Raw genomic sequence first — 85,621 nt, 5'->3', positions numbered from 1 at the left:
CGCCGGAGAGCTGGGCGAAGCCAGGCGCATCGCCGGAGAGCTGGGCGAAGCCAGGGCGAAGCACCGGAGAGCTGGGCAAAGCCAGGCGAAGCACCGGAGAGCTGGGCAAAGCCAGGCGAAGCACCGCCAGGCTTAAGCAACCTTTCCCAAGTCAAGGGGAGGATGTCTGTAAAGAATCGTAAAGACGGCTTTATCGTCTTTATGATTCTTTACGGATACCCCTTGACGCCCTGCCGAAAAAATACACTCTGCCGGGGGGCAGGTGGTAAGGCGCGCGTTTTTTGCGCCGTCCCCCTGCCCCCGCGGCGTCGCAAGTGAGACTAGGGGGTGTGGGGGACTAGTCCCCCGCAAAGCGTTCAGCTTCGGAAACTTTGGCCATAGGCAGGCGAAGCAGCGCACTTTGCGGGCGAAGCCGCAAACAGCCGGAAAAAGCGGGGGGGGATTGGCGATAAGCGCGAGGGGGGTGTCCCCCACAGCGCCGCCGCGCCGCGAATGCGGCGCAAAATCTTTCAGATTAAGAAACATTTGTTTAATGAGGCAACCGTGCCTTTTAAGAAAGGGGTAGCGAATGAAATTGTTGGCCGCATTGATTCCGCTCTTGATGAGCGTAGCAGGCCGTATATTGACTGCATTGGGATTGATGGCCGTGACCTATGCAGGAGTAGACAGGCTGGTTACGAAGTTTCAGCACGCAATACAGGAAAGCGTGACAGGAGCACCGCAGGCAATGTTGCAGCTCTTTTATATAAGCGGCGGTGGCACCGTTCTTAATATTCTGTTTGGCGCAATCGCCTTTATTCTGTCATTCAAACAAATGACAAAACTTGCAACCTCAATCGGGAAGAAAAAATAAATGGCAGAAATCTGTTTGATAACCGGCACGCCCGGTTCAGGGAAAACATTAAAAATGGTTTCCATGATGGCGAATGACGAAATGTTTAAGCCGGATGAAAACGGCATACGCCGTAAAGTATTTACGAACATCAAAGGCTTGAAAATACCGCACACCTACATAGAAACGGACGCAAAAAAGCTGCCGAAATCGACAGATGAGCAGCTATCGGCGCATGATATGTACGAATGGATAAAGAAGCCCGAAAATATCGGGTCTATTGTCATTGTGGACGAAGCTCAAGACGTATGGCCGGCACGTTCGGCAGGTTCAAAAATCCCAGAAAATGTCCAGTGGCTGAATACGCACCGCCATCAGGGCATTGATATATTTGTTTTGACACAAGGTCCTAAACTCTTAGATCAGAACTTGCGAACATTGGTTAAAAGACATTATCACATTGCGGCCAATAAAATGGGTTTGCGTACCCTGCTTGAATGGAAAGTATGCGCGGATGACCCCGTAAAAATGGCATCAAGTGCATTTTCCAGTATCTACACACTGGACAAAAAAGTTTATGAATTGTACGAATCCGCAGAAGTTCACACGGTAAATAAAGTCAAGCGTTCGAAATGGTTTTACGCATTGCCCGTCATTATATTATTGATTCCGCTATTTGTCGGTTTGTCTTATAAAATGTTGAGCGGCTATGGGAAAAAACAGGAAGAACCCGTAGCAGAAGAACAGGCGGCAACAGAACAGCAGACAGCACCATTAGATAAAACAGAAGGCGAGCCGGTAAACAACGGTAACCTTACCGCAGATATGTTTGTTCCGACATTGCCGGAAAAACCCGAAAGCAAGCCGATTTATAACGGCGTAAGACAAGTAAAAACATTTGAATACATAGCAGGATGCATAGAAGGCGGCAAAACGGGTTGCACATGTTATTCCCAACAGGGAACGCCCTTGAAGGAAATTACAAAGGAAATGTGCAAGGATTACGCAAGAAACGGATTGCCTTTCAATCCGTATAAAGAAGAAAATCAGCAAAATGTTGAGCAGAAAGAAGCTGCCGTGAAAGATGACAAGCCCAAAGTTATTGCAATGGGCGGGAAGCCCCAACAAAACTTGATGTATGACAACTGGGAAGAGCGCGGAAAACCGTTCGAAGGAATCGGCGGCGGAGTCGTAAAGTAGAAAGTTCAATTTAAGGATTATTTAATATGAATAAAAAAATAAATAAGCGCGTTCCCGTTGGGTTAAGCGAAGAAGAATATCGCGTTTTTAGCGAATTGATTGAGCAGATCGAGCAGACAATGGCGAAAATAGTGTCTGAGTTTGTTCCTATAGTTATACCCGTTGTGAAGCAGATGGCGGCGAATAAGAAAGAATTGAAGGTATCCGAAGGTTCTGACGGTGGCGTTGTAAATTAGAAAGTTCTTTTTAAAATCACATACTTATAAAAATATTGAAATATTTTCTTGCAATACTACATAATATGAAGTATTATACGCATATGGATACAGCGCAATCGCGCAAATCGCGCCTCGGGTTATCAGGGGTAAGGAAATTAAAATGGAAACTATCAAAACCGGCTCTTATTATCTTGAACACTTGTTCGGAAACACTTATAAAGTGTACCGCCATCAATATGAGATTGGCACTTTGACAGAATATGGCGAAGTTGAACTCACTGACGAACTCATCAAGGGTTATGAGAAAAAACCTCATAGCGGATATTGGATTTCAGAAATTGAAAAAATCATTAAAAACAGATAAAAGTAAGCCGCCTGAAATATGGCGGCTTTTTTGAAAGGAAAAATATGACGCACCCCAATAGAAACTGGCAACGTCGTTGGACAGTGGATTTTGAACAACAAACCGCAACGCATGAGGAAGGATGGGTTGTCAAGTTTGAAAAGGTTTCAGATGGCATTTTTGACGGAAAATTGATTCGTCAGCCGGAAAACATCACGCTTGAGCAAATCAAAAATGCGCCGCGAATAGCCCGTGAAGCCGGAGAAGCTTGGACAAGGGCAAGGAAATCATTATCATGATGAACGATTTAGAGATAGGCTACACGCCGAGAAATTTAAAGTTCATTAGGCAAAATTCAGGGAAAACGCAGAAAGAAATAGCGGATGTTTTAGAAGTGGCTTTGATAACGGTTCAAAGGTGGGAAATGCCTGTTAATGTAAACAGCCATGTCGATATGCCCTATAAGAAGTGGCTTGAATTTATAGAGTATTTTAAATAAAACTTTACCAAAACCAGTAACCCTAATAAAATCAGACACGGCAAAGGAATAGCTAACCTTTGCCGAAACCGTCCAGCCTGAATAAACCACAAACTTAAAGTTTGATGATGAGAATAGGCGGGCGGTTTTCTTGTTTGTGAAATTGAGTAGTATCAAAGAACACGATTCTGAATAAATAAGGGTAATCCCATGCGTAACGCTGTAGGATTGGATATATCAAAGCTGACATTTGACGCATTCGCCATGGTCGGCAATGCTGAATATTCGGCGAAGTTTGACAACAATTCGAAAGGTTTAGATCAGTTTTCGGACTGGTTGAAAAGCTTGGGATGCGATGATCTGCATATCTGCATGGAGGCAACGGGAAACTATTATGAAGACGTTGCCGACTACTTCGCGCAGTATTACAGCGTTTACGTAATAAATCCGCTGAAAATAAGCAAGTATGCAGAAAGCAGATTCAAGCGAACCAAAACAGACAAACAGGATGCAAAACTGATAGCGGAGTATTGCCAGTCGGCGAAAGAAAGCGAGCTTGTAAAAAGGCAGAAGCCGACGGACGGCCAATACAAGCTTTCACGAATGACCGCAGCATATATGCAAATCAAAAGCGAATGCGCGGCAATGAAAAACCGTTATCAGGTGGCAAAAGATGAAGAAGCGGCCAAAGCATATGCAGAAATCATCAAAGCCATGAATGAACAGCTTGAAGTTTTAAAGGCGAAGATAAAATATCAGACGGAGAAGCCTAATTGCAAAGAAGGCGTGAAACGTCTTGAAACCATACCGGCAATAGGCAGAATGACAGCAGCCGTATTGTTTCAATATCTCACTTCTTCGAAATTTGAAACATCAAACAAATTTGCAGCATTCGCAGGCTTAAGCCCGCAACAAAAAGAATCAGGTACAAGCGTAAGAGGAAAAGGCAAACTGACCAAGTTTGGCAATAGGAAATTACGCGCCGCCTTATTCATGCCCGCCATGGTCGCATACCGCATAAGGGCATTTCCCGATTTCATCAAAAGACTGGAAGCCAAGAAGAAGCCTAAAAAAGTCATCATCGCCGCATTGATGCGTAAACTAGCTGTCATTGCGTATCACGTACATAAGAAAGGCGAAGATTACGATCCATCTCGTTACAAATCGGCGTAAATCCTGAAAGGAAAAAAGGCATTTTTTGAATGCCTGCTTTGCCGTGTCTGAAATTCAGTGAATTTTTAAATATTGAAATTCAATAAGTTGTAAATGAATTGTAAAGATTCTATTGCAAATTTAAGTAGTATCTCGTCATTCCCGCGCAAGCGGGAATCCGGGCATCCGACGCTGCGGCAATTTGTCGGAAATAACCGAAACTCAAAAAACCGGATTCCCGCCTGCGCGGGAATGACGGCGCAAAGATTTCCGCCTATCCGGCAACCATCAAACACCGCCTCCCAACTTTATTTTTGATGCGACAGCCGGGCGGCGGCAAGCGTGGCGGCGATAACAATCGACACGCCTAAAATGGATACGGGCGATAAATGTTCGCCCAAAATCAAAACCGCCAGCAGCACGCCGACGACGGGTTCGAGCGAAATCAACAGTCCCGAAACATTGGCAGGAACACGGCTCATCCCCTTGTTCCACAGCCAATAGGCGTACCAGCCGCACCCCAAACCCAAATAAAGCAGCGACAATACCATCCCGACGCTCCAGTCCACGGTATAACTTTGCGCCAAAGCAAGCGAAAACGGCAGGCACATCAACGATGCGGCGGCAATGGAAACAGATGTGAATGCCGGTACGCCGATGCGTGCAATCAGCCTTTGCGTCGGACGCATAGCGGCACAAAAGCCCGCGCCCGCCAACAACACCAGCAGGCAGCCGAACCAGCCGACTTCGCCGCCCTCTTCCGCACCGCCCGCCATCAGCAGCGCGACACCGGCAAATGCCGCCGCGCCGCATATCCAGTGGTAGGCACGCGCTTTGTCGTTGAAGAAAAAGTGTCCGACAAACACCATCAGCAGTGGCTCGAGTCCGACAATGACCGATGCGCTGGCGGCGGAAGTGTATTTCAACCCGACAAACTGAAACAGCAGGGTCAGCACATAGTTGACGAACGACACAATCAGCAACGGCTTCCATTCCTCACGCGGAATCTTGCCGATATGCCGGCGGCAGGCGGGCAGTGCAGGCAGCGCGGCAATTAGCAGGCGCACGCCGACCATCAATGCGGGATCGATGCCGCCATAGACATATTTGGCGGCAATAAACGAGCTGCTCCAGATAATCAGGGCAAGGATTTGGTAAAACATTTAAAGTATCCAGATTAAAAATTGTTTGTGCGGCTGTCTCGGCACGCGGGACGGCACATCAGGCAACAGGCGGAAAGCGGCGGCTTCCGCAGCCGTTCGGATTCTACCGCCGCAGACGGCGGGCGGTTCGGGCGGTAAGGAACAGGGCGGCGGAACAAACCGCCTGCCGCGTTCAGACGGCATCCAAAACCCGGTGTTTCAGGGCTGGCAGCCGGTTGCGGACGCTGTTCAGGCGGTTGGCATCGATGTCTGCCGTAACGATGCCTTCGCCTTCGGGCAATACGTCCAATACGTCGCCCCACGAATCGACAATCATACTGTGTCCGAATGTGCGCCTGCCGTTTTCGTGCAATCCGCCCTGCGCCGCCGCGACAACATAACATTGGTTCTCCACCGCACGCGCGCGCAGCAGCAACTCCCAATGCGCCTTGCCCGTCGTGTGGGTAAATGCCGCCGGAAGCATCAATACGTCAAACGGCAGCTGGCGGCGGAAAAATTCGGGAAAGCGGACATCGTAACAAATACCTGCCGCCACCGGCACGCCCTCTGCCGACAAGTGCGGCACTTCCCGCCCTGCGCTGATGGTATCGGATTCGGCATAGCGTTCGCCCAAACCGGAAAAACCGAAGAGGTGCATTTTGTGGTACAGACCCGTCCTTACGCCGTCCCGTCCGTACACCAACAGCGTATTCATCACTTTGCCCGCCTCGCGGCTTTGCAGCGGCACGGTTCCGCCAAACAGCACCACGCCGCACGCTTTCGCCGTTTCACTCAATGCCGTCTGAAAGCGTCCGCCGCCCAAAGGCTCGGCAAACGCGAGTTTGCCGGTATCGTTTGCGCCCATCAGCACCCAATATTCGGGCAACAGCACCCAATCCGCACCGCACTGCGCCGCTTGTTTGACCAAACGCCCCATCGTTTCGATATTTTTTTGCGGCGACAATCCTGAAACCATCTGCACGGCGGCAACTCTGATTTTGTCCATTTCTTCTCCTTTTTCCTACCGACCTTGCGGCATATTCCGCCGATACGCTACCATAACGGCAGTTGACGAAAATCTTTACACAAATGCCCATTTTGAACCATATTGCCCTCATCGGTGTAGGGCTGATCGGCGGTTCGTTCGTTCTCGACCTCAAAAGGCAGGGACTCGTCCGCACCGTTACCGGTATCGACACCGACCGCGACAACCTCGAACGTGCATTGGAACGCGGCGTGATTGACCGGGCGTCCGTTGCCATCGACGCGGACAGCATCGGCGGTGCGGACTTGGTACTGATTGCCACGCCCGTCGCCACCGTTCCCGCCATTTTGACCGCGCTGCGCCCCATTTTGCCGGAACACACTTGGATTTCCGATGTCGGCAGCACCAAATCTTCGGTCATCGAAGCCTTCCGCCGCTGTCTGCCCGACCGCCTGCACCACTGCATCGCCGCCCACCCGATTGCCGGTTCGGACAGAAGCGGTGCGCAAGCTGCGCAGTTCGGGCTGTTCCGCCACAGAAAACTCATCATCACGCCACACGACGGCGAACATTCAGACGGCATCGCATTGATAGAAAACCTGTGGCGCGCCGTCGGGGCGGAAATTTATACGATGGACGCGCAAAAACACGATGCGGTTTTTGCCGCCGTCTCCCATATGCCCCACCTTGCCGCCTTCGCCTATGTCCACCAGCTTTTCGACCACCCCGACGGAAAGGCGTATCTGAAATTTGCCGCCACGGGCTTTGAGGACTTTACCCGCATCGCTTCCGGCCACCCTGCCGTGTGGGCGGACATCTGCCTTGCCAACAGGGACAACCTGTTAGAGCTGGTTCGGGGTTTGGGCAGGCAGTTGGACACTTTGGAAACCATCCTGCTTAACCGGGACCGCCCCTCCCTGTACCGCTATTTTGAAGAAGCCAAAGCCACGCGCGACGGCCGGTCTGATGAGAATTGATGTTCAGACGGCATCGCGCCCAAACCGAAACCGCCGCAGACCGGGAATCTGCGGCGGTTTTACTCAACCGGGCCTGCCGTCGGAGCGCGGACGGATCAGCCAAGGAATATACTTCCACGCATACACCAAAAGCGCGAGGGCAAACAAAACCGACGACGTGCGTATACTGTGCGTATGGGCGGTACCGGAAGAAAATACGGCAACCATGCGGACGGCGGTTGCCGCCATCATCAGCCAAAATGCGACCGGAACGGATTTGGGCGGCGGATAAATGGGATTGCCCGTATGACCGAGCGCGGTACGCGCCATCATACCCAAAGTCAGCACGCCGATACCGCCCACGCCGATCAGGTGCACGCCCAAATTGAGGAAAGCGGGTTTGAAATAAGACGCGCCGACCGCAATCAGCCCCAATCCGGTAAACAGATAACCGGCAAACAGAATCCACAGCATCGGCTCTTTCAATACGGGTTTATACCACCAGCGGTACACCTGTACGGTAAAAATCACACCTGCCGCAAACGCGAAAACGGCAGACAGCCAAGGTAGCGCGCCGTGCGCCATCAGCATGGCGGTCAACATAGGCAGCCACAGCGAAGCCTGCGCCACCCATTTCGGACTGGGAATCTGCGGCACGTTCAAACGTTTGGACGTAAAAAACGAAATAATCCGCATCCCGATCAGACCGATAAAGCCCGACACCATAATCAGCCCCGACTGCAAACCGCCCAACAGCCCCTCGAAATTGCCGTTGTGCAACTGGACGTGGAACGCCGCGTGCGTACCGCCCAAGACGAACAGCGCGAACACGGCAACATAATTGCGTTGATTCTGCGAACGGATAACGGGCAAAGCCATGCACACCGCGCCGTACCAGAAAAACAGCGTACCGAGTATGCCGCTTGCCGCCGCACCCCAACCCGGGATAAAGACGGCAATCCGCGCAGCCAACCAAAAGGCGGTCAACCCGACCAGAACGCCGCCCCTCGTAGGCGGCTGCCCCGTCCAAGTGGCGACGGCGGTCAGCAGGAAGGCGATGACGACGAGACCGGCATAACCCCAAATCATCTCATGCGCGTGCCAATAGAAACCGGACAGCTCGTGCGTTCCCGTGTAGCCGAAACCCCACAGCAATACGGACAATGCGCCGTACAGTGCCGCCAGCGAATAAAACGGGCGGAACGCCATTGCCCAGACGGGGTGCTTGGTAAATTTCATGTGTGTTCCTTGTTTATCATTAATATATTTGCCGCAAAACGGAATCATGCCGGCAAAAACGGTTCGACGGCGGGAAACAGCTCGCGTTCTTCAAAGCGCGCGTGGTCGCGCAGGGTTGTGGCAAAAGCGATATTCCACGCCGCGTTACCGTATTCGGGGCTTGCCATCATCTGCCGCAGTTTGGCGTGATCGCCTTCAAAACGGGTTTTCAACTCAAGCGCGATATTTTGCCAAATTGGGGCAAACATGGTTTCTTCTTCACAGAAATGGATTTCCAGTTCGGCAAAATGCAGCTCGAGTTCGGCACGATGGTCTGCCCCGGGCGTCCGCAACAGACGCACGCACAGGGAAAGCGAGTGGTGGTGTTCGCGCGAAAGCCCGACAAGGGTGGAATGTCGTTTCAACGGTTTCATAAATTTAGGTTACAATAACAAATTATCAAACAGTAGCGCGGATGTTTCAGACGGCATACCGCCGCAGACAGGCTGCATTCTACCGCCCCGACGGACAGGGTTTCAACCATTAAGGTATTTTCCGTGAAACTTAAACCGTACCGATAAGAATAACGATCCATACCGAGAAAATCATGTATTTGACACAACATACGGACTACGGGCTGCGCGTCCTCATCTACACCGCCGTCAACGACGACGCGCTGGTCAACATCGCCACCATCGCCTCGACCTACGGCATTTCCAAAAGCCATCTGATGAAGGTGGTTACCGCGCTGGTCAAAGGCGGCTTCCTCCACAGCGTACGCGGAAAAGGCGGCGGGCTGAGGCTTGCCGCACCGCCCGAACGCATCAATATCGGCGCGGTCGTCCGCCATCTCGAACCGATGCAGTTGGTCGAGTGCATGGGCGAGAACAACGAATGCCTGATTACACCGTCCTGCCGTCTGACAGGCATACTCGGCGGTGCAATGAAGTCGTTTTTCACGTATCTGGACGGTTTTACGCTGCAAGACCTACTCAACAAGCCGACCTACGACCTGCTCTACGAACCGAGAATTCCGATTGTAACGCAACATTAAGGCTGCAAAAGGCTGCAAAAATGCCGTCTGAAACACAAACCGCCTCCAGAGGCAGTTCGGTTTCAGACGGCATTTCTTTACTCAGACCAAATTACAGCCCCGCGGCCGCTTTCAATGCGGCTGCTTTGTCGGTGCGCTCCCAAGTAAATTCAGGCTCTTCACGGCCGAAATGTCCGTAAGCGGCGGATTTTCCGTAAATCGGGCGCAACAGGTCGAGCATTTGGACGATGCCTTTGGGGCGCAGGTCGAAATGTTCGCGAACCAGCGCAATCAGTTTTTCCTCGCTGATTTTGCCTGTGCCGAAAGTGTCGATGGAAATCGAAGTCGGTTCGGCAACGCCGATGGCGTAGGAAACTTGGATTTGGCATTGGGTTGCCAAGCCTGCGGCGACGATGTTTTTCGCCACATAACGGCAGGCGTAGGCGGCGGAACGGTCCACTTTGGACGGGTCTTTGCCGGAGAACGCGCCGCCGCCGTGCGGAGCCGCGCCGCCGTAGGTATCGACGATGATTTTGCGGCCGGTCAAACCGCAGTCGCCTTGCGGGCCGCCGATGACGAAGCGGCCGGTCGGGTTGATCAGGTATTTGGTTTCGACAGTCAGCATTTCAGACGGCAGAACGGGCTTGATAATCTGCTCGATCACGGCTTTGCTCAGTTCTTCATAGCTGATGGCAGGATCGTGCTGGGTGGACAGGACGACGGTATCAATGCGTTTTACCTTACCGGTTTCGCTGTCGTAAACCACGGTCAGTTGGGCTTTGGCATCAGGGCGCAGCCAAGGCAGGCGGCCGTCTTTGCGTAATTCGCTTTGACGCTGCATCAGGCGGTGGCTGTAATAGATGGCAAACGGCATCAGGGTCGGGGTTTCGTCGCAGGCATAGCCGAACATCAAACCTTGGTCGCCCGCGCCTTGGTTCAGGTCGATGCCTTCGCCTTCATTCACGCCTTGGGCGATGTCGGGGGATTGCTGGTCGTAGTACACGCCGACCGCGCAGCCGTTGGCATCAAAGCCCAGCTCGGAGGAGTTGTAGCCGATGCGTTTGATGGTTTCGCGTGCGACTTTGATGTAGTCCACTTGGGCAGTGGTGGTAATTTCGCCCGCCAATACGCACAAGCCTGTGTTGACCAAGGTTTCCGCCGCGACGCGAGCTTTGGGGTCTTGAGCCAAGATGGCATCCAAAATCGCATCGGACACTTGGTCGGCAACTTTATCCGGATGGCCTTCGGATACCGATTCGGAAGTAAACAGATATTCGCTCATTGAGATTTTCCTTGAAAAACAAACCATCTTCGTTAGACGGCATGTTGTATGAACATAATGTCGACAGCGGGAAATATAGCAAAATTTCCCTATTCGTGCCATTCAGTTGAGAAACATTCCCATTTGAACAGCACTTTGGAATCTCTGCCCGTACGTTTCGTACAGGCAAAAAAATTCCCGCATCAAGCGGGTTTGGATTGCTCTGGTGAGCCACATCGGCTTTTCAACCGTCCACCTTACTTTTCCTTTTGAAAAGCAGGTTGGCATGGAATTCCCAACTCTTAATGCAGCGCGGATGGTAGCAGAAAAGGCATATTGCCGCAATACTTCCCTTTTTCAGACGGCATGTTTCGTTTACAATTCGGGCTGTTTCCCCCTTTGCGAACCGCCATGCACATCCTGTTGACCGCCCTGCTCAAATCCTTTTCCCTGCTGCCCCTGCCCTTTCTGCACAAATTAGGTGTTTTCCTCGGACATCTGGCGTTTTACCTGCGCAAAGAAGACCGAGAACGCATTATTGCCAATATGCGTCAGGCAGGCATGAATCCCGACCCAAAAACGGTCAAAGCCGTATTTGCGGAAACGGCAAAAGGCGGTTTGGAACTTGCCCTCGCATTTTTCAAAAAACCGGAGGACATCGAAACAATGTTCAAAGCGGTACACGGCTGGGAACACGTGCAGCAGGCTTTGGACAAGGGCGAAGGGCTGCTGTTCATCACGCCGCACATCGGCAGCTACGATTTGGGCGGACGCTACATCAGCCAGCAGCTTCCGTTCCCGCTGACCGCCATGTACAAACCGCCGAAAATCAAAGCAATAGACAAAGTGATGCAGGCAGGCAGGGTTCGCGGCAAAGGAAAAACCGCGCCTACCAGCATACAAGGGGTCAAACAAATCATCAAAGCCCTGCGTTCGGGCGAAGCAACCATCGTCCTGCCCGACCACGTCCCCTCCCCTCAAGAAGGTGGGGAAGGCGTATGGGTGGATTTCTTCGGCAAACCTGCCTATACCATGACGCTGGCGGCAAAACTGGCAAACGTCAAAGGCGTGAAAACCCTGTTTTTCTGCTGCGAACGCCTGCCTGACGGGCAGGGTTTTGCCTTACACATAAGCCCCCTTCAAGGAGAATTGACCGGCGACAAAACCCATGATGCCGCCGTGTTCAACCGCAATGCCGAATATTGGATACGCCGTTTTCCGACGCAGTATCTGTTTATGTACAACCGCTACAAAATGCCGTAACGAAAATAAAAATGCTGTCTGAACGATTTCAGACGGCATCTTGTCATTTGACGATTTCGGACAACGGCCAGCGCGGGCGTACATTAAATGCACCGGCTTCCCTACCCGTTTTCAAATGCATCGCGCCTGCAAAGGCAATCATGGCACCGTTGTCCGTGCAGTATGCCATCGGCGGGAAAAACACGCTGACTTTTTCGGACGGATGTTTCGGCTTGCCTTTTGGGGTCGGGATTTGTACCGTCATGTTGCCGAAAGTTTCGCGGAGTTTGCGGTTTGCACCGACCCCGCCGGCGACCACTACGGTTCTGAATCCTGTCTGCAACAGGGCTTTTTTCACTTTTGCCTCCAACACATCTACCACCGCATCTTGAAACGCACGGCAGATGTCGTTGCGTGTCTGCTCGGGAATGTCATCCGCCCCGTTTTCCGCGCGCACTTTCTCAACAGCGGTCAATACGGCGGTTTTCAATCCCGAAAAACTCATCTGCAAATCGTCGGAATGAATCATCGGGCGCGGAAAAACAAACGCTTCGGGCCTGCCCGATTCCGCAAGTTCCGACAGTTTCGCACCGCCCGGATACGGCAAGCCCAGCAGTTTCGCCGTTTTGTCGAATGCCTCGCCCGCCGCATCATCGACGCTCTCGCCCAAAAGCTCGTAGTCGCCTATGCCCCTGACCGCCATAATCTGCGTATGCCCGCCCGAAACCAACAGCGCGACAAAAGGAAAGTCGGGTTTTTCCTCCGCCAACAGCGGCGACAGCAGATGTCCTTCCAAATGATGGACGGGAATAACAGGCTTGTCCAACGCTAAAGCCAGCGCATTGGCGTAACTCGACCCCGCCAGCAGCGCGCCGCCCAAACCAGGCCCCTGTGTAAAGGCAACCGCGTCAATGTCGCCATACGATGCGCCCGCCTGCGCCAAACAGCCTTCAGTCAACGGAACAAGGCGGCGGATATGGTCGCGGCTTGCCAATTCCGGCACAACCCCGCCGTATTCGGCGTGCATTGCCATTTGAGTGTGCAGGCAGTGCGCCCGCAATCCTCGTTCCGTATCGTAAAGCGCAACGCCGGTTTCGTCACAAGAAGATTCGATTCCTAATACCAACATGGTCTGATGCCGTTAAAAACTGAAAAACGTATTTTAGCGGATTTCGGCACGACTGCCGTATCCCAAAAACGGAACATGCCGTCTGAAGACCGTTCAGACGGCATCGTCGCACCGTATCAAAGCGTTCCGTAAGAATGCAGCCCGCTCAAAAACATATTCACGCCGATAAAAGCAAATGCGGTTACGAACAAACCGATAATCGCCCACCACGCCAGCACTTTGCCGCGCCAACCGGCAACCAGCCGCAAGTGCAGCCAAACGGCGTAATTGAGCCAGACGATGAACGCCCACGTCTCTTTCGGGTCCCAACTCCAATAGCGTCCCCAAGCATCTGCCGCCCACAGCGCACCCAAAATGGTGGCAATAGTAAAGAACAGAAAGCCGACGGCAATCGCCTTATACATCACCTCGTCGATCAATGCCGACGGCGGCAGCCACAGTTTTCCGCCTTTTCCTTCCGCACGCAGGGAAACCAGTTCGGCAATACCGAGCATCGCGGAAATGCAAAACGCGCCGTAACCGATAAAGTTTGCCGGAACGTGGATTTTCATCCACCAGGACTGGAGCGCGGGAATCAGCGGCTGGATGGTGTGCGCCTCGCGGGACACGCTGTACCACAAGACAAATCCAACCACGACCGCCATAAAACCGAACACGAAGCCGCCCAATTTCTGCACGGCAAATTTACCCTCGTAATACAAATACATCAGCGCGGTAATGACCAAAAACAGAATGAACACTTCATAAAGGTTGGACACGGGGATATGCCCCGCATCCGGACGGAGCAGATAGCTTTCGTGCCAACGTACCAGCAGACCGGTAAAGCCTGCTACGGCAGACACCCATGCAAACACGGTTCCCATACCCAACAGCGTGTTGGTCGGCACATTTTTTACGCTTGCCAAAACCGCTCCCGCAATATAGGCAAACAGGGCGAAAAAGACGAATGCGCACTGCCACATAATCGCCGACTGACTGCTTAGGAAATACCGCAGCAAAAAGCCTTCTGCCGATTTGATGTCGCCTCCGTACAAACCGACGGCAGCATAAGCAAGCAGTATGCTTAAAGGGACGAACACGCGCATCGGCTTGAAAAACCAGCCTAAAAATACGGCAATACCGGCACTTGCCCATAAAATAACCGTTTCATATATATCCATACGGACACCGGATAAAGTCTGTACGAAAACCGTACCCGAAAAAACCAGCGCGGCAAATACCCAATCCCAAAGATTCAGATTGCGGATCAAAGACTTCTGAATCAGCAGCTCGTGTTCCGGAAGGGTTTTATAGTGTTCAGTCATGATTCAAGTCCTTGCCGAGCCGTTGCAGACTCTCGACATGTTTTGGAAATTCCTTCTGCAAATCCCGTTCGCTGCGGGCCGAAGACATGGCAAAACGGATTTTGCCGTCTGAAAACAATACCCACGCCCGTTTTTCGCGCACATAAAACATAAATACCGTACCCAAAACTAACAATACCGAGCCAAGATAGACCAAAAGCGCACCCGGGGAACGGGTCATCTGCAAACCTGACGAACGCACCTCGGAAAACCCGTCAAGCTGGAGCAGCATGGGCGCGGGATATTCCGTCAATCCCGTGTATGCATCCATACTGTGCAGCAGGAAACGGTTCCGCGCTTCATCCTGCTGCCATTCGGGCAAGCCGTACCGGCGTATGGTTTCATCCAAAGCAGCGTTCATCACGCCGTAAAGCATTTCGTAGAAATAGCCCTGCATTTTCTCCTGCTGCTCTTTCGGGATATTGGACGTAATAAATTCGTCCAATCCCAAATAGCCTTTTTGTGCAAAGATGTTCAGCGTGTTTTCCGCAGCCAGCATGAATTGTTCGCGGATTTCGGCAGGTGCGTCTTTGGTTGCGTCGGCAACCAGACGTTTGCGCCCTTCCCCATCTTTCAAAAACTCACGCAATGCCATGAAGGTATCTGCTTTCCCTTGTTTGTCCAAAGGAATACGCAGCCAGCGGTATTGCTGCTGCAAGCCGCTGCGCGTGCCGGTCAGCCAAAAATAATCTTTGTCCTGCAAAATCGGCAGCATATAGTTTTTATATTCGACCGCCTGCCCTGCCGCATCACGGATACGGTAAACAATGGAAGGGCCGATATTGGTGTATTTTTTACCTTCCTGAGTAACGGCGCGGACATCGTTCAGCGTGGATTTCAGACTTTTTTCCCGTTTCCCGTCCTCACTCATGTCCTCCACGTTCATAGAAGTGAACTGATCGAACTCAAGACGATATTTGTGTTTGCCAATTTCCAACGGAAACTGCCGCATGGAGGTTGCCTTCAACACGACAGGTTCGCGTGAAGCATCACCCAAATTCCACGCCTTGAATGTCAAATCCGAACCGCCGTCGGCAAAACTCGCCTGATAAATCGTGATGCCGTGCAAGGTCAAAGGATGGTTCACGCGGATGGTCCGCTCGAGTTTCTCACCGGTTGCCTTGTCCGTTACTTCAATATCACTGGCAAAATCGCGCGGCATACCCGTATTGTAAAAATCGATATGGAATTTTTTCAGTTTGACTTCAAAAGGCAAGTCCTGAACCAACATCCCGTTGTCGGCATTCAGGAAAACCACATCCGCACTTTGCCCTTCGGAAATATTGACGTTGCCCCTAAATGAGAGATTGGACGCACCCAAAATACTTTCGGGCTTGAAATCCTTGGCATAAACCGCCTGATTGTCCGGAACAATCCGACCGGTCAGCATACCCAGTTTCAACAGCAGGTTACTGTCTATCAGCCCGCCCAGGCAAATGACAATCAAAGCAACATGGGCAAAGATATAGCCCCATTTGTTCATCGTGCCTTTTTTGGCGGCAATCAGAACCGACCCGTCTTCACGGTTAATGGTTTTTCCCTGAAAACCTTGTACTTCCAGATAACGTTTGGCAACTTCGGGGGCAATTTTTACATCCAACAGCGAAGAATGGCGCATCGCTGCCAGAGATTTTTCTTTAACCTTTTCCCGAAAAGACTTCATTTCGCGCCAGAACGGCGGCACATTGCGAATCAGGCACAAACTGGTCGAGATGACCAAAAAGAGCATAATGACAACGAACCATGCCGAAGCATAGACATCATACAGTCCCAGAAAACCAAAAATCTGCGCCCAAAACGGTCCGAATTTGACCAAATAATCCGTCTGCGGCTGGTTTTGCTGCAACACCGTGCCGATAACCGATGCAATACCCAGCAGACTGAGCAAGGCGACCGCAAAGCGCATGGAGCTGAAAAAAGCGAACCACGGACGGGAAAGAAGTGGGGAAGATATACGGGATTTACTCATTGTGTGTTTATTCCGCCATCAGGAATATGGGAAAGCAGAATTGGGCAAACAGAAAACAACGCCCCGATTCTACTGTCTTGATGCTTTTTATTTCAAGACAATGAAGACAGCCTGCATCGATTCCAACGGTTGCAATTGAAAAAACTTATCGCAGAATTGTCTGAAGCCGTCTGAAAACTTTTCAGACGGCCTCTAAAACAGACTATTGCGGAATTAACGCAAACCTTGGATAAAGTTGGCGACCGCTTTCAAATCTTCTTCAGACATACGGTTTGCAATATCTTCCATGATGGTATTTTTACGCTGACCGGACTTGTAGGCATTCATCTGTTCAACAATATATGCCTGATGCTGGCCGCCCAAACGCGGATAAGCCTGAATTTCGCTTCCGCCTCCCGGCATACCCGCACCGCTCGGACCGTGGCAGGACATACACGCCGGTAATTTTTTATCGCTCAAACCGCCGCGATAGATTTTCGCGCCCAATTCGGGATTTTCCTTAGGATTGGCTTCGCCGGATTTGGGCTGCTGTTTGGCATAGAATGCGGATACATTCAAAATATCCTGATCGCTCAAATTCATTACCATCGGCTTCATCACAGCTGCCGAACCGTGGGTACGTTTGCCGTCGCGGATACCGATAGTTTGATGATAGATGTAAGCAGTATGCTGTGCCGCCAAACGCGGATACATCGCAATGCCGCTGTTACCGTCTGCTGCATGGCAAGCCGCACAAACCGTTGCGGCAACCTGTTTGCCTTTTTCCACGTCTGCTTTGGGAGATGCGGAAACCGCACCGGCAGCCAAAACAAAGGCCAATAAAGTCAATCGTTTCATGGAGTGCTCCTGATTACAGCATTGGATAACGCAACAATGCTCTTTTTATATTCAAATACGGGATTCTTGACCCGATTAAAACCGATGATTCTGTAAACGTGATATTCTATACTAAATTTACATTAAATTACTACTGTGTTTCACATAAAACCAACCGCATATTTTTGCTGTCGGACAAACGGCGGCGGAAAAACAAGGATATGCCCATGAACCTTTTTCAAAACGCCAAATTCTTCACGACGGTAAACCATCTCAAAAACCTGCCGGACACACCGCTCGAAATTGCCTTTGTCGGCAGGAGCAATGCCGGAAAATCCAGCGCCATCAATACCCTGACCAACCATGTCCGTCTTGCCTACGTTTCAAAAACACCGGGACGGACGCAGCATATCAACTTTTTTGAGCTGCAGAACGGCAATTTTATGGTCGATTTGCCCGGCTACGGTTATGCCCAAGTCCCCGAAGCAGTACGCGCACATTGGGTCAAGCTGCTCGGCGACTATCTGCAACAGCGCAAACAGCTTATCGGTCTGATTCTGATTATGGATGCCCGCCATCCTCTAAAAGAACTCGACATTCGTATGCTGGACTTTTTCCACACGACCGGCAGACCGGTTCACATCCTTCTGTCAAAAGCCGACAAATTATCCAAAAACGAACAGATAAAAACCCTGTCCCAAGTCAAAAAACTGCTCAAACCTTATTCCGACAGGCAAAACATCAGCGTACAGCTGTTTTCCAGCCTGAAAAAACAAGGTATTGACGAGACCAACCGAACTGTCGGAAGCTGGTTTGACGCAGCAGATGCCGCCGCCTCTCTAGAGGAAAACTGACCCCAATTATACGGAAACCGTATTCCCCCCCACTTGACCGACCGCAAACATTTAAAAAATTGCCACTGCCAAATCTAAAATGCCGTCTGAAAGACTTTTCAGACGGCATTTTGCGGAGTCTTTAAAACAGGGAATCCAACTGCTGCTGTTTGGAATCCGTATTGCTCGGAAGTGCCGGCGTTTCCTGTACGTCCTGACGCGTTTCGTCAGATCTTCCCTGCTGTTCGTTTTCTACTGCCGCTTCATCATCTTCTTTTACCCGTCGGGAAGGTTGCGGCGCAATACCGCTGTTGTCCAGCATCAAGCCCGGATCGGTTACCATACGTTCCTTCATATAGTATTCGCCATTGCTGCTGACCACACCTTCAGGCATTTTCATCCCCTTGCCCTGCTTTCCTTTCAACGCAAAACGCATGTAGTCCACCCAAACCGGCACCGCAATCGTACCGCCGTAGCCGGCACGCCCCATACTCTTAGGTTTGTCGAAGCCGATATATACGGCAGTAACCACATCAGGGTTAAAACCGACAAACCACGCATCCTTATTATCATTGGTCGTACCCGTTTTACCGGCAATATCCGTTCTTCCCAACGCAGCTGCCCCCCTTGCCGTACCGACACGGACCACATCCTGCATAATCTTATACATAATATAGGCATTGCGCGGATCGATTGCCTGAGGCGCATTTTGCCCTGCCACCAAAGGTTGCATTTGGGCGCGCAACCTGCCGTCTCTGTCATAAATCTTATCAATCACGTGCGAAGAAACCCTATATCCGCCGTTCGCAAATACGCTATATGCCTCTGCCACTTTCAACGGCGTCGTCTCGCCCGTACCTAAAGCCATAGACAGGCTTGCCGGCAGCTCGGACGGTCTGAAGCCGAAACGCCGGATATACTGTTGCGCGTAACCGACACCGATAGACATCAAAATACGGATGGAAACCATATTCTTGGAAGCTGTCAGAGCCTGCCTTAAAGTGATATATCCCGAATATCTGCCGTCTGAATTTTTAGGTGTCCACACCGAACCGTTCGGCCCTTTCCCCGGCAGGGAAATCGGCGCATCGTTAACCATTGTGGACGCGGTCATCCCCTTAGATAATGCCGCCGAATAGACAAACGGCTTAAAGGTCGAACCCGGCTGCCGCATTGCCTGAACGGCACGGTTGAATGTCTTGCTGTGAAAATCATAACCGCCGACCAGCGCGCGCACCGCCCCGGTTTTTGCATCCAGCGAAACCAAAGCCCCCTGCAGCAACGGCTCTTGAACTACCGCCCAACGCCCGCCGTTGTTTTTGACACGGATGACCGCGCCCCTGCGGATACGGTCCTCCCCCATTTTCTCATTATCGACCGCGCGGGCCGCAAAACCCAAGGCGCGCCTGTCAAGCGTAACCCGCCTGCCGCCGGGCAGCTGTATAACGACATTTTTCTTTTTGGTAACATCCAACACAACGGCGGGAACCATTTTATCGACGGTATAGAGTCCCGACAGATACTGGCTGACAGTCTCCTCGACATCTTCACTCTTACTCAAATCGATATAGTTTTCCGCACCGCGGTAGCTGCTGCCGCGATCGAAATTCCGTAGAGCCTTGCGCAATGCCTCGGTTGCCGCCTTCTGATGATCGGTGCGGACCGTGGTATAAACCTTAAAACCCTGCGTATAGGCATCTTCACCGTATTTCTCATACAGTTCCTGACGCACCATTTCCGCCACATATAAAGCACTCTGATCGATTTTCTGAACAAACCGCTCGTAATGCAGCTCCTCATTCAACGCCTGATCGCGCTGTTGCACGGTAATCATCTTCTCCTCGAGCATATTGTTCAAAATATACTTCTGGCGCAACTTGGCACGTTCCGGATTAACAATCGGATTATAGGCAGACGGGGCCTTAGGCAGTCCCGCAAGCATGGCGGCTTCCGCCAAAGTTAAATCTTGGACATTCTTATTGAAATAGATTTGCGCGGCAGATGCAAAACCATAGGCGCGCTGACCGAGGTAAATCTGATTGAAATACAACTCGAGGATTTTGTCTTTGCTTAAAGACTGCTCGATTTTATAGGCAAGCAACGCCTCATTGAATTTTCGTGTGAACGTTTTTTCACTGCTCAAATAAAAATTTTTCGCCACCTGCTGTGTAATCGTACTCGCACCCGACTGCATGCTGCCGGACACGACATTGCCGACGGCAGCGCGGGCAACGCCCCAAACATCTACCCCCCAATGCCGGTAAAAGCGTTTATCCTCGGCGGCGATAACCGCATTCCGCAACACCTCGGGGAAATCGCCGATTTTTGTAAATTCGCGCCGCTGCTCCCCATACATACCGATGACTTCTCCATCCGCCGAATAAATAGTCAACGGCATTTTAGGCTGGTAATGCTGCAAAGAATCCAAAGACGGCAGTTTCGGATACGTTACCAAAATAGCAATGGCAACCAGACCCACTCCAAATACACAAAACCCAAAAACCAAACCAAAACAAGTCGTTATAATCTTTTTAATCATAGCTGAAATGATAATTTACCATTATTGGTATTAAATAAAGTAAAATAGCAGCCGATTTCTACAAAGCACGGTTTCAATGTGCAAAGAACAAGAAATCCATTACGGATACCGAAACGGTTACTCACTGTACAAATAAAGCAGGAACTTTCATCATGCGCTTGTTTAAAAGCTTGAAAAACCCTAAAAAAACAGATGCCAAGCTCCCTAAAAAATCTTCGGGACTCAATAACCGCGCGGCAATCGGCATCGATATAGACCAGCATTCCATTAAAATGGTCCAATTGTCAGGACGTAGTTTAAACCAAATTCAATTGGAAAAATACGTCATTGCCAAATTACCAAAGAATATCGTTCAAGGCAATAAAGTCCAAAATTACGATCAACTTGTTACATATTTACAACAAGCCTATGCCAAACTGGGTACCTCGTGCAAAAACATCATCGCGTCCGTCCCGCAAAATCTGGCAACCATCGAACAATTGACCTACACGGCCAAAGATGCAGAATTGGACCTGCAGGGGTTCGTGGAGTCCTCCATCTCCGAAGTCAGCTCGATATCGCTCGAAGAAGCCAATTACGACTATCAGGTCTTGTCCCAATCGGCCGCCGGAGAAGCTATTTTGGCCGTCGCATCGAGAAAGGATGAAATCGAACCCCTGATTGACGCATTCAACGCCGCCGGTATGAAATTATCCGCGCTTGATGTGGACATTTTCGGACAATACAACGCCTACGCACTGTGGATAAACCATTTCTCCCCTGAGCTTACAGCCGAAAAAGTCGCCATTTTCGGCGTATATGCCGCACAAACCTACGCCTTGGTCATCCAAGACGGAAAAATCCTATACAAACAGGAAACCTCCGTCAGCGAAGAACAGCTCAACCAACTCATCCAGCGCACCTATCAGGTAACAGAAGAAAAAGCGGAAGAAATCATCAACTCCCCGCAAAAACCTTCCGATTACCAAGAAAGCGTGGCAAACCATTTCAACCAGCAGATTACCCAAGAAATACAAAGGGTCTTGCAGTTTTATTACACCACGCAGACCGCAGACGATATGACCGACATCAAACATATCCTGCTGACCGGGGAAGCGGTGCGCCAGGAAGGCATCGCCCAAACCGTCGCCTCGCAAACCAATGCGGATGTACAATGCGTCCATCCCGCGCGTTATTTTGCGGACGACCTTAAAACAGACAAACAACAATTCGAACTTGATGCGCCGACACTGACCAGGGCGTTCGGTTTGGCGGTACGGGGATTATAATTATGAACAATTTAATCAAAATCAACCTCCTCCCCTACAGGGAAGAGATGAACAAGCGCAAACAGCAGCAATTTAAAACGCTGATGTACGGTGCCGTGCTGACAGGCGTTGCCGCCGTTGCGGCAACCTACCTGTTTATCGACAATATAATCAATACCCAGTCGGAAAGAAACACGCTGCTGGAAACCTCCATCGCACACTTGGATACCGAGCTGTCGGAAATACAAAAGCTCAAACAGGAAAAAGATGCCTTCCTGATTAAGAAAAACAAAATCGAGGAGCTCCAGCTCAAACGCCTCCAAGCCGCAAAAATCCTCGACAGCCTGAATGAGGCCATTCCCGAAAGCACCTACCTAACCTCGCTGGATGCCGTTACCGCCGACTCTTATCGGCTCAGCGGCAGGACATCCAGCGACAACCGCGTTGCCGCCATGATGAGGGCGATGCCCAATACCGGCATATTCAAACAACCCGAATTGTTAAGCATCAAGAAAAACAATTCGTATCAAGAATTTACCCTTCAGGCAACATTACAATCTATCGTAAAGGCGGCCGAATCCAAAGAGAATCCGGCTTCGGGAAACGCACAGGAGGCAAACTGAATGGCTTCTAAATCATCTAAAACCAACTTGGATCTCAACAACCTTCACCTGCTCAACCTTCCTGCCAGGCTTTTTATTGCCCTGCTGGTCGTTGCCGCCATGCTGGGGCTCGGTTATGCCGGATTGTTCAAAAGCCAGATGGAATCCCTTGAGGAATATGAAGCAAAAGAAACCGAACTGAAAAACACCTACAAACAGAAAAGTATCGACGCGGCCAGCCTGAACAACCTGAGGGACGAACTTGCCTCAATCCGCTCTGCCTTCGATATCATGTTGAAACAGCTGCCGACAGATGCAGAAATTCCCAATTTGGTTCAAGAACTTCATCAGGCAGGTTCGAGCAACGGTCTGCGCTTGGACAGCGTTATGCCCCAACCTCCCGTAGATGACGGCCCCATCAAAAGATTACCCTATTCCATTTCCATTACCGGAAATTACGAACAGATCAGCCAATTTACCCGCGATGTCGGCAGTCTCTCCCGAATCATTACCCTCGAGTCGCTGAAAATCGCCCAATCTCCGGAAAACGGCGGCAATCCTGACGGCAAGAGCAGCATCCTGAACCTCAGTGCCATTGCCACCACCTACAAAGCAAAATCCGTAGAAGAGCTTGCCGCAGAAGCCGCACAGCAGCAGGTCGCAGAAGCGGCACAAAATGCCGAGCAAAAATAACTTACGTTAGGGAAACCATGAAACACTATGCCTTACTCATCAGCTTTCTGGCTCTCTCCGCGTGTTCCCAAGGTTCTGAAGACCTAAACGAATGGATGGCACAGACGCGACGCGAAGCCAAAGCAGAAATCATACCTTTCCAAGCACCTACCCTGCCGGTTGCGCCGGTATACAGCCCGCCGCAGCTTACAGGGTCAAACGCATTCGACTTCCGCCGCATGGAAACCGCCAAAAAAGGGGAAAATGCCCCCGACACCAGCCGTGCCAAAGAAACACTGGAAAAATTCAGTTTGGAAAATATGCGTTATGTCGGCATTTTGAAGTCCGGACAGAAAGTCTCCGGCTTCATCGAGGCTGAAGGTTATGTCTACACTGTAGGTGTCGGCAACTATTTGGGACAAAACTACGGTAGAATCGAAAGCATTACCGACGACAGCATCATCCTGAACGAGCTGATAGAAGACAGCACTGGCAACTGGGTTTCCCGTAAAGCAGAACTGCTGTTGAGTTCTTCCGACAAAAACACCGAACAAGCGGCAGCACCTGCCGCAGAACAAAATTAAGAAGGGGATTAATCCATATGAATACCAAACTGACAAAAATCATTTCCGGCCTGTTTGTCGCAACCGCCGCCTTTCAGACGGCATCGGCAGGAAACATTACAGACATCAAAGTTTCCTCCCTGCCCAACAAACAGAAAATCGTCAAAGTCAGCTTTGACAAAGAGGTTGTCAACCCGACCGGCTTCATCACTTCGTCGCCCGCGCGCATCGCCTTGGACTTTGAACAAACCGGCATTTCCATGAATCAACAGGTACTCGAGTATGCCGACCCTCTGTTGAGCAAAATCAGTGCCGCACAGAACAGCAGCCGTGCGCGTCTGGTTCTGAATCTGAACAAACCGGGTCAATACAATACCGAAGTACGCGGAAATGAAGTTTGGATTCTCATCAACGAATCGGACGATACCGTGTCCGCCCCCGCCCGCCCCGCCGTAAAAGCCGCGCCTGCCGCACAGGCTGCCGCACCGGCAAAACAACAAGCCGCCGTACCGTTTACCGAGTCCGTAGTATCCGTATCCGCTCCGTTCAGCCCCGCAACACAACAAACGGCGGCTGTACAGGCAAAACAAACCAATATCGATTTCCGCAAAGACGGTAAAAATGCCGGCATTATCGAATTGGCGGCATTGGGCTTTGCCGGGCAGCCCGACATCAGCCAACAGCGCGACCACATCATCGTTACGCTGAAAAACCATACCCTGCCGACCGCGCTCCAACGCAGTTTGGATGTGGCAGACTTCAAAACACCGGTTCAAAAGGTTACGCTGAAACGCTTCAATAACGACACCCAGCTGATTATCACAACAGCCGGCAACTGGGAACTCGTCAACAAATCCTCCGCGCCCGGATACTTTACCTTCCAAGTCCTGCCGAAAAAACAAAACCTCGAGTCAGGCGGCGTGAACAATGCGCCCAAAACTTTCAAAGGCCGGAAAATCTCCCTTGACTTCCAAGATGTCGAAGTCCGCACCATCCTGCAGATTTTGGCAAAAGAATCCGGGATGAACATTGTTGCCAGCGACTCCGTCAACGGCAAAATGACCCTCTCCCTCAAAGATGTGCCTTGGGATCAGGCTTTGGATTTGGTTATGCAGGCGCGCAACCTCGATATGCGCCAACAAGGGAACATCGTCAACATCGCGCCCCGCGACGAGCTGCTTGCCAAAGACAAAGCCTTCCTGCAGGCGGAAAAAGACATTGCCGATTTGGGTGCGCTGTATTCCCAAAACTTCCAGTTGAAATACAAAAACGTAGAAGAATTCCGCAAAATCCTGCGTTTGGACGAAATCGACAGCACCAACTCACGCAACACACTTTTGAGCAACCGTGGCAGTGCATTGATCGACCCCTCCACCAACACTCTGATTGTTACCGATACCCGCAGCGTCATCGAAAAATTCCGCAAACTGATTGACGAATTGGACGTGCCCGCGCAACAAGTGATGATTGAGGCGCGTATCGTCGAAGCGGCAGACGGCTTCTCGCGCGATTTGGGCGTTAAGTTCGGCGCGACAGGCTTGAAAAAGCTGAAAGATGGAGACAACCACGCATTCGGCTGGGGTGTGAACTCGGGTTTTGAAGGCGAAAAAGGCAGATGGTCAGCCCAAACTAGCATCAACCTGCCGATTGCCGCTGCCGCAAACAGCATTTCGCTGGTGCGTGCGATTTCCTCCGGCGCGTTGAATTTGGAATTGTCCGCATCCGAGTCGCTCGAAAAAACCAAAACGCTTGCCAATCCGCGCGTACTGACCCAAAACCGCAAAGAGGCCAAAATCGAATCCGGTACGGAAATCCCCTTCCAAGACACTTCAAATTCGGGCAGCAGCAGCACGACGACTACAACCTTCAAAAAAGCCGTCTTGGGATTGACCGTTACGCCGAACATCACACCCGACGGGCAAATCATTATGACCGTCAAAATCAATAAAGACACGCCTGTCGACTGTACCGTGAAAGATGAAACGACCAAGTGTATCCAAACCAAAAACCTGAATACGCAGGCTATGGTTGAAAACGGCGGCACATTGATTGTAGGCGGCATTTATGAAGAAGAAAACGGTAATACGCTGACCAAAATCCCCTTGTTGGGCGATATTCCCGTCATCGGCAACCTGTTCAAAACGCGCCAAAACAGCCAAAACCGTCGCGAACTGCTGATTTTCATTACTCCGAGAATCATGGACACGGTCGGCAGCAACCTGCGTTATTAATCCGTAAAAAAGGGCATATGTTTTACAGCATATGCCCTTTTTTTATCTAAAATCCAACATCCGTCAAAATACCGCCTGAAACTGAATTCCCATCCCGATACACCTTAAGCCCCTACCAGTCCTGCCAATATCGTTTAAAATTACGCCATGAAAAATTTTACCGACAAACTTATCCTCATCGGGCTGATGGGTGCTGGCAAAACCACTCTGGGCAGACAGGTTGCCCGCTCCCTAAATTACCGCTTTTACGACTGCGACCATGAAGTTTCGGCAGCCGCCGGCGTTTCCATCCCCACCATATTTGAAATGGAAGGCGAACAGGGATTCCGTTCGCGCGAAACCGCCATGCTCAAAAAGCTGGTTATCCTGCCCCATATCGTCCTGTCCACCGGCGGCGGCGCGGTGTTAAAAGAAGAAAACCGCGCCCTTATCCGCAAAAGCGGCACGGTCGTCTATCTGCACGCCCCACCCGAAACCCTGCTCGAACGCACGCGCTGCGACAGTAGCCGCCCCCTTTTACAAGTTGCCGATCCCTTGGGCAGATTGCGCGAACTCTACACCGCACGCGACCCGCTTTACAGGCAAACCGCCGACTTCACCGTCGAATCGGGAAACTGCCGGCAAACCATACAAACCCTGCTCAACCTTTTATCCGAATAAAAAACCGACGAATGAAAACACTGAACGTACACGCACCTTCGCACAGCTACCCCATCTTTATCGGCAACGGGCTGCTGCCTCAGGCAGGAAGCCTGCTCAAACCGCATTTGGGCAAACGCGCTGCCATCATCACCAACGAAACCGTCGCCCCGCTCTACCTCGGCACGCTTCAGACGGCATTGGATACGGCAGGCGTATCCCATTTCAGCATTATCCTGCCCGACGGGGAAATATATAAAAATTGGCAGACGCTCAACCTTATTTTTGACGGACTGATTCAAAACCGCGCCGAACGCAAAACCACGCTGATTGCGCTGGGCGGCGGCGTTATCGGCGACATGGTCGGCTTTGCCGCCGCCACCTACCAGCGCGGTGCCCCATTCATTCAAATACCGACTACGCTGTTAAGCCAGGTTGACTCATCGGTTGGCGGCAAAACCGCCATTAACCACCCGCTCGGCAAAAATATGATCGGCGCGTTTTACCAGCCGCAGGCGGTACTTGCCGACTTGGATACGCTGCACACCCTGCCCGTCCGCGAATTGTCCGCCGGTATGGCGGAAGTCATCAAATACGGCGCGCTCGGCGACATCGGTTTTTTTGAATGGCTGGAACAAAACATATCCGGACTGATGACGCTCGATAAAGAAAAACTCGCCGAAGCCGTGTACCGCTGCTGCCAAATGAAGGCAGACATCGTCGCACAGGACGAAACCGAACAAGGCATACGCGCATGGCTCAACCTCGGACACACCTTCGGACACGCCATTGAAACCGAGATGGGTTACGGCACTTGGCTACATGGAGAAGCCGTCGCCGCCGGCTGCGTGTTGGCGGCGCGTTTGTCCGAACAACTGGGCAACATCTCCGCCGCAGATACCGCACGGCTCGCCGCCCTGTTTGAAGCCGCCAGACTGCCGTCCGCACCGCCCGTGTTCCCATTCGAAAAATGGCTCGAACATATGAGCCACGATAAAAAAGTCAGCGGCGGCATCATGCGCTTTATCGGATTAAAGAGGCTGGGAGAAGCCGTCATTACCGAAATCACTGATACGGACATCCTCCGGCGCACCCTGCAACCGTATCTCTGATTAGCCATACCGATGCCGTCTGAAGGGCGTTCAGACGGCATCGGCTTTACCGGTGTGTTGCCGCGCGGGTTTGACGCACGATGATAACTTTCCATCATCATTCTCCGTAAAAGCGGGCATCCGGTTATCCCATATTGCAGGGATTTATCCGGAATAACGACAACCCTGTCGCCGTCATTCCCGCAAAAGCGGGAATCCAGTCCGTTCAGTTTTGGTCATTTCCGATAAATTCCTGTTGCTTTTCATTTCTAGATTCCCACTTTCGTGGGAATGACTGCGGAGGGTTTTTTGTTGTTTCGGAGAAGTTTCTGCAACCCTAAAATCTTGTTATTTCCACAAAAAACAGAAAACCGAAACAGCAACTTAAAACCCCGTCATTCCCGCAAAAGCGGGAATCCAGTCCGTTCGGTTTCGGTCATTTCTGATAAATTCCTGTTGCTTTTCATTTCTAGATTCCCACTTTCGTGGGAATGACGGCGGAAGGGTTTTGGTTTTTCCCGATAAATTCTTGAGGCATTGAAATTCTAGATTCCCGCCTGCGCGGGAATAACGGATTTTAGGTTTCTGTTCTTAGTTTTCTGTTTTTGCGGGAATAATGGGGAAAATGACGGCTCAAAAGTTACGGAACGAAAAACAACCGAAACCGGACAAGTCGGATTCCCGCCTGAGCGGAAATGGCGGAATTTTAAGTTTCCGTCTTTGTTTTCCGTTTTCGCGTGAACAATGGAGGAACAAGCCGTATTTCAGACGGCATTTTCAGTTCGGGGTATAATCCGAATACTTGCGACCATCTGAATCATTTGGACAAACTATGTGTCAACTGCTGGGCATGAACTGCAATACGCCGACCGATATTATGTTTTCCTTTGAAGGCTTCCGCCGCAGGGGCGGCATTACCGACCATCACGCCGACGGTTTCGGCATCGGCTTTTTCGAAGGCAAAGGCGTGCGCCTGTTCCACGACGACAAACCCAGTGCCAATTCCCCCGTCGCCGACCTCGTGCGCGCCTACCAGATTAAATCGGAAAACGTCGTCGCCCATATCCGCAAAGCATCGCAAGGACAAACCTCGCTGGCAAACACCCATCCCTTTATGCGCGAAATGTGGGGCGGCTACTGGCTGTTTGCCCACAACGGGCATTTGGTCGACTTCTTTCCTGAACAGGGAGAATTTTTCCACCCCGTCGGCACAACCGATTCCGAACGCGCGTTCTGCCACATCCTCAACCGCCTCCGCACCCGCTTCGACACACGTCCTGACGACGAAACCCTGTTCGACGCCATTGCCGGGCTGACGCACGAAATCCGCAAGTTCGGGCTGTTTAACTTTATGCTTTCAGACGGCATTTCCCTGTTTGCCCACGCCAGCACGCTGCTGCACTACATCGTCCGCCAAGCCCCGTTCGGCAAGGCACGCCTGCTCGACGACGATGTAATGGTCGATTTTGCCGAAGTAACCACGCCGGACGACCGCGTTGCCGTTATCGCCACCCTGCCGCTGACCCGCGACGAATCATGGTCCCAACTTACCGTGAACGAACTGGTCATGTTCCGCGAAGGCAAAATTATTTTAAACGACCGACCCCGTAACCCCGTCTATATGAGTGCCGAAGAAGGCCTGGAAATCGCACGCGCAGCCGGCGTATCGGTTTGACGTTCAGACGGCATCAGTGAGGAAATACCATGAAATGCCCGTTTTGCAGCCACCCAGACACCCGAGTTGCCGATTCCCGCCTGATGGAAGAGCGCAATACCGTCCGCCGCCGCCGCCACTGCCCCAGCTGCGGCAAACGCTTCGGCACACTCGAAACCGTCGAACTCAAAATGCCCGCCGTCATCGGTCCGGACAAAAAACGTTCGCCCTTCAATGCACAACGTCTCCGCAACGACCTGACCGCCGCCGCCCGAAAATCCGCCCTGACACCCGAACAGATTGACGAAACCGTCCGCCTGACGGAACACAGGCTCTACACTTCGGGTCTTCGCGACATCCCCTCTGCCGAACTTGCCGACATGGTGCTAAAAGAGCTGCTTGAGCACAACACGGAAGCCGCCGTCCGCTTCGCCGCCCTGCACAAACGCTTCGACAGCACGGAACATTTCGCCTCGTGGCTGGCGCAAGCCGTCAAAACAGGCGGCAAAACCTGATTCTCCCCAACCCATACTGATACGGTATCCCCATGTTTTCGGACACAGATACATCCATGATGCAAAAAGCCCTCGACCTTGCCGCTTTGGGGCGTTTTTCCACTTCGCCCAATCCGCGCGTCGGCTGCGTTATCGCACACGGCAGCCAAATTGTCGGGCAGGGCTTCCACGTCAAAGCGGGCGAACCCCATGCCGAAGTCCACGCCCTGCGTCAGGCGGGCGAAATGGCACAAGGCGCGACCGCCTTTGTTACCCTCGAACCGTGCAGCCATTACGGGCGTACCCCGCCCTGTGCCGAAGCTCTGCTCCGTTCCGGCGTAACACGCGTCGTTGCCGCCATGCGCGACCCCAACCCGCTGGTTGCAGGCAAAGGGCTTGCCCTGCTCGAAGCAGCGGGCATCAAGACGGAATGCGGGCTGCTTGAAAACAAAGCACGCGAACTCAACCGGGGATTTTTATCGCGCATCGAACGCCGCCGCCCCTTCGTCCGCCTCAAATGCGCCGTTTCGCTGGACGGCAAAACCGCGCTTTCAGACGGCAGCAGCTTTTGGATTACCGGCAAAGAAGCGCGTGCCGACGTACAGGTTTTGCGCGCCGAAAGCTGCGCGGTGCTGACCGGCATCGGCACTGTGTTGGCGGACAATCCCCAACTCAACGTCCGCGACTTCCCAACCCTGCGCCAACCCGCGCGCATCGTGTTAGACAGCCGCCTGCGCCTGCACCCGTACAGCCATTTGGTTACCGACGGACAATCTCCGACCTACATCGCCACCTTGGAACGCGATGAAGACAAACTCCGCCCCTATCGGGAACACGCACACATCCGCATCCTGATGCCGTCTGAAACGGCAGACGGCAAAATCGACCTGCACCACCTGATGCGCCTCCTTGCCGACGAAGGTTTCGGCGAAATCATGGTCGAAGCAGGCTCCGAACTCACATCCGCATTTTTGGCAGAAGACCTGGCAGACGAAATCGTGCTGTACCGTTCGCCCAAAATCCTCGGCATCGGCAAAGACCTGTTTTCCCTGCCCGAGAACCACGCCGCCCTTTCCGCACCGCCCTTGTGGACACCCGTTTCCACCGAAATCCTCGGACACGACATCAAAACCGTGTTCCGAAAAAACGATAACGTTTTTTGACGGATTCATGACAATTTCACTATATAATACCAAGATGAAATAACATTCTTCAGACGGCACTGCCGTCTGAAACGCCGTGAGGACAATATGAAAGACCAGCTTATCCGAAAATTTGCAGACCAGACCGCCGTCATCGGCATCGTCGGTTTGGGCTATGTCGGACTGCCGCTGATGCTGCGCTACACCGATGCCGGCTTCCGCGTCCTCGGCTTCGACATCGACACCTTCAAAACCGGCAGCCTCAATTCGGGCAAAAGCTATATCGAACACATCCCTTCCGAAAAAATCGCAGCGGCACGCCGAAAAGGTTTTGAAGCCACTGACGACTTTTCCCGGATTGCCGAAGCAGATGCCGTCATCCTGTGCGTTCCGACCCCACTGAACAAATACCGCGAACCCGACATCAGCTTCGTTACCGGCACCACCGACGCAGTCAAACCCTACCTGCGCGCCGGTCAGGTTCTGTCGCTCGAATCGACCACCTACCCCGGCACGACCGAAGAAGAACTGCTGCCGCGCGTCGAGGCAAGCGGTTTGAAAGCCGGTAGAGACATCTTCCTCGTCTATTCGCCCGAACGCGAAGACCCGGGCAACCCCAATTTTGAAACGCGCACCATCCCCAAAGTCGTCGGCGGACACACGCCCGCCTGCCTCGAAGTCGGCATCGCGCTGTACAGCCCCGCCATCGACCGCGTCGTCCCCGTCAGCTCGACCAAGGCCGCCGAACTGACCAAGCTGCTGGAAAACATCCACCGCGCCGTCAACATCGGTCTGGTTAACGAAATGAAAATCGTCGCCGACAAAATGGGCATAGACATCCACGAGGTCATCGATGCCGCCGCCACCAAGCCCTTCGGCTTCGTCCCGTATTACCCCGGTCCCGGCCTGGGCGGGCACTGCATCCCCATCGACCCCTTCTACCTCACATGGAAAGCACGCGAATACGGCGTAAACACGCGCTTCATCGAACTGGCGGGCGAAGTCAATTCCCATATGCCCGACTACGTTATCGGCAAAACCGCCCTCGCTCTCAACGGCATCAACCGCTCCGTCAAAGGCAGCAAAATTCTGATTCTGGGCATTTCCTACAAAAAAAACGTGGACGACATGCGCGAAAGCCCCTCGGTGGAAGTGATGGACAGGCTGCACAAACTGGGGGCGGACATCGCCTATTCCGACCCCCATGTCGCCGTTTTCCCCCATATTCCCGGACACCACTGCTTCAACCTTTCCAGTACCCCGATTACGGCAGAAACGCTGGCAGGCTTCGACTGCGTGGTACTGACCACCGACCATGACAAATTCGACTACCCGCTTATCGCCGAACACGCCAAACTCATCGTCGATACGCGCGGACGCTTCCGCGACGGCAGCCCGAAAGTCGTCAAAGCCTGATAGAGAAAGGTTTCAGACGGCATTGGAGAGTATCCCGATGCCGTCTGAACATTTGAAATGGACACAAAAAAAATCCTCGGCTACGCGGCAGGTTCGCTCGGCAGTGCGGTTTTGGGCATAATGACCCTGCCGCTTCTGTCGTGGTACTTTCCTGCCGCCGACATCGGACGCATCATACTGATGCAGACGGCGGCAGGCTTGGGCATATTGGTTTTGGGCATGGGTTTGGATCAGGCATACATCCGCGAATACTATGCCTCCGCCGACAAAGACACTTTGTTCAAAACCCTGTTCCTGCCGCCGCTGCTGTCGGCCGCACTTGCCGCCGCCTTTCTGCTTTCCCGTCCCAAAATGCCGTCTGAAATCCTGTTTTCGCTCGACAGCTCCGCCGTCGGCATCGGGTTGATGCTGTTTGCACTCACCATTTTGCCCATCCGTTTTTTATCACTGATTTTGCGTATGGAGGAACGTGCGTTTGCCTTTTCTTCCGCACAACTCATACCGAAGCTCGCCATCCTGCTGCTGTTGCCTCCGGCTGTCGCACTGCTGCATTTTCCGGCGCACACGGCAACCCTGACCGCCGTTTACACGCTGGCGAACCTCGCCGCCCTCGCCCTGTTGCTGTTTCAAAACCGATGCCGTCTGAAAGCCGCATGGCGCGCACCGTTTTCATCCGTCGTCCTGCATCGCGGCCTGCGCTACGGCATACCGCTCGCACTGGGCAACCTCGCCTACTGGGGACTGACTTCTGCCGACCGCTTCTTTCTGAAAGGATACGCCGGATTGGAACAGCTCGGCATATACTCGATGGGGATTACCTTCGGTGCGGCGGCACTGGTGTTCCAAAATATTTTTTCAACGGTCTGGACGCCGCATATCTTCCGCATGGTCGAAGAAAATGCCCCGATGCCGCACATTTCGGCAACCGCAGAATCCGCCGCCGCGCTGCTTGCCGCAGCCGTCTGCCTGACCGGTATTTTTTCACCTTTGGTTTCCGTCCTGCTGCCTGAAACCTATGCGTCCGTCAGGTTTATCGTCGTATCGTGCATGTTGCCGCCGCTGTTTTACACGCTGACCGAAATCAGCGGTATCGGTTTGAATGTCGTCCGCAAAACACGGCTGATTACGCTTGCCAACCTGACCGCGCTGTCGGCAAACCTGCTACTGTTGAGGCTGCTCGTGCCGTCTGAAGGCGCGCGCGGTGCGGCGGTTGCCTGCGCCGCCTCATTCTGGCTGTTTTTTTTTTTTAAGACAGAAAGCTCTTCCCGCCTGTGGCAGCCGCTCAAACGCCTGCCGCTTTATATGCACACATTGTTCTGCCTGACTTCTGCGACACTCCACGCCTGTTTCGGCACACGGGAAAACCATCCCCTGTTCGCCGCCGTATGGGCCGTATATTTGGCAGGCTGCATCCTGCGGCACAAAACAGAATTAAACCGCCTGTTTTGCCGTCTGAAAAACATGGGTTCTACATCATGAAAATCGTTTTGACCACTTCTATGGCGGGTCTGGGCGGCACGGAAAACGCCACCTTCCGCCTCGGCCGGCTGCTCAGGCAGCACGGACACGACATCATCCTTGCCTCTTCGGACGGACCGTTGCTCAAAGAGGCGCAAGCCTTGGGCATACGTTGGCAACCCGTCGATTTCTATCGCGGCGGCCTTTTCGGCTACCTCAAAGGCATGATTGCCTACGCCCGAATGCTGCGGCGCGAACAACCCGACATCATCCACTGCCAAATGGCGCGCATCGTGCCCGCCTGCGCCGTTGCCGCCAAAATCGTTTCGCCGAAAACCAAAGTGTTCTACCACGCACGCGGGCTCAACCCCGAAACCTATCCGAAAATCGCCCGGCTGTTCGACCGTTTGGGCGTGTACATCATCGGCAACTGCAAACACGAGCGCGACAAACTCATCCGCTACGGTTTTCCCGCCCACCGCATCACTTATACCTACAACGCGCTGCACCGTCCCGATTCCGTTCCCGAAAAAACCGCCAAAGGCTGCGTTATGCTCGGCACGCTGTCGCGTCTGGACACTGTCCGCGCCGTGCATCTGATGCTGGACATTTTCAAAAAAATGGTTGACCGCGATATGCCCGTACGCCTGAACGTGGCGGGCATAGGCGAAGAAATGGACAATTTGAAAGCACAGGCGGAACGTCTGGGCATAGACGGCAAAGTTACCTTCCTCGGTGGCGTGCGCGATTTGACCGCCTACTTCAAAGACGTGGATATTTTGGTGAACACGCCCCACTGCATCGGCGACCACGGCGCAGGTGTGGGCAACAACATCTTGGAAGCAGGACTTTACGACACGCCCGTCGTTACCTACGATATGGCGGGCATTTCCGAAATGGTCGTCAACGGGGAAACGGGTTACTGCATCCCCTTCGGCGACGAAGAAGCCTTTATCGCCGCCGTAGACACGCTCGTCAGACAGCCGCTGTTGCGCGAAGCAATGGGCAAAAGGCTGCACGCACACGTCGCCGCACTCTGTTCCGACGACGAAATCTACCGTACCACCATGGCCGCCTATACCATGTAATGCCGTCTGAAAGCCGCCGATGAACATTACCATAGTCGCCCCCTACTGCTCGCTGCCGTCCGAACCGTATTTCAACCGCTTTTGGTATCTGGCAGAACGATTGTCGCAATCGCACGACGTGTTGCTGATTACCAGCCGTTTCCGCCACTACGACAAATCCTTCAGACGGCATGAAGATGCTGCCGCCATTTCAAACGGCAGGCTGCGCGTCAAGCTGCTGGACGAACTCGGCTACCGAAAAAACGTCTCCCTCGCCCGCGTCGCCAGCCATCGCGTATTCGTCCACAATTTGGCACGCTGGCTGCACAGCCCGCAGGCGGCGGAACAGGACATCGTCTATTCCGCCTATCCACTGATGGCGACCAACCTGCTTTTAGGCAGGCATAAAGCGCGTTTGGGCTACAAACTGATTATCGACGTACAGGACGTATGGCCGGAGTCCTTCTCCTCGGTCGTACCGTTTTTGAAAAAAATCCCCCACAACCTGCTGCCCTTTGCCGACCGTGCCGATTGCGCCTACCGCTGCGCCGACGCATTGGTCGCTGTATCGCAAACCTACCTCGGCCGCGCCCGCGAGGCACGTCCCGACGTCCCCGCCGAAACCGTCTATATCGGCGCGGATTTCGCCGCCATAGCATCCGCACCCGCACACCGTTTCGACACGGTCAAAACCCGTTTCTTCTATTTCGGCACGCTCAGCCACAGCTACGATGTCGATACTGCCTGCAGGGGGATACAGAAACTTCTGGACAGCGGGAAAAACGTCGAACTGCACATCATGGGCGGCGGCCCCGACCTAGAAAAGCTGAAACAGCATGAAAACCACGCCATCAAGTTTTACGGCTACCTCCCCTACGCCGAAATGATGTCCATCGCCAAAGGCTGCGACATCGCCGTCAACGCCATCCATAGCCACGCCATGCAGTCGGTTACCAACAAACTTTCCGACTATATGGCATTGCAAAAACCCGTGCTGAACAGCCAGACCAATGCCGAAGTCCTCGGTCTCTTGAACCTGCTGCCGCACGAAAATTACCGTTCCGGCGACGTGGACAGCTTCGTTCAAGCCGCCAAAGATATTTTGAAACGCAAAAACGACCCCGTTCAGTCCGATGAAATCGTCCGCCGTTTCAGGCGCGACATTTCCTATCGGAAAATCGTCAACCTGATTGAAAGATTGGCAAATGAGTAAAGCCGTCAAACGCCTGTTCGACATCATCGCATCCGCATCGGGGCTGATTGTCCTCTCACCCGTTTTCCTGATTTTGGCGTACCTCATCCGCAAGAATCTGGGTTCGCCCGTCTTCTTCATTCAGGAACGCCCCGGAAAGGACGGAAAACCTTTTAAAATGGTCAAATTCCGTTCCATGCGCGACGCGCTTGATTCAGACGGCATTCCGCTGCCCGACGGAGAACGCCTGACACCGTTCGGCAAAAAACTGCGTGCCGCCAGCCTGGACGAACTGCCCGAACTGTGGAACGTCCTCAAAGGCGACATGAGCCTGGTCGGCCCCCGCCCGCTGCTGATGCAATATCTGCCACTGTACGACAACTTCCAAAACCGCCGCCACGAAATGAAACCCGGCATTACCGGCTGGGCGCAGGTCAACGGGCGCAACGCCGCCTCATGGGACGAACGCTTCGCATGCGACATCTGGTATATCGACCACTTCAGCCTGTGCCTCGACATCAAAATCCTACTGCTGACGGTTAAAAAAGTATTAATCAAGGAAGGGATTTCAGCACAGGGCGAAGCCACCATGCCTCCTTTCACGGGGAATCGCAAACTTGCCGTTATCGGCGCGGGCGGACACGGCAAAGTCGTTGCCGAGCTTGCCGCCGCACTCGGCACATACGGCGAAATCGTTTTTCTGGACGACCGCGCCCAAGGCAGCGTCAACGGCTTCCCCGTCATCGGCACGACGCTGCTGCTTGAAAACAGTTTATCGCCCGAACAATTCGACGTCGCCGTCGCCGTCGGCAACAACCGCATCCGCCGCCAAATTGCCGAAAAAGCCGCCGCACTCGGCTTCGCCCTGCCCGTTCTGGTTCATCCCGACGCGACCGTCTCGCCTTCTGCAACAGTCGGACAAGGCAGCGTCGTTATGGCGAAAGCCGTCGTACAAGCTGACAGCATATTGAAAGACGGCGTGATTGTGAACACTGCCGCCACCGTCGATCACGACTGCCTGCTTGATGCTTTCGTCCACATCAGCCCGGGCGCGCACCTGTCGGGCAACACGCATATCGGCGAAGAAAGCTGGATAGGCACGGGCGCGTGCAGCCGCCAGCAGATCCGTATCGGCAGCCGCGCAACCATTGGAGCGGGCACAGTCGTCGTGCGCGACGTTTCAGACGGCATGACCGTCGCGGGCAACCCGGCAAAGCCGCTGCCGCGCAAAAACCCCAAGACCGGGACGGCATAAGCGATTAAAATAAACCTCCATACAAACCGATTTTGACAACACCTGCAGCGTGCGACCGATTCATCGGAACACGCAAAACCCCTCCATCAGACGGCATATTGTCAGAAATGCCGTCTGAACCCGACGGACCAAACACCATGCTGAACACCTCCCTCTCCCCGTGGCCCTGCTTTACCCAAGAAGAAGCCGATGCCGTTTCCAAAATCCTGCTGTCCAACAAAGTCAATTACTGGACGGGCAGCGAATGCCGCGAATTTGAAAAAGAATTTGCTGCTTTCGCCGGCACGCGGTACGCCGTCGCCCTTTCCAACGGCACGCTGGCACTCGATGTCGCGCTCAAAGCAATGGGCATAGGCGCGGGCGACGATGTGATTGTTACTTCGCGCACCTTCCTCGCCTCCGCGTCCTGCATCGTGAACGCAGGCGCAAACCCCGTGTTTGCCGACGTGGATTTGAACAGCCAAAACATCAGCGCGGAAACCGTCAAGGCTGTGCTGACCCCGAATACCAAAGCGATTATCGTGGTTCACCTTGCCGGTATGCCTGCCGAAATGGACGGCATCATGGACTTGGCAAAAGAACATGATTTGTGGGTGATTGAAGACTGCGCCCAAGCTCACGGCGCAAAATACAAAGGCAAATCCGTCGGCTCTATCGGACACGTCGGCGCATGGTCGTTCTGCCAAGACAAAATTATGACCACCGGCGGCGAGGGTGGTATGGTTACGACCAACGACAAAACCCTGTGGGAAAAAATGTGGGCGTACAAAGACCACGGCAAAAGCTACGATGCCGTGTACCACCGCCAACACGCCCCCGGTTTCCGCTGGCTGCACGAAAGTTTCGGCACCAACTGGCGTATGATGGAAATGCAGGCTGTCATCGGCCGCATCCAGCTCAAACGCATGCCCGAATGGACTGCCCGCCGTCAAGCGCATGCCGCCAAACTGGCTGAAAGCTTGGGCAAATTTGCCAGCATCCGCTTGGTTGAAGTCGCAGACTACATCGAACACGCGCAATACAAGTTCTACGCCTTCGTCAAACCCGAACACCTCAAAGACGGCTGGACGCGCGACCGCATCGTGAACGAACTGAACGCGCGCAAAGTCCCCTGCTATCAAGGCAGCTGCTCCGAAGTCTATTTGGAAAAAGCCTTCGACAACACGCCTTGGCGACCGAAAGAGCGTTTGAAAAATGCTGTCGAACTGGGCGACACCAGCCTGATGTTCTTGGTGCACCCGACGCTGACCGACGGCGAAATCGCGTTCTGCAAAGAACACATCGAAGCCGTATTGACCGAAGCCACACGATAACCCTTCAGACGGCATATGCCGTCTGAAAAACACACGCCGCCGACAACATGACTCTGGAAACCCTGCTTGCCCTACCGCGCAACATCAAGAAAATCTGTTTCCTCATACACGATTTTCTGATGATTTTCATTGCCTTTTGGTTTACCCAAAGCCTGAAGGCAGACTATTCCGAAGAATGGTTCAGCCTTGCCAACTGGCAGTCTTTCCTGCTGACCGCGCTTTTGACCGCCGCTCTGTTCGCCCGTCTCGGGCTGTACCGCGCCGTTACACGCTTTGTCAGTTTCCACGTCCTGACCACAGCCTTTGCCGGCAGCCTCGTCTCCGCCGTACTGTTTTTTCTCAATACGCTGATATTTGAAGAAAAATTGCGCCTCGCTCTGCCGATTGTCTATTTCTTACTGCTGTTTGTTTCCGTGACCGGCTCGCGTATGGTTTTGCGCGGACTGTTGTCCGAACACCCCAAAAAACAGATGATCCCCGTCATTATTTACGGCGCGGGGCGTTCGGGCAGACAGCTTCTCGAGGCCGTCAAACAAATGCGCGAATATTCCGCCGCCGCCTTTGTGGACGACGACCCCAAACTGTGGCACACCGTCATCTGCGGCCTTGCCGTTTACCGTCCCGACGACATCGCCGCCCTCATCGGACGCTGCGGCGTGAAAAAAATCCTGCTCGCCATCCCCGGCGCGACCCAGGCGCAACGCCGCAAAATCATCAGCAAACTGGAAGCCTATCCCTGCGAAGTGCTGACCATCCCCGGCATCAAAGACCTGATGGACGGCAAACTCAGTATCGGCACGCTCAAAAAAATCTCCGTATCCGACCTGCTCGGACGCGACCCCGTCACGCCCGACGACCGCCTGATGAATGCCGACATTGCCAGCAAAACCGTGATGGTAACCGGCGCCGGCGGTTCTATCGGTTCGGAACTCTGCCGCCAGATTATCCGCCGCCGCCCCGAAAAGCTGCTGCTGTTCGAGTTGTCCGAATTCGCCCTGTACGCCGTCGAAAAAGAATTGCGCGAATACTGCGCCCGAAACAATACCGATACCGAAATCCTGCCCTTCTTGGGCTCGGTGCAAAACCGCACGCTGCTCGCACGCATTATGACCGCCTGCCGGGTCTCCACCGTTTACCATGCCGCCGCCTACAAACACGTCCCCATGGTCGAATTCAACACCGTCGAAGGCATACGCAACAACATCTTCGGCACACTCGAGTGCGCGCTTGCCGCCACGGCATCGGGCGTAAGAACTTTCGTCCTCATCTCCACCGACAAAGCCGTCCGCCCCACCAACACCATGGGTGCCAGCAAACGCATGGCGGAACTCTGCCTTCAGGCACTCGCCGCCGAACCCGGACAAAAAACCCGCTTCAGCATGGTACGTTTCGGCAATGTTTTAGGTTCGTCCGGCTCCGTCGTCCCGCTGTTTGAAAAACAGATTGCCGAAGGCGGCCCGCTTACCCTGACCCACCCCGAAATCACACGTTATTTCATGACTATACCCGAAGCCGCCCAGCTCGTCATACAGGCAGGCGCGATGGGTACGGGCGGCGACGTATTCGTCCTCGACATGGGCGAATCCGTCAAAATCATCGACCTTGCCCGCCAAATGATTACCTTAAGCGGCCTCAAACCCAAAACACCCGAACAACCCGACGGCGACATCGAAATCCTCATTACCGGACTGCGTCCCGGCGAAAAACTCTACGAAGAGCTGCTCATCGGCAACAACGTCCGCAAAACCGGCCATCCGCGCATCATGACTGCCAACGAGACTATGCTGCCGTGGCACGAGCTCTCCGCCCTGCTCGACCGCATCCGTGCGGCCTGCGACCGTTACGACCAGCAGGCAATCCGCACCCTGCTCATCAACGCCCCGACCGGCTTTGCCCCGAGCGACGGCATCTGCGACCTGCTTTGGGTACGCGAAACACACAGAAAAAATGCCGTCTGAACCTTCAGACGGCATAACGTATAGTGGATTAACAAAAATCAGGACAGGGCGACGAAGCCGAAGACAGTACAAATAGTACGGAACCGATTCACTTGGTGCTTCAGCACCTTAGAGAATCGTTCTCTTTGAGCTAAGGCGAGGCAACGCCGTACTGGTTTAAATTTAATCCACTATACAAACCAACCTACCTTACACACACGGAGTTTGACATGCAGTTTTCAGCATTCGGCGAAAAATTCACGCAACACAGCGGCATCCTCCAACTGATGGACGACCTCGGCGACGCGCTCAAAAGCGACAAGCCCGTCAACATGCTCGGCGGCGGCAACCCGGCGCGCATTCCGGAAATCGATCGGGCGTTCGCCGACATATTCTCCAAACTGGCTACGGAACACGCCGTCGAAAACATCGGCAACTACTCCAACCCCCAAGGCGATGCTGCGCTGATTGACGCGCTGACCACCTTCCTCAACCTTGAATACGGCTGGAATCTGACCGCCGACAATATCGCGCTGACCAACGGTTCGCAAAACGCGTTTTTCTATTTATTCAACCTCTTCGGCGGCAAATTCAAGCTTTCAGACGGCACATCCGCAGAAAAAGCCATTTTGTTGCCGCTCGCACCCGAATACATCGGCTATGCCGACGTGCATGTCGAAGGGCAGCACTTCGTTTCCGTCAAGCCCAAAATCGAAAACGTCGAACACGAAGGCGAAGCAGGCTTCTTCAAATACCGCGTGGACTTTGACGCACTGGAAAACCTGCCCGAGCTGAAAGAAGGCAAAATCGGCGCGATTTGTTGTTCGCGCCCGACCAACCCGACCGGCAATGTGTTGACCGACGGCGAAATGGCGCGTTTGGACGCTTTGGCGCGTGAACACGGCATTCCGCTGATTATCGACAACGCCTACGGAATGCCGTTCCCCAACATCATTTACAGCGACGTAACGCTGAATTGGCATGAAAACATCATCCTCTGCTTCAGCCTGTCCAAAGTCGGCCTGCCGGGCGTTCGCACCGGCATCATCGTCGCCGCGCCCGAAGTCGTCAAAGCCGTCAGCAGCCTGAACGCGATTGTGAACCTTGCCCCCACGCGCTTCGGCGCGGCCATCGCAACGCCGCTGCTGGAAAGCGGCGAGATGAAACGGCTTGCCGACCAAGTCATCCGGCCGTTTTACCGCAATCAGGCGCAAATCGCCGTCTCGCTGCTCAAGCGGGAGCTGGGCGCGTACCCGATGAAAATCCACAAACCCGAAGGCGCGATTTTCCTGTGGCTCTGGTTTGAAAACCTGCCTGTTTCTTCGCAAACCCTGTACGAAATGCTCAAAGCCGAAGGTACTCTGATTATTCCGGGCGAGCATTTCTTCGTCGGCATCGACACGCAGGATTACCCGCACGCAGGCGAGTGCATCCGCATGAGCATCGCGCAGGACGCTCAAACGCTGGAAAAAGGCATTGCCGCCATCGGTAAAACCGTCCGAAAACTGTACGACAACGTTTAAAACACAAAAAAATGCCGTCTGAAAGGTTTTCAGACGGCATTTTTATCCGCATTCAATGTCGGGAAAAATGTTCCCAAACCGGTTTGCAGTTTTCCGGCAGTTCGGGACACGCGCCGAGGATGCCGCCACTAAAGTCGTTTAAACGGTGGAAGTCGCTGCCCGCGCTGGCGAGCATACCGAAGCGTTCTGCCAAAAGCGCGTAGTTGAGGCGGTCGTTTTTGCAACAGTTTCCGCTGTGGACTTCGATGCCCGCACCGCCGAGGTTTTTAAATTCTTCAAACAGATTGCGCTTGGCGGTGGCGGACAAATCGTAACGCATCGGATGGGCGATGACCGCCAGCCCGCCCGCGCCGTTGACGGCGGAGACGCAGTCTTCCAGCGTCGCCCATTCGTGGCGGACGGCGCAGGATTTGCCGTCGCCCAAGTATTTGGTGAACGCCTGCTGCTTGTTTTTGACGTGTCCCGCCCGGATGAGGAACTCGGCGACGTGTGTGCGGCTGACCATTTCTTTGTTTGCCGCCAACGCGAGTGCGCCGTCGTATGCGCCGCCGATGCCTTTCCTTTCGAGCTTGGCGGCGATGGCTTCGAGGCGTTTCAGACGGTCTTGCCGCACTTGCGCCAACAGGTTTTGCAGGTTTTCGTCCCGTTCGTCGAAATCCAAACCGACAACGTGTATGGTGCGTCCGCGCCAAGTGACGGAGATTTCCACGCCGTTAATCAGGCGCAAACCGAGCCTGTCGGCTTCGGCACGCGCTTCGGCGATGCCGCCGGTGTGGTCATGGTCGGTCAACGCCAGCAGCGTGCAGCCGTTTTGATGCGCGAGGCGGACGACTTCGGCGGGGGAAAGCATACCGTCGGAAACGGTGGAATGGCAGTGCAGGTCTATCATGGGGTGTTATGTGTATGGTGAATGAAGGTCGGGGGTTAATATTATCGGTTGGTGTGGATACGGCGGTGATTTCAAAAAACAAGTGTATGGCAAATGCAAAGGAAAAGCCGCTATGCCGTCATTCCCGCGCAGGCGGGAATCCAGACTTTGATTTATTGGAAATGTTTAAGGTTAACCGCTATTTCAAACTTCCGGATTCCTGCTTTCGAGGGAATGGCGATATGACCGTTTTCAATTTTAATCTACTATAAAAGACTGTCTGAAAACGTGGTTTTATAGTGAATTAAATTTAAACCGGTACAGCGTTGGCTCGCCTTGCCGTACTATTTGTACTGTCTGCGGCTCGCCGCCTTGTCCTGATTTTTGTTAATTCACTATATCAAGCCGAACCGTTTTCAGACGGCATCGTCCGACCAACCCGCTTCTTTCAATTTCCGCCGTTGCGCGTCGTAGCGGGCCTTATCTGCCCAATAAATCGTCTGAATGCACGCCTCGCCGCAGTCGCTGCCGCAACATTCCCACGATTCAGGGCGGACGGGTTCGTCTAAAAGCGGCTCGCCCAAAAGGGCTTCGGCTTTATTCTTCAGGGTCGTATCCATCGGCGATTTCCAAGCGCGCGCCGTCAAACTCGATGACTTCGCCGCCGCGTATTTTGGCGGTTTTGCGGATTTCGGTTTCGCCGTTGCGCAACACCAGCCCTTCGGCGATAAATGCTTTTGCCTGTCCGCCGCTTTCGGCAAGTCCGGCTAATTTCAAGAGGTCGCACAAGGCGATGTATTCGTTGTCTTCGAGATAGACGGTGGCTTCCATGATGTTCCCTTGCAGAAAGAGGTCGTTATTGTAGCACCTGCCGCCGCCGTACCCAAAATTACCGCAAAACCAGCGATGTATCCGCACCGCCTGTTCCGTAAAAATGCCGTCTGAACCCCCGTATGCCGCCATCCGGTCAGAGAAATCCTGCCCAACAGCAGGCTGCAAATCCTGTTCCCCGACGAATCCGCATTGACGCTGATGCACCTCCTCAAACGCGAACTGCCCGATACGCTGGTCATCGGCATCAGCCATCAAAACGAAATCAAAAACCTGTTTGAACGTAAAATTAATTTAACTGCTTGCCATCCGTCCGAATAAGGTATATAGTTCTTTATAACTAGTTTGATAGTCCTTTATATCTATCAATACTCCTTGGGAAGCCTCCACCACACGGTAGGAGGCATTTTTTTGCCGTCGTAAAAGCTCAAAAACATTTGCAGGTCATGCCGTCTGAATCCGAAACAGCATTACCTACACCGCCATCTAAAGACAACCCTGCTACAATACGCCTTTTATTGTTCACGCCGATTTTGCCATGACCGAGCCGACCTACATCCCCCTGCGCCTGCATACCGAGTTTTCGATTACCGACGGTATGGTGCGGATTAAAAAACTGATTGCCAAAGCGCAGGAATACGGTTTGCCTGCTTTGGGCATCAGCGATTTGATGAACGAATTCGGTTTGGTGAAATTCTATAAAGCCTGCCGCAGCGCGGGGATTAAGCCCGTCGGCGCGGCGGACGTATGGATAGGCAATCCGAATGCGCCCGACAAGCCGTTCCGCGCTATGCTGATTATCCGCAACGATGCGGGCTATCTGCGTTTGAGCGAGCTTTTGACGGCGGCCTATGTCGGCAAAGACCGCAATGTCCATCACGCGGAACTCAATCCCGAATGGCTGGAAAACGGCGACAACAGCGGCTTGATTTGTTTGAGCGGCGCGCATTACGGCGAAGTGGGCGTGAATCTGTTGAACGGCAATGAAGACGCGGCGCGGGCGGCGGCGTTGAAATATGCAGCGTGGTTTCCCGATGCATTTTATTTAGAGCTGCAACGCCTGCCCGAGCGTCCCGAATGGGAGGCTTGCGTTTCGGGCAGCGTGAAGCTGGCGGAGGAACTGGGTTTGCCGGTGGTGGCGACGCATCCGACGCAGTTTATGAGCCGCGACGATTTCAACGCGCACGAGGCGCGGGTGTGTATCGCAGGCGGCTGGGTATTGACGGACAAGAAACGTCCGCGCGATTTCACACCGAGCCAGTTTTTCATTCCGCCGGAAACGATGGCCGAACGTTTCGCCGATTTACCCGAAGCCCTCGAAAACACGGTGGAAATTGCCAAACGCTGCAATCTGCACATCACATTGGGCAAAAACTTCCTGCCCCTTTTCCCCACGCCCGACGGTTTATCACTCGATGACTATCTCATCAAACTCTCCAATGAGGGCTTGCAGGAACGCATGGTTCAGCTTTATCCCGACGAGGCGGAGCGGGCGGCAAAAATGCCGGAATATCAGGAACGTTTGGATTTTGAGCTGAACATCATCATCCAGATGAAATTCCCCGGCTATTTCCTTATCGTACAAGACTTTATCAACTGGGCGAAAACACACGGCTGTCCGGTAGGGCCGGGACGCGGTTCGGGCGCGGGTTCGCTGGTGGCGTATTCGCTGAAGATTACCGACCTTGATCCGCTCAAATACGCGCTGCTGTTCGAGCGTTTCCTAAACCCCGAACGCGTTTCTATGCCCGACTTCGACGTGGACTTTTGCCAAAGCAACCGCGGCCGCGTGATTGAATATGTACGCGAAAAATACGGTGCGGAAGCGGTCAGCCAGATTGTTACCTTCGGCACGATGTCGTCCAAAGCAGTCATCCGCGACGTAGGGCGCGTGCTGGAGCTGCCGTTTATGCTGTGCGACAAACTGTCCAAGCTGATTCCGTTGGAAGCCAACAAACCTTTGGGTTTGGACGACGCGATGAAGGCAGAGCCGCAGATTCAGGAATTAATCGAAGCGGAAGAAGCGGACGAACTGATTACGCTGGCGAAAAAGCTGGAAGACCTGACGCGCGGTTTGGGTATGCACGCGGGCGGCGTGTTGATTGCGCCGGGCAAGATTTCCGATTACAGCCCCGTGTATCAGGCGGACGAATCCGCCTCGCCCGTATCCATGTACGACAAGGGCGACGTGGAAGACGTGGGTTTGGTGAAATTCGACTTTTTGGGCCTACGCAACCTGACCATTATCGAAATGGCGCAGAACAACATCAAAAACACCACCGGCGATATCGTTGATGTCGGCACAATCCCGCTCGACGACCAGGTCGCCTACCAAATCTTCCGCGATGCGAACACCACCGCCGTGTTCCAGTTCGAGTCGACCGGCATGAAAAAAATGCTGAAAACGGCGCATACGACCAAGTTTGAAGAACTCATCGCCTTCGTATCGCTCTACCGCCCCGGCCCGATGGACAACATCCCCGACTTCGTCGCGCGCATGAAAGGCCAGGAATTCCAATACATCCATCCGCTGCTCGAAGGCATCCTCGCGCCGACCTACGGCATTATGGTGTATCAGGAACAAGTGATGCAGGCGGCGCAGATTATCGGCGGCTACTCGCTCGGCGGCGCGGACCTGCTGCGCCGCGCCATGGGTAAGAAAAAGCCCGAAGAAATGGTGAAACACCGCGAAATCTTCGCCGAAGGCGCGGCAAAACAAGGTATTTCGCGCGAAAAATCCGACGAAATCTTCAACTATATGGAAAAATTCGCCGGCTACGGTTTCAACAAATCCCACGCCGCCGCCTACGCCCTGATTTCCTACCAGACCGCATGGCTCAAGGCGCACTACCCCGCCGAATTTATGGCGGCAACCATGTCGTCTGAATTGGACAACACCGACCAGCTCAAGCATTTCTACGACGACTGCCGCGCCAACGGCATTGAGTTCCTGCCGCCCGACATCAACGAATCCGACTACCGCTTCACGCCGTATCCGGACATGAAAATCCGCTACGCGCTCGGCGCGATTAAAGGCACGGGCGAAGCCGCCGTCGAATCCATCATCGCCGCGCGGCAAAGCGGCGGCAAGTTTACCAGCCTCTTGGACTTCTGCGAGCGCGTCGGCAAAGAACACATGAACCGCCGCACCCTCGAGGCCCTGATACGCGGTGGCGCGTTCGACAGCATCGAACCCAACCGCGCCATGCTCTTGGCGAACATCGACCTCGCTATGGACAACGCCGACCAAAAAGCCGCCAACACCAATCAGGGCGGACTTTTCGACATGATGGAAGACGCCATCGAACCGGTGCGGCTCGTCGACGCGCCCATGTGGAGCGAGTCGGAAAAACTCGCCGAAGAAAAAACCGTCATCGGCTTCTACCTGTCCGGCCACCCGTTCGGCCCGTATGCCCAAGAAGTCCGCCAAATCGCCCCGCAGAAACTGTCGAAACTCAAACCGCAAGACAGCGTGCGCCTCGCCGGATTCGTTACCGCCGTGCGTACGATGATGGGCAAGCGCGGCAAAATCGCCTTCGTCAGCCTTGAAGATTTGAGCGGGCAGGTTGAAATCATGATCGGCGGACAGACGTTGGAAAACTGCGCCGACTGCCTCAAAGCCGACCAAGTGCTGATTATCGAATCCAAAGTCAGCCGCGACGACTACGGCGGCGGCGACGGGCTGCGTATTCTGGCCAACCAAGTCATGACCCTACAAACGGCGCGCGAACGCTACGCCCGCAGCCTCAGCCTCGCCCTCGCCCCCGGCCACGACATCGGCGGACTGGTACAACTGCTCGCCGCCCACCAACTGCCCGACACACCGCGCATCCCACTGCAACTGTCGTATGCCAACGGAAAAGCGTCGGGCAGGCTTCAAATGCCGCCGAAATGGACGGTTACACCGAGTTCCGCATTGTTCGGCGAACTGGAAACATTGCTCGGCAGCCGGTCGGTGCGTGTCAACTGGTAACCCAAAATATAAATGCCGTCTGAAGCCCAAAATCGGTTTCATTCGTACTTTATTCGAATGATTGAATAAAAGTAACTACCAAGAAAAACGTATTTTTTGGTTATTTCGCCAGTCTAAATAGAGCAACCGGGGCGATTGATATCCGTGTACATGACACAGACAGCACCAAAGGGAAAAACGGCATTTTCCAAAGTATCGGTATCAAAACCGCCCTTTCATTCCAAAAATACCAAATCGACAAACCGGGCAAAGAAATCAGACCGTGCCGTCTGAAAAAAATGCCCGCCCGTCCGTTAAATTAATCTATCCCTGTTTCAGACGGCCTGAAGCAGGGATTTTTATATCAAGATAAAATGAGAACGGGAGCGACAACGCCGCTGCAAGCTTACGGCAAGCCGCAAGCATTGTGGCACTGCGAAATGAGAGAAAAGTAATGCGCCCCTTTGACGGGGTGCAATATATAAGGGATTTTATGAGACGGGTTCGGGCGCGAACTTTAAAAAAGCGGCAGGCACAAACAAAAATCCCCAAGCCTGAGAACAAGGGGATTTTTTGCATTCCTGCCTAGTTTTGAAACTTTACAGGAAACATCCAAATGCAAATCTCTCTTACCATAGGAATTTTGCAATTGACTGTTACGATTGATGCTAGGGTTATTCTAGCCTTGATTGTGCTTTTAAGTCAATAGACCACCAAAACCGCCTGATTAACGGGCGGTTTTCTATTTTGCCGCATCCATTACTAAAACTTGGGGCTTGTCCGCTTTCGCGTATTGTGCGGGCTGTTCCGTCCTTTGCCGTTCGTCCTTACAAGGGTTGAAAGGCGGATTGTTTCGGGCAAAGTTGCACATTGCCTTTGCGAACGGTATCTGCCGTGTGCGGTTTAAGGGCACGGGCGGAATTTCCGCCGGTTTGTCACGCGATAAGCCGTTATCTTCGATTTTCTTGTCTGTGCGGTATGCAATCGCTGCCTGCTTACGCACCAATGCGGCGATGTCGGTTTTTTGGGCTTCCGGCTTTGCGGTGAGAAATGCCTTTATGTCCGCCACTGATGCCTACCTCTGCCAAGCCTTCCTCAAATATTCGACGCAATCGGTCAGCGAGTGAAACGGGACATTGCCGTGGTCGGCATTCGGATATTCCCTGAAAAAGACGGCGGCCCCGCGCCTGTCCAACTCTGCCGCCATTTGTTCGGCCTGCCCTGCCATGTCGCGTTCTTCCCTGCGTTTGCAATCGCTGCCCCGTTCGAGCGCGCCGATGTTGAGGCAGACCTCGATGCCGTCCAGCCGGTTTTCAGACGGCATAAAGCCGAGTATCCGCCTGTTGTGCCACCAAATCGAGGGGGATACGAGCCAATGCCGTCTGAAACGGCGGTGGGAAAGTAGGGAATACAGTCCGAACAGTGCGCCGAACGAATGCCCGAATACGGCGGTTTCATTTTTGTCCAGCCGGTATTTGCTTTCTAAAAAGGCGGTCAGTTCGCTGTCGATAAAGGCGGCGAAGCGGTCTGCCTGTCCGAACTGCTGCCGTTCGTCTGCTGTGGCGTTGTCTCCAAGCGGCGGCGTGTAGTCGGCGGCACGTTGCGTCAGGTCGCGCACACTGCCTGTCGTGTAGCCGATACCGACAATCAGGCAGGGGGCGTTGCTTCGGGTAACGGGGTTGGGCATCAGCGACTGCATGATGTTGTACAGCGCGGGAAAAAAGGCTTCGCCGTCGAGGACAAAGAGGACGGGATAGCCTTCAGACGGCATTTCGCCGAGTGTTGCCGTCTGAATCCGATAGATTCGCCCCGTGCAGGTGGATTTGATTTCGGTTTCAAAGGCTTGGGACAGTATGGCAGGTTGGAATGTGTCGGTCGGTATGGGTTTCATGATGTTCGGCTTGTGGGTCAGACTGGCGGCAAGCGGTAAAACCGAACCGGCAAAGCGGTCTGCCTGCCGGTTCGGTCTGTTTTCCTTCGCAATGCCATACTCCAGTTGTGAGAGCATAGGGTATGCCGCGCAGCTTGTTGTGGTTTGATTATGCTGCGGCTGCCGTTTCAGACGGCATATTGGTCTTTAAAAACTGTAACGCAGGTTTGCCGTCAGGCTGCGCTCCGAACCGGGAATGTTAAAGGTGTTCGCGCTGCCGACGCGGGCGTAGTAATGGCGGTTGAAGATGTTGTCGGCGTTGATTTGCAGCTTCAGCTTGGGCGTGAAGCGGTATGCCGCCATCGCATCGAACGTGGCATAACCGCCTGCATGCATCCCTGCAGATGAAGTAATGCCGCTCATCGCGTTCACGCCGCCGCCGATGGTCAGCCCGGACGTAACTTGGTAAGTCGTCCACAAGTTTGCGCTGTGTTTGGGCATCAGTAGGAAGATGCCGTCGTCGCGCGAATTGGAGGCGGTTTTGATTTGGCTGTGCAGATAGCTGTAACCTGCATGGATTTGCCATTTCGGTGTAACCGCGCCGCTGATTTCGGTCTCAACACCTTCCATCACGCGCTCGCCCAATGCGGCGTAACGGGTTTTTTTGTTGTTTGGGTCCAGCGGTGCGGCGGCATTTTTGTCTTTCAGGCGGTAGAACGAAACCCGGGTATTGAGGCGGTCGTCCATGTGGCTGCCTTTGTAGCCGACTTCAAACTGGTTGCCTTGGCGCGGTTTGAGCAGCTTGCCGTCGGTGCCGAGGCTGGTTTGCGGTGTGTAGAGTTGGGAGAAGCTGGCGTACAGGCTGTTGCTGCCGTCTATATCATAAACCGCGCCTGCGTAGCCGGTGAACTTGGTTTTGCTGGCTTTGTGCAACTCGTCGCCTTCGCCCGCTTCGATTTTGTAGTGTCCCAAACGTCCGCCGCCGATGAGCGACAGCCCGTCGGCAGGATGGAAGACGGATTTGCCGTAAACGCCGAATTTATCAAGGTTTTCGGTGTCAAGGGTATGCTTGTAGCCGTGCGCGCCGGCACGGGCATTTTGTATCAAATCAACATAGGAGGCGGAGTGGAAATCGCCCAAGGCGATATTGCTTTTAACAGTCGAACTACTTCCTTTTTCGTTGGTGCTGCGGAAACGGTTGTAGTCCGCACCAATCACAAATTCGTTTGCAGTGTTGCCCAAGGCAAACGGCCGGCTGTAACTTGCGTCAACCGCAAAGGCTTTTTGTTTGATGTCCGTACCCAAACCCGCCACGTTGGCTTTTCCGGCATTGTTGAGTTTGCTGCCCGCAAACGTGTAATTAGAATCGGCTTTCCGGTCGGAATAGCGCATACCGACTTTGCCGTAGCCGCCGTTGCCGAAGTAATGTTTCAAATCGGCGAACACGTCGTGGCTGTTCATTTTGAATCGGTTCCAATCCGCGCCGACAAATACGTGTTGCGGCAGGGACGGCAATTTGTTATTGGCATCGGCTGGCAAGCCGTTGTACGGCGCGAGGTGGCGTTGCTGGTAAAGATAGCCCGCGCCCAAAACCGTATCGGGGTTGATGTCCCAATCCGCCGCCGCGTAGAAGGTTTCGTGCCGGTTGTTTTTCTCGGCGGGACGCGGAGACGCGCCGACGGTCTGCGCCATCACGCGGCCGCGCACGCTGCCGTCTGAATTGAGGCTGCCCGATACGTCCGCCTCGGCTTTATATTGTTTGTGCGTACCGAACCCTGCCGCAGCATGACCTTGGAACGCTTTGGTCGGGCGTTTGCGCACCAGATTCACGATACCGCCCATCTCGCCGCTGCTGTCGAACAGTCCGCTCGGCCCGCGCATCACTTCCACGCGGTCGAAGGCAAACAGGTTGGGCAGCGTGCCGTTGATACTCTGCATCTGCGCGGGCAGGCCGTCGATGTTGTATTCGCTGTATTCGTAACCGCGCGCGTAAACCGAAGAGCGTCCGTCGTCGTTGCTCAACACGCGCAAACCGGGCGTTTTGCGCGCCAACTGGTCAAACGTATCGACATTGCGGTCTTTGACCTGCTGGTTGGTGATGATGCTGACGGATTGCGGAATTTCGCGCAAAGAAGCGGGGATTTTTGTACCAACGGTGGCGGCAAACGAGCTGTAATCGCCGTTTTTCTCGGTGGCAATCGCGTTGTAAGAACGCTGACCCTTAATATGGACGGTTTCCAAATCCGCCGTTTGTGCGGCAAAAACCGAAGACGAAAGTGCTGCCAAAACCGTGGCGGCGGTCATATTGATGCGGAAAACTGACATAAACTGTCCCATTCACATAAATGATAATGGTTCTATTTTAATAAAGCACAACGCGGCTTGTTCGGAAAAACATATCGCTCAGCCGACAAATTTTGTCGAAAATGCGACACGTCTGCGTTTTCCGCATAAAATCTGCTTTTTTACTGCAACCAACCTGCTATGACCCCGCCCAAACTCATCATCTTCGACTGGGACGGCACGCTTGCCGATACGACCCAACCCATCATCGACACCATGCGCCGCAGCTTCGCCGAATGCGGTTTTCCGCCGCCCGAAGCGGAGCGCGTCCGCAGCCTGATCGGCTACAGCCTGCCCGAAATCATCCGCACCCTGCTCGAAATGCCGTCTGAAACCGCAGTTGCCGACATCACACGCACTTATTCCGCACATTACCTCAATCCCAACAACCGCAATATGACGCTCTTTCCCGATGCCCTGCCCTGTCTGGACAAGCTCAAAGCACAAGGATACTGGCTTGCCGTCGCCACGGGCAAAGGGCGGGCGGGTTTGGACAACGCCATCAGCCAAACCGCCACCGGCGGCTATTGGCTCGCCACCGCCTGCGCGGGGGAATATCCCTCCAAACCCTCGCCCGAAATGGTATTCGGACTCTGCGGCGAACTGGGACTCGACCCGAAAGAGGCATTGGTCGTCGGCGATACGGCGCATGACCTGCATATGGCGGCAAACGCAGGCGCGGCGGCAGTCGGCGTTGCCACCGGCGCACATTCGCGCGAACAGCTCCTTAGCGCACCGCATCTCGCCGTATTGGACGACTTGTCCGAACTGCCCGGTTTTCTTGCACAACATTACGCCTGATTGGTTTCCGCATCAGACACTCGAAACAAATACCGTCTGAAGGTTGTTCAGACGGCATTTGTTTTACCCAAACATTCAACGCTTGCACAAATCGGGTTTGGTTTCGCCCTCGCGGCGCAGCTCTTTGGGCAGGACGAACACGATGCTTTCTTCCGCACCCTCCCCTTCGCGTACGGTTTCATGCCCCCACCCGCGTATGGTTGCCAGTACTTCCTGCACCAATACTTCGGGCGCGGACGCGCCTGCCGTTACGCCGACTTTGTTTTTGCCCTCAAACCACGCGCGTTGCAGGTAGGACGCGTTGTCCACCATATACGCATCGGTCCCGATGCCTGCCGCCACTTCGCGCAGGCGATTGCTGTTGGACGAATTGGGCGAACCGACCACAATCACGATGTCGCACTGTTCCGCCAGCTCTTTGACGGCGGTTTGCCGGTTGGTCGTCGCATAGCAGATGTCTTCCTTGTGCGGATTGCGGATATTGGGGAAACGCGCGTTCAGCGCGGCAATGATGTCTTTGGTTTCATCGACCGAGAGCGTGGTTTGGCTGACATAGGCGAGTTTGTCGGGGTTTCTGACTTCGAGTTTTGCCACATCTCCGACCGTTTCGACCAAAAGCATTTTGCCCGGCGCAAGCTGCCCCATCGTTCCTTCGACCTCAACGTGCCCCTTATGCCCGATCATGATGATTTCACAGTCTTGGGCATCCAGTCGGGCGACTTCCTTATGCACTTTCGTAACCAGCGGGCAAGTCGCATCAAACACGCGGAAACCGCGCTCCGCCGCTTCCTGCTGCACCGCCTTCGATACACCGTGTGCCGAATAAATCAGCGTCGCGCCCGGCGGCACTTCCGCCAAGTCTTCGATAAACACCGCGCCTTTTTCACGCAGGTTATCGACGACGAATTTGTTGTGGACGACTTCGTGGCGCACATAAATCGGCGCGCCGAATTCTTCCAAAGCACGCTCGACAATACTGATTGCCCGATCCACGCCGGCGCAGAAGCCGCGCGGATTGGCAAGGATGATGGTTTTTCCGTTCATAAGTTTTACATTCCGTGTTCAGACGGCATTCACGTTTTTTTGCCATCTTTGCGATGGACGATATTGTCAAGCACCGCCAACACCGCACCGACGCAGATAAAACTGTCGGCAATATTAAAGGCGGGATAAAACCAATTTTGCCAATAAAACAATAAGAAATCGACGACATGACCGTGTATCAGGCGATCGATGACATTGCCTAACGCACCGCCGATAATCATCGCCGCCCCGATTTTGCCGAGGGTTGCAAACTCGTCGCGCAAGATAGCGCGTACCAAATACGCGCTCACCGCCACTGCCAGCACCAAAAAAAAGTATTTTTGCCAGCCGCCCTGATCGGCAAGGAAGCTGAACGCCGCGCCCGGGTTGTACACCAGCGTCAGATCGAAAAACGAAGGAATGACATTGACGCGTTCCCGATACTGAAACAACGACAGCACCGCCCACTTCGACCACTGGTCCAGCACGATGGCGGCAAGTGCCAATACCCAATAGCGCATTTTACTTGAAACAGATGAAGACATATTTTTCAACAGCCGGATAAAAGAGTGCCATTTTACCCGAAAACCCCCTGCCTGTACCCGAAACGGCAAATGCCGTAATCTTGAAACCCGTCATTCCCGCGCAGGCGGGAATCCAGACCTGTCCGCACAGAAACTTATCGGATAAAACGGTTGCTCCACCCCTGCGTTCTAGATTCCCACTTTCGTGGGAATGACGCTTCAGTTGCGCAGGGTAGGATTTGGTGGGGTTAGCAGGCTGAAGCCCACCCTACGGCTCGCTGATTCCCCGACACCGATGCCGTCTGAACCTTCAGACGGCATTTTTGATGCACCCGCCGTTGACAGGCGCGGGCGGGCACAGTGAAATACCCGAACCGTCATTCCCGACAACACCGCAATCTTGAAACCCCTCCGCCATTATGAAGACAAATCGCGGCACAAAAAATGCCGTCTGAAATGCTGTTCGGCGGTTTCAGACGGCATTTGCTCAAACTTTATCAGGCGTAATGGCGCGTTTCGCCTTCTCCGCCGACATTCTCTGCACAGCGTTTGCAGACGGTTTCATAGCCTGCAACCGCGCCCACATCGTGGGTGTAGTGCCAGCAGCGTTCGCATTTTTCGCCATCGCTGGCTTTGGCGGCAACGGCAAGTTCGCTGCCTACTTTCACTTCTGCTTTAGACACCAGCAAAGCAAAGCGCAATTCTTCGCCCAAGGCGTTCAGGTAACCGGCCATTTCTTCCGGCGCGGTGATTTCGGCTTCCGCCTGCAAGGACGAACCGACGGTTTTGTCGGCGCGCAAAGGCTCGATGGCGGCAGTTACTGCTTCGCGTGCTTCGCGGATTGCCGTCCATTTTTTCACCAATTCGGCTTCGGCTTTTTCGTTGATGGTCGGGAACTCGTGCCAAGTATGGAAAAGGACGCTGTCTTCTTCGCCGCCGCCGATGATGTCCCATGCTTCCTCGCCGGTGAAGCACAAAATCGGTGCAATCAAGAGAACCAAACTGCGCGTGATGTGGTACAGGGCGGTTTGCGCGCTGCGGCGGGCGCGGCTGTCGGCTTTGGTGGTGTAGAGGCGGTCTTTCAGGATATCGAGGTAGAACGCGCCCAAGTCTTCCGAGCAGAAAGAAACAATGTCTTTTACAGCAAAGTGGAAGGTATAGCGCGGATAGTAATCGCCTGCCAGACGCTCTTGCAGCTGACGTGCCAATACCACGGCGTAGCGGTCGATTTCCACCATGTCTGCCTGTTGCACGGCATCTTCAATAGGATTGAAGTCGCTGAGGTTGGCAAACAGGAAGCTCAAGGTGTTGCGGATACGGCGGTAACTTTCGGTTACGCGTTTGAGGATTTCTTTGGAAATCGCCAATTCGCCGCTGTAATCGGTGGATGCTGCCCACAGGCGCAGGATGTCTGCGCCGAATTCGTTATAGACTTCTTGCGGCGCGACGACGTTGCCGATGGATTTCGACATTTTGCGGCCGTTTTGGTCAACCACGAAACCGTGGGTCAGCAGCTGTTTGTACGGCGCGCGACCCATCGAAGAGGCGCAGCCGGTCAGCATGGAGGATTGGAACCAGCCGCGGTGTTGGTCGCTGCCTTCGAGGTACAAGTCAGCCGGCCATTCCAATTCTTCGCGTTGTTTCACAACGGAATAATGGGTCGAACCGGAGTCGAACCATACGTCCATCGTATCGGAAAGTTTGTCGTAATGTTCGCAATCTTCCGTGCTCAAGAGTTCGCTCTTATCAAGAGAGAACCACGCTTCGATGCCTTTTTCTTCGATGCGTTGCGCGACTTTTTCCAAAAGTTCGGCAGAGTTCGGGTGCAGCTCGCCCGTTTCTTTGTGAACAAAGAAAGTCATCGGCGTGCCCCAATAGCGTTGACGTGAAACCACCCAGTCAGGGCGGCCCTCGATCATGGCTTCGAGGCGCGCGCGACCCCAAGATGGGAAGAATTCGGTGTCATCAACGGCCTTGATGGCTTTGTCGCGCAAGGTTTTACCGTCGGCACCGGCTTTGTCCATACCGACAAACCATTGACCTGTCGCGCGGTAAATCAACGGCGTTTTGTGCCGCCAGCAGTGCGCGTAGCTGTGTTCGATTTTGCTGCTTGCTAAGAGGTTGCCGGTTTCTTCCAACCATTGCAGGATAACGGGATTGGCTTCCCAAACGCGCATACCAGCAACGCGCGGCGTTTCACTAATGTATTTGCCTTCGGCGTTGACGGGGTTGTAAAGCTCGATGCCGTATTTATTGCAGACGGCGTAGTCTTCCAAACCGTGCGCAGGGGCGGTGTGCACCAAGCCCGTACCGGCGTCGGTGGTAACGTGTTCGCCGTTGAGCATGGGAATATCGCGTTCGAGGAACGGATGATTCATATGCAGGTTTTCCAGCTTGTCGCCTGTGGTTTCGGCAAGAATAGCAATGCCGTCTGAAAAACCGTAACGTTTGAGTGCGTCTTCTGCCAAGTCTTTCGCCAATACCAATTTGCCTGTAGGCGTATCGATTAATTGATACACCACGTCCGCACCGGCAGACACGGCTTGGCTCGCCGGCAGCGTCCAAGGCGTGGTTGTCCAGATAACGGCAAACGCTTTGCCTTCGATACCTGCCAAACCGAATGCGGTGGCAAGCGCGGCAGTGTCTTTAAACGGATAACCCACGTCAATCGCAGGCGATACTTTGTCTTTATATTCCACTTCCGCTTCGGCCAATGAGGAGCCGCAGTCCAAACAGAATTGAACCGGTTTTGCGCCGCGGTAGAGATAGCCGGATTTGTAGATTTCGCCGAGCATACGCACGGTATCGGCTTCGGTTTTGAAATCCATGGTCAGGTAAGGATTGTCCCAGTCGCCCAACACGCCCAAGCGGATGAAGTCTTTTTTCTGACGGGCGACCTGTTCAGCAGCGTATTCGCGGCACAATTCGCGGAAACGGGCTTTGGGCATGTCTTTGCCGTGCAGCTTTTCTACCATCACTTCGATAGGCAAACCGTGACAGTCCCAACCCGGCACATAAGGCGCGTCAAAACCGGCTTGGGTTTTGCTGCGGATAATGATGTCTTTGAGAATTTTGTTGACGGCGTGACCGATGTGGATGTCGCCGTTGGCATACGGCGGGCCGTCGTGCAGGATGAACTTCGGACGGCCTTTGGCGATTTCGCGCAGTTTTTGGTAGCGTTTTTGCTCGTACCAGCTTTTCAGCCACGCAGGCTCGCGCTTGGCAAGATTGCCGCGCATCGGAAACGGGCTCTCGAGCAGGTTTACGGTTTTACTATAATCGGTCATTTTTTGATCTCTATTGTTGCGGTATTTCGGTTTTCAGACGGCATTGCGCCTCAAACAGTATTTCACAACGGGAAACCCCTATGCCGTCTGAAAAGTTAAAAGATTGATTGTAGCCCAATCGGATGGTTTGTATAAGGTTTTTCTACCAACACTTTGCGGCTTCCATATCGGCTTCAATCTGCCTTTTCAGCTCTTCCATACCATCAAACTTTTCCTCGTCGCGCAGTTTGTGCAGGAAGCGGACGTTCAGCCGTTGTCCGTACAGGTCGCCTTGAAAGTCGAACAAGTGGACTTCCAGCTTTTGAGAACAGCCGCTATCAACGGTGGGATTGAAGCCGAAGCTCGCCACGCCGCGCCGCGTGCCGAACGCGCCGTCCGCTTCGACGACAAACACGCCGCCGAGGGCATAACGGTGGCCGGGCAGGCGGATGTTGGCAGTCGGGGCGTTTAGGGTGCGCCCGAGTTTTCTGCCGTGCACCACCCTGCCCCCCAAAACGTAGTCGTGTCCCAAAAGTTTTTTCGCATAGGCAAGGTTGCCGTCTGAAAGGGCTTGTCGCACGGCGGTACTGCTGGTGCGGATGTCTTCGACGATGACGGAAGGCGTACGCTCGGTTTGCATATCGGGCTGTTGTGCCAAAAGTTCAAAACAGCCTTCCCGCCCCGCACCGAAACGGAAATCGTCGCCGACGAGCAAATAACGCGTATTCAAGGTTTGACGCAGCAGGCGGTCGATAAACCCTTGTGCGGATATTTCGGAAAAATTTTGATCGAAACGTAAAACCCAGACGGCATCGACACAGCCTGTGCCTTCCAATAATTCGAGCTTGGTGCGCAGGGGGCTGATCCGGCACGGCGGCATCCTGCCGGTGCGGAGTGCGAAAAATTCTTTGGGTTGGGGTTCGAAAACGACAGCCACGACGGGTAATCCGCGCGTATCGGCTTCGAGGCGGAGTTTTTGGAGGATGTGTTTGTGTCCGAGGTGTACGCCGTCAAAATTGCCTATGGTTACGGCGGCACCCTGTGGAAAGTCGGGCGCGTTGTGCCGCCCCAGCCTGATTTTCATTGTGCGTTCGGGTATGTGGTGAAACAGGCGGTCATTGTAAACGGTATTGCGGTTTATAGACAGTGTGCAGGGTTCGGACGGCATATGCTGTCTGAAGGGTTTACCACCACGGGCGGTAGAAGGGATAGCCCCAGTCGTCGTAATAGCGGTACAGGCGTGCTTCTTTGAGCTGCTGTTGCGAGATGTAGTTCTGCCACGCCATTTTGTAACAGGCTTGGAACATGGGATCGGAAAGCTTTTCGGTATAGCGTGTTTTAAATATCTGTCTTTCGGCATCAGGCATGGGCGCATATCCTGAATCGAACTGACGGCGGATAAGCTGTGCGGCCTCGCGGTCGCATTGCGCTGCAAGGGCGACTTGCAGGTCCTGTTCGTAGCGTTGCTGTGCCTGACGGTATGCAGCCTGCTGTTCGGGTGTGGCGCAGGCAGTCAGTATGAGTATTGCGGCGGCGGCCGCGATGTATCGGCGCATGGTGTTCTACCCTCCTCGGAAACAGATTCAATGTACGCTCTTTTCAAAAATTTGTGAAGTTCGCCCCTAGATTGTTTTCGCTATAAAATGCGGTTCTTGAACATGCTTTCCGAACCGTCCGCCCATTATGAACGAATCCGACCGCCACGCCAAACACGCCCGCCGCAGCCGCCACCACATCCCGCCGTTTTGGCAGGCCGACCGCCCCTACCTGCACGAACACCACATTTCGGATGCGCGTTTCCGCCGATTGGGCTACATCATGTCGCTGCTGGCAGGCGCAATCAATGCCGGCGGTTTTTTTGCATTTGCCCGCTACACGTCGCACGTTACCGGCTCGATGTCGTTGCTGGCGGACATGGTATATCTGAAGCAATGGACGGCGGCAGCGGTGGCGATGGTCAGCGTGTTGTGTTTCATCGCGGGTGCGGCGCATTCAGGCTGGGTGATTTTATGGACGCAGCAAATGCGCTTTCGGGGCAGCTACGGGTTGTCGATGTGGCTGGAGGCGCTTTACCTGCTGATTTTCGGCCTGTTCGGCATTACCGCGCTGCAATGGGATACGGACGGAGGCTTGGTCTTCCCTTCCCTCGCGCTGTTCTTGCTCTGCTTCATCATGGGGATGCACAACACAGTGATGACGCTTCTGTCGGGCGGCGCCATCCGCTCGACCCACATGACGGGTACGGCGACCGACTTGGGCATCGAAATCTCACGCGCCCTGTATTACTCCAAAACCCACCATCCCCGCCTGCCGCACGTCCGCGTCAACAAACCCAAAATGTGGCTGCTCAGCGGCATGATGCAGGCCTTTCTGCTCGGCGGCATCATCGGTGCGTGGGGCTACCATAAAATCGGACACCACTTCGCCCTGCCCGTTTCGGCAACCCTGCTAATATTGGGCGCGGGTTCGGTCGGCTACGATGTGAAGGTACGTTTTTTGTGGATGTGGCGGCGGTTTCGGCGCAAATCACGATAAACCGGCGTTGTTTCGGGCAAAATCGGGTAATTTCAGGTTAACGCCGCTTATTTGGACGGCATGATTGTTTATAGTTGTACGGTTTGACATATACACGGAAGGAAACACCATGACTTTCTTCAAACCCTTTACCGTCGTGCTGACCGCATCCGCACTCACGCTTTCCGGCTGCGTTGCCGACCCTGTAACCGGACAGCAGTCCCCAAGCAAATCCGCCATGTACGGTTTGGGCGGCGCGGCAGTGTGCGGCATCGTCGGCGCACTGACCCACAGCGGCAAAGGCGCACGCAATTCCGCGCTTGCCTGCGGCGCAATCGGCGCGGGCATCGGCGGTTATATGGACTATCAAGAGCAGCGGCTCCGCCAAAGCCTTACCGGCACACAAGTCCAGGTTCAACGCCAAGGTAACCAGATTAAGCTGGTAATGCCCGAAAACGTTACCTTTGCCACCGGCAGCGCGGTTTTAAGCGACAATGCGCAATTTGCGCTGAATACTGCCGCACAAACGCTGGTGCAATATCCGGATACCACGCTGACCATCAACGGCCACACCGACAACACGGGTTCCGATGCCGTCAACAATCCGCTTTCGCAACACCGCGCCCAAGCGGTTGCCTACTATCTGCAATCCCACGGCGTGGCGGCTTCACGACTGACGGTTTACGGCTACGGTTCGCATATGCCGGTCGCTTCCAACGCTACGGCTGAAGGCCGCGCACAAAACCGCCGGGTGGAAATCCTCATCAACCCCGACCAACGCGCCGTCAACGCCGCACAGCACATGTAACGCGCCCTGCAACGCCAATGCCGTCTGAATGCTTTTCAGACGGCATTTCCGTATTTGCGCCCGCAGGCGTACAATCTTTCCCTTTTTTCTGACACGGTGATTCCATGGATACCGCCCTGCTCCTTGCCGGCAAAATCGCCGAACTGACGCTGATTGTTTTTATGGGCATCGGTTTGGTGAAATCAGGGCTGCTCAAATCGGAAAACAGCTATCCGCTGTCGGTCATCGCCCTCTACCTCATCAGTCCGTCGGTAATGCTGCACGCCTTCCAAATCGGCTACACGCCTGAAGTGGCACAAGGCCTGCTGCTTTCAGTCAAGCTCGCCGTCCTCTTCCACATCCTGCTGATTGCCATCGGCAAAATCCTGAAAAAGCTGCTCAGGCTCGACAGTCTGGAACACGCCGCGATGGTGTACAGCAATTCGGGCAACCTGATTATTCCGCTGGTCATGTCCGTTTTCGGTTCGGAGTGGGTCATCTACACCGGCGGCTTCATCATCGTGCAAACCGTCCTATTTTGGACGCACCTGCGCCTGCTGGTCTCGGGCAACGTCAGGCTTTCATGGAAAACCATCCTGACCAACATCAACATCCTCTGCATTTTTACCGGACTGCTGATGTTTGCCTTCCAAATCAAACTGCCCCGCCTGATGGACAACACCCTCGCCGCCGTCGGCAGCATGATCGGGCCGGTTGCCATGATTGTTGCCGGAATGCTGATAGCCTCCGTGCCGCCGCACGCGCTTTTGTGTTCGGCAAGGCTGTATGCCGTGGCATTCCTGCGGCTGATTCTGATTCCGCTGATATTGCTTGCCGTCGTCAAACTGTCGGGGCTGGCACACCTCAACGCCCTGTCCGAAACTGTCGTCCTCATCAGCTTTCTCGCCACCATCAGCCCATCGGCGGCAACCATCACGCAAATGGCGGTCGTGTACGGCAACGACGCACGCAAGGCAAGCGCGATTTACGGCATCACTACCCTGCTGTGCGTCATCACCATGCCGCTGATGATTGCGCTTTACCGATACACGGTTTGAACCTTCAAACAAAGATGCCGTCTGAAACCCGAAAAACGGTTTCAGACGGCATCTGCCTTTCATCCTACCAATCGAATTCCGCACACACCGGCGCGTGGTCGCTCGGACGCTCCAGCGCGCGCGTCTCCAAATCGACACGGACATCCTTCAACGCCGCCGCCATCGCAGGCGACACCAAAATATGGTCGATACGCAGGCCCAGTTTGCGTTGGAACATCGCGCCGCGATAGTCGAACCATGTGTAAAACGCGCCTTCGGGATGGACTTGGCGCAGGCTGTCGGTCAGTCCCAAATCCAGCAGGTTTTGAAACCACTGCCGTTCGACGGACGAACAGTGGATTTTTTCGTGCCATTTTTCAGGGTCGTAACAGTCCGCATCGGCAGGCGCGATATTGAAATCGCCCAGCAGCACCAGTTTGCCGTGGCGTGCCATTTCATCGCGGACAAATTCGGTTAACGCGGCAAACCATTGTTCTTTATATTTGAATTTCGGGCTGTCGAGGGCTTCGCCGTTGACGCAATAGACATTGATGACGCGCACGCCGCCGACGGTTGCCGCAATCACGCGCCGTTGTGGATCGTCCGGCAGCGCGGGCAGCCCGATATGCACGTCTTCCGGCGCGTTGCGGCTGACGATTGCCACGCCGTTGTAGGTTTTCTGCCCGCTCCAAACACAGTACCAGCCCATCATCTGCAAGGCGGCTGCGGGAAACTTGTCCTGATCGAGCTTGAGTTCTTGTAAAACAAGAATATCCGGCGGATTGTCGGCAAGCAGGTTTTGCACCTGCGGCAGCCGCACATTGAGCGAATTGACGTTCCAAGTGGTGATTTTCATAACATTTCCGAAAAATGCTGTCTGAAACGTTCAGACGGCAAAAGGAAAGGATTCTAACACTATGCCGCGCGTTTGTTTTCCAAATCGCGAACCGTGTGCAGAATCGCCGCTGCTTCTTCGGAAACCAGGCGGTATTCGATAATGCGGTGGTAACGCGTAAAGTCCACCAGACCGCCCGCCCTCAGGCGGTTCAAATGGCCGGAAACGGCGGTGGCCGGAAGGGATAAGGATTTTGCCAGTTCGGCGATATTGCGTTCGCTGTCCAACAGTTGGATCAGTATCGCCATACGTTCGGGATGCGCCATAAGTTTGAGTATGGTGTGGAGCGGTATTGTGTTCATCGGTATTCCTAAAACCTTTGCCGCCCGCCAAGCGGATTGACGGGCGGCAGATATGGATGATTGTGATTATCTTTATAAATCGTATTATAAATCAAATATTTATGGATGATTGTACAGGATTGTATGTTCCTTTTCCCACTTTTTTTGCAAACAAGCGTAAAGGCGGGCTTTCAGACGGCATAAAACTGCCGCGCCCGTCCTTTCCCCTGCCCTGCCGATGCCTCCGCGCTGTCGGGCAAACAAAATACCTGCCTGAAATGCTGTTTTTTCTAAAGCATCACAACCTTTACGAAAAATGCCGTCTGAAGAATCTTTCAGACGGCATTCCCTCCCTGAGGCAATAACCGGATTACGGTTAAGCGGTTCCTTGTCTGACATATCAGACAACTGCCGACACCCTAAAACTCATGCCACAAAATCCAAACCTATGTCCAGCGATCGGCTGCTGTGGGTCAGATAGCCGAGAGCGATGCCGTCCACGCCGGTTTGCGCCACGCGCTTCAGTCGGTCGAAGCCGATGCCGCCCGATGCTTCGCAATAGACGGTGTGGGAGTGGGCGGTTTGCGTGTGGCAGCGGTTTGCCGCTTCTTTCAGGGTTTCGTCGTCCATGTTGTCCAGCAAAATCCGTTCCGCGCCCGCCGCGATGGCTTCGTCCAGTTGTGCCAACGTGTCCACTTCGACTTCCACGCAGGTCAACGGTCCGACCGCCTGTTTTGCCTGACGAACGGCTTGGGCGATGCTGCCGCAATAGGCGAGGTGGTTGTCTTTGATGAGTACGGCGTCGTCCAAACCCATGCGGTGGTTCACGCCGCCGCCCGCCCTGACGGCGTATTTTTGCAGGACGCGCAGCAGGGGGATGGTTTTGCGGCTGCACACGATGTCTGTACCGTATTCGGCGACTTCGGCAACGGCAAGCGCGGTGGCGGTGGCGATGCCGCTTAAGTGCGTGAGGTAGTTGAGCGCGGTGCGTTCGGCGGCGAGCAGGGCGCGGGCGTTGCCTTCGACGGCGGCAAGCGTCTGACCTGCGCGGACGGTTTGCCCGTCTTGGATTTCAGCTTGAAAGCGGACGGACGGATCCATCGTCTGAAAGGCGAGGCGCGCCAAGTCCATGCCGGCGATGACGCCGTCTTCGCGGCTGACGAGGAAAAGTTTGGCGGTTTTATCGGGCGCGATGACGGCGGCGGACGTAATGTCGCCGCGCCTGCCCAAGTCTTCGCTCAAGGCTTGTTCCACCATGGGGCACAACAGGGTGTCGGGCAGGGGAAAGAGGGTATTTTCAGACGGCATGGGGTTTCCTTTGTTGAAAAAGATTGATGTTGCACCGATGGGCAAAACTTCGTTTGATGTCGTCTGAAAACGGGCTAACGGCTGCCCAGCGGCAATCCGATGTCCGAAATCAGCCTGTCGGGCAGGACGTCGTCGCGGAAGCGGTAAAGCTGCGCAGGACGGCCTTTGCTGCCCGATACGCCGGTATCCGACGGCTCGATGAGGTTTTGCTGCTGAATCTGGCGGCGGAAGTTTTGCTTGTGCAGCAATCTGCCGCTGATGGCTTCGACGCTGTTTTGCAGTTGCAGCAGTGTAAATTCGGGCGGCATCAGTTCGAAAATCACGGGGCGGTATTTGATTTTGGCGCGTAGGCGGGATAAGGCTGTCGCCAGTACGCGGCGATGGTCGTGGCGCATAGGCTGCCCTGTGAGCGTGAAATCAAAGTTTGCCTGCGGCTCGGCGGCTTCCGCTATCAGGCCGCTCTCATACAGCATTTCATAGCGTTGCAAAACGTATTCTTCCGACCAGTTTTCCGGTTCGACCCCCCAACACAAATGAATGCGCTTGAGCCGCTTTTGGCGCACTTCCTCCGTGTCCGCAGAGTTTGCCCAAATGCGCAGGCGGCTGACGATGGTCTCATGTTGCCTACCGGCGCTACGTAAATCTTCCCACGGAAAATAGCAGTAGCAGTCCTGCCATTTCGCGTCGGGATGCAGGATGTTGTCGGCTGCCTCGCGCACCAGTCCCAAATAGCTGACGTATAAGACAGGCAGGCCTTGTTCATTTTGGCGGCTTGTATCTACAAACGTATAAAGCTGTTCTACATAGCCCATAGGCTGTGATGTCTGTTTGGCAACCCACATCCTGACCCCTGCTTGCAGAGAGTGACGAAGCGGTGCAAGCAGGCCATTGGGTAATAGCTCTCCTCTGACAACTGTCAAAACCCTCAAGCTGCCGTTTGTAATGGCGATCAGTACAGGAACCAGCTCGACGATACTTTGCGGATTGGCTGCTGTTTCAGGATAGGCATCCATGCGTAGCTTTCATTCAAGAGAAAACCTTATTGTAAACCAAAGCGGTTTTCAGATGACCTTGCATATTATACTCAATTTGAGCATAATATAAAACTATTTCAAAATATAAACGGCAAACCTTCATGCCGTCTGAAAAACCAGCTACAAGGAAACATCATGCAAACCGCCGCCCGCCGCTCGTTCGACTACGATATGCCACTCATCCAAACGCCGACTTCCGCCTGCCAAATCCGTCAGGCGTGGGCGAAGGTTGCCGACACGCCCGACCGCGAGACGGCAGGCCGTCTGAAAGACGAAATCAAGGCTTTGCTGAAGGAGAAACACGCGGTTTTGGTGGCGCATTATTACGTTGATCCGCTGATTCAGGATTTGGCTTTGGAAACGGGCGGATGCGTGGGCGATTCGCTGGAAATGGCGCGCTTCGGTGCGGAACATGAAGCCGGTACGCTGGTGGTGGCGGGCGTGCGCTTCATGGGCGAGAGCGCGAAAATCCTCTGCCCTGAAAAAACGGTGCTGATGCCTGATTTGGAAGCGGAATGTTCTTTGGATTTGGGTTGTCCGGAAGAAGCGTTTTCAGCGTTTTGCGACCAACATCCCGACCGCACGGTGGTGGTGTACGCCAACACTTCCGCCGCCGTGAAAGCGCGTGCCGATTGGGTGGTAACGTCTTCGGTGGCGTTGGAAATCGTGTCCTATCTGAAATCACGCGGCGAGAAACTGATTTGGGGGTCCGACCGCCACCTCGGCGACTACATCCGCCGCGAAACGGGCGCGGATATGCTGTTGTGGCAGGGTTCGTGCATCGTCCATAACGAATTCAAAGGGCAGGAGCTGGCGGCGTTGAAAGCGGAACACCCCGACGCGGTGGTGCTGGTACATCCAGAATCGCCGCAAAGCGTCATCGAACTGGGCGACGTGGTCGGCTCGACCAGCAAACTGCTGAAAGCCGCCGTATCGCGCCCTGAAAAAAAATTCATCGTGGCGACCGATTTGGGCATCCTGCACGAAATGCAAAAGCAGGCACCCGACAAAGAATTCATCGCCGCGCCGACGGCAGGCAACGGCGGAAGCTGCAAAAGCTGCGCGTTCTGCCCGTGGATGGCGATGAATTCGCTGGGCGGCATCAAATACGCCCTGACAAGCGGACGCAACGAAATCCTGTTGGACAGGAAGCTGGGCGAAGCCGCCAAACTGCCTTTGCAGCGTATGCTCGACTTCGCGGCAGGACTCAAACGCGGGGATGCGTTCAACGGTATGGGGCCCGCCTGATTTACCGTCCATATTGCCGTTTCAGACGACCTCTCAAACAAGGACAACACCATGCAAACCGATTGCGACGTATTGATTGCCGGAAACGGGCTGGCGGCACTGACGCTCGCCCTGTCGCTGCCTGAATCGTTCCGCATCGTCATTTTGTGCAAAAACCGGCTGGACGACACCGCCAGCCGTCATGCGCAAGGCGGGATTGCGGCGGCGTGGTCGGGAGAGGACGACATCGAAAAACACGTTGCCGATACCTTGGAAGCGGGCGCGGGTTTGTGCGACGAAGCCGCCGTCCGCGCCATCCTGCCGCAGGGCAAACCGGCAATCGAATGGCTGCTGGCGCAGGGCGTGGCGTTCGACCGGAATCATAACGGCCTGCACCTGACGCGCGAAGGCGGGCATACCTGCCGCCGAATCGCCCACGTCGCCGATTACACGGGCGAAGCCGTCATGCAGAGCCTGATTGCCCAAATACGCCGCCGCCCGAACATCCGCGTTTGCGAGCGGCAGATGGCGTTGGACGTTCAAACCGAATCAGGCGCGGCGTACGGGCTGACCGTCCTCGACTGCCGAACGCAAGCAACCTACCGCATCCGCGCCCGCCATACCGTACTCGCAGGCGGTGGCTTGGGACAGATTTACGCCGCCACCACCACGCCACCCGAATGCACGGGCGACGCCATCGCCATGGCGATACGCGCAGGCTGCACAGTCGGAAACCTCGAATTTATCCAATTCCACCCCACAGGTTTGGCAAGGCCGTCTGAAAACGGACGCACCTTCCTGATTTCCGAAGCCGTGCGCGGCGAAGGCGGCATCCTGACCAACCAAGCGGGCGAACGGTTTATGCCGCATTACGACCGCCGCGCCGAACTCGCGCCGCGCGACATCGTTGCCCGCGCCATCGCCGCCGAAATCGCCAAACAAACGCAAGACTTCGTCTCGCTCGACATCAGCCGCCAACCCGCAGAGTTCGTCCGTCAGCATTTCCCGTCCATCCATCGGCACTGCCTGTCCCAATGCGGTTTGGACATCACGCGCCAAGCCATCCCCGTCCGCCCCGTTCAACACTACACCTGCGGCGGCATCCAAACCGACCCCTGCGGCAGAACCTCCCTGCCGCAGCTCTACGCCTTAGGCGAAACCGCCTGCACAGGGCTGCACGGAGCCAACCGCCTCGCCAGCAACTCCCTGCTCGAATGCGTCGTTACCGCCAGACTTGCCGCCCAAACCATCGCGGACGGACAAGCATTCCAAGCCAAAACGTCTCCAAGGCCGTCTGAAAACCCCTCCGCCGAAGCAGGCATCTTTGCAGACGACCTTCAAAACACATTCAGCCGCCCCGTCCTGCAAGCCTTCAACCAACGCCATCTGGGCATCCTACGCAACGATACCGGCCTGCGCCGCGCCATCGCCCAACTGCGGCTTTGGAAGCAAAATCAAGCCGAACCGCACACCGCGTCCGAATACGAAAACCGCAACCTACTCGAATGCAGCCTCGCCGTCGCCCAAGCCGCATACGCAAGGCGGCAAAACATCGGCGCGCATTTTAATAGTGATTGTTAAGGTTGGCAGGTCAGAGAAAATCGTTCAAATAAATTTGAATAGCATGGTTAAGAAATTGGCATTCGGTTTTTAGGGTTGCGTAAGTTGGGTTATCAATCTGTTCTAAAAGCAGAAAGGCCGTCTGAAACACTGTTCAGACGGCCTTTTACTTCCTTAACACTTTATCTGACGCGTTTTACCTGCCCGACTGTGCCCACACGTTTTGCAGGTAGGCGTAGGTCAGCTCGGCGGTATCGGACACCAGCGCGATGTCGCTGCCCAAGTCTTCGGCTTTGCCCACGCCGATAGGCAAGGCGCCGGCGGCTTTGATGGCGGCTACTCCTGCTGCTGCGTCTTCGATGCCGATGCAGCGGCGGATGTCCGCGCCCACGCCCTCGGCTGCGGCGAGGAAGATGTCGGGGGCGGGTTTGGAATGCGCGACGGCGGCAGGGTCGGCAATGGCGTCGAAGAAGTGGGTCAGCCCCATGCGTTCGAGCAGGAAGGGGCCGTTTTTACTGGCGGACGCGAGGGCGATTTTTTTGCCGTTTGCCCTCAATGCTTCCAGCAGCGGCAAAATGCCGGGGTACACGTCTTCGGGTTTGACTGCCTGAATCATCTCGACGTAGTTGTCGTTTTTGCGGTGGGTCAGTTCGGCGAACTCGGTTTCGCCGACGGTTTTGCCGCCGTGCGCGAGGATGCGTTTGAGCGAATCGTCGCGCGACACGCCTTTGAGCTGCTCGTTAAACTTGCGGTCGATGCTGATGCCCAGTTCTTCGGCGAGCTTTTTCCATGCGCGGTAATGGTATTCGGCGGTATCGGTGATGACACCGTCGAGGTCAAAGAGCACTGCGGTGAAAGTCATTTTGCACCTTCCTTATTTTTCCAACGCGACGGTGTGGCTGCCGTTGAGTGTGATGTCTTTGTCGTACACCTGCAATTCGAGCGGCTCGCCTTTGAGCAGGGTGAAGACGACGTTTTCTTTGCCGACGGCGACTTTAATCAGACGGCCTCGGTAGTTGATGTGGAAGGCGTAGCCTGTCCACGCGCCCGGCAGGAACGGAGCGAAGCTGAGTTTGCCGCCCCAGGTTTTCATTTGGGCGAAACCTTGGACGATGGCGAGCCACGAGCCGGTCATAGAAGTAATGTGCAGGCCGTCTTCGGTGTCGTTATTGTAGTTGTCCAAGTCCAGACGGGCGGTGCGCTGGTACATTTCCACGGCTTTTTCTTCTTTGCCCAGTTCGGCGGCAAGGATGGCATGAATACACGGCGACAACGAGCTTTCATGCACGGTCATCGGTTCGTAGAAGTCGAAGTTGCGACGTTTTTCGTCCATATTGAAACAGTCGCCGAAGAAATAGATGCCTTGCAAGACGTCTGCCTGTTTGATGAAGGGCGAACGCAGGATTTTGTCCCACGACCATTTCTGGTTGAGCGGCAAATCATCGGGCGAAAGCGCGGACACTGGGCGGATGTCTTTGTCGAGGAAGCCGTCGTGCTGCACGAATACGCCGAGTTCTTCGTCATGCGGACGGTACATATTCGCGCTGATGTCCGCCCATTTTTCCAACTCGTCGGCACGCACGTTCAAATCCGGACGCGGGTATTTCGCCAGGGCTTCGCGGGTGTAGTCCAATACCCATGCGGCGAGGGTGTTGGTGTACCAGTTGTTGTTGATGTTGTTTTCGTATTCGTTCGGGCCGGTTACGCCGTGAATCATGTATTTGCCGTTGCGTTTGGAGAAGTGGACGCGGTCCGCCCAGAAGCGGGACACTTCGACCAAGACTTCCAAGCCTTCTTTGGCAAGATAGCTTTCGTCGCCGGTGTAGTTGGTGTAGTTGTAGATGGCATAAGGAATCGCGCCGTTGCGGTGGATTTCCTCGAAGGTGATTTCCCATTCGTTGTGGCACTCGATGCCCGTAAACGTTACCATCGGATAGAGTGCGCCCGCCAAGCCCTGTTCGCGCGCGTTGTGTTGCGCCTGCGGCAGTTGGTTGCGGCGGTATTGCAGCAGGTTGCGGGTAACTTCGGGTTCCGCCAGTGCGAGGTAGAGCGGCACGGCGTAGGCTTCGGTGTCCCAATAGGTCGCGCCGCCGTATTTTTCGCCGGTAAAGCCTTTCGGGCCGATGTTCAGACGCGCGTCTTCGCCGTAGTAGGTGGAGAACAGTTGGAACAGATTGAAACGGATGCCTTGCTGCGCTTCGTCGCTGCCTTCGATGACCACGTCGGCGATTTCCCAACGGTGCAGCCAGCCTGCTTTGTGCGCGTCCAGCAAGGTTTCAAACGTAACGCCTGCGATTTTTTCCGACAAGGCACGGCCTGCGGCTTTCACTGCTTCCAAGCCCTGATAATCGCGGCTGGTGGTAACAATAACCCGTTTTTCAAAGATTTCGGGCGTGCTGCCGACTTCGGCCTCGAAAGAATTAGAAACTTGCCAGTCGGTTTGGCTGCCGCCGAGGGCTTTGAAGCTGCCGGCGAAGGTTTGCTCGGCGTTGACGATGAATTGTTCCACGCCGAAAGGATTGGCGACGGTTTGGGTGGCAATGTAGGAGAGGCCGTCTGAAACGCCTTTGTCCAATACCTGCCAGAATTTTTCTTCGTAGTTGGAGTCTTCGTTTTTCACGTCGGCATCGATGATGGCATCAATGCGGACTTGGTGGGTTTTACCGTCAACGGATACGGCTTCCCAGCGGATGACCGCCAGCTCTTTTTGTGCGACAGACAGGAATTTGCACACATCGAAACGCACGCCGAATACGGTGAACGAGCGGCGCAACACGCCGTGCTGCATATCGAGTTCGACGGAGAAGCCGGCAACGTCGTTTTTCGCCAAGTCCACTTCCTGCCCGTCGACAAAGATTTTGACTTTGCTGAAATTGAACGCGTTGATGGCTTTGCCGAAATATTTGGGATAGCCGTTTTTCCACCAGCCGACGCGGGTTTTGTCGGGGAACCACACGCCGGCGATGTAGGTGCCCAAGTGGCTGTCGGCGGAGTAGGTTTCCTCAAAGCTGCCGCGCATACCCATATAGCCGTTGCCCAAGCTGGTCAGGCTCTCTTGCAGCCGTTTGTGTTCTTTTTCCAGCTTTGCCGAACGCAGCGTCCAAGGGCTGATTTCCATGGTTCTTGTATACATTTATGAAGCTCCTGTTATTAAAATTGTAAGTTCGGCAAAGGTTTCAGACGGCCTTTGCCGATGGTATGGATGGATTATTCGCCGTGGGTCTCTTTAATCAGACATACTGAGAAGGCTCCCAGCAGCAAGACTGCGCCTGCAACCAAGAACATGGTTGCCTGATGGCTGCCCAGCATAGGGAAGAGGATAAAGCTCAACAGCGAAGCGACGATCTGGGGCATACAGATAGAACCGTTAAACAAGCCCAAGTAAGTGCCCATATATTTGCCCGACAAGGCGTTGGTTACAATCGTCAGCGGATACGTGATGATGCCCGCCCACGCGATGCCGATTAAGGTATAAGACAGAATCAGTGCGTATTGATTGTGAATGAAGAAGATAGAGAAGAAACCGAGCGCACCTAAAGCCAAACAGCCGAAATAACCCGCCTTATGGTATTGATTCGGCACTTTTGCCAGAATAAACGAGCAGATAACGGCAGCAACCGACTGCACCGCCGCCAATACGCCGTACCAGTTGCCCGCCTCCTGATAACCCACGGAAGAGGCATCGGTTGTCTGCCAAACGTTTTCCGCAATCGCGCCTGCCGAGTAAGTCCACATATATTGGAAAGCGAACCAGCAGAAAAACTGCACCAGAGTAACCGTCCAAAACGCTTTGGGCGCGGTTTTCAAAAGTTCGAACCAGTTGGCTTTTTCCTGATTCGCAGCGACATCGATGCCGTGGTAGCGGGCGTAGGTTTCCGGGTCGTATTCCTTCACTTTGAAAATCGTAAACGCGCCGGTAATCACCAGCAATGCCGCACCCACATAAAACGCCACGACCACGGTTTGCGGAATCACGCCTTTCTCGGCGGTATTCGCCAAACCGATATACGCGAACACAAACGGCAGGATCGCCGCCACGACCGCGCCGGTATTCGCCAAAAAGCTCTGAATCCCGTAGGCGTAGCTTTTCTGCTCCTCGTTGACCATATCGCCGACCATCATCTTAAACGGCTGCATCGCCATATTGGAAGACACGTCCAGCAGCGCAATCATCAGCGCGCCGAACGACAAAGCCGCCAAAGAAGCGTAGCCGAAACCGAAGCTGCCCGAGTTCGGCATCAAAATCATCACGATGACCGCAATCAGCGTGCCGTAAAACAGATACGGCAGGCGGCGGCCGCCCAATCGCGGCATCCAAGTGCGGTCGGAGTAATAACCGACAATCGGCTGCACCAGCATCCCCGCCAGCGGCGGCAGGATAAAGAACCAGCCCAAATTATGCGGGTCTGCGCCTAAAGTTTGAAAAATGCGGCTCATCTGCGAGCTTTGCAGGGTAAAGGCCGTCTGAACGCCGAGATAGCCGAAGCTCAACATCCAAATCGTGCTTTTTGCCAGCGCGGGCAAACCTTGTTTTGCTGTTTGAGGCGTATATTCCGACATAAGGTAAATCCTTTTTTGATTTGAAAAGTATAGTGGATTAAATTTAAACCAATACGGCGTTGCCTCGCCTTAGCTCAAAGAGAACGATTCTCTAAGGTGCTGAAGCACCAAGTGAATCGGTTCCGTACTATCTGTACTGTCTGCGGCTTCGTCGCCTTGTCCTGATTTTTGTTAATCCACTATATTTGCTTTGGAAAATCCGAAATGGTTGCCGGTGCGGCGATTCCCTATCATTATTATTTTTTTTGTCTGTATAATTTCAAAGGGATAGGCGGATTTTATGAATCCTGCCCGATTTTGGCAATACCGGTTCGCGGATAAACTGGCTTAAATCAAATTATCGGTTAAAATGGCCGTCTGAAATTTGTTTGACGGAAATGAGAAAACTATGTCCCAACAATACGTCTATTCTATGCTGCGCGTAAGCAAGGTTGTGCCGCCGCAGAAAACCATCATTAAAGATATTTCCCTTTCTTTCTTCCCCGGCGCGAAAATCGGTTTGCTCGGTTTGAACGGCGCGGGCAAGTCCACCGTGCTGCGGATTATGGCGGGTGTGGATAAGGAATTTGAGGGCGAAGCCGTGCCGATGGGCGGCATCAAAATCGGCTACCTGCCGCAAGAGCCTGAGCTTGATCCTGAGAAAACCGTGCGAGAGGAAGTGGAAAGCGGTTTGGGCGAAGTGGCGGCGGCGCAGAAACGTTTGGAAGAAGTGTATGCCGAGTACGCCAGTCCTGATGCGGATTTTGACGCGCTGGCGGAAGAGCAGGGCCGCTTGGAAGCGATTATTGCGGCAGGTTCGTCCACGGGCGGCGGTGCGGAACACGAATTGGAAATCGCCGCCGACGCGCTGCGCCTGCCGGAATGGGATGCCAAAATCGATAATTTGTCCGGCGGTGAAAAACGCCGCGTTGCCTTGTGCAAACTCTTGTTGAGCAAGCCCGATATGCTTTTGCTGGACGAGCCGACCAACCACTTGGATGCGGAATCGGTCGAGTGGCTGGAGCAATTTCTCGTGCGCTTCCCCGGCACAGTCGTTGCGGTAACGCACGACCGCTACTTCCTCGACAACGCCGCCGAATGGATTTTGGAACTCGACCGCGGCCATGGTATTCCGTGGAAAGGCAATTACTCGTCTTGGCTGGAGCAGAAAGAAAAACGCTTGGAAAACGAGGCAAAATCCGAAGCCGCACGCGTGAAGGCGATGAAGCAGGAATTGGAATGGGTGCGCCAAAATGCCAAAGGCCGCCAAGCCAAGTCCAAAGCGCGTTTGGCGCGTTTTGAAGAAATGAGCAACTACGAATACCAAAAACGCAATGAAACGCAGGAAATCTTCATTCCCGTCGCCGAGCGTTTGGGTAACGAAGTGATTGAATTTGTGAATGTTTCCAAATCGTTCGGCGACAAAGTGCTGATTGACGATTTGAGCTTCAAAGTGCCTGCGGGCGCGATTGTCGGCATCATCGGCCCGAACGGCGCGGGTAAATCGACGCTGTTCAAAATGATTTCGGGCAAAGAGCAGCCTGATTCCGGCGAAGTGAAAATCGGGCAAACCATGAAAATGAGCCTGATCGACCAAAGCCGCGAAGGTTTGCAAAACGACAAAACCGTGTTCGACAACATTGCCGAAGGTCGCGACATTTTGCAGGTCGGACAGTTTGAAATCCCCGCCCGCCAATATTTGGGACGCTTCAACTTTAAAGGCAGCGACCAAAGCAAAATCGCAGGGCAGCTTTCCGGCGGCGAACGCGGACGTTTGCACTTGGCAAAAACCTTGTTGAGCGGCGGCAATGTATTGCTGCTGGACGAACCGTCTAACGACCTCGACGTAGAAACCCTGCGCGCGCTAGAAGACGCATTGCTGGAATTTGCCGGTAGCGTGATGGTGATTTCGCACGACCGCTGGTTCCTCGACCGCATCGCCACGCATATCTTGGCGTGTGAAGGCGACTCCAAATGGGTGTTCTTCGACGGTAACTATCAGGAATACGAAGCCGATAAGAAACGCCGACTCGGCGAAGAAGGCGCGAAACCGAAACGCATCAAATACAAACCGGTAACGCGTTAACCTCCGAAACAATGCCGTCTGAAAGGCTTTCAGACGGCATTTTTACAAGGCAGCACCGTTTAAAACAGCATTGCAATCCTCAAGACAATCAAGGTCATCACCGCAGCCGCCATATCGTCCGCCATAATGCCCGAACCGCCGTGCAGATTCTTGTCAAACCAACCGACGGGGGGCGGTTTGAGCGCGTCAAACAGACGGAATAGGACAAATGCCGCCAGCCACCACGTCCACCTGAACGGCACAAACGCCAGCACAAACATCATCGCGACAATCTCGTCCCAAACAATCCCACCGTGGTCGCTGACACCCGTTTCACGTTCCGCATAAGCGCAAATGCGTATGCCCCACATAAACAGCACGATACACAAAAAAGCCAGCAGCCATCCGTCCACACCCGCTAATATCAACACAAACGCCAAAGGCAATGCCGCCAAAGTTCCGAAGGTACCCGGCGCAAACGGAGCAAGCCCGCTGCCGAAACCAAATGCCAAAAAACACAACGGCCGTTTCAACAGCCACGCAAAGTCAGGTTTAAAATCAGCCAAAATGATCGAATCCTAAAGAATGTAGTTCCAATTCCCTGCCGTCGGCATCTAAAACCTTCAGACGGCATCCTCCGTTGATTTTGCCGATGCGCGTTACCGGCACGCCGCACCGTTCCGCCGCATCAAGCACGCGGCTGTGGCAACTTTCCGATGCGGTAAAAACCAGCTCGTAATCATCACCTCCCGCCAAAGTATAAGACAGCCATTGCGCTCGGGGTAAAATATCTTTCAATACAGATAAAGACGGCAGCGAATCGGCCCAAATTTCTGCCCCCACGCCGGAAGCGGTCAGGATATGCCCCAAATCTTGCGCGAGGCCGTCTGAAACATCCTGCGCCGCCCGGGCAAACGGCAGCAAGGCAAGCCCCAGCCCAACCCTTGGCTCGGGGCGGAGCAGCTTTTGTTCGCATTCGGCAAACACATCATCCGGCAACACACACCGTTTCAGACGGCAGTTCAAAGCCGCCGCCGCCATACCGACACGCCCCGACACCCAAATATCGTCGCCCGCAACCGCCGCATCACGCCGCAATGCCCTACCCTTCGGCAATTCGCCGATAATGGTTACATTGAACGCCATATCGCCCTTGGTCGTATCGCCGCCGATTAAGGTGATACCGAACTTTCCCGCCAAACCGAAAAAACTGCCGCAAAACCGTTCCAGCCATACTTCATCCAATTCGGGCAACGCCGCGCTCAGCAGCACCCAACGCGGTATCGCACCCATCGCCGCCATATCTGAAATATTGACGGCCAAAACCTTCCAAGCTAAGTCTTCAGGTTTGACATCTGCAAAAAAATGCCTGTCCTTCAAAAGCATATCCGCACTGAAACACAAATCGAAGCCTTCACGCGGGCGGACAATCGCCGCATCGTCGCCTATGCCCAATACGACATCCTTATCCGTGCCTGTTTGCAAATACCGTTTGATGAAGTCGAATTCTTTCATGTCGCAAAATATCCGAACGCACCGCCATGTTGATTTTTATTAATCTGCTGTATTTTACACAGTACCGCACATAAAACGCAGCACCGCGTACAGCACTGATTTGAGAGAGTTTGTTCCCTCACAAACAAATCCAAATTCTATCGCCTTCAAAACCGGAGTTTCAAGCACCAGGAAAATTTTGATGAAGCATAAACCCTACCCCATATTCTGACAATAACCGTTTCCGCAAGCATCCTAAAAACAAACCCCGCAAAAGCGGGGTTTGTTTTGTTTCATCAGAACCGATTAGAGTTTGATACGTAAACCTCTTCTCTTATACAGAAGAGGAATCCAACCCTACCCATCGGCAAGATGCTTTTAAAGCTTATTGTTGGGTGTGAACATGAGCCGGCGCAACCTGACGGGTTACGATGCTGCGGATTTTCACGTCAACACGGCGGTCAGGTTCGATACATGCAATCAGAGCCTCACGTTTTTTGGCTTTAGAGGCTTTTGCACCCAGTTTGGCAACTTCAGCTTCACAAACTTGAGTCATTTGCGCTTGAGATTCGCCCAAGCCGACAGCAGAAGTTTTAGAAGCAGGCACACCGTTGCTGACCAGGTAGTTTGCCACTACGTTGGCGCGACGCTCGGACAGAGCCTGGTTGTATTTTTCAGAACCCATGAAGTCGGTATGACCTTCAACACGTACGGATTGTACGTTGGTTTGACCCAGGCGTTGGGCCAATACTTTCAGGTTGTCTTGGGCTTCGGCACGCAGTACGTCTTTGTCGAAACCGAACAGGGTTTTGGCAGACAGAGAAACGGTTTCGTCAACATATTGCGGAGCCTGCTCTACAACAGCAACAGGAGCCGGTTCAACTGCATCGCCACACTCTACGCGACCTTGGGTTGCTTTGTCGAAGTAAGTGTTTTTCCAGCATTCGCCGTAGTTGTTGCGTACGACTTCTTGTGATTGGCCGCTCACGGTATAACCGTGGATATGGGCTTCGCTCGCCATAGCAGTGCCGGAAGCGAGCAATGCAACGAATAATGCGCTTAATTTCAGCTGTTTGGTCATTTTATTCCCTCATTAAATTTGTACAGCAGATACAGAAGCAACTGCTGAATTGCCAACATACAGGCCGCTGTAGAAACATGGCGGCAAATCGGATATTTCAGTCTCCACTATAAAGAAGCAGGGGGCGGACTGTCAATACTCAACGCCTGAAAACAACCGTAAAACAGCCTGTTTCCTGATAGTCTATCATGCCGAAAAATCAATTCCGTGTCATTACTTTAGGGGGATTTTTTCCATATCGCACGATTGCCGTTGCACAAAAACAACAAACACAACGGCAAAGCCCCATACCGTAACGGCAAGAAAATATGATAAATTATAAACAATGTTCAGCCACCCGACACAGACCCACACCGACCCGACATGAAATTACAGCAATTAAAATACGCCTTAGAAGTTTACCGGCACAACCTGAACGTTTCCGAAGCGGCCGAAGCCTTATTCACATCACAACCCGGCATCTCCAAACAAATCAAATTGCTGGAAGAAGAAATCGGCATTCAGATTTTTATCCGCAGCGGCAAGCGCGTGGTTTCGGTCTCGCAGCCGGGCAAGGTGGTTTTGGATATTGCAGAACGTATTTTGCGCGATGTTCAGAACATTAAAAATATCGGCAGCGAGTTTACCGGACACGACAGCGGCTCGCTGACGGTTGCTACGACGCATACTCAGGCGCGTTATGCCCTACCGTTGATTGTTGCCGATTTCGTGAAACGCTACCCGAAAGTCAATCTGACCATCAAACAGGGAAGCCCTGCCGCCATCGCCCAAATGGTTACTTCGGGAGAGTCTGATTTGGCAATTGTTACAGAGCGTATAGACGACCATCCCGAACTGGGCAAACTCCCCTGCTATGACTGGACACACGCGGTGATTATACCGAACGACCACCCCTTGCTCGAATGCAGGAATCCCCTCCGCATTGAAGATTTAGCGAGGTTTCCGCTGATTACTTATGAATTTGCATTCAATGCGGGCAGCAGCATCGCGCGGGCATTCTCCAAAGCCCGTTTGGAACGGCCGGATGTCGCATTGGCGGCGGCGGATACGGACGTATTGAAGACTTATGTGCGCTTGGGTTTGGGCGTGGGACTGATGGCGAAAATGGCCTACAACCCGGATACGGACGGCGATTTGCAGCTTGTGGATGCGGCACACCTGTTCGAGCCGTCGCCGACGTGGATTGCTTTGCGCAGCGATACTTACTTGCGCGGATATGCCTACGACTTTATCCAAGCGTTTGCGCCGCACCTGACACGCGAGAAGGTGGACAGGATTCTGTACACGCCCATCAGCGAGGATTTTTCGATTTAGGCGGCTGCCGGTTTTCAGACGGCACTTTGCGGCAGATAAAACAAACAGGGCAGATGTTTTCGTCTGCCCTGTGTTTATTGAGAATGCCGTCTGAAATGCTCGTACAGGTTAATCAAATGGCGTGCGAACAACCGGATACCATCTTTTTCAGCACTTGCAGATTAAGAATCTTGATGTGTTTGTGTTCGACGGAAATCAATCCTTCCTGATGAAACTTGGACAATGTGCGGCTGACGGTTTCGAGTTTCAGCCCGAGATAGCTGCCGATTTCTTCGCGGGACATTCTTAAGATGAAGTCGTTGGCGGCGAAACCGCGCGAGTAGAGCCTTTGGGAAAGGTTCAGCAGGAAGGCGGCAATCCGTTCTTCGGCGCGCATATTGCCCAACAGCAGCATAACACCTTGATCGCGCACGATTTCACGGCTCATCATGCGGAAGAAGTGGGTACGCAGGCTGGGGATGTTCTGCCCCAGTTCTTCGATGTGGGTAAACGGCAGCTCGCATACCTCGCTGTCTTCCAAGGCGACCGCATCGCAACTGTGCACATGGGAACAGATGCCGTCCATGCCGATGAGTTCGCCCGACATAAAGAAACCCGTTACCTGATCGCGACCGTCCTGACTGGCGACGGTTGTTTTAAAGAAGCCCGAACGGATGGCAAAGAGCGAAGTAAAGGCTTCGCCGGCACGGAACAGGTATTCGCCTTTTTTCAGGCGGCGGCTTTGGCGGATGACGGCATCGAGTTGGCTGAACTCGTTGGGCAGCAATCCGACAGGCAGACAAAGTTCCCGCAAAGAACAGGAAGAACACAAGGTTTTCATCTGATGTGTAGTATTATGCGAAGCCATACCGTACCTTTTCGTGTGTTTTGCCCCATCCCGATTATGTGCTTGTTGACACATATCAAGACAGGTTTATCATACTGTGGCATTCTACCAAACTATCCAAAATTTGACTAACATCATAAAACCGCACACACACCATGAAAATTATTCAGATACAGAACAATCACAATGTAAACGATGACCGCCCCGAGTTTGACCGCGAACTGATTGCCAGCCTGCCCGCCAGCGGCCCGCGCTATACTTCCTACCCTACCGCCGACCGTTTCCACGACGGTTTCCGCGAAGGCGAATATATCAAAGCTTTACATTTGCGCGGTATGGGCGCGTTAAACAAACCGCTTTCCCTTTACATTCACATTCCGTTCTGCAACACCATCTGCTACTACTGCGGCTGCAACAAAATCATCACCAAAGACAAAAGCCGCGCCGATGCCTACATCGAATATCTTGAAAAAGAAATGGAACTGCTCGCTCCACATCTGAACGGACGGCACCAGCTTGCCCAACTGCACTTCGGCGGCGGCACGCCGACCTTTTTGAGCGACGAACAGATCGAACGTGTCTTCCGCATGATCCGCAAACATTTCGAACTGATACCGTCCGGCGAATACTCCATCGAAATCGACCCGCGCAAAGTCAGCCGCGACACCGTCCTCATGCTCGGCAGACTCGGTTTCAACCGTATGAGTGTCGGCATTCAGGATTTCGACCCCAAAGTGCAGGCGGCAGTCAACCGCATCCAAAGCTACGAAGAAACCAAAGAAGTCATCGATGCCGCCCGTGAGGCAGGGTTCAAATCCGTCAGCGTCGATTTGATTTACGGCCTGCCGCATCAGACTTCTGAAAGCATCAAAACCACCATCGATACCGTTTTGTCGCTCGATCCCGACCGCCTCGCCCTTTACCACTACGCCCACCTGCCGCACGTGTTCAAACCGCAACGCCGCATCGATACCGCCGCCGTCCCCGACAGCGAAGAGAAACTCGATATGCTGCAATACTGCGTCCAAACCCTGACAGAGCGCGGCTACGTCTTCATCGGCATGGACCACTTCGCCAAACCTGACGACGAACTCTCCATCGCCCTCAAAGAAGGCTTCCTCCAGCGCAACTTCCAAGGCTATTCGACCTACGCGGATTGCGATTTGGTCGCCATCGGCGTGTCGTCCATCGGCAAAATCGGCAGTACCTATTCCCAAAACGAACGCGACATCGATGCCTACTATGCCGCCATCGACGAAGGCAGACTGCCCATCATGCGCGGCTACCAGCTCAATCAGGACGACATCCTGCGCCGCAATATCATTCAGGATTTGATGTGCCGCTTCGCGCTCGACTACCGGATTTACGAAAGTATGTTCGGCATCCCGTTCGACCGCTACTTCAAAGACGAACTGGCGGATTTGGAAAAACTCGCCGGTTTGGGATTGGTGCGCCTGAACAGCCACGGGCTGACCGTTACCCCGAAAGGACGCTTCCTCATCCGCAACATCGCCATGGTGTTCGACTACCACCTGCGCCACAAGGAAACCAAAGCGAAATATTCACAAACAGTGTGATTGCAGCCAACGTACAAATGCCGTCTGAAAGGCTTTTTCAGACGGCATTTTACTGCCGGCAGGATAAGTGTTTTCAAGAACAGGCGGCGGCATATCATAACGTTCCGCACCTTTGTATTCGACCGTTCCGAAACCAAGATATAGTGGATTAAATTTAAACCAGTACAGCGTTGCCTCGCCTTGCCGTACTATCTGTACTGTCTGCGGCTTCGTCGCCTTGTCCTGATTTTTGTTAATCCACTATACCAAACGGCATATCCCGACAGAACAGATTGTGCATAAGGCACAAGCCCGCACATTCCATCAACAAAATGCCGTCTGAACACAGGTTCAGACGGCATCAGTATTTTACAATCAGAACACTGCCTGCAAAATCAAATAGCTGACTACCGACAGGACGGCGGCTGCAGGCAGGGTAATGACCCACGCCAAACCGATGGGCTTCATCAGTTTCCAATTGGCATTACGGTTGACCAGACCGATACCGAGTACCGCGCCGACCAAGATATGCGTACTGGAAACAGGCAGCCCCATCAGCGACGCACCCATCACAACGGAGGCGGCGGACAGTTCGGCGGTAAAACCCGAGGCGGGGTGCATTTCCGCCAAACTCGTACCGACGGTTTTAATCACCTCTTTACCGACAAACCACAAACCGACAATCAGCGCGATGCCGAAAGTCAGCATCGCAATCGGGGGGACGGAGGTTTGCGCGGCAACGCTGTTCGTCCGCAAAACATCCATAATCGCGGCAAACGGGCCGATGGCGTTGGCGATATCGTTCGCACCGTGGCTGAATGCGAAGCCGCAGGCGGTAAAGACCTGCATCCATGAAAACATCTGAAAGGTCGATTTGCCCAAGTCTTTACGCTTGAGGCTTTTGGCAAACACAAACGTCCCCATCCACACCGCCGCGCCTATCATAAAGATGGTCAGGAAGCTGTTGACGTTGCTCATCCCCAAATGCAGGTTTTTCAAGCCCTTGAAAATCAGCATGGCAGAAATCATCATCGCGCCGAACGAAGCGATAAAGGGAACCCAAGAATGCAGCGCCTTGTAGGAATCGACATTGTCTTTGCGGTTGTCGAACACATACAGCCCGCGATAATACTCGGATTGCAGCTCTTGCGGATCGAATTCGGGCTCGTCGTAAATTTGCGCGTCGTGCGCCATTTTGGTGGCGTATTCGACTTTTTCGGCTTCGGTCAAACCCTCGAAAAACAAGCGGTGTTGTTCTTTATACGCCTTTTTTTCCTGCTTGATGCCCTTGAGCGTGCCTTCCGCCCAAGCGTTGTAATCTAAGACGTTTTTCTTGACGCGCGAAAACAGGAAATAGGACACCGCGCCGCCCAACACGGGCGACAATACCCAAGACATTCCGATTTCGCCCAGCTTGCCCCACCGTATCAACGCCACCCCGTCCGCATTATGCGTAAACGCCATACACAACGCACTTCCGACGATGCCGCCGATAATCGCGTGCGTCGTCGAAACCGGCAGGCCTTTGCGAGACGCGAACAGCAGCCACAATGCCGCCGCCAAAAGTGCGGACATCATAATAAACACAAACTGTATGGGTTCGAGGTCCATACCGTTCAGATTGACGATGCCTTTACGTATGGTATCGGTTACCTCGCCGCCCGCGATGACCGCGCCGCTGACTTCAAACACCGCCGCAATCAGCAAAGCCTGCGGAATGGTCAGCGTGCCGGAACCGACGCTGGTGCCGAAAGAATTGGCAATATCGTTGCCGCCGACGTTGAACGCCATAAACACGCCGAACATCGTGGCAATGATGAAAAGCACGCTGTTATTGTAGTGGGTATAACCCAAACCCCAATAGATAAAATAGCCGACTATGCCTACCAGCATGGCGGCAAAGACGGCGTTAATCAGTTTCAAGTTCGCACTCATTTGAGTTTGAGCCATGGAAGATTCCTTAGTAAACACAGAAGGGTTTTCGCGGATATTGTAACCTTTTGCAATCCGTCTTGAAACATTTATTTACACTGCGGCGGCAAATCGGTATACGAGCGTCAATACACGTTAAAATGGCGTTTTGCACACGGTTTGGGAGCGGAAATGGAAACACAGCTTTACATCGGCATTATGTCGGGAACCAGTATGGACGGGGCGGATGCCGTGCTGGTACGGATGGACGGCGGCAAATGGCTGAGCGCGGAAGGGCACACCTTTACCCCCTACCCCGACAGGTTGCGCCGAAAATTGCTGGATTTGCAGGATACGGGCGCAGACGAACTGCACCGCAGCAGGATTTTGTCGCAAGAACTCAGCCACCTATATGCGCAAACCGCCGCCGAACTGCTGTGCAGTCAAAACCTCGCACCGTGCGACATTACCGCCCTCGGCTGCCACGGGCAAACCGTCCGACACGCGCCGGAACACGGTTACAGCGTACAGCTTGCCGATTTGCCGCTGCTGGCGGAACTGACTCAGATTTTTACCGTCGGCGACTTCCGCAGCCGCGACCTTGCGGCCGGCGGACAAGGTGCGCCGCTCGTCCCCGCCTTTCACGAAGCCCTGTTCCGCGATGACAAAGAAACACGCGTGGTACTGAACATAGGCGGGATTGCCAACATCAGCGTACTCCCCCCCGACGCACCCGCCTTCGGCTTCGACACAGGGCCGGGCAATATGCTGATGGACGCGTGGACGCAGGCACACTGGCAGCTGCCTTACGACAAAAACGGTGCAAAGGCGGCACAAGGCAACATATTGCCGCAACTGCTCGACAGGCTGCTCGCCCACCCGTATTTCGCACGACCCCACCCCAAAAGCACGGGGCGCGAACTGTTTGCCCTAAATTGGCTCGAAACCTACCTTGACGGCGGCGAAAACCGATACGACGTATTGCGGACGCTTTCCCGTTTTACCGCGCAAACCGTTTTCGACGCCGTCTCATACGCAGCGGCAAATGCCCGTCAAATGTATATTTGCGGCGGCGGCATCCGCAATCCTGTTTTAATGGCGGATTTAGCAGAATGTTTCGGCACACGCGTTTCCCTGCACAGCACCGCCGAACTGAACCTCGATCCGCAATGGGTGGAGGCGGCCGCATTTGCGTGGTTGGCGGCGTGTTGGATTAATCGCATTCCCGGTAGTCCGCACAAAGCAACCGGCGCATCCAAACCGTGTATTTTGGGCGCGGGATATTATTATTGAGCGCAAATGCCGTCTGAAAGCCCGTTCCGCCGTTCAGACGGCATTTTTGCCCCTTTCGTTTACAAAACCTTAAAATCCCTTTACACTCAAACCCGTTCAACATCAAACAAACCCCGCCATGAAAATCCTGCTCCTCCTCATCCCCATCGTCCTCACCGCCTGCGGCACACTGACCGGCATTCCCGCTCACGGCGGCGGCAAACGCTTTGCCGTCGAACAAGAACTCGTCGCCGCATCGTCCCGCGCCGCCGTCAAAGAAATGGACTTGTCCGCCCTGAAAGGACGCAAAGCCGCCCTTTACGTCTCCGTTATGGGCGACCAAGGTTCGGGCAACATAAGCGGCGGACGCTACTCTATCGACGCACTGATACGCGGCGGCTACCACAACAACCCCGAAAGTGCCACCCGATACAGCTACCCCGCCTACGACACTACCGCCACCACCAAATCCGACGCGCTCTCCAGCGTTACCACTTCCACATCGCTCTTAAACGCCCCCGCCGCCGCCCTGACTAGAAACAGCGGACGCAAAGGCGAACGCTCCGCCGGACTGTCCGTCAACGGTACGGGCGACTACCGCAACGAAACCCTGATTACCAATCCCCGCGACGTTTCCTTCCTGACCAACCTCATTCAAACCGTCTTCTACCTGCGCGGCATCGAGGTCGTACCGCCCGAATACGCCGACACCGACGTATTCGTAACCGTCGACGTATTCGGCACCGTCCGCAGCCGTACCGAACTGCACCTCTACAACGCCGAAACCCTTAAAGCCCAAACCAAGCTCGAATATTTCGCCGTCGACCGCGACAGCCGGAAACTGCTGATTGCCCCTAAAACCGCCGCCTACGAATCTCAATACCAAGAACAATACGCCCTTTGGACCGGCCCTTACAAAGTCAGCAAAACCGTCAAAGCTTCAGACCGCCTGATGGTCGATTTCTCCGACATCACCCCCTACGGCGACACGACCGCCCAAAACCGTCCCGACTTCAAACAAAACAACGGTAAAAACCCCGATGTCGGCAACGAAGTCATCCGCCGCCGCAAAGGAGGATAAACCGTGCATCCATTACGCCGGCTAGCCAAGTTTCTTGTCGTCTGCATTCTCGCAGCAACGACAACCATACAGCCCGCCCTCGCGGCGGACTTGGCGCAAGACCCGTTCATTACCGATAACGCCCAACGGCAGCACTACGAACCCGGAGGCAAATACCACCTCTTCGGCGACCCGCG

78 protein-coding genes, 2 pseudogenes and 1 riboswitch are annotated in these 85,621 nt (G+C 53.9%); of the genes and pseudogenes, 45 read left to right on the top strand and 35 right to left on the bottom strand.

The window, feature by feature from the left end; all coding sequences use genetic code 11:
* Positions 1-568: 568 nt before the first annotated feature.
* The 7 genes from KEM39_RS00390 to KEM39_RS00360 all read left to right on the top strand — a co-directional run bounded on the left by KEM39_RS00390 (position 569) and on the right by KEM39_RS00360 (position 4,244).
* Complete coding sequence (locus tag KEM39_RS00390) at positions 569-853, top strand: DUF2523 domain-containing protein (protein ID WP_211709453.1); 285 nt, start codon at positions 569-571, stop codon at positions 851-853.
* A complete protein-coding gene (locus tag KEM39_RS00385; protein ID WP_211709452.1) occupies positions 854-2,032 on the top strand; it encodes a zonular occludens toxin domain-containing protein in 1,179 nt (392 codons plus the stop codon). It begins immediately after the preceding gene.
* Positions 2,033-2,058: 26 nt separating this feature from the next.
* Positions 2,059-2,268: a hypothetical protein gene (locus tag KEM39_RS00380; protein ID WP_211709451.1), complete on the top strand. Its 210-nt coding sequence runs from the start codon at positions 2,059-2,061 to the stop codon at positions 2,266-2,268.
* 142 nt (positions 2,269-2,410) lie between these two features.
* Positions 2,411-2,614: a hypothetical protein gene (locus KEM39_RS00375; RefSeq protein WP_211709450.1), complete on the top strand. Its 204-nt coding sequence runs from the start codon at positions 2,411-2,413 to the stop codon at positions 2,612-2,614.
* A 44-nt stretch (positions 2,615-2,658) separates the two neighbouring features.
* On the top strand, positions 2,659-2,892 hold the full coding sequence (locus KEM39_RS00370) for a hypothetical protein (protein ID WP_211709449.1): 234 nt from the start codon (positions 2,659-2,661) through the stop codon (positions 2,890-2,892).
* Entirely contained in the window at positions 2,889-3,092 is a 204-nt protein-coding gene (locus KEM39_RS00365; protein ID WP_211709448.1) for a helix-turn-helix domain-containing protein, read from the top strand. The genes KEM39_RS00370 and KEM39_RS00365 overlap by 4 nt, the downstream gene beginning before the upstream one ends.
* A gap of 189 nt (positions 3,093-3,281) precedes the next feature.
* Positions 3,282-4,244, top strand: coding sequence for an IS110 family transposase (locus KEM39_RS00360; protein ID WP_211709447.1), 963 nt, complete (start codon positions 3,282-3,284; stop codon positions 4,242-4,244).
* A gap of 287 nt (positions 4,245-4,531) precedes the next feature.
* Here the strand turns inward: KEM39_RS00360 and KEM39_RS00355 are convergent, their stop codons facing one another.
* Genes KEM39_RS00355 through KEM39_RS00345 form a run of 3 tightly spaced genes read right to left on the bottom strand, consistent with a single transcriptional unit; the run spans position 4,532 to position 6,371 of the window.
* Positions 4,532-5,386, bottom strand: a complete 855-nt coding sequence (locus tag KEM39_RS00355) for a DMT family transporter (RefSeq protein ID WP_118996994.1) — start codon at positions 5,384-5,386, stop codon at positions 4,532-4,534.
* The gene (locus tag KEM39_RS00350) at positions 5,387-5,569 is read right to left on the bottom strand and encodes a hypothetical protein (protein WP_118996995.1); all 183 of its coding nucleotides are present in this window, start codon (positions 5,567-5,569) and stop codon (positions 5,387-5,389) included.
* On the bottom strand, positions 5,559-6,371 hold the full coding sequence (locus KEM39_RS00345) for a carbon-nitrogen hydrolase family protein (protein ID WP_118996996.1): 813 nt from the start codon (positions 6,369-6,371) through the stop codon (positions 5,559-5,561). The genes KEM39_RS00350 and KEM39_RS00345 overlap by 11 nt, the downstream gene beginning before the upstream one ends.
* A gap of 83 nt (positions 6,372-6,454) precedes the next feature.
* Between KEM39_RS00345 and KEM39_RS00340 the strand changes: the two genes are divergently transcribed.
* The gene (locus KEM39_RS00340; RefSeq protein WP_118996997.1) at positions 6,455-7,327 is read left to right on the top strand and encodes a prephenate dehydrogenase; all 873 of its coding nucleotides are present in this window, start codon (positions 6,455-6,457) and stop codon (positions 7,325-7,327) included.
* A 63-nt stretch (positions 7,328-7,390) separates the two neighbouring features.
* Here the strand turns inward: KEM39_RS00340 and KEM39_RS00335 are convergent, their stop codons facing one another.
* Both KEM39_RS00335 and KEM39_RS00330 read right to left on the bottom strand, forming a co-directional pair.
* Positions 7,391-8,545 carry an NnrS family protein gene (locus KEM39_RS00335; RefSeq protein ID WP_025457979.1) on the bottom strand — a complete coding sequence of 385 codons (1,155 nt, stop codon included), beginning with the start codon at positions 8,543-8,545 and terminating at the stop codon, positions 7,391-7,393.
* A 44-nt stretch (positions 8,546-8,589) separates the two neighbouring features.
* Positions 8,590-8,958 carry a hemerythrin domain-containing protein gene (locus KEM39_RS00330; RefSeq protein ID WP_118996998.1) on the bottom strand — a complete coding sequence of 123 codons (369 nt, stop codon included), beginning with the start codon at positions 8,956-8,958 and terminating at the stop codon, positions 8,590-8,592.
* A 173-nt stretch (positions 8,959-9,131) separates the two neighbouring features.
* Between KEM39_RS00330 and KEM39_RS00325 the strand changes: the two genes are divergently transcribed.
* Positions 9,132-9,578, top strand: coding sequence for an Rrf2 family transcriptional regulator (locus tag KEM39_RS00325; protein WP_118996999.1), 447 nt, complete (start codon positions 9,132-9,134; stop codon positions 9,576-9,578).
* A gap of 91 nt (positions 9,579-9,669) precedes the next feature.
* On the opposite strand, the gene metK is transcribed toward KEM39_RS00325, so the two are convergent.
* Positions 9,670-10,839 (bottom strand): methionine adenosyltransferase, encoded by a 1,170-nt coding sequence (gene metK / locus KEM39_RS00320; protein WP_118997000.1) that lies wholly within the window; start codon positions 10,837-10,839, stop codon positions 9,670-9,672.
* Positions 10,840-11,021: 182 nt separating this feature from the next.
* A riboswitch (SAM-I-IV-variant riboswitch) is annotated at positions 11,022-11,132 on the bottom strand.
* 52 nt (positions 11,133-11,184) lie between these two features.
* Between metK and KEM39_RS00315 the strand changes: the two genes are divergently transcribed.
* Positions 11,185-12,081, top strand: coding sequence for a lysophospholipid acyltransferase family protein (locus tag KEM39_RS00315; RefSeq protein WP_118997001.1), 897 nt, complete (start codon positions 11,185-11,187; stop codon positions 12,079-12,081).
* A gap of 43 nt (positions 12,082-12,124) precedes the next feature.
* On the opposite strand, the gene tsaD is transcribed toward KEM39_RS00315, so the two are convergent.
* Positions 12,125-13,189, bottom strand: a complete 1,065-nt coding sequence (gene tsaD / locus KEM39_RS00310; protein WP_118997002.1) for a tRNA (adenosine(37)-N6)-threonylcarbamoyltransferase complex transferase subunit TsaD — start codon at positions 13,187-13,189, stop codon at positions 12,125-12,127.
* Between the two features lie 6 nt (positions 13,190-13,195).
* Between tsaD and KEM39_RS11800 the strand changes: the two genes are divergently transcribed.
* Positions 13,196-13,321, top strand: a complete 126-nt coding sequence (locus KEM39_RS11800; protein WP_002214501.1) for a hypothetical protein — start codon at positions 13,196-13,198, stop codon at positions 13,319-13,321.
* Here KEM39_RS11800 and ccsB read toward each other — a convergent pair.
* The 3 genes from ccsB to KEM39_RS00295 form a co-directional block, all read right to left on the bottom strand.
* On the bottom strand, positions 13,306-14,493 hold the full coding sequence (gene ccsB, locus KEM39_RS00305; RefSeq protein ID WP_118997003.1) for a c-type cytochrome biogenesis protein CcsB: 1,188 nt from the start codon (positions 14,491-14,493) through the stop codon (positions 13,306-13,308). The genes KEM39_RS11800 and ccsB overlap by 16 nt on opposite strands.
* Complete coding sequence (locus KEM39_RS00300) at positions 14,486-16,438, bottom strand: cytochrome c biogenesis protein ResB (protein ID WP_192886297.1); 1,953 nt, start codon at positions 16,436-16,438, stop codon at positions 14,486-14,488. Before KEM39_RS00300 ends, ccsB begins: the two co-directional genes overlap by 8 nt.
* A gap of 276 nt (positions 16,439-16,714) precedes the next feature.
* Complete coding sequence (locus tag KEM39_RS00295; RefSeq protein WP_003750259.1) at positions 16,715-17,338, bottom strand: c-type cytochrome; 624 nt, start codon at positions 17,336-17,338, stop codon at positions 16,715-16,717.
* 206 nt (positions 17,339-17,544) lie between these two features.
* On the opposite strand from KEM39_RS00295, the gene yihA reads away from it, so the two are divergent.
* A complete protein-coding gene (gene yihA / locus KEM39_RS00290) occupies positions 17,545-18,171 on the top strand; it encodes a ribosome biogenesis GTP-binding protein YihA/YsxC (protein WP_118997005.1) in 627 nt (208 codons plus the stop codon).
* A 121-nt stretch (positions 18,172-18,292) separates the two neighbouring features.
* Here yihA and KEM39_RS00285 read toward each other — a convergent pair whose 3' ends face one another.
* Positions 18,293-20,689, bottom strand: a complete 2,397-nt coding sequence (locus tag KEM39_RS00285; RefSeq protein WP_118997006.1) for a penicillin-binding protein 1A — start codon at positions 20,687-20,689, stop codon at positions 18,293-18,295.
* Between the two features lie 152 nt (positions 20,690-20,841).
* Here KEM39_RS00285 and pilM point away from each other — a divergent pair, with 152 nt between their 5' ends.
* From pilM to KEM39_RS00195, 18 genes are all read left to right on the top strand, one after another.
* Positions 20,842-21,957, top strand: a complete 1,116-nt coding sequence (gene pilM, locus KEM39_RS00280) for a type IV pilus biogenesis protein PilM (RefSeq protein ID WP_118997007.1) — start codon at positions 20,842-20,844, stop codon at positions 21,955-21,957.
* Positions 21,958-21,959: 2 nt separating this feature from the next.
* On the top strand, positions 21,960-22,559 hold the full coding sequence (locus KEM39_RS00275) for a PilN domain-containing protein (protein ID WP_211709446.1): 600 nt from the start codon (positions 21,960-21,962) through the stop codon (positions 22,557-22,559).
* Positions 22,560-23,231 (top strand): type 4a pilus biogenesis protein PilO, encoded by a 672-nt coding sequence (locus tag KEM39_RS00270; protein WP_118997008.1) that lies wholly within the window; start codon positions 22,560-22,562, stop codon positions 23,229-23,231.
* Between the two features lie 17 nt (positions 23,232-23,248).
* Positions 23,249-23,794, top strand: coding sequence for a pilus assembly protein PilP (locus KEM39_RS00265; RefSeq protein ID WP_025457992.1), 546 nt, complete (start codon positions 23,249-23,251; stop codon positions 23,792-23,794).
* 17 nt (positions 23,795-23,811) lie between these two features.
* Positions 23,812-26,004, top strand: a complete 2,193-nt coding sequence (gene pilQ, locus KEM39_RS00260; protein WP_118997009.1) for a type IV pilus secretin PilQ — start codon at positions 23,812-23,814, stop codon at positions 26,002-26,004.
* A gap of 147 nt (positions 26,005-26,151) precedes the next feature.
* On the top strand, positions 26,152-26,664 hold the full coding sequence (locus tag KEM39_RS00255) for a shikimate kinase (RefSeq protein WP_025457994.1): 513 nt from the start codon (positions 26,152-26,154) through the stop codon (positions 26,662-26,664).
* 11 nt (positions 26,665-26,675) lie between these two features.
* Positions 26,676-27,755 (top strand): 3-dehydroquinate synthase, encoded by a 1,080-nt coding sequence (gene aroB, locus KEM39_RS00250; RefSeq protein ID WP_025457995.1) that lies wholly within the window; start codon positions 26,676-26,678, stop codon positions 27,753-27,755.
* A gap of 811 nt (positions 27,756-28,566) precedes the next feature.
* Positions 28,567-29,409: a class II glutamine amidotransferase gene (locus KEM39_RS00245; protein ID WP_211709445.1), complete on the top strand. Its 843-nt coding sequence runs from the start codon at positions 28,567-28,569 to the stop codon at positions 29,407-29,409.
* A gap of 29 nt (positions 29,410-29,438) precedes the next feature.
* Positions 29,439-29,903: a transcriptional regulator NrdR gene (locus tag KEM39_RS00240; RefSeq protein WP_118997011.1), complete on the top strand. Its 465-nt coding sequence runs from the start codon at positions 29,439-29,441 to the stop codon at positions 29,901-29,903.
* Between the two features lie 32 nt (positions 29,904-29,935).
* Complete coding sequence (gene ribD, locus KEM39_RS00235; RefSeq protein WP_025457998.1) at positions 29,936-31,045, top strand: bifunctional diaminohydroxyphosphoribosylaminopyrimidine deaminase/5-amino-6-(5-phosphoribosylamino)uracil reductase RibD; 1,110 nt, start codon at positions 29,936-29,938, stop codon at positions 31,043-31,045.
* Positions 31,046-31,132: 87 nt separating this feature from the next.
* Positions 31,133-32,440: a nucleotide sugar dehydrogenase gene (locus KEM39_RS00230; protein WP_118997012.1), complete on the top strand. Its 1,308-nt coding sequence runs from the start codon at positions 31,133-31,135 to the stop codon at positions 32,438-32,440.
* Between the two features lie 57 nt (positions 32,441-32,497).
* Positions 32,498-33,919 (top strand): lipopolysaccharide biosynthesis protein, encoded by a 1,422-nt coding sequence (locus KEM39_RS00225; RefSeq protein WP_211709444.1) that lies wholly within the window; start codon positions 32,498-32,500, stop codon positions 33,917-33,919.
* Positions 33,916-34,986 (top strand): glycosyltransferase family 4 protein, encoded by a 1,071-nt coding sequence (locus KEM39_RS00220; RefSeq protein ID WP_118997014.1) that lies wholly within the window; start codon positions 33,916-33,918, stop codon positions 34,984-34,986. The genes KEM39_RS00225 and KEM39_RS00220 overlap by 4 nt, the downstream gene beginning before the upstream one ends.
* Positions 34,987-35,005: 19 nt before the next feature.
* Entirely contained in the window at positions 35,006-36,178 is a 1,173-nt protein-coding gene (locus KEM39_RS00215) for a glycosyltransferase (protein ID WP_061726638.1), read from the top strand.
* Complete coding sequence (locus KEM39_RS00210; protein WP_118997015.1) at positions 36,171-37,412, top strand: NeuD/PglB/VioB family sugar acetyltransferase; 1,242 nt, start codon at positions 36,171-36,173, stop codon at positions 37,410-37,412. The genes KEM39_RS00215 and KEM39_RS00210 overlap by 8 nt, the downstream gene beginning before the upstream one ends.
* Before the next feature lie 137 nt (positions 37,413-37,549).
* Positions 37,550-38,725 carry a DegT/DnrJ/EryC1/StrS family aminotransferase gene (locus KEM39_RS00205; protein ID WP_118997016.1) on the top strand — a complete coding sequence of 392 codons (1,176 nt, stop codon included), beginning with the start codon at positions 37,550-37,552 and terminating at the stop codon, positions 38,723-38,725.
* Between the two features lie 47 nt (positions 38,726-38,772).
* Positions 38,773-40,683, top strand: a complete 1,911-nt coding sequence (locus tag KEM39_RS00200) for a nucleoside-diphosphate sugar epimerase/dehydratase (RefSeq protein ID WP_118997017.1) — start codon at positions 38,773-38,775, stop codon at positions 40,681-40,683.
* 209 nt (positions 40,684-40,892) lie between these two features.
* The gene (locus tag KEM39_RS00195) at positions 40,893-42,185 is read left to right on the top strand and encodes a valine--pyruvate transaminase (protein WP_118997018.1); all 1,293 of its coding nucleotides are present in this window, start codon (positions 40,893-40,895) and stop codon (positions 42,183-42,185) included.
* Between the two features lie 52 nt (positions 42,186-42,237).
* Here KEM39_RS00195 and KEM39_RS00190 read toward each other — a convergent pair whose 3' ends face one another.
* From KEM39_RS00190 to KEM39_RS11445, 3 genes are all read right to left on the bottom strand, one after another.
* Positions 42,238-43,074, bottom strand: coding sequence for a PHP domain-containing protein (locus KEM39_RS00190; RefSeq protein WP_118997019.1), 837 nt, complete (start codon positions 43,072-43,074; stop codon positions 42,238-42,240).
* Between the two features lie 395 nt (positions 43,075-43,469).
* Complete coding sequence (locus KEM39_RS00185) at positions 43,470-43,673, bottom strand: oxidoreductase-like domain-containing protein (protein WP_118779943.1); 204 nt, start codon at positions 43,671-43,673, stop codon at positions 43,470-43,472.
* Positions 43,651-43,884 (bottom strand): RNA-binding S4 domain-containing protein, encoded by a 234-nt coding sequence (locus KEM39_RS11445; RefSeq protein ID WP_025458008.1) that lies wholly within the window; start codon positions 43,882-43,884, stop codon positions 43,651-43,653. The genes KEM39_RS00185 and KEM39_RS11445 overlap by 23 nt, the downstream gene beginning before the upstream one ends.
* A 192-nt stretch (positions 43,885-44,076) precedes the next feature.
* Here KEM39_RS11445 and KEM39_RS11795 point away from each other — a divergent pair, with 192 nt between their 5' ends.
* The 3 genes and pseudogenes from KEM39_RS11795 to KEM39_RS11440 all read left to right on the top strand — a co-directional run.
* Entirely contained in the window at positions 44,077-44,205 is a 129-nt protein-coding gene (locus KEM39_RS11795) for a hypothetical protein (RefSeq protein WP_275068392.1), read from the top strand.
* Positions 44,206-44,422: 217 nt separating this feature from the next.
* Positions 44,423-47,857, top strand: coding sequence for a DNA polymerase III subunit alpha (gene dnaE / locus KEM39_RS00175; protein WP_211709443.1), 3,435 nt, complete (start codon positions 44,423-44,425; stop codon positions 47,855-47,857).
* A gap of 65 nt (positions 47,858-47,922) precedes the next feature.
* A pseudogene (locus KEM39_RS11440) lies at positions 47,923-48,159 on the top strand (hypothetical protein); the annotation flags it as partial.
* A gap of 419 nt (positions 48,160-48,578) precedes the next feature.
* On the opposite strand, the gene KEM39_RS00170 reads toward KEM39_RS11440, so the two are convergent.
* The 3 genes from KEM39_RS00170 to KEM39_RS00160 all read right to left on the bottom strand — a co-directional run bounded on the left by KEM39_RS00170 (position 48,579) and on the right by KEM39_RS00160 (position 52,031).
* Complete coding sequence (locus tag KEM39_RS00170; protein ID WP_118997021.1) at positions 48,579-48,905, bottom strand: hypothetical protein; 327 nt, start codon at positions 48,903-48,905, stop codon at positions 48,579-48,581.
* Between the two features lie 6 nt (positions 48,906-48,911).
* Positions 48,912-49,844 carry an alpha/beta hydrolase gene (locus KEM39_RS00165; protein ID WP_118997022.1) on the bottom strand — a complete coding sequence of 311 codons (933 nt, stop codon included), beginning with the start codon at positions 49,842-49,844 and terminating at the stop codon, positions 48,912-48,914.
* 69 nt (positions 49,845-49,913) lie between these two features.
* A complete protein-coding gene (locus tag KEM39_RS00160; protein WP_192886287.1) occupies positions 49,914-52,031 on the bottom strand; it encodes a TonB-dependent siderophore receptor in 2,118 nt (705 codons plus the stop codon).
* Positions 52,032-52,190: 159 nt separating this feature from the next.
* Here KEM39_RS00160 and KEM39_RS00155 point away from each other — a divergent pair, with 159 nt between their 5' ends.
* A complete protein-coding gene (locus KEM39_RS00155; RefSeq protein ID WP_118997024.1) occupies positions 52,191-52,850 on the top strand; it encodes an HAD family hydrolase in 660 nt (219 codons plus the stop codon).
* A gap of 75 nt (positions 52,851-52,925) precedes the next feature.
* Here the strand turns inward: KEM39_RS00155 and ispH are convergent, their stop codons facing one another.
* The 5 genes from ispH to KEM39_RS00130 form a co-directional block, all read right to left on the bottom strand.
* Positions 52,926-53,894 (bottom strand): 4-hydroxy-3-methylbut-2-enyl diphosphate reductase, encoded by a 969-nt coding sequence (gene ispH, locus KEM39_RS00150; protein WP_101129460.1) that lies wholly within the window; start codon positions 53,892-53,894, stop codon positions 52,926-52,928.
* A gap of 29 nt (positions 53,895-53,923) precedes the next feature.
* Complete coding sequence (lspA, locus tag KEM39_RS00145; RefSeq protein ID WP_101129459.1) at positions 53,924-54,418, bottom strand: signal peptidase II; 495 nt, start codon at positions 54,416-54,418, stop codon at positions 53,924-53,926.
* A gap of 476 nt (positions 54,419-54,894) precedes the next feature.
* On the bottom strand, positions 54,895-57,684 hold the full coding sequence (gene ileS, locus KEM39_RS00140) for an isoleucine--tRNA ligase (RefSeq protein ID WP_211709442.1): 2,790 nt from the start codon (positions 57,682-57,684) through the stop codon (positions 54,895-54,897).
* Between the two features lie 142 nt (positions 57,685-57,826).
* The gene (gene ribF / locus KEM39_RS00135; protein WP_107859434.1) at positions 57,827-58,747 is read right to left on the bottom strand and encodes a bifunctional riboflavin kinase/FAD synthetase; all 921 of its coding nucleotides are present in this window, start codon (positions 58,745-58,747) and stop codon (positions 57,827-57,829) included.
* Positions 58,748-58,847: 100 nt separating this feature from the next.
* Positions 58,848-59,219: a hypothetical protein gene (locus KEM39_RS00130; protein ID WP_118997026.1), complete on the bottom strand. Its 372-nt coding sequence runs from the start codon at positions 59,217-59,219 to the stop codon at positions 58,848-58,850.
* A gap of 127 nt (positions 59,220-59,346) precedes the next feature.
* On the opposite strand from KEM39_RS00130, the gene KEM39_RS00125 reads away from it, so the two are divergent.
* The 3 genes from KEM39_RS00125 (at position 59,347) to KEM39_RS00115 (ending at position 62,022) form a co-directional block, all read left to right on the top strand.
* Positions 59,347-60,198, top strand: coding sequence for a YoaK family protein (locus KEM39_RS00125; RefSeq protein ID WP_118997027.1), 852 nt, complete (start codon positions 59,347-59,349; stop codon positions 60,196-60,198).
* Between the two features lie 109 nt (positions 60,199-60,307).
* The gene (locus tag KEM39_RS00120) at positions 60,308-60,985 is read left to right on the top strand and encodes an OmpA family protein (protein ID WP_118997028.1); all 678 of its coding nucleotides are present in this window, start codon (positions 60,308-60,310) and stop codon (positions 60,983-60,985) included.
* Positions 60,986-61,089: 104 nt separating this feature from the next.
* Positions 61,090-62,022 (top strand): AEC family transporter, encoded by a 933-nt coding sequence (locus tag KEM39_RS00115; RefSeq protein WP_118997029.1) that lies wholly within the window; start codon positions 61,090-61,092, stop codon positions 62,020-62,022.
* A gap of 64 nt (positions 62,023-62,086) precedes the next feature.
* On the opposite strand, the gene xth is transcribed toward KEM39_RS00115, so the two are convergent.
* The 4 genes from xth to KEM39_RS00090 all read right to left on the bottom strand — a co-directional run bounded on the left by xth (position 62,087) and on the right by KEM39_RS00090 (position 65,498).
* Positions 62,087-62,857 (bottom strand): exodeoxyribonuclease III, encoded by a 771-nt coding sequence (xth, locus tag KEM39_RS00110; protein ID WP_211709441.1) that lies wholly within the window; start codon positions 62,855-62,857, stop codon positions 62,087-62,089.
* 59 nt (positions 62,858-62,916) lie between these two features.
* Positions 62,917-63,198 carry an ArsR/SmtB family transcription factor gene (locus KEM39_RS00105; protein ID WP_118997031.1) on the bottom strand — a complete coding sequence of 94 codons (282 nt, stop codon included), beginning with the start codon at positions 63,196-63,198 and terminating at the stop codon, positions 62,917-62,919.
* Positions 63,199-63,603: 405 nt separating this feature from the next.
* On the bottom strand, positions 63,604-64,485 hold the full coding sequence (gene nadC, locus KEM39_RS00095; RefSeq protein WP_118997032.1) for a carboxylating nicotinate-nucleotide diphosphorylase: 882 nt from the start codon (positions 64,483-64,485) through the stop codon (positions 63,604-63,606).
* A gap of 74 nt (positions 64,486-64,559) precedes the next feature.
* Positions 64,560-65,498, bottom strand: a complete 939-nt coding sequence (locus tag KEM39_RS00090) for an NUDIX hydrolase (RefSeq protein ID WP_118997033.1) — start codon at positions 65,496-65,498, stop codon at positions 64,560-64,562.
* A 156-nt stretch (positions 65,499-65,654) separates the two neighbouring features.
* Here KEM39_RS00090 and nadA point away from each other — a divergent pair, with 156 nt between their 5' ends.
* Together nadA and nadB are read left to right on the top strand one after the other, a co-directional pair.
* Positions 65,655-66,767 (top strand): quinolinate synthase NadA, encoded by a 1,113-nt coding sequence (nadA, locus tag KEM39_RS00085; protein ID WP_118997034.1) that lies wholly within the window; start codon positions 65,655-65,657, stop codon positions 66,765-66,767.
* Positions 66,768-66,818: 51 nt separating this feature from the next.
* On the top strand, positions 66,819-68,327 hold the full coding sequence (gene nadB, locus KEM39_RS00080; RefSeq protein WP_118997035.1) for an L-aspartate oxidase: 1,509 nt from the start codon (positions 66,819-66,821) through the stop codon (positions 68,325-68,327).
* Positions 68,328-68,502: 175 nt separating this feature from the next.
* On the opposite strand, the gene pgmB is transcribed toward nadB, so the two are convergent.
* The 3 genes from pgmB to KEM39_RS00065 form a co-directional block, all read right to left on the bottom strand.
* Positions 68,503-69,168 carry a beta-phosphoglucomutase gene (gene pgmB, locus KEM39_RS00075; protein WP_118997036.1) on the bottom strand — a complete coding sequence of 222 codons (666 nt, stop codon included), beginning with the start codon at positions 69,166-69,168 and terminating at the stop codon, positions 68,503-68,505.
* Positions 69,169-69,180: 12 nt separating this feature from the next.
* Positions 69,181-71,439 carry a glycoside hydrolase family 65 protein gene (locus KEM39_RS00070; protein ID WP_118997037.1) on the bottom strand — a complete coding sequence of 753 codons (2,259 nt, stop codon included), beginning with the start codon at positions 71,437-71,439 and terminating at the stop codon, positions 69,181-69,183.
* 74 nt (positions 71,440-71,513) lie between these two features.
* Entirely contained in the window at positions 71,514-72,866 is a 1,353-nt protein-coding gene (locus KEM39_RS00065; RefSeq protein WP_118997038.1) for an SLC45 family MFS transporter, read from the bottom strand.
* Positions 72,867-73,254: 388 nt separating this feature from the next.
* On the opposite strand from KEM39_RS00065, the gene ettA reads away from it, so the two are divergent.
* On the top strand, positions 73,255-74,931 hold the full coding sequence (ettA, locus tag KEM39_RS00060; RefSeq protein WP_118997039.1) for an energy-dependent translational throttle protein EttA: 1,677 nt from the start codon (positions 73,255-73,257) through the stop codon (positions 74,929-74,931).
* A 59-nt stretch (positions 74,932-74,990) separates the two neighbouring features.
* Here ettA and KEM39_RS00055 read toward each other — a convergent pair whose 3' ends face one another.
* The 3 genes from KEM39_RS00055 to KEM39_RS00045 all read right to left on the bottom strand — a co-directional run bounded on the left by KEM39_RS00055 (position 74,991) and on the right by KEM39_RS00045 (position 77,485).
* Entirely contained in the window at positions 74,991-75,476 is a 486-nt protein-coding gene (locus tag KEM39_RS00055; protein ID WP_118997040.1) for a phosphatidylglycerophosphatase A, read from the bottom strand.
* Positions 75,469-76,425, bottom strand: coding sequence for a thiamine-phosphate kinase (gene thiL, locus KEM39_RS00050; RefSeq protein WP_118997041.1), 957 nt, complete (start codon positions 76,423-76,425; stop codon positions 75,469-75,471). The genes KEM39_RS00055 and thiL overlap by 8 nt, the downstream gene beginning before the upstream one ends.
* A 364-nt stretch (positions 76,426-76,789) precedes the next feature.
* The gene (locus tag KEM39_RS00045; RefSeq protein ID WP_025458266.1) at positions 76,790-77,485 is read right to left on the bottom strand and encodes an OmpA family protein; all 696 of its coding nucleotides are present in this window, start codon (positions 77,483-77,485) and stop codon (positions 76,790-76,792) included.
* A 363-nt stretch (positions 77,486-77,848) separates the two neighbouring features.
* Between KEM39_RS00045 and KEM39_RS00040 the strand changes: the two genes are divergently transcribed.
* Complete coding sequence (locus KEM39_RS00040; protein ID WP_118997043.1) at positions 77,849-78,799, top strand: CysB family HTH-type transcriptional regulator; 951 nt, start codon at positions 77,849-77,851, stop codon at positions 78,797-78,799.
* A gap of 112 nt (positions 78,800-78,911) precedes the next feature.
* Here the strand turns inward: KEM39_RS00040 and fnr are convergent, their stop codons facing one another.
* Positions 78,912-79,646: a fumarate/nitrate reduction transcriptional regulator Fnr gene (gene fnr, locus KEM39_RS00035; protein WP_025456583.1), complete on the bottom strand. Its 735-nt coding sequence runs from the start codon at positions 79,644-79,646 to the stop codon at positions 78,912-78,914.
* Positions 79,647-79,780: 134 nt separating this feature from the next.
* On the opposite strand from fnr, the gene hemN reads away from it, so the two are divergent.
* Positions 79,781-81,202 carry an oxygen-independent coproporphyrinogen III oxidase gene (gene hemN / locus KEM39_RS00030; protein ID WP_118997044.1) on the top strand — a complete coding sequence of 474 codons (1,422 nt, stop codon included), beginning with the start codon at positions 79,781-79,783 and terminating at the stop codon, positions 81,200-81,202.
* Between the two features lie 111 nt (positions 81,203-81,313).
* Here hemN and KEM39_RS11435 read toward each other — a convergent pair.
* Together KEM39_RS11435 and KEM39_RS00020 are read right to left on the bottom strand one after the other, a co-directional pair.
* Positions 81,314-81,439, bottom strand: a pseudogene (locus KEM39_RS11435) (IS5/IS1182 family transposase); the annotation flags it as partial.
* A gap of 117 nt (positions 81,440-81,556) precedes the next feature.
* Entirely contained in the window at positions 81,557-83,131 is a 1,575-nt protein-coding gene (locus KEM39_RS00020) for an inorganic phosphate transporter (RefSeq protein ID WP_118997046.1), read from the bottom strand.
* Between the two features lie 153 nt (positions 83,132-83,284).
* Between KEM39_RS00020 and KEM39_RS00015 the strand changes: the two genes are divergently transcribed.
* From KEM39_RS00015 to KEM39_RS00005, 3 genes are all read left to right on the top strand, one after another.
* On the top strand, positions 83,285-84,385 hold the full coding sequence (locus KEM39_RS00015) for an anhydro-N-acetylmuramic acid kinase (protein ID WP_118997047.1): 1,101 nt from the start codon (positions 83,285-83,287) through the stop codon (positions 84,383-84,385).
* 118 nt (positions 84,386-84,503) lie between these two features.
* The gene (mafA, locus tag KEM39_RS00010) at positions 84,504-85,445 is read left to right on the top strand and encodes an adhesin MafA (protein ID WP_025458271.1); all 942 of its coding nucleotides are present in this window, start codon (positions 84,504-84,506) and stop codon (positions 85,443-85,445) included.
* A 3-nt stretch (positions 85,446-85,448) separates the two neighbouring features.
* On the top strand, positions 85,449-85,621 hold a 173-nt coding region (locus KEM39_RS00005), incomplete at its 3' end, for a MafB family polymorphic toxin (protein ID WP_211709461.1).

Origin of the sequence: Neisseria sp. Marseille-Q1983 (assembly GCF_018224585.1) — a bacterium.
GTDB classification, from domain to species: Bacteria; Pseudomonadota; Gammaproteobacteria; order Burkholderiales; family Neisseriaceae; genus Neisseria; species Neisseria polysaccharea.
This window is presented reverse-complemented; position numbering and strand designations above follow the sequence as displayed.

What these genes read in the sequence shown, in the direction of transcription:
- KEM39_RS00390 (WP_211709453.1), top strand. Translation starts at nt 569, where the DNA reads ATGAAATTGTTGGCCGCATTGATTCCGCTCTTGATGAGCGTAGCAGGC.
- KEM39_RS00385 (WP_211709452.1), top strand. Translation starts at nt 854, where the DNA reads ATGGCAGAAATCTGTTTGATAACCGGCACGCCCGGTTCAGGGAAAACA.
- KEM39_RS00380 (WP_211709451.1), top strand. Translation starts at nt 2,059, where the DNA reads ATGAATAAAAAAATAAATAAGCGCGTTCCCGTTGGGTTAAGCGAAGAA.
- KEM39_RS00375 (WP_211709450.1), top strand. Translation starts at nt 2,411, where the DNA reads ATGGAAACTATCAAAACCGGCTCTTATTATCTTGAACACTTGTTCGGA.
- KEM39_RS00370 (WP_211709449.1), top strand. Translation starts at nt 2,659, where the DNA reads ATGACGCACCCCAATAGAAACTGGCAACGTCGTTGGACAGTGGATTTT.
- KEM39_RS00365 (WP_211709448.1), top strand. Translation starts at nt 2,889, where the DNA reads ATGATGAACGATTTAGAGATAGGCTACACGCCGAGAAATTTAAAGTTC.
- KEM39_RS00360 (WP_211709447.1), top strand. Translation starts at nt 3,282, where the DNA reads ATGCGTAACGCTGTAGGATTGGATATATCAAAGCTGACATTTGACGCA.
- KEM39_RS00355 (WP_118996994.1), bottom strand. Translation starts at nt 5,386, where the DNA reads ATGTTTTACCAAATCCTTGCCCTGATTATCTGGAGCAGCTCGTTTATT.
- KEM39_RS00350 (WP_118996995.1), bottom strand. Translation starts at nt 5,569, where the DNA reads ATGCCGTCTGAACGCGGCAGGCGGTTTGTTCCGCCGCCCTGTTCCTTA.
- KEM39_RS00345 (WP_118996996.1), bottom strand. Translation starts at nt 6,371, where the DNA reads ATGGACAAAATCAGAGTTGCCGCCGTGCAGATGGTTTCAGGATTGTCG.
- KEM39_RS00340 (WP_118996997.1), top strand. Translation starts at nt 6,455, where the DNA reads ATGCCCATTTTGAACCATATTGCCCTCATCGGTGTAGGGCTGATCGGC.
- KEM39_RS00335 (WP_025457979.1), bottom strand. Translation starts at nt 8,545, where the DNA reads ATGAAATTTACCAAGCACCCCGTCTGGGCAATGGCGTTCCGCCCGTTT.
- KEM39_RS00330 (WP_118996998.1), bottom strand. Translation starts at nt 8,958, where the DNA reads ATGAAACCGTTGAAACGACATTCCACCCTTGTCGGGCTTTCGCGCGAA.
- KEM39_RS00325 (WP_118996999.1), top strand. Translation starts at nt 9,132, where the DNA reads ATGTATTTGACACAACATACGGACTACGGGCTGCGCGTCCTCATCTAC.
- metK (WP_118997000.1), bottom strand. Translation starts at nt 10,839, where the DNA reads ATGAGCGAATATCTGTTTACTTCCGAATCGGTATCCGAAGGCCATCCG.
- KEM39_RS00315 (WP_118997001.1), top strand. Translation starts at nt 11,185, where the DNA reads ATGTTTCGTTTACAATTCGGGCTGTTTCCCCCTTTGCGAACCGCCATG.
- tsaD (WP_118997002.1), bottom strand. Translation starts at nt 13,189, where the DNA reads ATGTTGGTATTAGGAATCGAATCTTCTTGTGACGAAACCGGCGTTGCG.
- KEM39_RS11800 (WP_002214501.1), top strand. Translation starts at nt 13,196, where the DNA reads ATGCCGTTAAAAACTGAAAAACGTATTTTAGCGGATTTCGGCACGACT.
- ccsB (WP_118997003.1), bottom strand. Translation starts at nt 14,493, where the DNA reads ATGACTGAACACTATAAAACCCTTCCGGAACACGAGCTGCTGATTCAG.
- KEM39_RS00300 (WP_192886297.1), bottom strand. Translation starts at nt 16,438, where the DNA reads ATGCGCTTTGCGGTCGCCTTGCTCAGTCTGCTGGGTATTGCATCGGTT.
- KEM39_RS00295 (WP_003750259.1), bottom strand. Translation starts at nt 17,338, where the DNA reads ATGAAACGATTGACTTTATTGGCCTTTGTTTTGGCTGCCGGTGCGGTT.
- yihA (WP_118997005.1), top strand. Translation starts at nt 17,545, where the DNA reads ATGAACCTTTTTCAAAACGCCAAATTCTTCACGACGGTAAACCATCTC.
- KEM39_RS00285 (WP_118997006.1), bottom strand. Translation starts at nt 20,689, where the DNA reads ATGATTAAAAAGATTATAACGACTTGTTTTGGTTTGGTTTTTGGGTTT.
- pilM (WP_118997007.1), top strand. Translation starts at nt 20,842, where the DNA reads ATGCGCTTGTTTAAAAGCTTGAAAAACCCTAAAAAAACAGATGCCAAG.
- KEM39_RS00275 (WP_211709446.1), top strand. Translation starts at nt 21,960, where the DNA reads ATGAACAATTTAATCAAAATCAACCTCCTCCCCTACAGGGAAGAGATG.
- KEM39_RS00270 (WP_118997008.1), top strand. Translation starts at nt 22,560, where the DNA reads ATGGCTTCTAAATCATCTAAAACCAACTTGGATCTCAACAACCTTCAC.
- KEM39_RS00265 (WP_025457992.1), top strand. Translation starts at nt 23,249, where the DNA reads ATGAAACACTATGCCTTACTCATCAGCTTTCTGGCTCTCTCCGCGTGT.
- pilQ (WP_118997009.1), top strand. Translation starts at nt 23,812, where the DNA reads ATGAATACCAAACTGACAAAAATCATTTCCGGCCTGTTTGTCGCAACC.
- KEM39_RS00255 (WP_025457994.1), top strand. Translation starts at nt 26,152, where the DNA reads ATGAAAAATTTTACCGACAAACTTATCCTCATCGGGCTGATGGGTGCT.
- aroB (WP_025457995.1), top strand. Translation starts at nt 26,676, where the DNA reads ATGAAAACACTGAACGTACACGCACCTTCGCACAGCTACCCCATCTTT.
- KEM39_RS00245 (WP_211709445.1), top strand. Translation starts at nt 28,567, where the DNA reads ATGTGTCAACTGCTGGGCATGAACTGCAATACGCCGACCGATATTATG.
- KEM39_RS00240 (WP_118997011.1), top strand. Translation starts at nt 29,439, where the DNA reads ATGAAATGCCCGTTTTGCAGCCACCCAGACACCCGAGTTGCCGATTCC.
- ribD (WP_025457998.1), top strand. Translation starts at nt 29,936, where the DNA reads ATGTTTTCGGACACAGATACATCCATGATGCAAAAAGCCCTCGACCTT.
- KEM39_RS00230 (WP_118997012.1), top strand. Translation starts at nt 31,133, where the DNA reads ATGAAAGACCAGCTTATCCGAAAATTTGCAGACCAGACCGCCGTCATC.
- KEM39_RS00225 (WP_211709444.1), top strand. Translation starts at nt 32,498, where the DNA reads ATGGACACAAAAAAAATCCTCGGCTACGCGGCAGGTTCGCTCGGCAGT.
- KEM39_RS00220 (WP_118997014.1), top strand. Translation starts at nt 33,916, where the DNA reads ATGAAAATCGTTTTGACCACTTCTATGGCGGGTCTGGGCGGCACGGAA.
- KEM39_RS00215 (WP_061726638.1), top strand. Translation starts at nt 35,006, where the DNA reads ATGAACATTACCATAGTCGCCCCCTACTGCTCGCTGCCGTCCGAACCG.
- KEM39_RS00210 (WP_118997015.1), top strand. Translation starts at nt 36,171, where the DNA reads ATGAGTAAAGCCGTCAAACGCCTGTTCGACATCATCGCATCCGCATCG.
- KEM39_RS00205 (WP_118997016.1), top strand. Translation starts at nt 37,550, where the DNA reads ATGCTGAACACCTCCCTCTCCCCGTGGCCCTGCTTTACCCAAGAAGAA.
- KEM39_RS00200 (WP_118997017.1), top strand. Translation starts at nt 38,773, where the DNA reads ATGACTCTGGAAACCCTGCTTGCCCTACCGCGCAACATCAAGAAAATC.
- KEM39_RS00195 (WP_118997018.1), top strand. Translation starts at nt 40,893, where the DNA reads ATGCAGTTTTCAGCATTCGGCGAAAAATTCACGCAACACAGCGGCATC.
- KEM39_RS00190 (WP_118997019.1), bottom strand. Translation starts at nt 43,074, where the DNA reads ATGATAGACCTGCACTGCCATTCCACCGTTTCCGACGGTATGCTTTCC.
- KEM39_RS00185 (WP_118779943.1), bottom strand. Translation starts at nt 43,673, where the DNA reads ATGGATACGACCCTGAAGAATAAAGCCGAAGCCCTTTTGGGCGAGCCG.
- KEM39_RS11445 (WP_025458008.1), bottom strand. Translation starts at nt 43,884, where the DNA reads ATGGAAGCCACCGTCTATCTCGAAGACAACGAATACATCGCCTTGTGC.
- dnaE (WP_211709443.1), top strand. Translation starts at nt 44,423, where the DNA reads ATGACCGAGCCGACCTACATCCCCCTGCGCCTGCATACCGAGTTTTCG.
- KEM39_RS00165 (WP_118997022.1), bottom strand. Translation starts at nt 49,844, where the DNA reads ATGCTCTCACAACTGGAGTATGGCATTGCGAAGGAAAACAGACCGAAC.
- KEM39_RS00160 (WP_192886287.1), bottom strand. Translation starts at nt 52,031, where the DNA reads ATGTCAGTTTTCCGCATCAATATGACCGCCGCCACGGTTTTGGCAGCA.
- KEM39_RS00155 (WP_118997024.1), top strand. Translation starts at nt 52,191, where the DNA reads ATGACCCCGCCCAAACTCATCATCTTCGACTGGGACGGCACGCTTGCC.
- ispH (WP_101129460.1), bottom strand. Translation starts at nt 53,894, where the DNA reads ATGAACGGAAAAACCATCATCCTTGCCAATCCGCGCGGCTTCTGCGCC.
- lspA (WP_101129459.1), bottom strand. Translation starts at nt 54,418, where the DNA reads ATGTCTTCATCTGTTTCAAGTAAAATGCGCTATTGGGTATTGGCACTT.
- ileS (WP_211709442.1), bottom strand. Translation starts at nt 57,684, where the DNA reads ATGACCGATTATAGTAAAACCGTAAACCTGCTCGAGAGCCCGTTTCCG.
- ribF (WP_107859434.1), bottom strand. Translation starts at nt 58,747, where the DNA reads ATGAAAATCAGGCTGGGGCGGCACAACGCGCCCGACTTTCCACAGGGT.
- KEM39_RS00130 (WP_118997026.1), bottom strand. Translation starts at nt 59,219, where the DNA reads ATGCGCCGATACATCGCGGCCGCCGCCGCAATACTCATACTGACTGCC.
- KEM39_RS00125 (WP_118997027.1), top strand. Translation starts at nt 59,347, where the DNA reads ATGAACGAATCCGACCGCCACGCCAAACACGCCCGCCGCAGCCGCCAC.
- KEM39_RS00120 (WP_118997028.1), top strand. Translation starts at nt 60,308, where the DNA reads ATGACTTTCTTCAAACCCTTTACCGTCGTGCTGACCGCATCCGCACTC.
- KEM39_RS00115 (WP_118997029.1), top strand. Translation starts at nt 61,090, where the DNA reads ATGGATACCGCCCTGCTCCTTGCCGGCAAAATCGCCGAACTGACGCTG.
- xth (WP_211709441.1), bottom strand. Translation starts at nt 62,857, where the DNA reads ATGAAAATCACCACTTGGAACGTCAATTCGCTCAATGTGCGGCTGCCG.
- KEM39_RS00105 (WP_118997031.1), bottom strand. Translation starts at nt 63,198, where the DNA reads ATGAACACAATACCGCTCCACACCATACTCAAACTTATGGCGCATCCC.
- nadC (WP_118997032.1), bottom strand. Translation starts at nt 64,485, where the DNA reads ATGCCGTCTGAAAATACCCTCTTTCCCCTGCCCGACACCCTGTTGTGC.
- KEM39_RS00090 (WP_118997033.1), bottom strand. Translation starts at nt 65,498, where the DNA reads ATGGATGCCTATCCTGAAACAGCAGCCAATCCGCAAAGTATCGTCGAG.
- nadA (WP_118997034.1), top strand. Translation starts at nt 65,655, where the DNA reads ATGCAAACCGCCGCCCGCCGCTCGTTCGACTACGATATGCCACTCATC.
- nadB (WP_118997035.1), top strand. Translation starts at nt 66,819, where the DNA reads ATGCAAACCGATTGCGACGTATTGATTGCCGGAAACGGGCTGGCGGCA.
- pgmB (WP_118997036.1), bottom strand. Translation starts at nt 69,168, where the DNA reads ATGACTTTCACCGCAGTGCTCTTTGACCTCGACGGTGTCATCACCGAT.
- KEM39_RS00070 (WP_118997037.1), bottom strand. Translation starts at nt 71,439, where the DNA reads ATGTATACAAGAACCATGGAAATCAGCCCTTGGACGCTGCGTTCGGCA.
- KEM39_RS00065 (WP_118997038.1), bottom strand. Translation starts at nt 72,866, where the DNA reads ATGTCGGAATATACGCCTCAAACAGCAAAACAAGGTTTGCCCGCGCTG.
- ettA (WP_118997039.1), top strand. Translation starts at nt 73,255, where the DNA reads ATGTCCCAACAATACGTCTATTCTATGCTGCGCGTAAGCAAGGTTGTG.
- thiL (WP_118997041.1), bottom strand. Translation starts at nt 76,425, where the DNA reads ATGAAAGAATTCGACTTCATCAAACGGTATTTGCAAACAGGCACGGAT.
- KEM39_RS00045 (WP_025458266.1), bottom strand. Translation starts at nt 77,485, where the DNA reads ATGACCAAACAGCTGAAATTAAGCGCATTATTCGTTGCATTGCTCGCT.
- KEM39_RS00040 (WP_118997043.1), top strand. Translation starts at nt 77,849, where the DNA reads ATGAAATTACAGCAATTAAAATACGCCTTAGAAGTTTACCGGCACAAC.
- fnr (WP_025456583.1), bottom strand. Translation starts at nt 79,646, where the DNA reads ATGGCTTCGCATAATACTACACATCAGATGAAAACCTTGTGTTCTTCC.
- hemN (WP_118997044.1), top strand. Translation starts at nt 79,781, where the DNA reads ATGAAAATTATTCAGATACAGAACAATCACAATGTAAACGATGACCGC.
- KEM39_RS00020 (WP_118997046.1), bottom strand. Translation starts at nt 83,131, where the DNA reads ATGGCTCAAACTCAAATGAGTGCGAACTTGAAACTGATTAACGCCGTC.
- KEM39_RS00015 (WP_118997047.1), top strand. Translation starts at nt 83,285, where the DNA reads ATGGAAACACAGCTTTACATCGGCATTATGTCGGGAACCAGTATGGAC.
- mafA (WP_025458271.1), top strand. Translation starts at nt 84,504, where the DNA reads ATGAAAATCCTGCTCCTCCTCATCCCCATCGTCCTCACCGCCTGCGGC.